General features: G+C 63.6%; 95 protein-coding genes, 1 other RNA gene and 2 pseudogenes (1 of these 98 running past the window's edge). 56 read left to right on the top strand and 42 right to left on the bottom strand.

All coding sequences use genetic code 11. The features are described from left to right. From ligA to J5M71_RS03830, 4 genes are all read left to right on the top strand, one after another. On the top strand, positions 1-933 hold the 3' end of the coding sequence (ligA, locus tag J5M71_RS03815; RefSeq protein ID WP_207829998.1) for an NAD-dependent DNA ligase LigA. Its footprint begins 1,398 nt before the window's first position; 933 of the gene's 2,331 nt are visible here — the last part of the coding sequence; the start codon falls outside the window, past its left edge; it ends in the stop codon at positions 931-933. 297 nt (positions 934-1,230) lie between these two features. After that, an RNA gene (ffs, locus tag J5M71_RS03820) (signal recognition particle sRNA small type) lies at positions 1,231-1,327 on the top strand. A 204-nt stretch (positions 1,328-1,531) separates the two neighbouring features. Beyond that, positions 1,532-3,055, top strand: a complete 1,524-nt coding sequence (locus tag J5M71_RS03825) for a hypothetical protein (protein WP_243434062.1) — start codon at positions 1,532-1,534, stop codon at positions 3,053-3,055. A gap of 112 nt (positions 3,056-3,167) precedes the next feature. Beyond that, positions 3,168-3,836 carry a DUF2971 domain-containing protein gene (locus J5M71_RS03830; protein ID WP_243434063.1) on the top strand — a complete coding sequence of 223 codons (669 nt, stop codon included), beginning with the start codon at positions 3,168-3,170 and terminating at the stop codon, positions 3,834-3,836. 200 nt (positions 3,837-4,036) lie between these two features. Here J5M71_RS03830 and J5M71_RS29205 read toward each other — a convergent pair. The 4 genes and pseudogenes from J5M71_RS29205 to J5M71_RS03850 all read right to left on the bottom strand — a co-directional run. Then, positions 4,037-4,237 (bottom strand): annotated as a pseudogene (locus tag J5M71_RS29205) (resolvase); the annotation flags it as partial. 329 nt (positions 4,238-4,566) lie between these two features. Beyond that, the gene (locus tag J5M71_RS03840) at positions 4,567-5,124 is read right to left on the bottom strand and encodes a hypothetical protein (protein WP_256202933.1); all 558 of its coding nucleotides are present in this window, start codon (positions 5,122-5,124) and stop codon (positions 4,567-4,569) included. A 145-nt stretch (positions 5,125-5,269) separates the two neighbouring features. Then, on the bottom strand, positions 5,270-5,695 hold the full coding sequence (locus J5M71_RS03845) for a hypothetical protein (RefSeq protein WP_063912769.1): 426 nt from the start codon (positions 5,693-5,695) through the stop codon (positions 5,270-5,272). Positions 5,696-5,832: 137 nt separating this feature from the next. Next, positions 5,833-6,255, bottom strand: coding sequence for a helix-turn-helix domain-containing protein (locus tag J5M71_RS03850; protein ID WP_207830002.1), 423 nt, complete (start codon positions 6,253-6,255; stop codon positions 5,833-5,835). An 82-nt stretch (positions 6,256-6,337) separates the two neighbouring features. Here J5M71_RS03850 and J5M71_RS03855 point away from each other — a divergent pair, with 82 nt between their 5' ends. Further along, positions 6,338-6,826: a DUF2938 domain-containing protein gene (locus J5M71_RS03855; RefSeq protein WP_207830004.1), complete on the top strand. Its 489-nt coding sequence runs from the start codon at positions 6,338-6,340 to the stop codon at positions 6,824-6,826. A 162-nt stretch (positions 6,827-6,988) separates the two neighbouring features. On the opposite strand, the gene J5M71_RS03860 is transcribed toward J5M71_RS03855, so the two are convergent. Beyond that, positions 6,989-7,756, bottom strand: a complete 768-nt coding sequence (locus J5M71_RS03860) for a transporter substrate-binding domain-containing protein (RefSeq protein WP_207830006.1) — start codon at positions 7,754-7,756, stop codon at positions 6,989-6,991. A gap of 122 nt (positions 7,757-7,878) precedes the next feature. On the opposite strand from J5M71_RS03860, the gene dnaX reads away from it, so the two are divergent. The 3 genes from dnaX to recR all read left to right on the top strand — a co-directional run bounded on the left by dnaX (position 7,879) and on the right by recR (position 11,257). Next, positions 7,879-9,957, top strand: coding sequence for a DNA polymerase III subunit gamma/tau (dnaX, locus tag J5M71_RS03865; RefSeq protein WP_207830009.1), 2,079 nt, complete (start codon positions 7,879-7,881; stop codon positions 9,955-9,957). A 64-nt stretch (positions 9,958-10,021) separates the two neighbouring features. Then, on the top strand, positions 10,022-10,357 hold the full coding sequence (locus J5M71_RS03870) for a YbaB/EbfC family nucleoid-associated protein (protein ID WP_003259671.1): 336 nt from the start codon (positions 10,022-10,024) through the stop codon (positions 10,355-10,357). Positions 10,358-10,654: 297 nt separating this feature from the next. Further along, positions 10,655-11,257 carry a recombination mediator RecR gene (recR, locus tag J5M71_RS03875; RefSeq protein WP_003259670.1) on the top strand — a complete coding sequence of 201 codons (603 nt, stop codon included), beginning with the start codon at positions 10,655-10,657 and terminating at the stop codon, positions 11,255-11,257. A 41-nt stretch (positions 11,258-11,298) separates the two neighbouring features. Here recR and J5M71_RS03880 read toward each other — a convergent pair whose 3' ends face one another. The 16 genes from J5M71_RS03880 to ccoN (J5M71_RS03955) all read right to left on the bottom strand — a co-directional run bounded on the left by J5M71_RS03880 (position 11,299) and on the right by ccoN (J5M71_RS03955) (position 26,988). Beyond that, the gene (locus tag J5M71_RS03880) at positions 11,299-11,847 is read right to left on the bottom strand and encodes an adenine phosphoribosyltransferase (protein WP_009683910.1); all 549 of its coding nucleotides are present in this window, start codon (positions 11,845-11,847) and stop codon (positions 11,299-11,301) included. Between the two features lie 55 nt (positions 11,848-11,902). Continuing rightward, on the bottom strand, positions 11,903-12,637 hold the full coding sequence (gene fnrA, locus J5M71_RS03885; RefSeq protein WP_016711709.1) for a Crp/Fnr family transcriptional regulator FnrA: 735 nt from the start codon (positions 12,635-12,637) through the stop codon (positions 11,903-11,905). A 185-nt stretch (positions 12,638-12,822) separates the two neighbouring features. After that, positions 12,823-14,205: an oxygen-independent coproporphyrinogen III oxidase gene (gene hemN, locus J5M71_RS03890; protein ID WP_063912765.1), complete on the bottom strand. Its 1,383-nt coding sequence runs from the start codon at positions 14,203-14,205 to the stop codon at positions 12,823-12,825. 142 nt (positions 14,206-14,347) lie between these two features. After that, the gene (locus J5M71_RS03895) at positions 14,348-15,031 is read right to left on the bottom strand and encodes a sulfite exporter TauE/SafE family protein (RefSeq protein ID WP_207830012.1); all 684 of its coding nucleotides are present in this window, start codon (positions 15,029-15,031) and stop codon (positions 14,348-14,350) included. Continuing rightward, positions 15,024-15,239: a cbb3-type cytochrome oxidase assembly protein CcoS gene (gene ccoS / locus J5M71_RS03900; RefSeq protein WP_087499884.1), complete on the bottom strand. Its 216-nt coding sequence runs from the start codon at positions 15,237-15,239 to the stop codon at positions 15,024-15,026. Before ccoS ends, J5M71_RS03895 begins: the two co-directional genes overlap by 8 nt. After that, complete coding sequence (locus tag J5M71_RS03905; RefSeq protein WP_207830015.1) at positions 15,218-17,692, bottom strand: heavy metal translocating P-type ATPase; 2,475 nt, start codon at positions 17,690-17,692, stop codon at positions 15,218-15,220. The genes ccoS and J5M71_RS03905 overlap by 22 nt, the downstream gene beginning before the upstream one ends. Before the next feature lie 150 nt (positions 17,693-17,842). Next, on the bottom strand, positions 17,843-18,367 hold the full coding sequence (locus J5M71_RS03910) for a FixH family protein (RefSeq protein WP_207830018.1): 525 nt from the start codon (positions 18,365-18,367) through the stop codon (positions 17,843-17,845). Between the two features lie 15 nt (positions 18,368-18,382). Beyond that, positions 18,383-19,798: a cytochrome c oxidase accessory protein CcoG gene (ccoG, locus tag J5M71_RS03915; RefSeq protein WP_207830021.1), complete on the bottom strand. Its 1,416-nt coding sequence runs from the start codon at positions 19,796-19,798 to the stop codon at positions 18,383-18,385. A gap of 322 nt (positions 19,799-20,120) precedes the next feature. Next, entirely contained in the window at positions 20,121-21,098 is a 978-nt protein-coding gene (ccoP, locus tag J5M71_RS03920; RefSeq protein WP_207830023.1) for a cytochrome-c oxidase, cbb3-type subunit III, read from the bottom strand. Next, positions 21,095-21,292 carry a CcoQ/FixQ family Cbb3-type cytochrome c oxidase assembly chaperone gene (locus tag J5M71_RS03925; RefSeq protein WP_015271138.1) on the bottom strand — a complete coding sequence of 66 codons (198 nt, stop codon included), beginning with the start codon at positions 21,290-21,292 and terminating at the stop codon, positions 21,095-21,097. The genes ccoP (J5M71_RS03920) and J5M71_RS03925 overlap by 4 nt, the downstream gene beginning before the upstream one ends. A 5-nt stretch (positions 21,293-21,297) precedes the next feature. Further along, on the bottom strand, positions 21,298-21,906 hold the full coding sequence (ccoO, locus tag J5M71_RS03930) for a cytochrome-c oxidase, cbb3-type subunit II (protein WP_207830025.1): 609 nt from the start codon (positions 21,904-21,906) through the stop codon (positions 21,298-21,300). Continuing rightward, the gene (gene ccoN / locus J5M71_RS03935; protein WP_063912758.1) at positions 21,906-23,348 is read right to left on the bottom strand and encodes a cytochrome-c oxidase, cbb3-type subunit I; all 1,443 of its coding nucleotides are present in this window, start codon (positions 23,346-23,348) and stop codon (positions 21,906-21,908) included. Before ccoN (J5M71_RS03935) ends, ccoO (J5M71_RS03930) begins: the two co-directional genes overlap by 1 nt. 458 nt (positions 23,349-23,806) lie before the next feature. After that, positions 23,807-24,745 (bottom strand): cytochrome-c oxidase, cbb3-type subunit III, encoded by a 939-nt coding sequence (gene ccoP / locus J5M71_RS03940; RefSeq protein WP_207830027.1) that lies wholly within the window; start codon positions 24,743-24,745, stop codon positions 23,807-23,809. Further along, positions 24,742-24,936 (bottom strand): CcoQ/FixQ family Cbb3-type cytochrome c oxidase assembly chaperone, encoded by a 195-nt coding sequence (locus J5M71_RS03945; RefSeq protein WP_063912756.1) that lies wholly within the window; start codon positions 24,934-24,936, stop codon positions 24,742-24,744. The genes ccoP (J5M71_RS03940) and J5M71_RS03945 overlap by 4 nt, the downstream gene beginning before the upstream one ends. A gap of 5 nt (positions 24,937-24,941) precedes the next feature. Beyond that, positions 24,942-25,550, bottom strand: coding sequence for a cytochrome-c oxidase, cbb3-type subunit II (gene ccoO, locus J5M71_RS03950; protein ID WP_207830029.1), 609 nt, complete (start codon positions 25,548-25,550; stop codon positions 24,942-24,944). A gap of 13 nt (positions 25,551-25,563) precedes the next feature. After that, a complete protein-coding gene (ccoN, locus tag J5M71_RS03955; protein WP_207830031.1) occupies positions 25,564-26,988 on the bottom strand; it encodes a cytochrome-c oxidase, cbb3-type subunit I in 1,425 nt (474 codons plus the stop codon). 50 nt (positions 26,989-27,038) lie between these two features. Here ccoN (J5M71_RS03955) and J5M71_RS03960 point away from each other — a divergent pair, with 50 nt between their 5' ends. Beyond that, on the top strand, positions 27,039-27,731 hold the full coding sequence (locus J5M71_RS03960) for an alpha/beta family hydrolase (protein ID WP_243434064.1): 693 nt from the start codon (positions 27,039-27,041) through the stop codon (positions 27,729-27,731). Positions 27,732-27,844: 113 nt separating this feature from the next. On the opposite strand, the gene J5M71_RS03965 is transcribed toward J5M71_RS03960, so the two are convergent. Together J5M71_RS03965 and J5M71_RS03970 are read right to left on the bottom strand one after the other, a co-directional pair. Further along, on the bottom strand, positions 27,845-28,129 hold the full coding sequence (locus J5M71_RS03965; RefSeq protein ID WP_003259920.1) for a pyrimidine/purine nucleoside phosphorylase: 285 nt from the start codon (positions 28,127-28,129) through the stop codon (positions 27,845-27,847). 73 nt (positions 28,130-28,202) lie between these two features. After that, a complete protein-coding gene (locus J5M71_RS03970; RefSeq protein ID WP_207830033.1) occupies positions 28,203-28,754 on the bottom strand; it encodes an exonuclease domain-containing protein in 552 nt (183 codons plus the stop codon). A gap of 173 nt (positions 28,755-28,927) precedes the next feature. Between J5M71_RS03970 and J5M71_RS03975 the strand changes: the two genes are divergently transcribed. Continuing rightward, positions 28,928-29,728, top strand: a complete 801-nt coding sequence (locus J5M71_RS03975; RefSeq protein ID WP_207830034.1) for a transporter substrate-binding domain-containing protein — start codon at positions 28,928-28,930, stop codon at positions 29,726-29,728. Positions 29,729-29,791: 63 nt separating this feature from the next. After that, complete coding sequence (locus J5M71_RS03980) at positions 29,792-30,805, top strand: GNAT family N-acetyltransferase (protein WP_207830038.1); 1,014 nt, start codon at positions 29,792-29,794, stop codon at positions 30,803-30,805. A gap of 115 nt (positions 30,806-30,920) precedes the next feature. Here the strand turns inward: J5M71_RS03980 and J5M71_RS03985 are convergent, their stop codons facing one another. After that, the gene (locus J5M71_RS03985; RefSeq protein WP_207830039.1) at positions 30,921-31,451 is read right to left on the bottom strand and encodes an RNA polymerase factor sigma-70; all 531 of its coding nucleotides are present in this window, start codon (positions 31,449-31,451) and stop codon (positions 30,921-30,923) included. Between the two features lie 370 nt (positions 31,452-31,821). Between J5M71_RS03985 and J5M71_RS03990 the strand changes: the two genes are divergently transcribed. Beyond that, a complete protein-coding gene (locus J5M71_RS03990) occupies positions 31,822-44,775 on the top strand; it encodes a non-ribosomal peptide synthetase (protein ID WP_207830041.1) in 12,954 nt (4,317 codons plus the stop codon). Positions 44,776-45,061: 286 nt separating this feature from the next. On the opposite strand, the gene dsbG is transcribed toward J5M71_RS03990, so the two are convergent. Genes dsbG through dsbD form a run of 3 tightly spaced genes read right to left on the bottom strand, consistent with a single transcriptional unit; the run spans position 45,062 to position 48,373 of the window. Beyond that, on the bottom strand, positions 45,062-45,820 hold the full coding sequence (gene dsbG, locus J5M71_RS03995) for a thiol:disulfide interchange protein DsbG (protein ID WP_207830044.1): 759 nt from the start codon (positions 45,818-45,820) through the stop codon (positions 45,062-45,064). A gap of 1 nt (position 45,821) precedes the next feature. Beyond that, positions 45,822-46,658 carry a TlpA disulfide reductase family protein gene (locus tag J5M71_RS04000; RefSeq protein WP_207830046.1) on the bottom strand — a complete coding sequence of 279 codons (837 nt, stop codon included), beginning with the start codon at positions 46,656-46,658 and terminating at the stop codon, positions 45,822-45,824. Then, the gene (gene dsbD / locus J5M71_RS04005) at positions 46,658-48,373 is read right to left on the bottom strand and encodes a protein-disulfide reductase DsbD (RefSeq protein WP_207830048.1); all 1,716 of its coding nucleotides are present in this window, start codon (positions 48,371-48,373) and stop codon (positions 46,658-46,660) included. Before dsbD ends, J5M71_RS04000 begins: the two co-directional genes overlap by 1 nt. Before the next feature lie 217 nt (positions 48,374-48,590). Here dsbD and J5M71_RS04010 point away from each other — a divergent pair. The 5 genes and pseudogenes from J5M71_RS04010 to J5M71_RS04030 form a co-directional block, all read left to right on the top strand. Beyond that, positions 48,591-48,731 (top strand): annotated as a pseudogene (locus tag J5M71_RS04010) (XdhC family protein); the annotation flags it as partial. Between the two features lie 23 nt (positions 48,732-48,754). After that, positions 48,755-49,324 carry a nucleotidyltransferase family protein gene (locus J5M71_RS04015; protein WP_207830050.1) on the top strand — a complete coding sequence of 190 codons (570 nt, stop codon included), beginning with the start codon at positions 48,755-48,757 and terminating at the stop codon, positions 49,322-49,324. A 113-nt stretch (positions 49,325-49,437) separates the two neighbouring features. Beyond that, positions 49,438-50,121, top strand: a complete 684-nt coding sequence (locus J5M71_RS04020) for a response regulator transcription factor (RefSeq protein ID WP_207830052.1) — start codon at positions 49,438-49,440, stop codon at positions 50,119-50,121. Further along, positions 50,118-51,440: an ATP-binding protein gene (locus tag J5M71_RS04025; RefSeq protein WP_207830055.1), complete on the top strand. Its 1,323-nt coding sequence runs from the start codon at positions 50,118-50,120 to the stop codon at positions 51,438-51,440. The genes J5M71_RS04020 and J5M71_RS04025 overlap by 4 nt, the downstream gene beginning before the upstream one ends. 216 nt (positions 51,441-51,656) lie before the next feature. Continuing rightward, entirely contained in the window at positions 51,657-53,048 is a 1,392-nt protein-coding gene (locus tag J5M71_RS04030; RefSeq protein WP_207830058.1) for an aspartate aminotransferase family protein, read from the top strand. 255 nt (positions 53,049-53,303) lie between these two features. Here the strand turns inward: J5M71_RS04030 and J5M71_RS04035 are convergent, their stop codons facing one another. Next, positions 53,304-54,425, bottom strand: coding sequence for a cupin-like domain-containing protein (locus tag J5M71_RS04035; RefSeq protein WP_207830061.1), 1,122 nt, complete (start codon positions 54,423-54,425; stop codon positions 53,304-53,306). Positions 54,426-54,567: 142 nt separating this feature from the next. Here J5M71_RS04035 and J5M71_RS04040 point away from each other — a divergent pair, with 142 nt between their 5' ends. Further along, positions 54,568-55,536: an alpha/beta hydrolase gene (locus tag J5M71_RS04040; protein ID WP_207830064.1), complete on the top strand. Its 969-nt coding sequence runs from the start codon at positions 54,568-54,570 to the stop codon at positions 55,534-55,536. Between the two features lie 37 nt (positions 55,537-55,573). Here the strand turns inward: J5M71_RS04040 and J5M71_RS04045 are convergent, their stop codons facing one another. Together J5M71_RS04045 and pvdM are read right to left on the bottom strand one after the other, a co-directional pair. Then, on the bottom strand, positions 55,574-56,860 hold the full coding sequence (locus J5M71_RS04045) for an aminotransferase class V-fold PLP-dependent enzyme (RefSeq protein WP_207830067.1): 1,287 nt from the start codon (positions 56,858-56,860) through the stop codon (positions 55,574-55,576). 17 nt (positions 56,861-56,877) lie between these two features. After that, on the bottom strand, positions 56,878-58,224 hold the full coding sequence (pvdM, locus tag J5M71_RS04050; RefSeq protein WP_063912737.1) for a pyoverdine-tailoring dipeptidase-like protein PvdM: 1,347 nt from the start codon (positions 58,222-58,224) through the stop codon (positions 56,878-56,880). 238 nt (positions 58,225-58,462) lie between these two features. Here pvdM and J5M71_RS04055 point away from each other — a divergent pair, with 238 nt between their 5' ends. Next, complete coding sequence (locus J5M71_RS04055; RefSeq protein WP_207830070.1) at positions 58,463-60,082, top strand: PvdJ/PvdD/PvdP-like protein; 1,620 nt, start codon at positions 58,463-58,465, stop codon at positions 60,080-60,082. A 125-nt stretch (positions 60,083-60,207) separates the two neighbouring features. Here the strand turns inward: J5M71_RS04055 and J5M71_RS04060 are convergent, their stop codons facing one another. Genes J5M71_RS04060 through J5M71_RS04070 form a run of 3 tightly spaced genes read right to left on the bottom strand, consistent with a single transcriptional unit; the run spans position 60,208 to position 64,752 of the window. Beyond that, positions 60,208-61,611, bottom strand: a complete 1,404-nt coding sequence (locus J5M71_RS04060) for an efflux transporter outer membrane subunit (RefSeq protein ID WP_207830072.1) — start codon at positions 61,609-61,611, stop codon at positions 60,208-60,210. Between the two features lie 3 nt (positions 61,612-61,614). Further along, positions 61,615-63,579, bottom strand: coding sequence for a MacB family efflux pump subunit (locus tag J5M71_RS04065; RefSeq protein WP_207830074.1), 1,965 nt, complete (start codon positions 63,577-63,579; stop codon positions 61,615-61,617). Continuing rightward, positions 63,580-64,752 carry an efflux RND transporter periplasmic adaptor subunit gene (locus J5M71_RS04070; protein ID WP_207830076.1) on the bottom strand — a complete coding sequence of 391 codons (1,173 nt, stop codon included), beginning with the start codon at positions 64,750-64,752 and terminating at the stop codon, positions 63,580-63,582. A 290-nt stretch (positions 64,753-65,042) separates the two neighbouring features. Here J5M71_RS04070 and J5M71_RS04075 point away from each other — a divergent pair, with 290 nt between their 5' ends. The 5 genes from J5M71_RS04075 (at position 65,043) to J5M71_RS04095 (ending at position 68,359) form a co-directional block, all read left to right on the top strand. Further along, positions 65,043-65,519 (top strand): sigma-70 family RNA polymerase sigma factor, encoded by a 477-nt coding sequence (locus tag J5M71_RS04075; protein WP_207830078.1) that lies wholly within the window; start codon positions 65,043-65,045, stop codon positions 65,517-65,519. Positions 65,520-65,687: 168 nt separating this feature from the next. Continuing rightward, positions 65,688-66,167 (top strand): histidine kinase, encoded by a 480-nt coding sequence (locus J5M71_RS04080; protein ID WP_207830080.1) that lies wholly within the window; start codon positions 65,688-65,690, stop codon positions 66,165-66,167. A gap of 72 nt (positions 66,168-66,239) precedes the next feature. Beyond that, entirely contained in the window at positions 66,240-67,565 is a 1,326-nt protein-coding gene (locus tag J5M71_RS04085) for an MFS transporter (RefSeq protein WP_207830082.1), read from the top strand. A gap of 94 nt (positions 67,566-67,659) precedes the next feature. After that, positions 67,660-67,956, top strand: a complete 297-nt coding sequence (locus tag J5M71_RS04090) for a type II toxin-antitoxin system MqsR family toxin (RefSeq protein WP_063912729.1) — start codon at positions 67,660-67,662, stop codon at positions 67,954-67,956. 1 nt (position 67,957) lies between these two features. Continuing rightward, positions 67,958-68,359: a type II TA system antitoxin MqsA family protein gene (locus J5M71_RS04095; protein WP_207830085.1), complete on the top strand. Its 402-nt coding sequence runs from the start codon at positions 67,958-67,960 to the stop codon at positions 68,357-68,359. Between the two features lie 71 nt (positions 68,360-68,430). Here J5M71_RS04095 and J5M71_RS04100 read toward each other — a convergent pair whose 3' ends face one another. Then, positions 68,431-70,113 (bottom strand): electron transfer flavoprotein-ubiquinone oxidoreductase, encoded by a 1,683-nt coding sequence (locus tag J5M71_RS04100; protein WP_207830088.1) that lies wholly within the window; start codon positions 70,111-70,113, stop codon positions 68,431-68,433. 538 nt (positions 70,114-70,651) lie between these two features. Here J5M71_RS04100 and J5M71_RS04105 point away from each other — a divergent pair. From J5M71_RS04105 to J5M71_RS04145, 9 genes are all read left to right on the top strand, one after another. Then, positions 70,652-71,401, top strand: coding sequence for an electron transfer flavoprotein subunit beta/FixA family protein (locus J5M71_RS04105; protein WP_207830090.1), 750 nt, complete (start codon positions 70,652-70,654; stop codon positions 71,399-71,401). Continuing rightward, positions 71,402-72,331: an FAD-binding protein gene (locus J5M71_RS04110; protein WP_013973453.1), complete on the top strand. Its 930-nt coding sequence runs from the start codon at positions 71,402-71,404 to the stop codon at positions 72,329-72,331. It begins immediately after the preceding gene. Between the two features lie 188 nt (positions 72,332-72,519). Further along, positions 72,520-73,341, top strand: coding sequence for a transporter substrate-binding domain-containing protein (locus J5M71_RS04115; RefSeq protein ID WP_207830092.1), 822 nt, complete (start codon positions 72,520-72,522; stop codon positions 73,339-73,341). 9 nt (positions 73,342-73,350) lie between these two features. Next, entirely contained in the window at positions 73,351-73,704 is a 354-nt protein-coding gene (locus J5M71_RS04120; protein WP_063912724.1) for a DUF4398 domain-containing protein, read from the top strand. After that, complete coding sequence (locus J5M71_RS04125) at positions 73,701-74,513, top strand: OmpA family protein (RefSeq protein ID WP_207830094.1); 813 nt, start codon at positions 73,701-73,703, stop codon at positions 74,511-74,513. The genes J5M71_RS04120 and J5M71_RS04125 overlap by 4 nt, the downstream gene beginning before the upstream one ends. A gap of 200 nt (positions 74,514-74,713) precedes the next feature. Continuing rightward, positions 74,714-76,156, top strand: coding sequence for a PLP-dependent aminotransferase family protein (locus tag J5M71_RS04130; RefSeq protein ID WP_063912722.1), 1,443 nt, complete (start codon positions 74,714-74,716; stop codon positions 76,154-76,156). A 63-nt stretch (positions 76,157-76,219) separates the two neighbouring features. Further along, positions 76,220-76,711, top strand: a complete 492-nt coding sequence (locus tag J5M71_RS04135) for a hypothetical protein (protein WP_207830096.1) — start codon at positions 76,220-76,222, stop codon at positions 76,709-76,711. A 130-nt stretch (positions 76,712-76,841) separates the two neighbouring features. Further along, positions 76,842-77,096 (top strand): YkgJ family cysteine cluster protein, encoded by a 255-nt coding sequence (locus J5M71_RS04140; protein WP_046615097.1) that lies wholly within the window; start codon positions 76,842-76,844, stop codon positions 77,094-77,096. 33 nt (positions 77,097-77,129) lie between these two features. Further along, entirely contained in the window at positions 77,130-77,735 is a 606-nt protein-coding gene (locus J5M71_RS04145) for an START domain-containing protein (RefSeq protein ID WP_207830098.1), read from the top strand. A gap of 175 nt (positions 77,736-77,910) precedes the next feature. Here the strand turns inward: J5M71_RS04145 and gltA are convergent, their stop codons facing one another. Continuing rightward, a complete protein-coding gene (gene gltA / locus J5M71_RS04150) occupies positions 77,911-79,200 on the bottom strand; it encodes a citrate synthase (RefSeq protein ID WP_013973445.1) in 1,290 nt (429 codons plus the stop codon). A gap of 352 nt (positions 79,201-79,552) precedes the next feature. On the opposite strand from gltA, the gene sdhC reads away from it, so the two are divergent. The 11 genes from sdhC (at position 79,553) to J5M71_RS04205 (ending at position 93,695) form a co-directional block, all read left to right on the top strand. Continuing rightward, complete coding sequence (gene sdhC / locus J5M71_RS04155) at positions 79,553-79,939, top strand: succinate dehydrogenase, cytochrome b556 subunit (protein ID WP_012315350.1); 387 nt, start codon at positions 79,553-79,555, stop codon at positions 79,937-79,939. After that, positions 79,933-80,301 carry a succinate dehydrogenase, hydrophobic membrane anchor protein gene (gene sdhD / locus J5M71_RS04160; RefSeq protein WP_003254214.1) on the top strand — a complete coding sequence of 123 codons (369 nt, stop codon included), beginning with the start codon at positions 79,933-79,935 and terminating at the stop codon, positions 80,299-80,301. The genes sdhC and sdhD overlap by 7 nt, the downstream gene beginning before the upstream one ends. Before the next feature lie 3 nt (positions 80,302-80,304). Then, a complete protein-coding gene (sdhA, locus tag J5M71_RS04165; protein ID WP_063912719.1) occupies positions 80,305-82,077 on the top strand; it encodes a succinate dehydrogenase flavoprotein subunit in 1,773 nt (590 codons plus the stop codon). Between the two features lie 11 nt (positions 82,078-82,088). Further along, entirely contained in the window at positions 82,089-82,793 is a 705-nt protein-coding gene (locus J5M71_RS04170; protein ID WP_063912718.1) for a succinate dehydrogenase iron-sulfur subunit, read from the top strand. A gap of 245 nt (positions 82,794-83,038) precedes the next feature. After that, the gene (locus J5M71_RS04175) at positions 83,039-85,870 is read left to right on the top strand and encodes a 2-oxoglutarate dehydrogenase E1 component (RefSeq protein ID WP_063912717.1); all 2,832 of its coding nucleotides are present in this window, start codon (positions 83,039-83,041) and stop codon (positions 85,868-85,870) included. A gap of 42 nt (positions 85,871-85,912) precedes the next feature. Beyond that, positions 85,913-87,133, top strand: a complete 1,221-nt coding sequence (gene odhB, locus J5M71_RS04180; RefSeq protein WP_063912716.1) for a 2-oxoglutarate dehydrogenase complex dihydrolipoyllysine-residue succinyltransferase — start codon at positions 85,913-85,915, stop codon at positions 87,131-87,133. Positions 87,134-87,226: 93 nt separating this feature from the next. Next, on the top strand, positions 87,227-88,663 hold the full coding sequence (gene lpdA, locus J5M71_RS04185) for a dihydrolipoyl dehydrogenase (protein WP_013973439.1): 1,437 nt from the start codon (positions 87,227-87,229) through the stop codon (positions 88,661-88,663). Between the two features lie 172 nt (positions 88,664-88,835). Beyond that, positions 88,836-90,002 (top strand): ADP-forming succinate--CoA ligase subunit beta, encoded by a 1,167-nt coding sequence (sucC, locus tag J5M71_RS04190; protein WP_003254205.1) that lies wholly within the window; start codon positions 88,836-88,838, stop codon positions 90,000-90,002. After that, on the top strand, positions 90,002-90,886 hold the full coding sequence (gene sucD, locus J5M71_RS04195) for a succinate--CoA ligase subunit alpha (RefSeq protein ID WP_004376004.1): 885 nt from the start codon (positions 90,002-90,004) through the stop codon (positions 90,884-90,886). The genes sucC and sucD overlap by 1 nt, the downstream gene beginning before the upstream one ends. Before the next feature lie 481 nt (positions 90,887-91,367). After that, positions 91,368-92,681: a branched-chain amino acid transport system II carrier protein gene (brnQ, locus tag J5M71_RS04200; protein ID WP_015271095.1), complete on the top strand. Its 1,314-nt coding sequence runs from the start codon at positions 91,368-91,370 to the stop codon at positions 92,679-92,681. 264 nt (positions 92,682-92,945) lie between these two features. Further along, on the top strand, positions 92,946-93,695 hold the full coding sequence (locus tag J5M71_RS04205; RefSeq protein ID WP_207830100.1) for a DUF599 family protein: 750 nt from the start codon (positions 92,946-92,948) through the stop codon (positions 93,693-93,695). 68 nt (positions 93,696-93,763) lie between these two features. On the opposite strand, the gene J5M71_RS04210 is transcribed toward J5M71_RS04205, so the two are convergent. Continuing rightward, a complete protein-coding gene (locus J5M71_RS04210) occupies positions 93,764-94,075 on the bottom strand; it encodes a hypothetical protein (protein WP_063912714.1) in 312 nt (103 codons plus the stop codon). Between the two features lie 153 nt (positions 94,076-94,228). Here J5M71_RS04210 and J5M71_RS04215 point away from each other — a divergent pair, with 153 nt between their 5' ends. The 4 genes from J5M71_RS04215 to J5M71_RS04230 all read left to right on the top strand — a co-directional run bounded on the left by J5M71_RS04215 (position 94,229) and on the right by J5M71_RS04230 (position 97,963). Further along, positions 94,229-94,705: a PaaI family thioesterase gene (locus J5M71_RS04215; protein ID WP_063912713.1), complete on the top strand. Its 477-nt coding sequence runs from the start codon at positions 94,229-94,231 to the stop codon at positions 94,703-94,705. Beyond that, entirely contained in the window at positions 94,702-95,184 is a 483-nt protein-coding gene (locus tag J5M71_RS04220; protein ID WP_207830103.1) for a PaaI family thioesterase, read from the top strand. Before J5M71_RS04215 ends, J5M71_RS04220 begins: the two co-directional genes overlap by 4 nt. A gap of 70 nt (positions 95,185-95,254) precedes the next feature. Further along, positions 95,255-97,159: a molecular chaperone HtpG gene (htpG, locus tag J5M71_RS04225; protein WP_207830106.1), complete on the top strand. Its 1,905-nt coding sequence runs from the start codon at positions 95,255-95,257 to the stop codon at positions 97,157-97,159. A gap of 78 nt (positions 97,160-97,237) precedes the next feature. Continuing rightward, positions 97,238-97,963 carry a dienelactone hydrolase family protein gene (locus J5M71_RS04230; protein WP_207830109.1) on the top strand — a complete coding sequence of 242 codons (726 nt, stop codon included), beginning with the start codon at positions 97,238-97,240 and terminating at the stop codon, positions 97,961-97,963. Positions 97,964-97,994: 31 nt separating this feature from the next. Here J5M71_RS04230 and J5M71_RS04235 read toward each other — a convergent pair whose 3' ends face one another. Then, positions 97,995-98,858 (bottom strand): pirin family protein, encoded by an 864-nt coding sequence (locus J5M71_RS04235; RefSeq protein ID WP_207830111.1) that lies wholly within the window; start codon positions 98,856-98,858, stop codon positions 97,995-97,997. Positions 98,859-98,975: 117 nt separating this feature from the next. On the opposite strand from J5M71_RS04235, the gene J5M71_RS04240 reads away from it, so the two are divergent. Continuing rightward, a complete protein-coding gene (locus tag J5M71_RS04240) occupies positions 98,976-99,974 on the top strand; it encodes an amidohydrolase family protein (RefSeq protein ID WP_207830113.1) in 999 nt (332 codons plus the stop codon). Positions 99,975-100,150: 176 nt separating this feature from the next. Here J5M71_RS04240 and fabB read toward each other — a convergent pair whose 3' ends face one another. From fabB to J5M71_RS04265, 5 genes are all read right to left on the bottom strand, one after another. Beyond that, complete coding sequence (gene fabB / locus J5M71_RS04245; RefSeq protein WP_013973429.1) at positions 100,151-101,371, bottom strand: beta-ketoacyl-ACP synthase I; 1,221 nt, start codon at positions 101,369-101,371, stop codon at positions 100,151-100,153. An 11-nt stretch (positions 101,372-101,382) separates the two neighbouring features. Next, positions 101,383-101,898, bottom strand: a complete 516-nt coding sequence (gene fabA, locus J5M71_RS04250; RefSeq protein ID WP_003251509.1) for a 3-hydroxyacyl-[acyl-carrier-protein] dehydratase FabA — start codon at positions 101,896-101,898, stop codon at positions 101,383-101,385. A gap of 207 nt (positions 101,899-102,105) precedes the next feature. Next, positions 102,106-104,037 carry an ATP-binding protein gene (locus J5M71_RS04255; RefSeq protein ID WP_207830115.1) on the bottom strand — a complete coding sequence of 644 codons (1,932 nt, stop codon included), beginning with the start codon at positions 104,035-104,037 and terminating at the stop codon, positions 102,106-102,108. Beyond that, entirely contained in the window at positions 104,034-104,924 is an 891-nt protein-coding gene (locus J5M71_RS04260) for an ABC transporter substrate-binding protein (protein ID WP_207830116.1), read from the bottom strand. Before J5M71_RS04260 ends, J5M71_RS04255 begins: the two co-directional genes overlap by 4 nt. Beyond that, the gene (locus J5M71_RS04265) at positions 104,924-107,071 is read right to left on the bottom strand and encodes a TonB-dependent receptor (RefSeq protein ID WP_207830118.1); all 2,148 of its coding nucleotides are present in this window, start codon (positions 107,069-107,071) and stop codon (positions 104,924-104,926) included. The genes J5M71_RS04260 and J5M71_RS04265 overlap by 1 nt, the downstream gene beginning before the upstream one ends. A 221-nt stretch (positions 107,072-107,292) precedes the next feature. Between J5M71_RS04265 and J5M71_RS04270 the strand changes: the two genes are divergently transcribed. From J5M71_RS04270 to J5M71_RS04300, 7 genes are all read left to right on the top strand, one after another. Continuing rightward, entirely contained in the window at positions 107,293-108,318 is a 1,026-nt protein-coding gene (locus J5M71_RS04270; RefSeq protein WP_063912705.1) for an NAD(P)H-dependent glycerol-3-phosphate dehydrogenase, read from the top strand. A gap of 36 nt (positions 108,319-108,354) precedes the next feature. Continuing rightward, positions 108,355-108,702, top strand: coding sequence for a DUF4389 domain-containing protein (locus J5M71_RS04275; RefSeq protein WP_027592856.1), 348 nt, complete (start codon positions 108,355-108,357; stop codon positions 108,700-108,702). Beyond that, positions 108,699-109,157: a phosphohistidine phosphatase SixA gene (sixA, locus tag J5M71_RS04280; protein ID WP_063912704.1), complete on the top strand. Its 459-nt coding sequence runs from the start codon at positions 108,699-108,701 to the stop codon at positions 109,155-109,157. The genes J5M71_RS04275 and sixA overlap by 4 nt, the downstream gene beginning before the upstream one ends. A gap of 303 nt (positions 109,158-109,460) precedes the next feature. Further along, entirely contained in the window at positions 109,461-110,249 is a 789-nt protein-coding gene (locus J5M71_RS04285) for an alpha/beta hydrolase (protein ID WP_207830120.1), read from the top strand. Next, positions 110,246-111,100 carry an alpha/beta hydrolase gene (locus J5M71_RS04290; RefSeq protein WP_207830122.1) on the top strand — a complete coding sequence of 285 codons (855 nt, stop codon included), beginning with the start codon at positions 110,246-110,248 and terminating at the stop codon, positions 111,098-111,100. The genes J5M71_RS04285 and J5M71_RS04290 overlap by 4 nt, the downstream gene beginning before the upstream one ends. 109 nt (positions 111,101-111,209) lie before the next feature. After that, a complete protein-coding gene (locus tag J5M71_RS04295; protein WP_207830125.1) occupies positions 111,210-112,004 on the top strand; it encodes a DUF4892 domain-containing protein in 795 nt (264 codons plus the stop codon). A 12-nt stretch (positions 112,005-112,016) separates the two neighbouring features. After that, positions 112,017-113,069, top strand: coding sequence for an AI-2E family transporter (locus J5M71_RS04300; protein WP_207830128.1), 1,053 nt, complete (start codon positions 112,017-112,019; stop codon positions 113,067-113,069). The last annotated feature ends 97 nt before the right edge of the window (positions 113,070-113,166 follow it).

The raw sequence follows: 113,166 nt of genomic DNA on the forward strand, positions 1-113,166 counted from the left end.
AAGAGCGTCGAGCAGTTGGTGGACGAAGGCCTGATTGGCTCGCCGGCCGACCTGTACAAGCTGGAGTTCGACCAGATCGTCGGCCTGGAAGGCTTTGCCGAAGTGTCCAGCAAGAAGCTGCTGGATGCCATCGAAGCCAGCAAGCGCCCGGTTCTGGCGCGCTTCATCTACGCCCTGGGCATCCCGGACGTAGGCGAGGAGACCGCCAAGGTACTGGCCCGCTCGCTGGGTAGCCTGGCGCGAGTGCAGCAGGCGCTGCCGCAGGTGCTCACCTACCTGCCGGACATCGGCCTGGAGGTGGCCTACGAGATCCACAACTTCTTCCAGGACGAGCACAACCGCAAGGTCATCAAGCAGCTGCTGGACAGCGGCATGCAGCTGCAGGACGAAGGCGAGCTGGCTGCCGAATTCGCCGCCAGCACCACCCTGGCCGGGATGATCGCCAAGCTCGACATCGCCTCGGTTGGCCCGACCGGTGCCGAAAAGTTGGTGGCCAAGCTCGACAGCCTGGACAAGATCATCGCCGCCGACGGTATCGACCTGCGCCAGGCCCTGGCGGCCAAGCAGGCCGAAGCCGTGCGCGAGTTCTTCAAGGATGAAGCCAACCAGAAGCTGGCCCGGGACATCGAGGCACAGTTACTGGCGTTCGGCATGCACTGGAGCAGCGAGAAGAAAGTGGCTGAAGGCTTGCCGCTGGCCGGCCAGACCTGGGTGCTGACCGGTACCCTGGAGCGCATGAGCCGCGATATTGCCAAGGAGAAACTGGAAAGTCTGGGGGCCAAGGTAGCGGGTTCGGTTTCCGGCAAGACCCACTGTGTGGTGGCGGGGCCGGGGGCGGGCTCCAAGCTGGCCAAGGCCAGTGAGTTGGGGGTGAAGGTGCTCGATGAAGATGCCTTTGTCACCTTCCTGGGCGAGCAGGGCATCGCTGTCTAGAAGTCCTTGCACGGTCCATGTGGGAGCGGGCGTGCCCGCGAACACGGGCGAAGCCCGTGCCATCCGCCGCGGCGCCTGCTTCGCGGGCGCGCCCGCTCCCACAGGTCCTGCGCTGGTCGTGCTGTCAGCGCTACCCCTGTAGGAGCGGGTTCACCCGCGAATTGGCGGCTCCTGGCCACCCCGGCCGGGACAAGTCATTGAGAAATGATGACTTTTTCTCCTCCAGAGGTTGTATCTGCCCCCAAGACCGGTACAATGGCGCCACTCGCTGCTCAGCGAGCCTTGTAGTGGTGGCCCCATCGGTCCCCCCGCATTGATTACCCGTTAACCTGGTCAGGCCCGGAAGGGAGCAGCCATAGCGGGAACATCGAGTGCCGGGGTGTGGCTGGTGGGGCCGCCTCCATTACGCAAGTCCTTGAATTCTCAAGGATTTCTCGCTCAAAAATCTCTAAGTGTGACAGCGTTTAGGTACACCTAAGTGGTGCACCATAAGCAGCATGTTATCTTGTGCTCACGCTTTATCCAATCAGCTCTTCGCTCCTGACCAGCATTTCAGTGCGACGCCAACGTATACGGGTCTCGATCTGGCCGTCTGTTTATGCATCCGACCAAAGTAAGTCGCTTGGGTGATGGCAAAATGACTTTCCTCCCGGTATTGTTAGGTCTTGACTTAACAGTAATCGAGGGAATGATGAGATTTTCTGAACACTTCAAACTTGGGTTGACGCAGCCCTACTTAGATTTTGTCGATATTCGTTTGGACACTGACGTTCCTGTTTTCTTGGAGCCAACTGCAATAAAGTCTTTAAGTAGTCCATGGGGAAATGAATTAGCATCACTCCTCCAGACTTTCTTTGAAGAAGTACTGACTTTAATTCGTTCTGGAAGTAATGATAAAGCACAAAGACTGCTTTCATCACTGAATGAACGGAATGAATTCCATTTGGGCTACTCGGCTCATGAGTCTCGAGGGCATGGATTTGGTAGTGGGTCGGCTAAGAGCGTCTGGGGAGCTCTCAGTCAAAGCGATGCTGTAAGAACCGGTCTACTGAGAGACCTTGAAGACACTGCATTGCTCATTCCGGGTATAGGAACTGACATGATATCTGATGCAGTGTGCAATATTTTGCGTGGACCACTTATTAGGTATACGCAAGATATGTGTTCTTTCTATGGTGTTCCTTTAACTCCTGATGTTGATTCTGGTCCTATATGGAATGCGGAGGCTGGGAAATGGGAAACAGCTCTCGTTCCTTTGCCAATTACACCTTACGGAAAGGTGATTTTAGTTCCTAAACTTCTAGTTCGTCAGCGTCTTAGTTATCGGTTTGATGAGTATTACCGCAATTATTTGTTGCCTCAAATGCAGCAGGAGCACTTAAGTGCAAGATCAAGTCTTGTAGAAGTTTTGAGTGATGGTAGGGAGCGGGTTACTAAAAAGGCGCTGATGGAAAAGTATGGGCGTGATAAATTGGCAGCTGTACGAGAGACTCAGTTGCGTCCTAGGGTTTTGGATGAGTATAGGGAATACAAAGAAAGTAACGTCTCTTCACCATTGTCTCATGAACAGCTTTCAGAGGTGGAGGGAGTAGAGCTTCCTGATCTTGACGCTCTGTTGCTTGAAATGAAAGCTTTGGCTCCGGGAAGAAATGATGCGGATGCTTACGAAAAGATAATCGAAAAAATCTTCTCGGTTATTTTCTATCCTTCTCTTTGCAATCCTAAGAAACAGGCTATTTTGCACCAGGGTCGGAAACGAGTTGACATCACATATAGCAATGAGGCAAAGAGTGGTTTTTTTGCATGGCTGTCTCTTCATTACTGTGCTCCATTGATATTCATTGAGTGCAAGAACTACGGCAAGGAGGTTGGTAATCCTGAGATCGATCAACTTTCTTCTAGATTTGGGCCGAGTAGAGGGCAAGTTGGTATTCTAGTATGCCGGTCCATCGAAGATAGGGTGCTTTTGTTGGAAAGGTGTAAGGATACTGCCAAGGATAGACGGGGTTATATGCTTGTCTTGGAGGATAAGGATATCGAAGCGCTGGTGAGAACGTATAGTGATGATCGTGATAATGTTTTTGAGAGCTTTAGACAGCAGTGGAACAATTTGATTAATTGATTTCTATATTATATCCGATAGTCTGCGGGTGGTGGGAGGTGCAGCTTCGAATTGTCTTGCTGGAATTGTATGGATGCTAATATTTGGGGGTGCGAGGTATGGTATGGTAAATATGTCGGATAATAAATACTTGTATCGTATTATGAGGTTTGATCACGCAGTACAGGTTTTAAAAGGGACACTTTTTTTCTCGCATCCGTCTCAGTGGGAGGACCCTTATGAAACGCATGTAAAACATAGTTACGACCATGCGATTTTTGCTCAGTGTTGGACTACAGCCAGTATGTCGGATGCAATGTGGAGAATCTATTCCCCTAATTTTCTTGGTGTTCGTCTTCGCACTAGAGTAGGTAAGCTAACTCAAGCTATGCAAGCCTACACTGCGAACAATAAGGGTTTCAAAAGGCGCTTGGAAAAGGTCAAGTACCTAAGTCAAGCGGATTATAAAAAAGAAACTGTACAGCTAGAGTCTCTCATGAGTGACAGTGATTTCACTAGTCCGTCACTTGGTGCTGATTTACTGTGCATTAAAAGGTCGGCTTTTGAGCACGAAAGTGAAGTGCGGGCAATCCTATTTAATTCGAATGCAGAGAGAAAAGAAGGCGGTGTGCTGAAAGGAATCACAGTTGATTTCGATGGTATTGATCTGATTGACTCCATATTGTTCGATCCTAGGGCTCCAGATGAAATTTGTCACGCTATGCGACACTATCTTAAAGAGGTTTTAAAGTTTCCCGGGGCGGTTAGGAAGTCAAAACTTTATACTGTGAAGTCCCGTTGAGCGAGAGCCGTCCCGCCGCTATAAAAAGAGTGCGCTTCAAATAGTGGGTAATTCGCTGACTGGAAAAATAATTCTGGTGGTTTTTCCTAGGTGCTTAGCCAAGTGCGAGGGGGCAGATGACAGGCGCCGTAATTTGAAAATAACCTTTCGCCTTTATCGCTGCGTCTGTTGATCAGCACAACAGGCGCAGAGCGTTCTCCTCACGCCACCTTCGATTCTTTCTTGATCCTGTACACTGTGGCGACACCACAATCTGCCAATTTAGCGATCATTTCAGCAGACATGGTTGGATGTTCCCGCATCAGTGTTTGTACCTTGGTCCATTTGGCAGCGTTCCGCCCTTTACCCGATGGCTTCCATTCTGGATTGGCAGCTTTCTTGTTCTCCAGGCCCTGCTTGAGCAGGGCGACGACAGGCCTATGTCCATGTTGTCGCTGGCAAGCTCCGGGTGAACGGAGAACGTGTTGTGGAAGGCGACGGATTGAAGCTGACGGAAACCCAGGCGGTCACGTTCAGCCACGCTACGGATGCGCAGGTGCTGGTATTCGATCTTCGGGCAAAGGAGTCGGCACCTTCCAGAAAGCAATCTTTCGGGGGCTGCAAGACGCAGGCATGTGCCCGGCGCCGCTAGGTGCCCTCTGCCTTCCATTCCTGCCGTGACCGCGCCGATGCAGCGGAGTAGGCGCTATCGTCCTACCCGCATCGAAAGCCTGGTATCAGCAGGTACTCATTACTTTAAAGAAACCTGATTGGCCTCAAGCTTGAGTTCCTTGAGGCGCTTCAGCAGTGTGCTGATATTCGTGCGTGCCGAGCCTTCGTTGGCCAGGCGCAGGCGCTTGATCGCGATAACGGAGTCGCCCACGCCAGCGGTAAAGGGCGTTCGAATGATCTCTCGAAAGATAACGGTGTTTGAAGCTGACTCGGTCAGTGTGTACTCAGCCTCGCAGGTGACTTCGAAATCCAGGCCAAAAATGGGTTGGTCGACGCGTAGCAGGTTGGCACGCAGGGTGTAGGCAGCGGGTGCTTCGCCAAGCAGATCAGCACTGGCAAGTGATTGTTTGAGTGCAGCACCGAAGTCCGGTCCGTCGATTTCCGAAGTCCAGAGCGGGTTGGTGGCGTCTCCGCCATTTACTTCGGTCACCTGAATGTTGCGATGCAGGCGTTGGTCATAAAACTGCGCATCGGTCTGGTCGGATGCCACGGACATTCCGGAGATTTGAGCAGGCGAAGCGCACCCTGTGCAAAGGGCGATAAATACCGAGACTAGAAACACACGGAAGTAGGTCACTTGAATAATCCTTGAGTGATATGCCGGTAGTGCAAGACGAAAGCCATACATCATGTATGGCTTCAACGATTGAAAAGGCTGCGCCGCGGCATTGCTGGGAGCGTACAAGCCTCAGGCCGAGCGTTGCGCTGTTCGGCAGAGGCCTTTACAGGTTGTACTTCTCATCGATTCTGCGTTTATCGAGCGTGTAGCGCTTGAGGTCGATCGAATCGGACTCCAGCTTGGCATCCAGCTCGTCCATGTCGTGCTTTTTCAGCGTTGCAACGTGGGCTTTGGTGGCTTGGTAGTTGATCATCTCTGCAGCGTCATGCCCACTCACCGGGTCCCAAAGCATGGAAAGCGGCCAGAACAGCAGGTTCACCACGCCAAAGCCGTACGCGCGACCATAGAACGAACCGCCACCTGGAAGCAGGCCAAGGCCGGCAGCAAGCCCTGGGCTTTTTTCTTCAACCGCGAGGTTTCTGGCGCGAAAGCTGGCAAGTTCCGACTCTTGGGCCGAATTGAGACCGGTAGCACAACCAGTGGTCAGTGCTATCAGTGCGGCAGCGGTCAGATTTCGAATTGTGGACATGCAACATTTCCTGAGTGTGAGTACTGTTCTCGGCGCGCGGCTGGGCGCGGAGGCGCGTAACTCTACACTGAGTAGTGGCGTATTGATATTGTATGGCCATCACTCTGTTCAGATGATGATGCATTCAACTGGTGGTTTTAACCTGCCCGCTTCAAGACAACTGTTGAGCCGCCCTGTTTCTTTCCATGCCCCGCCGCCGACAGCTTCATCAGCCGCTGGAATTTCGGGCATGCCAGGTGATCTTCCTCAGGGCACTGCGCCGCATGCCGCAAGCCCTTGCTCATCGACTGCAAGCGCCTGATCCGTGCATCCAGTTCGTCGGCCTTGGCGATCAGCATCTGCCGGTCGACCTGCAGGTCCACCAGCATCGCCCCCACTTCATCCAGCGAAAACCCCGCAGCCTGGCCCAGGGCGATCAGCGCCAGCCTGTCTGCCACATCGGCTGCGAACTGCCGCCGCTGGCCAGGTCCGGCGAGTGATTTGAGCAGGCCTTTCTTCTCGTAGTAGCGCAGCGTCGAGGCGGGTACGCCTGTGCGTTTGGCGACGTCGGCAATGTCCATTTCGGGCTCTTGACTTGAAGTTGACTTCAACTTCTATGCTGCGCGGCAGAGTGATGACCGTCAATCTTCGAGGGCTTGTTCAATGACGTTTGCTGCGATGGTTTCCGCTGCCTTGCCGATTGGCATTGGCGCCACGGTGATGATGGACCTGTGGGGGCTGCTGTTGAGGCGGCTGGGTGTCGCCACGCTGAATTTCGCCATGGTTGGGCGTTGGGCGGGGCATCTGCTGTACGGGCGTGTGCGGCACCAGGCGATTGCCAAGGCTGAGCCGGTACGGCATGAGCTGGCGTTGGGGTGGGGGATTCATTACGCCATCGGCGTGCTGTTCGCGATGCTGCTGGTTGTGATCGTGGGCGAGGGTTGGCTACTGGCGCCTACAGTGTTGCCTGCGCTGGTTGTTGGTGTGGGGACCGTCGTGGCGCCGTTGTGCTTCATGCAGCCGGCGATGGGGGCGGGGTTCTTTGCGTCGAGGACGCCGACGCCGGCGCGCAACTGCCTGAAGAGCCTGGCTACGCATTTTGTGTTTGGCGTGGGGTTGTTCTTGAGTGCGGATTTGCTGGCTTTGGTGTGAGGGCCAACGGATCAAGATTTCTGGCGGTTCTGGGAATGGGCATGCCCGCGCAGAAGGTGACTCGGTGGATGGCACCGGCGTTGCCGGTGTTCGCGGGCTCGCCCGCTCCCACAGTGATCGCGCCGACTTCGAGATTGTTGTGCCTGCCGGTATTCCAGGAAATCAGGGGCGAGCCACAGACATGGTGGTCGGATAGCCCGCCCCACCATGGCGCTGCACAATTCGCTCGACTTCCCCCGACTGCTTCATCCGCACCAGCGCCCGCAACACTTCTTGTGCCGGAATCGCCGGGTCGTTACGCACCATGCACCCCAGGTCCTGTTCCTCCAGCACTGCCAGCGGCTGCAGGCGCTGTTCCGCCGGCAAGCCCTGGTTGAACCACTGCAACGATAACTGGTTGCTTACCGCATGCCGATACCGCCCGGCCTGCAGCTTCTGTAGCACCAGCAACTGGTTGCGGCTGTCTTCACGGTGCAGTCGGCCCTGGTCAAGCAATGGCTGCAGGGTCGAATAGGTGTAGCCCAGCACCGTGCCGATCGCCTGGGGTGGCAGTTGTTGCAGAGATAGCGGGGGGCTGTCGCCCGGGCGGCCGACCAGCAGGTCGCGCTGGTGAATCAGTGGAATGCTCCAGACAAAATTCCTTGGAGGGTCATCGAACCACTGGCTGCTGACATAGCAGCGCACGTCGATATCACCGTGGACCATGGCCTCCTGCAGGCGCAGGCGGGCCATCACATGGTAAACAGGGCGTGCGCCCACCTCTTTGGCTAACGCCTGCGTCAGGTCGTACAGCAGGCCTTCAACCGGCTGGTCACCTTCGATGCGCACCAACGGCATGCTCCAGCTCTCGGCCACGGAAAAGCGCAGCAGCGGCTGTTCGGCCATGCCCTGCGAGGTCCAGAGCAACAGCAAGGCCAGTAATCTTCGCAAGGCTTATCCTCCCTGGACAGCGTACAGTTTCATAGCTTAGCCGAGCTGCGCAGGGTGCAATTTTGCCCCCGCTCCGCTAGCATTAGCGATCTTCCGCTCGATCAGGCTACGATGGTTTTTCGATGAGTTATCAGGTTCTTGCACGTAAATGGCGTCCGCGCTCGTTCCGCGAAATGGTCGGCCAGGCCCATGTGCTCAAGGCCTTGATCAACGCCTTGGACAATCAGCGCCTGCACCATGCCTACCTGTTCACCGGTACCCGGGGCGTGGGCAAGACCACCATTGCGCGTATCATCGCCAAGTGCCTGAACTGCGAAACCGGTATCACCTCCACGCCCTGTGGAACCTGTTCGGTGTGCCGGGAGATCGACGAAGGCCGTTTCGTCGACCTGATCGAGATCGACGCCGCCAGCCGCACCAAGGTCGAGGACACCCGTGAACTGCTCGATAACGTGCAGTACGCCCCGAGCCGTGGGCGCTTCAAGGTCTACCTGATCGACGAAGTGCACATGCTCTCGACTCACTCGTTCAACGCCTTGCTCAAGACGCTGGAAGAGCCTCCACCCTACGTCAAGTTCATCCTTGCCACCACCGACCCGCAGAAACTGCCGGCCACCATCCTGTCGCGCTGCTTGCAGTTCTCGCTGAAGAACATGAGCCCGGAGCGGGTGGTCGAACACCTCAGCCATGTACTGGCCGCCGAGAATGTGCCGTTCGAGCCGGACGCCCTGTGGCTGCTGGGCCGCGCGGCCGATGGCTCGATGCGTGACGCGATGAGCCTGACCGACCAGGCCATCGCCTTTGGCGAAGGCAAGGTGCTGGCCGCCGATGTGCGGGCCATGCTTGGCAGCCTCGACCATGGCCAGGTCTACGGTGTGCTGCAGGCGCTGCTCGAAGGCGATGCCCGGGCCTTGCTGGAGGCCGTGCGCAACCTGGCCGAGCAGGGGCCGGACTGGGCTGGCGTGCTGGCCGAGATGCTCAATGTGCTGCACCGCGTGGCGATTGCCCAGGCGCTGCCGGAAGCGGTGGACAACGGCCAGGGCGACCGTGAGCGAGTGCTGGCGCTGGCCTCGGCACTGCCGGCCGAGGATGTGCAGTTCTATTACCAGATGGGCCTGATCGGCCGCCGTGACCTACCCTTGGCGCCGGACCCGCGTGGCGGTTTCGAAATGGTCCTGCTGCGCATGCTGGCGTTCCGCCCGGCCGACACCGACGATGCGCCGAAGCCGGTACTAAAGCCAGCGGGGATCAGCCAGGCCACAGCTGATCCTGCAACACCGGTGGCAGCGCCGGCGGTTGCCGTGGCGCCGCCGGCTGCTGCTGTCGTGGAGCCTGTTGCACCGGCTGCCGCGCCACAAGTGCAGGCGCCCGCACCGGTCGAGCCAGCGCCACAGCCGGTTGTAGAGCCTGTGGTGGCGGCTGAGCCTGCCCCGGTTTGTGAACCTGAGCCAGAACCCGAACCAGAGCCCGTGGCAGAGGCGGTTGACCTGCCATGGGAAGAGCCCGCACCAGCGCCCGCACCGGTAGTGGCCGAGCCTGCGCCGGCTCCTGCACCGCCCCCTGCGCTGGCGCCGGCGCCTGCCGCCCCGGCACACGACGACGAGCCGCCCTTCGACCCGTCCGCCTATGCCGCCGTGGGCATGGACCGCGACGATGAGCCGCCACTGGACGAAGACTATTACGGCGGCGAGAGCGACCCGGTCGGCTTCAGCTACCTGGACGAACTGGCCGAGCACGTCCAGGAAGAAGCACCCAGGCCGGCAGCCGAGCCGCTGCCAGCAGCCAAGCCAGCCACCGGCCTGGCCCTGCAATGGCTGGAATTATTCCCACAGTTGCCTGTGTCCGGGATGACAGGCAACATCGCGGCAAACTGTACGTTGATCGCCGCTGATGGCGACGACTGGTTACTGCACCTGGACCCTGGCCAGGGTGCGCTGTTCAACGCCACCCAGCAGCGGCGCCTGAACGAAGCGCTCAACCAGCACCTGGGGCGCACGCTGAACCTGCGTATCGAACTGATCCTGCCCGAGCAGGAAACCCCGGCCCAGGCAGCGGCGCGCAAGCGTGCCGAGCGCCAGCAGGACGCAGTCAACTCGATCGAACAGGATCCGTTGATCCAGCAGATGATCAAGTTGTTCGGCGCCAAGGTGCGGCAGGATACTATTGAGCCTGTAGAAGCCCTGGTGAATCAGGGCCAGTAACGGATAACCATGCGGCCGGCCCGGTGCCGGGCCGCATCACATGACCCAATCGAGGTATACCCCCATGATGAAAGGTGGCATGGCCGGCCTGATGAAGCAGGCCCAGCAGATGCAGGAAAAGATGCAGAAGATGCAGGAAGAGCTGGCCAACGCCGAAGTCACCGGCCAGTCCGGTGGCGGTCTGGTGAGCGTGGTGATGACCGGTCGTCACGACGTCAAGCGTGTCAGTATCGACCAGAGCCTGATGTCGACTGATGAAGACGACAAGGAAGTGCTGGAAGACCTGATCGCCGCCGCGCTGAACGACGCTGTGCGCAAGGTCGAGCAGAACAGCCAGGACAAGATGGGTAGCATGACCGCTGGCATGCAGCTGCCGCCGGGCTTCAAGATGCCGTTCTAAGGGCATTTGCGTTACCGAAAACCGCCGCTGACAACAGCGGCGGTTTTTTTGTTGGTGAGATTTCAACCCTGGTGCGGTCTGTTTTTTGTGGGAGCGACCTTGTGTCGCGAAAGGGCTGCGCAGCAGCCCCGGCAATTCACGCTGCGAAGCTGAAATCCCGGGGCCGCTGCGCGCCCCTTTCGCGACACAAGGCTGCTCCCACAAACAAGGCGGGCCGCACAGGTCGCGGGGCCGATTTGACGCCATTGCCCCCCGCTGGGTATAAACCGCCTCTTATTTGTTTGTCAGGCCTTTCCCATGAGCTTCAGCCCTCTCATCCGCCAACTGATCGATGCCCTGCGTATTCTCCCGGGTGTCGGCCAGAAAACCGCCCAGCGCATGGCCCTGCAACTGCTCGAGCGTGACCGCAGTGGCGGCCTGCGCCTGGCCCAGGCCTTGACCCAGGCCATGGAAGGAGTTGGGCATTGCCGTCAGTGCCGCACCCTGACCGAGCAGGAGCTTTGCCCGCAATGCGCCGACACGCGCCGTGACGATACCCAGTTGTGTGTGGTCGAAGGGCCGACCGACGTGTATGCGGTGGAGCAGACCGGCTACCGTGGCCGCTACTTCGTGCTCAAGGGCCATTTGTCACCGCTGGATGGCCTGGGGCCGGAGGCGATCGGGATTCCGCAGCTGATGGCGCGTATCGAGGAACAGGGCACCTTCACCGAGGTGATCCTGGCGACCAACCCGACGGTGGAAGGGGAGGCGACGGCGCATTACATTGCCCAGTTGCTGAGCGAGAAGGGCCTGGTGGCGTCGCGGATTGCCCATGGCGTACCGCTGGGCGGCGAGCTGGAGCTGGTGGATGGTGGGACCTTGGCCCATGCCTTTGCGGGGCGGCGGCCGATTTCGCTCTGATTCAGAATTGCCGGGGCTGCAAAGCAGCCCCAAAATCAAACTCAGTACTCGCTGAGCGAAAACTCGGTCAGGCAGAAGGTCGGCACACCCGCCGCCTGCAAACGGCGCGAGCCGTCCAGTTCTGGCAGATCGATGATCGCCGCCGCCTCGAACACCTGCGCCCCGGTCCGACGCACCAGGTTGGCCGCTGCCAGCAGCGTACCGCCAGTAGCAATCAAATCATCGAAGATCAACACCGAATCCCCTTCGCACAGGCTGTCGGCATGCACTTCCAGGAAGGCTTCGCCGTACTCGGTCTGGTAACCCTCGCTCAGCACGTCGGCCGGCAGCTTGCCCTGTTTGCGGAACAGGATCAGTGGTTTGTTCAGCTGGTGGGCGATGATCGAGCCAATCAGAAAGCCCCGCGCATCCATGGCACCGATGTGGCTGAACTCGGCTTCGACATAGCGCTCGATGAACTGGTCGGCCACATAGCGCAGCCCGCGCGGCGACTGGAACAGCGGGGTGATGTCGCGGAAGATCACGCCGGGTTTGGGGAAGTCCACTACCGGGCGGATCAGGGCTTTGAGGTCGAAGGCGTCGCTGTGCATTGTTGCGGGTATCCTGGAAAAACGAATGCCCAAGTATACCCGCTAAACGCCGGCTTCAGGCCTCGATTGCACCACCGGCCAGCGCGCATAGCTGGATCGGGTCGAGGATGTGCACTTCCTTGCCTTCGGCACGGATCAGGCCGTTCTGCTGGAAGCGGGTGAACACCCGCGACACGGTTTCCACCGCCAGGCCCAGGTAGTTGCCGATTTCGTTGCGCGACATGCTCAGGCGGAACTGGTTGGCCGAATAGCCGCGGGCGCGGAAGCGCGCCGACAGGTTGACCAGGAAAGTGGCAATACGCTCGTCGGCGGTCTTTTTCGACAGCAGCAGCATCATTTGCTGGTCGTCGCGGATTTCCCGGCTCATTACCCGCATCAGCTGGCGGCGAAGCTGCGGCAGTTGCACCGACAGCTCGTCGAGGCGCTCGAACGGAATTTCGCACACCGAGGTGGTTTCCTGGGCCTGGGCCGATACCGGGTAAGCCTCGGTATCCATGCCCGACAGGCCGACCAGCTCGCTGGGCAGGTGGAAGCCGGTAATCTGTTCTTCGCCGCTGTCGCTGAGGCTGAAGGTTTTCAGGGCGCCGGAACGTACCGCGTAGACCGAGCCGAAATTGTCACCCTGGCGGAACAGGAACTCGCCTTTTTTCAGCGGCCGCCCACGCTTGACGATTTCGTCCAGTGCATCCATGTCTTCCAGGTTCAGTGACAGAGGCAGGCACAGGGGGGCCAGGCTGCAGTCCTTGCAATGGGCCTGGTTGTGTGGGCGCAGTTTGACTGGCTCGGACATTTTCATTCGATCCTTGTGGGAAAGCACACATAAGACGTAAGGGTAACTCACGGCGTAGGTTGTAGGCCAGCGTGCGCTGCTGTGGTGCGAGCTGGACTGGCCGCGGCGGGTGCGCGCCGGGGCCTTCGCTGTGCCCATGGTGTGCCTGGCAAGGAAACTTGTCCATGCGGTTGAACGACTCGGTTTCAGATCACCCGCGAAAAGCGCTGGCGGTTGTGCATTGCCAGGTAGGCGTCGAACACCATGCACACCGAGCGCGCCAGCAGGCGGCCGGCCGGCAGGATGCGGATGCCCTTGTCGTCCAGGCGGATCAGGCCGTCGCGCTGCAAGGTCAGCAGTTCCGGCCAGAGGTCGTTGAAGTAGCCGCGAAAATCGATGGTGAAGGCCTGTTCGATCGGCTCGAAATCCAGCTCGAAATGGCAGATCAGCTGCTGGATCACCGCGCGGCGTATGCGGTCGTCGTGGTTGCACAGCAGGCCGCGCTGGGTGGCCAGCTGGGCGTTGGACAAGCTGTCCTGATAGGTGTTGAGGTCGCTGCTGTTCTGGCAGTACAAGTCACCGATCTGGCTGATGGCCGACACGCCCAGGCCGATCAGGTCGCAGTGCCCATGGGTGGTGTAGCCCTGGAAGTTGCGCTGCAGGGTGCCTTCCTCCTGGGCGATGGCCAGCTCGTCGTCGGGCAGGGCGAAGTGGTCCATGCCGATGTAGCGGTAGCCGGCTGCGGTCAGTTGGTCGATGGTGGCGTGCAGCATCTCCAGCTTGGCGGCCGCGCTGGGCAGGTCATTGCTGTCGATGCGCCGTTGCGGCATGAAACGCTCGGGCAGGTGGGCGTAGTTGAACACAGACAGGCGGTCGGGTTGCAGGCGGATCACTTCTTCGACGGTGCGGGCAAAGCCTTCCGGAGTTTGCTTGGGCAGGCCGTAGATCAGGTCGAGGTTGATCGAGCGGAACTGCAGGGTGCGCGCGGCTTCGATCAGGGTGCGGGTCTGCTCCAGGCTCTGCAGGCGGTTGACCGCGCGCTGCACGGCCGGGTCGAGGTCCTGCACGCCCAGGCTGACGCGGTTGAAGCCCAGCTCGCGGAGCAGGCCCATGGTCGACCAGTCGGCCTCGCGCGGGTCGATCTCGATGCCGTAGTCGCCGGAATCGTCGTCCAGCAGATGGAAGTGCTGGCGCAGGGTGGCCATCAGCTGACGCAGTTCCACATGGCTGAGGAAGGTCGGTGTGCCGCCGCCGAAATGCAGCTGTTCAACACGTTGTTTAGGGGCGAGGTGGCAGGCGATCAGCTGGATTTCCTGCTCCAGGCGCTGCAGGTAGGGCGCGGCGCGGCCGCGGTCCTTGGTGATGACCTTGTTGCAGGCGCAGTAGTAGCAGATGTTGGCGCAGAACGGCACGTGCACGTACAGCGACAGCGGGCGCACGGCTCGACGGCTCTCGCGCAGGGCGTGGAGCAGGTCGAACGAGCCCACTTCGCTGTGCAGTTGCACGGCGGTCGGGTAAGAGGTGTAGCGTGGTCCGGCCAGGTCGTAGCGGCGGATCAGGTCGGTATCCCAACGTAGGTCGTCGAGCATGAGGGCGGTCCCCGGAAAGAGCAGCAGTGCCCCGGAGTCTATGGCCGTCTGTAGGAATCTGTGTTGATTTGTATCAAGGGCATTGGGGCTGCTCTGCAGCCCTTCGTGGGCTTGCCCGCGAAGGGTCGCAAAGCGGCCCCGATCAATGCCCCATCAACCAATGCTGGTGCGGTCCAGGCATGGTCCAGATACCAAACAGCATCACCAGCACCCCGCCAGCCACCCGCACACTGCGTCTTTTCAACAAAATGTTTACCCGCTCCGCGGCTAATCCGGTAGCCAGCAGCACCGGCCAGGTCCCTACGCCGAACGCCAGCATCAGCGCCGCGCTGTACCCGGCATTGCCTTGGCTGGCTGCCCACAGCAAGGTGCTGTACACCAGGCCGCATGGCAGCCAGCCCCACAGCGACCCCAGCAGCAACGCGCGGGGCAGGCTGGACACTGGCAGCAAGCGCGACGCCACTGGCTGGATATGCCGCCACAACCCCCGGCCCAGCGCCTCGATGCGGGTCAGCCCGCTCCACCAGCCGGCCAGGTACAGCCCCATGGCGATCAACAGCAGCGCCGCCACCACCCGCAGTGCCAGCGCCGCCGGGCTGCTGGCCACGGCCCAGCCGGCCAGGCCCAGCAGCAGGCCGGCACAGGCATAACTGAGAATGCGCCCAAGGTTGTAAGCCAGCAGCAGGCGCAAACGCCGGCCACGCTGTTCGGGTGGGATGGCAAGGGTCAGCGCGCCCATCAGGCCGCCGCACATGCCCAGGCAGTGGCCGCCGCCGAGCAGGCCGAGGATCATCGCCGAGCCCAGCAGGGGCAGCAGGTCAGGCACGGGGTGGGGGTTCCTTGTCGGTGTCGGCCTGGCTGTCGTCAGGCTTCACCGCCGCCTGGTGGCGCGGGTCCTGGTCGTCGAACAGGATGCTGTGGGCCGGGCTTTCCAGGTCGTCGTACTGGCCACTGTCCACCGCCCAGAAGAAGATGTACACGGCCACGCCGACCAGCAGCAGGGCTGCGGGGATCATGACGTAGAGGGCGGGCATGGTGACTTCCTCCCAGGCAGGGGCGCTTCATTCGTTGGCAAGCCCGATGCCAAGGGCAGGCGGGTCAGGCGCAGGGCGTTGAGCACCACGATCAGTGAACTGACCGACATGCCGATGGCTGCCCATACCGGGGTGATCCAGCCGAGCGCGGCAAACGGCAACATCAGGCCATTATACAGGGTCGCCCACAGCAGGTTCTCGAGGATGTTGCGGCGGGTGCGGCGGGCCAGTTCGAAGGCCTGTACCAGCGCCTGCAGGCGGTTGGACAGCAGCACGGCGTCGGCGCTGGTCTTGGCCAGGTCGGTGGCGCTGCCCATGGCGATGCTGATGTCGGCGGCGGCCAGCACCGGCACGTCGTTGACCCCGTCGCCCAGCATCAGCACCTTGTGCCCGGCTGCCTGCAGCGCCTTCAGCCGGTCCAGTTTGTCGTCCGGGCGCAGGCCGCCGATGGCCTGGTCGATGCCCAGCTGTGCGGCCACTTCGGCAACCATCGGCGAGCTGTCGCCGGACAGCAGCAGCGTGCGCCAGCCACGGGCCTTGCAGGCTGCCAGCAGGGCAGGGGCATCGTCGCGCAGGCGGTCGTCCAGGCCAAACCAGGCCAGCGGGCCCTGGCGGTCGCCCAGCAGCAGCCACTGTCCGCGTGGCTCCGGCACACTGGGGATTTCCGCGCCGCTCAGGGCACAGACGAAGGTGGCCTGGCCAATGCGCAGTTGCTGGCCTTCGACCAGCCCTTCCAGGCCCAGGCCAGGTACGCTCTGCACATCGTCAGCAGGCGTGGCGGTGCGGCCGAAGGCACGGGCGATGGGGTGTTCGGAGCGGTTTTCCAGCGCCACGGCCAAGGCCAGGCAGCGGTCGGCGGGCAGGCTGCCGAGCGGGCGGATGCTGCGCAAGGTCAGGCGGCCTTCGGTCAGGGTGCCGGTCTTGTCGAAAATCACCGTGTCGATCTGGTTCAGGCCTTCCAGCACATGGCCGCGGGTCACCAGCAGGCCGAGCTTGTGCAAGGTGCCGGTGGCAGCAGTAAGCGCCGTTGGCGTGGCCAGGGACAGCGCGCAAGGGCAGGTCGCTACCAGCATGGCCAGTACGATCCAGAACGCCCGCGCCGGGTCCAGGTGCCACCACCACAGGCCGATGGCTGCGGCGGCCAGCAGCGAGAACAGCAGGAACCACTGCGAGGCCCGGTCGGCGATTTCGGCCAGGCGTGGTTTCTCGGTCTGGGCGCGTTCCAGCAGGCGGACAATGGCCGACAACCGCGAGTCGTGGCCGAGGGCTTCCACTTCCACGTTCAGGGTGCTTTCGACATTCAGGGTGCCGCCGGTAACCCGCTCGCCGACTCGGCGTGGTTGCGGCAGGTATTCACCGGTCAGCAGCGATTCATCGACGCTGGAGCGGCCTTCGACGATGCGCCCGTCGGCGGGGATTACTGCGCCTGGCAGCACCTGTACCGTGTCACCGCACTGCAGTTCGCTGAGCAGGATGCGCTCGCTGCGGCCGTGGGAGTCCAGGCGCAAGCACGAGGCCGGCAGCAGGTTGACCAGCTGCGCAGTGGCCGCGGCGGTGCGTTCGCGGGCGCGGCGCTCCAGGTAGCGGCCAGTGAGCAGGAACAGCGCAAACATGCCCACGGTGTCGAAATACAGCTCGCCGCTGCCGGTGATGGCGGTCCAGATGCCCGCGCCGAAGGCCAGGCCAATGGCTAGCGACACCGAAACGTCCATGGTCAGGTGGCGGGTGCGCAGGTCGCGTGCCGCGCCCTTGAAGAACGGTGCGCAGCTGTAGAACACGATGGGGATGGTGAGGAACAGCGCCACCCAGCGCAGGATGGTGTGCAGTTCGGGCGACAGGTCGATGTTGAATTCCGGCCAGGTGGCCATGGTTGCCATCATCGCCTGAAACCACAGCAGCCCGGCCACGCCCAGGCGGCGCAGGGCGCTGCGGTTCTCGCGGGCCAGTTGCTCGGTGGCCTGGTCGGGCTGGTAGGGGTGGGCGGCGTAGCCGATCTGGCGCAGCTCGGCGAGCAGGCGCGAGAGTGGCAGTAGCTTGTCATCCCAGTTCAGCAACAGGCGGTGGTTGGACAGGTTCAGGCGTGCTTCGGCAACACCGGGCAGGTTGCGCAGGTGCTTTTCGATCAGCCAGCCGCAGGCGGCGCAGCTGATGCCTTCGACCAGCAGGGTAGCTTCGGCCAGATCGCCGGCATGGCGCACGAAGGTTTGCTGTACGTCGCTGCGGTCGTAGAGGGCCAGTTCGTCCTGTAGCTGATTGGGCAGGGCCTCGGGGTTGGCGCTGTTGTCGCTGCGGTGCTGGTAGTAGTGCTCCAGGCCACCGGCAACGATCGATTCGGCCACCGCCTGGCAGCCGGGGCAGCAGAACTGCCGGGGCTCACCAAGGACCACAGCGGTGAAGCGGCTGCCAGCGGGGACGGGCAGGGCGCAGTGGTAGCAGGGGGTGGGCTGGGTCATCACATCATTTGCCTTACACAAATCGGCTGGTTGGGCACGGTGCCTGTGGGAGCGGGTTCACCCGCGAAAGCGTCAGATCCGGCGATGATGCTTTCAGGTCTGACGCCTTCGCGGGTAAACCCGCTCCCACAAGGAGCGGCGGAGGTGCGTTTATCGGTGCTCGGCCCCCTGGAGCGCTTCATCACCCAGCTGCAAGGTCACACCATGCTCCACCTTTTCTTCCTCGAACAAGCGCCAAACCTGGCCACCTTCGCTACCCAGCAGCTCAACGAAACGGCGCCCGTCGACCTTGTCCTCCAGTTGCCCCACATAGCGCCCTGCCTCGACCCTGCTCAGCAGCACCTTGCGGTCTTTCTCCGGCTGGGTCGGCGAAATCAGGTTCAGCTCCAGGCTCTGCGGGTCGCTGTTGCCGGCCAGGCGCACGTCCACTTCGCCGGTCAGCTCGTCCAGGTGCACGCCGGCCTTCAGGCCCAGGTTCTGTGCCAGCAGTTCTCGGTCCAGCGAGCGGTTGATGCCCTTGCCGGCCTCGTAGTAGTTGTCGTTCACCAGGTTGTCCGGGTTGTGCACGGCGATGCTGACCATGGTCAGGCTCAGGCACACCGAGGTGGCGAGGATACCGATGATGATCCAGGGCCAGAGGTGCTTGTACCAGGGGCTGGCGGCGGTGGCAGGCATTGGTGGTTATCTCTCTTAGCGGATCTGTGGGCCGATGAAACGGCTCTTGGCTTCAACCTGGGCGTCGCTGTCATCGGCGCTCTTGAGGATGAAGGTGATTTCGTTGGTGGTCGACGGCAGTTTCTCGGGCGCGACCGACAGTTGCACCGGCAGGCTGACGATATCACCAGCGTCCACGCGGATCTCGCGCTGGCCTTCAAGCTTCAGGTCCGGCAGGCCAGTGGCGTCCAGCACGTAGACGTGGTCACGCTGGTCCTTGTTCATCACCTTCAGGCTGTACACGTTCTCGATCCGCCCCTGGGCGTTCTCGCGGTACAGCACACGGTCCTTGCTGACGTCGAAACCGACCAGCGAACGGGTGGCGAAGGCGGTGGCCAGGCCGACCATCATCACCAGCAGTACCACGGCGTAACCGATCAGCCGCGGGCGCAGCAGGTGGGTCTTCTGCCCGGACAGGTTGTGTTCGGTGGTGTAGCTGATCAGCCCTTTGGGGTAGTTCATCTTGTCCATGATGTTGTCACAGGCGTCGATGCACGCGGCGCAGCCGATGCACTCGATCTGCAGGCCGTCACGGATGTCGATGCCGGTGGGGCAGACCTGCACGCACATGGTGCAGTCGATGCAGTCGCCCAGGCCCGCAGCCTTGTAGTCCAGGTCCTTTTTGCGCGGGCCGCGGGTTTCGCCACGGCGCGGGTCGTAGGAAACGATCAGCGTGTCCTTGTCGAACATCACGCTCTGGAAGCGCGCATAGGGGCACATGTACACGCACACCTGCTCGCGCAGCCAGCCGGCGTTGCCGTAGGTGGCGAGGGTGAAGAAGCCGACCCAGAAGTAGGCCCAGCCGTCGGCCTGACCGGTAAAGAATTCGGTGGCCAGTTCACGGATCGGCGAGAAATAGCCGACGAAGGTCATGCCGGTGACGAAACCGATCAGCAGCCACAGGCTGTGCTTGGCGAACTTGCGCAGGAACTTGTTGCCGCTCATGGGGGCTTTGTCGAGCTTCATGCGCTGGTTGCGGTCGCCCTCGGTGACCTTTTCGCACCACATGAAAATCCATGTCCACACGCTTTGCGGGCAGGTGTAGCCGCACCACACCCGGCCGGCGAACACGGTGATGAAGAACAGGCCGAAGGCAGCAACGATGAGGATGCCTGAAAGCAGAATGAAGTCTTGCGGCCAGATGGTGGCGCCGAAGATGTAGAACTTGCGCTCGGGCAGGTTCCACCACACGGCCTGGTGGCCGCCCCAGTTCAGCCACACGGTGCCGAAGTACAGCAGGAACAGCACTGCCCCGCCGACCATGCGCAGGCGTCGGAACAGGCCGGTGAAGGCACGGGTGTAGATCTTTTCCCGGGAGGCGTAGAGGTCGACGGAATCCTTCCCTTTGTTGGCAGGCGGGGTGACGTCATGTACCGGAATTTGCTTGCTCATCATCAAGTCCCACGGCAGTGGAGAAACGCCGCAGCCAGTGCGTGCCGGCCGCAGTCTCGCGCAATCTGCTAGCGCTCTGCGGCCCATGATACGCCGCTGATGGCGGTATGGGGCTGCACTGCGACCTTTAGTCGCGTTGGGTTCGTGGTACGAATCGTGTTATGGCAGGTGTCAATTGATCCAGGTCATGGAGCCTGCAACAAATGTGTTTTCAGTACCGGCCTCTTCGCGGGTGAACCCGCTCCCACAGGGACCGCACAGATTCTGACGCGAGCGCAGTGCCTGTGGGAGCGGGTTTACCCGCGAAGAGGCCGGGCCTGCCTTACTCGGCCTTGGCCGGTTCGGCCTGCTGCGACAGGCTGTAAACATACGCCGCCAGCAGGTGCACCTTGTCATTCCCCTGCAACTGCTCCTGGGCTGGCATCTGCCCCTGGCGGCCATAACGGATGGTCTGCTGCAGTTGTGCAAAGCTCGAACCGTAGATGAACGCCTGCGGGTGGGTCAGGTTTGGCGCGCCCATGGCCGGCGTACCCTTGCCCTCGGGCCCGTGGCAGGCCACGCAGTTGGCGGCGAAGATCTTCTGCCCGTTCTCGGCATCGGCCTTCACGCCTTCTGGCAGGGTACGGCCATCGAGCTTGCTGACCACGAACGCGGCCACGTCGGCCACGCCCTGGTCACCGATCACCTCGGCCCAGGCCGGCATCACGCCGTGGCGGCCGCCCATGATGGTGGTCTTGATGGTGTCCGGCTCGCCGCCCCAGCGCCAGTCGTTGTCGGTGAGGTTAGGGAAGCCGAAGGCACCCTTGGCGTCGGAGCCGTGGCACACCGAGCAGTTGGAAGCGAACAGCCGCGCGCCCATCTTCAGGGCCTGCGGGTCCTTGGCCACCTCAGTGATGGGCATGGCCGCGAACTTGGCGAAGATCGGCCCGAAGCGGGCGTCGGCCTTGGCCATTTCCTTTTCCCACTCGTGCACGCCGGTCCAGCCCGGCTGGCCGTTGGAGAACTCGGTCTGCTTGTCGTTATCCAGGTACGAGTAGCCCGGCAGGATGCCTTTCCAGTTGCCCAGGCCCGGGTACAGCACCAGGTAGCCGAGGGCGAAGACGATGGTGCCGACGAACAGCCAGAACCACCATTTCGGCAGCGGGTTGTCGTACTCCTCGATGCCATCGAAGGCATGCCCGACGGTTTCGTCGGTGACCTCTTCGCGCTGGCCCTTGCGGGTCGACAGCAGCAGCCAGGTCAACGAGAAGATGGTGCCCAGGGTCAGGACGGTAACGTACAGACTCCAGAAGGTTGTCATTGTTTTTTGCTCCCAGAAGCTTTTGCGTGCTCTTGCTCGACGTGGCGGCAGGCCTCGGGGTCATCCGCGAAGGGCAGTTGGGTGGCTTCGTCGAAGTCCTTTTTACGCCGTGGGTTGAACACCCACAGCGCCAGGCCCACGAAAGCCACCATCACCACGACGGTGCCCAGGCCGCGAATCATCCCGATATCCATCAGCGTCACCGTTTGCTCTTGATGATGGTGCCAAGACCCTGCAGGTACGCGACGATGGCGTCCATTTCGGTCTTGCCCTTGACCGCGTCGCGGGCCCCGGCGATGTCGGCGTCGGTGTACGGCACGCCGAGGGTGCGCAGTACTTCCATCTTCTTCGCGGTGTCCTTGCCGTCGAGCTTGTGCTCGACCAGCCATGGGTACGACGGCATCTTCGATTCCGGTACCACGTTGCGCGGGTTGTACAGGTGTGCACGGTGCCAGTCATCGGAGTAGCGGCCACCGACCCGGGCCAGGTCCGGCCCGGTGCGCTTGGAGCCCCACAGGAACGGGTGGTCCCACACGCTTTCACCGGCCACCGAGTAGTGGCCATAGCGCTCGGTTTCGGCGCGGAACGGGCGGACCATCTGCGAGTGGCAGCCCACGCAGCCTTCGCGGATGTAGATATCGCGGCCTTCCAGTTCCAGCGCGGTGCGCGGCTTCATGCCTTCCACGGGTTTGTTGGTGACGTCCTGGAAAAACAGCGGGACGATCTGGGTCAGGCCACCGACGCTCACGGCGATGACCATGAAGAAGGCCAGCAGGCCTATGTTCTTCTCGACGGCTTCATGCTTCATCAGTGCGCTCCCACGACGACGATCTTGGCGGCTTCCTCAGCCTGTGCCGGGTTGGCGGCACGTACGGTACGGAACACGTTGTAGGCCATCAGCAGCATGCCGGTGGCGAAGAACGCACCGCCCAGGGCGCGGACGATATAGCCAGGGTGGCTTGCCTGCAGGGCTTCGACGAAGGAGTAGGTGAGGGTGCCGTCATCGTTGATGGCGCGCCACATCAGGCCTTGGGTGATGCCGTTTACCCACATCGAGGCGATGTACAGCACAGTGCCGATGGTGGCCAGCCAGAAGTGCGCGTTGATCAGGCCGATGCTGTGCATCTGCTCGCGACCGTAGAGTTTCGGGATCATGTGGTACACGGCGCCGATCGAGATCATCGCCACCCAGCCGAGGGCGCCGGCGTGGACGTGGCCGATGGTCCAGTCGGTGTAGTGCGACAGCGAGTTCACGGTCTTGATGGCCATCATCGGGCCTTCGAAGGTGGACATGCCGTAGAACGCCAGCGACACCACCAGGAAGCGCAGGATCGGGTCGGTGCGCAGTTTGTGCCAGGCACCGGACAGGGTCATCATGCCGTTGATCATGCCGCCCCAGCTGGGTGCCAGCAGGATGATCGACATCACCATGCCCAGCGACTGTGCCCAGTCAGGCAGGGCGGTGTAGTGCAGGTGGTGCGGGCCGGCCCAGATGTACAGGGTGATCAGTGCCCAGAAGTGCACGATCGACAGGCGATACGAGTAGATCGGGCGTTCGGCCTGCTTGGGTACGAAGTAGTACATCATCCCCAGGAAGCCGGTGGTGAGGAAGAAGCCCACGGCGTTGTGGCCGTACCACCACTGGATCATCGCGTCGGTAGCGCCGGAGTAGGCCGAGTACGACTTGAACAGGCTTACCGGCAGCGAGATGTGGTTGACGATGTGCAGCATCGCGGTAACCACGATGAAGGCGCCGTAGAACCAGTTGCCGACATAGATGTGCTTGGTCTTGCGCTTGACGATGGTGCCGAAGAACACCAGCCCGTAGGTGACCCAGACGATGGCCAGCAGGATCGCCAGCGGCCACTCGAGCTCGGCGTATTCCTTGGTGGTGGTGTAGCCCATCGGCAGGGTGATCAGCGCGCCGACGATCACCGCCTGCCAACCCCAGAAGGTGAAGGCGGCCATGCTGTCGGAGATCAGCCGGGTCTGGCAGGTGCGCTGCACCACGTAGTAGCTGGTGCCGAACAGCGCACAGCCCCCGAAGGCGAAGATCACCAGGTTGGTGTGCAGCGGGCGCAGGCGGCCGAAGCTGGTCCAGGGCAGGTCCAGGTTCAGTTGCGGCCATACCAGCTGCGAGGCGATGAAGACGCCGAGGCCCATGCCAAGGATCCCCCAGACCACCGTCATGATGGCGAACTGGCGGACGACCTTATAGTTATAAGCAGTCGGACTGATTGCTGTGCTCATTGCTAAGGTTCCACGGTTTTGATGTTCTTGTTGGTCGAAAAATCGGCGCCAGTATTGATAACCACTGGGGTTACCGCAACGCAACTTTGGTACGCCGACCCGTGCCCGAGCCCGTTCACTGATGTCCCGCAGTAATCGGGTTCTGGCGATTGTACACAAATAAATATTTGTAATGTGTACCGTTTTTCGTCTTTTTCTGATCGATCGGTCAAGCTTTTTATCGGGACGGCAACAGGCTACGCGCCGCGTCTGCTTCGGTCCTTTCGGAGCGAGGCCCACTGAGGCAACAAGCTTAGTTCTGTTCGGAGGGGGTGCAAGGAGGGGTAGAGCAGGGAGAGGGGCTGCTTTGCAGCCCTTCGCGGGCTTGCCCGCTCCCACAGGTTCACCACAATACTTGAAATCTGTGGTTGACCTGTGGGAGCGGGCGAGTCGGGACGCCGAACCGCCGCGAATGGGTGTTACTTGGCTGTCAGGTCTGGCGAAGCTTGATCCTGCGACAGGCTATACACATACGCCGCCAGCAGGTGCACCTTGTCGTTGCCCTGGATCTCGGCCTGCGCCGGCATCTGCCCCTGGCGACCATAGCGGATGGTCTGTTGCAACTGGGCAAAGCTCGAACCGTAGATGAACGCCTGCGGGTGGGTCAGGTCTGGCGCACCCATGGCCGGAGTGCCCTTGCCTTCAGGCCCGTGGCAGGCCACGCAGTTGCCGGCGAAGATCTCCTTGCCTTTGGCCGGGTCGGCCTTGACCCCTTCCGGTAGGGTGCGGCCAGCGAGGTCGGTGAGCACGAACGCGGCCACATCCGCCACGCCCTGCTCGCCGATCACTTCGGCCCAGGCCGGCATCACGCCGTGGCGGCCGTTCATGATGGAAGCCTTGATGGTTTCCGCCTCGCCGCCCCAGCGCCAGTCCTTGTCGGTGAGGTTGGGGAAGCCGTAGGCACCCTTGGCGTCCGAGCCGTGGCATACCGAGCAGTTGGAGGCAAACAGGCGGCTGCCCATTTTCAGCGCCTGCGGGTCCTTGGCCACTTCTTCCACGGGCATGGCAGCATACTTGGCGAAGATCGGGCCGAATTTTGCGTCGGCCTTGTCCATTTCCTTCTGCCATTCGTTGGCGCCGGTCCAGCCGTTTTCATAGCCTGGCAGGATGCCCTTCCAGTTGCCCAGGCCCGGGTAGAGGATCAGGTAGCCGACCGAGAACACCAGGGTGCCGACGAACAGCCAGAACCACCACTTGGGCAGCGGGTTGTCGTATTCCTCGATGCCGTCGAAGCTGTGGCCCATGGTCTGGTCGGTGGTGTTGCTCTGGCCCTTGCGGGTGGCGAGCAACAGCCAGGTCAGGCCAATCAGGCTACCGATGGTCAGTACGCAGATGTACGTACTCCAGAAGGTGGTCATTGCCCGTTACTCCTTTTTGCAGCAGGTTCCTGTCCGGCAGAGGGCAGGCGGTCGTCGACGAAGGGCAGCAGGCGCGCTTCGGCGAAATCATGGTCGCGGCGGCGGTTGAATACCCACAGGGTGAGGCCGATGAAGGCGATCATCACCACCAGGGTACCCAGGCCGCGGATCATGCCGATGTCCATTTCCATCGCACTCACCTCTTGTTCTTGATCGCGGTGCCGAGCACCTGCAGGTAGGCCACCAGGGCGTCCATCTCGGTCTTGCCCTTGACCGCGTCGCGGGCCCCGGCGATGTCGGCGTCGGTGTAGGGCACGCCCAGGCTGCGCAGGGTGCGCATCTTGGTGTCGGTGTGGCTATTGTCGACCTGCTGGGCGACCAGCCACGGGTACGACGGCATCTTCGACTCCGGGACCACGTTGCGCGGGTTGTACAGGTGCGCACGGTGCCAGTCGTCCGAGTAACGGCCACCGACCCGGGCCAGGTCCGGCCCGGTGCGCTTGGAACCCCACAGGAACGGGTGGTCCCACACGCTTTCACCGGCCACCGAGTAGTGGCCATAGCGCTCGGTTTCGGCGCGGAACGGGCGGATCATCTGCGAGTGGCAGCCTACGCAGCCTTCGCGGATGTAGATGTCGCGGCCTTCCAGTTGCAGTGCGGTGTAGGGCTTCATGCCTTCCACCGGTTTGTTGGTGACGTCCTGGAAGAACAGCGGGACGATCTGGGTCAGGCCGCCGATACTGACGGCAAACACCATCAGCAGGGCCAGCAGGCCGACGTTTTTCTCGATGACTTCATGTTTCATCAGGCAGGTCTCCTCAAGCCAGCTGGGCGTTCGCAGGGGCGATATCGAGCGCCGGCGAACGCACGGTGCGCCAGGTGTTCCAGGCCATCAGGAACATGCCGCTGAGGAAGATCGCACCACCGACGAAGCGCACGATGAAGCCTGGGTGGCTGGCCACCAGGGTTTCCACGAACGAGTAGGTGAGCGTGCCGTCACTGTTGACCGCGCGCCACATCAGGCCCTGGGCGATACCGTTGACCCACATCGAGGCGATGTACAGCACGGTGCCGATGGTGGCCAGCCAGAAGTGCGCGTTGATCAGGCCGATGCTGTACATGCGCTCTTTGCCGAACACTTTCGGGATGGTGTGGTACAGCGCGCCGATCGAGATCATCGCCACCCAGCCGAGGGCGCCGGCGTGCACGTGGCCGATGGTCCAGTCGGTGTAGTGGGACAGGGCGTTGACCGTCTTGATGGCCATCATCGGGCCTTCGAAGGTGGACATGCCGTAGAACGCCAGCGACACCACCAGGAAACGCAGGATCGGGTCGCTGCGCAGTTTGTGCCAGGCACCGGACAGGGTCATCATGCCGTTGATCATGCCGCCCCAGCTGGGTGCCAGCAGGATCAGCGACATCACCATGCCCAGCGACTGGGCCCAGTCAGGCAGGGCGGTGTAGTGCAGGTGGTGCGGACCGGCCCAGATGTACAGGGTGATCAGCGCCCAGAAGTGCACGATCGACAGGCGATAGGAATAAACCGGGCGTTCGGCCTGCTTGGGCACGTAGTAGTACATCATCCCCAGGAAGCCCGCGGTCAGGAAGAAGCCCACCGCGTTGTGGCCATACCACCACTGCACCATGGCATCGGTAGCGCCGGCATAGACCGAGTAGGACTTGGTCAGGCTGACCGGCAGTTCCAGGTTGTTGACGACGTGCAGCATCGCCACGGTGAGGATGAAGGCGCCGAAGAACCAGTTACCGACATAGATGTGCTTGGTGTTGCGTTTCATCAGCGTGCCGAAGAACACGATGGCGTAGCTCACCCAGACGATGGTGATCAGGATGTCGATCGGCCATTCCAGTTCGGCGTATTCCTTGGAGCTGGTGTAGCCCAGCGGCAGGCTGATGGCCGCCAGCAGGATCACCAGTTGCCAGCCCCAGAAGGTGAACGCGGCCAGGCCTGGTGCAAACAGGGTGGTCTGGCAGGTGCGTTGCACCGAATAATAGGAGGTGGCGAACAGCGCACAGCCGCCAAAGGCGAAGATCACCGCATTGGTATGCAGGGGACGCAGGCGGCCGAAGCTGGTCCAGGGGAGGTCGAAGTTGAGGGAAGGCCAGGCGAGCTGGGCGGCGATGAAGACGCCGAGCCCCATCCCGACGATTCCCCACACCACCGTCATGATGGCGAATTGGCGGACCACCTTGTAGTTATAGGCGGTACTGCTGGTTGTGTTCATGTATGGGTTCCCATCCACGGTTATTTGGCAGGCTTTACAGCGAGGCAAGCATGATTAATGGGCAAAGTGCCGGTATTGACGGGGATCAATGGGCGAAGGTCGGAAATGTCCCAGGCTTGCGCTGCGATCCTCCGCACGTTCAGGGCCAGGACGGCTACAAGGGTTGCCTGATCCTGGCCCATGGCGCAGGTGCACCGATGGACAGCGGGTTCATGGACGAAATGGCGCAAAGGCTTGCGGCGCTTGGGGTGGCGGTAGTGCGCTTCGAGTTCCCGTACATGGCCGAGCGCCGGGTTACCGGCGGCAAGCGGCCGCCGAACCCACAGAAGGTGTTGCTGGAGTGCTGGCGCGAGGTGTACCGGCAGGTGCGACCTTTGGTCACGGGCAAGCTGGCGGTGGGTGGCAAGTCCATGGGCGGGCGCATGGCCAGCCTGCTGGCCGATGAGTTGGGGGCTGATGCACTGGTGTGCCTGGGCTATCCGTTCTATGCGGTGGGCAAACCGGAGAAGCCACGGGTCGAGCACCTGGCCGAATTGAAGACGCCGACCTTGATCGTGCAGGGCGAGCGGGATGCGCTGGGTAACCGCGAGGCGGTGGCAGGGTATGCGTTGTCGCCGGCGATCGAGGTGAGCTGGCTAGTGGCGGGGGACCATGACCTGAAGCCGCTTAAGGCCTCGGGGTTCAGCCACGAGCAGCATTTGCAGGCGGCGGCTGAGAAGGTTGCAGCATTCCTGAAGGGTTAGTGCCGGGTTCTTCGCGGGTGAGCCCGCTCCCACAGGTTCACCACAGGATCTGAAAACTGTGCAGTACCTGTGGGAGCGGGTTTACCCGCGAAGAGGCCGGACCAGGCTGACGCTTAGTCGCGGTACTCGCACAGGTAAGCGGTATCCACCTTCACCTGCAACTGGAACTTGCTGTCCGCCGGCACGTTGAACTTGTCGCCCGCCTTGAAGGTTTCCCAGTTGTCGCTACCTGGCAGTTTCACGGTCAGCGCACCCGAAACCACGTGCATGATCTCGCGCTTGGCAGTGCCGAACTCGTATTCGCCCGGGGCCATCACACCGACAGTGGCCGGGCCTTCTTCGCCCGCGAATGCGATCGACTTGACGGTGCCGTTGAAGTACTCGTTGACCTGGAACATGGGCGACTCCTGAAAAGGGGGGATGAAAAGGGCTGGCCAGTATGCCCAAGCCCACGGGCCCCGTCATCTGCTTTCAGGTAGCCCCCGCAGGCAGGCTCAACGGCAGCAGTCGCGCGGTATTGCGCGCATCTTCCAGAGCCCGGTGCTGCTGCCCGCAAAAGTGCATGCCGGCCAGCTGCAGGGCACCGTTCAGGCCGGTGGGGCGCTGCAGGTGGCGAGCCTTGGCGAAGCGTTGCTTGAGGTTGATGTGCGGCAGGGTCCGCAGCAGGCTGTCCAGCCCATGCTGCTGCCATTCCTGATGCAGCTGCTGGCGGTCGTAGTCGCCCCAGCTGACCCAGGCCTGAAGCTGCCCACGGTGGTGCCCGAGCCAGCGCTCGAAGCTTGCCCACACCTCGCGGAACGATGCGGCACTGTCCACGCTGGCCTGGCTGATGTGGGTCAGCTCGCGGCAGAACGGGGTCAACTGCGGCCGCCGCCGAGGCTTGACGAAGCGCTGGAAGTGGTCGACCTCGCGGCCTTCGCGGGTAACCAGGCTTGCGCCGATTTCAATGACTTCCATCTCTGTGACCGGCCACCCACCATCGTCGGTGGTGGCTTCCAGGTCGATCACCAACCAATGGCCCATACCAGGCTCCCTTGCAGATCCTGCTAGAGCGTAGCCAAACTCCGGGCATCCGGCACCCCCTGGCAATTTGCCCGCGGCTTTGGCACAAAGGGCCACATAACCGGCAGTTGTATCCGGCCCGGAAAACGCCTAGCTTAGGCGGACCCAGGCATGAACCGTGATGAGTGTCCGTCTTGACTCCAGCGCCCGGCCTCAAGGCCTTGTCTTCCCTGATGCTGCTGGCTGTGTTCTGGCTGGCGGTGCCGTCATGGGCGGCTGGTACCGTCGAAGTGAAGATTGGCGCGGCGCATTTCCCGCCCTACACCGTGCGCCCGGAGCAGGGCGCCGACACCGGCCTGCTGCCGCAACTGGTCGACGCGCTCAATCGTGCGCAGCAGCACTACCGCTTCGTTCTGGTGCCCACGTCCATCCAGCGGCGTTTCGGTGACTTCCAGCAAGGCCGCACCGACATGGCCATTTTCGAGAACCCGCAATGGGGTTGGCAGCAGATTGCCCACCAGACCGTGGACATGGGCCTGGAAGACGCCGAAGTGTTCGTTGCCCGGCAGGCCAATGGCCGTGACCCGCATTACTTCGATGACCTGCATGGCAAGCGCCTGGCGCTGTTCAACGGCTATCACTATGCGTTCGCCGGCTTCAATCCCGACCCGGACTACCTGCGCAAGGCCTTCAACGCGACCCTGACCTACTCCCACGACAGCAACCTGCTGATGGTGCAGGCCGGCCGCGCCGATATTGCCCTGGTCACGCGTTCCTACCTCAGCGATTTCCTGGCGCGCAACCCGGCCAGCCGGGAGCGGTTGGTGCCTTCGCAGCGCATTGACCAGGTCTACCACCACTACGCCTTGCTGCGCCCGGGGGCACCCATCGGCGAGCAGTCGTTCGCGGCGCTGCTGCGCGCCCTGCGCGACAGCGGCGAGCTGGCGCGCATCTTCGAGCCCTACCGCATCACGGTGGCCGCACCACGCAACTAAATTCGCGCGTCGCGGCAACGTTCTCAGCAGTGAGCCTTTTCTTCATTGCCGTGAGTCAAGCCCATGCCGTTCGATGCCGCTTCGCAGCCCCTGTCAGTACCACGCTGGCGCAGCCTCAGTGCCGAGGAGGGCGACAGCTGGCTGAGCCTGTCCCTCGAAGGCCGCCCGCTGATCCAGTTGCGCCTGGAGGCGGGCGCTACCCTGCACCTTCACCTTGAGCGCCTGTGCCCCGAGCGCCCCTATCAGGCCTTGTGGGCCGCCTGTTATTGGCTGCTGTCCCGCGATCCGGCCTGTCAGCGCCTGGCCTGGCACCTACCCGAGGCGTTGCCCCAGGCATTGACCAGTGGCCTGCTGCTAGCCGGTGAGCAGCCAGGCCAGTACCTGTGCGAGCGAGCGCTGTTCTGGCAGCTGCCGCAGCCGTGGCTGGGCGAGTCGGCCACCGTGGCATACCCGCAGCAGATGCAGATCAGCAACGGCAAGCGCCACCCACGCCGCACGCCCAAGCCCCGTGGCGAGGTGTACCGGCGCTTCGATGCGCGCCTGGGCAGTTGGGTGTCGCTGCGGACATTGGAGATCGAGCATGACCTGGAGCGCTTCAACCGCTGGCAGAACAACCCACGGGTGGAGGCGTTCTGGCAGGAGGGTGGCACCCTTGCGCAGCATCGCGAGTACCTGGGCAAGCTCGAGGCCGACCCGCATACCCTGACGCTGATCGGCTGCTTCGATGACCAGCCGTTTGCCTACTTCGAGGCGTACTGGGCCAAGGAAGACCGCATTGCGCCGTTCTACCCGGCCGATGACTACGACCGTGGCATCCACATGCTGGTAGGGGAGGAGAGCCACCGCGGGCCGCACAAGGTGGCCAGTTGGCTATCGGCGCTGGTGCACTACCTGTTCCTGGATGACCCACGCACCCAGCGGGTGGTGGCCGAGCCGCGTGCCGACAACGGCAAGATGATCGGCTACATGCACGACCAGTGCTTCCATTGCGACAAGGAGTTCGACTTCCCGCACAAGCGTGCGGCGTTGATGATTCTGGGGCGGGAACGGTTTTTCGACCGCTGCAAACTGGCTTGATATCGAGGTGGCTTCTTCGCGGGCACGTCCGCTCCCACAGGTCCCCCTCAGTCTTTGAGGTCTGTGCTTATCCTGTGGGAGCGGGCGTGCCCGCGAAGAAGCGAACTCTGCTTGATCAGGCCTGCCGACTGGCCGTCTTGCGGCAATGTACCAGCGCATCGCGGATCATGAAGTTGACCAGCGTCGGCGACACGCCCAGCTCCTTGGCAATGTCTTTTTGCGGCACGCCATGCAGGCGGTACATCTCGAAGGCATAGCGGGTGCGCTGAGGCAGTTCGTTCAGCGCCTCGGCAATGTCATCCAGTGCGGCGAGGTTGATGTGGGTGGCTTCGGGGGAGGCGTTTTGCACGACCACGTTCAGGCCTTCCTCCTCGCTGCCGGAGTACTTCAACTCCATGGCCTGCTTGCGGTAGTGGTCGATGGCCAGGTTGCGCACGATCTGGAACAGGTAGCTCAGCTGCGCCTTGAACGACGAGGTGATGTGCGGAGCGGCGCCGAGCCGGAAAAAGGCGTCCTGCACCACATCTTCGGCGCGCGAGCGGCAGCCGGTGATGCGGGCGGCAATCTTGACCAGGATGCTGCGGTTGTCGACGAAGGCCTGCAGTAATGGTGAATCGCACTTACTTGTGGATAGTTGTTCCGCCATGGAAATCACCTTGTCACAGAGGGGAAAGGACGCACCCAAAGTTGGGAAGCTTCCTACGACGGGCGACAAGCTATTCAGAATGATAATAATTGTCAAATGCGAAATGTAATTAGTTTCATGTGATTTCGGTTCTAAGGCGTGAGGTTTGCTGGGTGCATGGCAGGGCGTTTTCAGCGCCTGTGAGATCGAGCGCCGCACCACCCAAGGCATACCCCCAGCAGCCCAAATGCAGCCCCCAAACCCTTTCATACGCTAATTTATCCCCCCGCCCATCCGTTCCCCTGTGTACACCCCAGGCCGCCACACGCCGCCGCGCCCACGTTCGCGCAGCAGCCGGCCCGACCCAACCAGACACTGGCAGGAACACCCCATGACGGACGCCTTCGAACTCCCGCTCTCGCTGGTCCAGGCCCTGGCGCAACGCGCCGCGCAGAGCCCGGACAAAGTCGCCTTGCGCTTTCTGGCCGACGCGCCCGGCGAGCAGGCCGTGCTCAGCTATCGGGACCTCGACCAGCGTGCGCGCACCATCGCCGCTGCCTTGCAGGCCCGGGCCGGCTTCGGCGACCGTGCAGTGCTGCTGTTCCCCAGCGGGCCAGACTACGTGGCGGCGTTCTTCGGCTGTCTGTATGCCGGTGTGATTGCAGTGCCGGCCTACCCGCCGGAGTCCGCGCGCCAGCACCACCAGCAGCGCTTGTTGTCGATCATCGACGACGCCGAGCCGCGCCTGCTGCTGACCGTTGCGGCGCTGCACGGCAGCCTGCAGGGCCTGGAGGCCCTGGCGGCGCCCAACGCTCCCGAACTGCTGGCAGTGGATAGCCTGGACCCGGCGTTGGCTGCGAACTGGCGCGAGCCCGCACTCAAGGGTGATGACATCGCCTTCCTGCAGTACACCTCAGGCTCCACCGCATTGCCCAAAGGCGTGCAGGTCAGCCATGGCAACCTGGTGGCCAACGAACAACTGATCCGCCAGGGCTTTGGCATCGACCTCAATCCTGATGACGTGATCGTCAGCTGGCTGCCGCTGTACCACGACATGGGCCTGATCGGCGGCCTGTTGCAGCCGATCTTCAGCGGCGTACCCTGCGTACTGATGTCGCCGGGCTACTTCCTGGCCCGGCCGCTGCGCTGGTTGCAGGCCATCAGTGAATACGGCGGTACCATCAGCGGCGGCCCCGACTTCGCCTACCGGCTGTGCAGCGAGCGGGTCAGCGAAGCCTCGCTGGCCGGGCTCGACCTCAGCCGTTGGCGGGTGGCCTATTCCGGCTCCGAGCCGATCCGCCAGGACAGCCTGGCGACCTTCGCCGACAAGTTTCAGGCCTGCGGCTTCGACTCACAGAGCTTCTTCGCCAGCTACGGCCTGGCCGAGGCGACCCTGTTCGTCAGCGGCAGCCGCCGTGGCCAGGGCATCGCCGCATTGGAGCTGGACGCCGAAGCCTTCGCCGCCAACCGTGCGGAACCTGGCAAGGGCAGTGTACTGATGAGCTGTGGCTACCCGCAGCCCGGGCATGCCGTGCGCATTGTCGAACCACAACGCCTGCAGGTGCTGGGCGACAACCAGGTGGGCGAGATCTGGGCCGGCGGCCCGAGCATCGCCCTGGGCTACTGGCGCAACCCAGAGGCCAGCGCCCGCACCTTCGTCGAGATGGACGGCCAGACCTGGCTGCGTACCGGTGACCTGGGTTTCATGCGCGAAGGCGAAGTGTTCGTCACCGGGCGCCTGAAAGACATGCTGATCGTGCGTGGGCAGAACCTGTACCCGCAGGACCTGGAAAAAACCCTCGAGCGCGAAGTGGATGTGCTGCGCAAAGGCCGGGTGGCGGTGTTCGCCGTTGAGCAGCAAGGCGAGGAGGGCATCGGCGTGGCGGTGGAAGTCAGCCGCAACGTGCAGAAGGCGATCAAACCCCAGGACCTGATCAAGACCCTGCGCCAGGTGATCGCCGACGCCTGCCGCCAGGCCCCGGCCGTGGTCCTGTTGCTGAACCCGGGCGCGCTGCCCAAGACCTCCAGCGGCAAGCTGCAGCGTTCGGCCTGCCGCTTGCGCATGGACGATGGCAGCCTGGACTGCTATGCCCGCTTCCCTGAAGTGGGCGAGCCCGTTGCCACGGGGGCAGCCGGCGATGAACTACAGGCACGCATCGCCGCTGTGTGGCGCGACATCCTCAAGGTCGAGGCGGTGGCAGCAGACGACCATTTCCTGCTGCTGGGCGGCAACTCCATCGCCGCCACCCACGCCACCGCACGCCTGGCCGATGAACTGGGCATCAACCTGGGCCTGCGCACCCTGTTCGAGGCGCCGGTACTGGCTGATTACGCCAAGGCCGTGGCCGCGATCATCGCCGAAGGCGGTGGCCGGGTCGGGGCCATCGCCACCCTGGAGCGCACCCAGGCGCTGCCCCAGTCGCTGGCGCAAAACCGCCTGTGGCTGCTATGGCAGTTGGACCCGCAGTCGGCCGCCTATAACATTCCGGCCGGCCTGCAGTTGCGCGGTGAGCTGGACGAAAGTGCCCTGGAAGCGGCCTTCAAGGCGCTGGTGGCGCGCCACGAATCACTGCGTACCCTGTTTGCCGAAGAGAACGGCCAGGCCCTGCAGCGCATCCTGCCGCAACAGGCGTTCAACCTTCGCCGCCTGGACCTCGAAGGCCAGGCCGCCGAACAGGTCGCCGCCCAGCGGGAAACCGAGGCCCGCCAGCCGTTCGACCTGACCCATGGGCCATTGCTGCGGGTGACCCTGGCGCGCCTTGACGATGAACACCATCAGCTATGGGTGACCCTGCACCATATCGTCGCCGATGGCTGGTCGCTGAACATCCTGCTCGACGAATTCGCCAAACTGTACGCCGCCCGTTGCCAAGGCCTTGAGGCCAACCTGGCAGCGCTGACCCTGGGTTACGCCGACTACGGCACCTGGCAGCGACAGTGGCTGGCCGCAGGCGAAGCCGAGCGTCAGTTGCAGTACTGGCAGGTGCGCCTGGGAGATGAACTACCGGTGCTCGACCTGTGCACCGACCATCCACGCGCCAGCCAGCGCGACCACCGTGCCGCCCGCTTCAGCCTCAAGGTACCGGCCAGGCTCACCGAGGCGCTCAAGGGCCTGGCCCGCGAACAGCAGGCCAGCCTGTTCATGGTCCTGCTGGCCGGCTGGCAGGCGCTACTGCACCGCTACAGTGGCCAGGCCGATATCCGCGTCGGCGTGCCCAACGCCAACCGCCCGCGCCTGGAAACCCAAGGTATGGTCGGCTTCTTCATCAATACCCAGGTGCTGCGCGCGCAACTCGATGGCCGCCTGCCGTTCGATCAGTTACTGGCCCAGGTGCGCCAGGCCACCCTGGACGCCCAAGCCAACCAGGACCTGCCGTTCGAGCAACTGGTCGACGCCTTGCCCGAGGCACGCGAGCAAGGCCTGTTCCAGGTCATGTTCAACCACCAGCAACGTGACCTGTCTGCCCTGCGCCGCCTGCCGGGCCTGCTGGCCGAAGAACTGCCGTGGCACAGTCGCGAAGCCAAGTTCGACTTGCAGTTGCACAGTGAGGAAGACCACCAGGGCCGCCTGAGCCTGGCTTTCGACTATGCCGCAGAACTGTTCGACGCCAGCACCGTCCAGCGTCTGGCCCAGCACCTGCTGGCCCTGCTGGAGCAGGTGTGCGCCGAGCCGCAGCGGGCGCTGGGCGAGGTGCAATTGCTCGACGAGCCTGGCCGCGCGCAACTGCTGAGCTGGGGCCAGGCACCGGTAGCGGCACCGCAGCGTCTGCTGGTCGAGCAGCTCAATGAACAGGCACGCCTGACCCCGCAGCGCACCGCCCTGGTGTGGGACGGTGGCAGCCTGGAGTACGCCGAGCTGCACCAGCAAGCCAACCGCCTGGCCCACTACCTGCGTGACAAAGGCGTCGGCCCCGACACCTGCGTGGCCATCGCCGTAGAGCGTTCGCCGCAGCTGCTGGTCGGCCTGCTGGGCATTCTCAAGGCCGGTGGCGCCTATGTGCCGCTGGACGTCGATTACCCGGCCGAGCGCCTGGCCTACATGCTCGGCGACTGCAACGCTGGCCTGCTGCTGAGCCACAGCAGCCTGCTGGGCAGGCTGCCACAGGTCGAGGGCGTCAGCGCCATTGCCCTCGACCAGTTGCACCTGGACAGCTGGCCTACCCATGCGCCTGGCCTGCACCTGCATGGCGACAACCTGGCCTACGTGATCTATACCTCCGGCACCACTGGCCAGCCAAAAGGCGTGGGCAATACCCATGCAGCACTGGCCGAGCGCCTGCAGTGGATGCAGGCCAGCTATGCGCTGGACGACAGTGACGTGCTGATGCAGAAGGCGCCGATCAGCTTCGACGTTTCGGTGTGGGAATGCTTCTGGCCGCTGGTGACCGGTTGCAAGCTGGTGCTTGCCGGCCCCGGCGAGCACCGTGACCCGCAGCGCATCGCCGCGTTGGTGCAAACCCATGGCGTGACCACGCTGCACTTCGTGCCGCCGCTGTTGCAGGTATTCATCCAGGAGCCGCAGGCGGGTGCCTGCAGCAGCCTGCGCCGGCTGTTCTCCGGTGGTGAAGCGCTGTCCGTCGCGCTGCGTGACCGGGTGCTACAGGCGCTGCCACAGGTGCAACTGCACAACCGCTATGGCCCGACCGAAACCGCCATCAACGTCACCCACTGGCATTGCCAGGCTAGCGATGGCGAGCACTCGCCGATCGGCCGCCCGCTGGGCAATGTGCTGTGCCGCGTGCTGGACGACGAGCTGGAACTGACGGCCCCTGGTGTACCGGGCGAGCTGTACCTTGGCGGTGCAGGCCTGGCCCGTGGCTACCTGGGCCGCCCGGGCCTCACCGCCGAGCGCTTCGTGCCCCGGGCCGACGGCCATGGCGAACGCCTGTACCGCAGTGGCGACCGCGCCCGCTGGCAGGTGCAGACCGAGGCGCTGGAGTACCTTGGCCGCCTCGACCAGCAGGTCAAGGTGCGTGGCTTCCGGGTCGAGCCCGAGGAAGTCCAGGCCTGCCTGCTGGCGCAAGCGGGGGTCGAACAGGCGCTGGTGCTGATCCACAAGGATGCCGTCGGCGCACAACTGGTCGGCTACTACACCGGCAGCGCCCAGCCTGATGCATTGCTGACGGTGCTGGCTGAACAACTACCGGCTTACATGGTGCCGGCACAACTCATCCCGCTGGCGCAGATGCCGCTGGGCCCCAGCGGCAAGGTCGATCGCAAGGCATTGCCGGCCCCGGTGTGGCAGCAGCGTGCGCACGTCGAGCCACAAACCGAGCTGCAGCAGCAGGTTGCCGCCATCTGGCGAGAGGTGCTGAACCTGCCGTGCATCGGCCTGCAGGATGACTTCTTCGCCCTCGGCGGCCATTCGCTGCTGGCCACTCAAATTGTTTCGCGCACGCGTCAGGCCTGCGATGTCGAGCTACCGCTCAAGGCCCTGTTCGACGCCAGCGAGCTGGGCGCCTTCTGTGCCGAGATCGCGCGTGTCCGCGCTGCCGGTGAGCACAACCTGCAAGGCGCAATCGCCCGTGTCGACCGCCGTCAGGCGGTGCCGCTGTCGTATTCGCAGCAGCGCATGTGGTTCCTCTGGCAAATGGAGCCGGACAGCCCGGCGTACAACGTCGGCGGCATGGCACGCCTGCGCGGCGCCCTGCATGTGGATGCCTTCGAGCGTGCGCTGCAGGCGCTGGTGGTGCGCCACGAAACCCTGCGCACCACCTTCCCCGGCATCGATGGCGTGCCGTACCAGTGCGTGGCCGAAGACAGCAGCCTGCACCTCGACTGGCAGGACTTCAGCGCCTTGCCCGCCGATGCCCGCCAACAACGCCTGCAACAACTGGCCGACGACCAGGCGCACCAGCCGTTCGATCTGGAGCGCGGCCCGCTGCTGCGCGCATGCCTGGTCAAAGCCGAAGAGCGTGAGCACTTCTTCGTACTGACCCTGCACCACATCGTCACCGAAGGCTGGGCCATGGACATCTTCGCCCGCGAACTGGGCGAGCTGTACGAGGCCTTCGTCGATGACCGCGAATCGCCGCTGGCGCCGCTGCCGGTGCAGTACCTGGACTACAGCGTTTGGCAACGGCAATGGCTGGAGAGCGGCGAGGGCGCCCGCCAGCTGGCCTACTGGAAGGATCGCCTGGGCGACGAACACCCGGTGCTGGCGTTGCCTGCCGACCGCCCGCGCCCGGCCGTACAGAGCCACCGTGGCGAGCTGTACCGTTTCGAGCTCGACCCGGCGCTGGTTGCCCGCGTACATGCCTTCAACAGCCAGCGTGGCCTGACCCTGTTCATGACCATGGCAGCCACCCTGGCCGCCTTGTTGCACCGCTACAGCGGCCAGCGTGACCTGCGCATTGGCGCGCCGGTGGCCAACCGCATCCGCCCGGAAAGCGAAGGGCTGATCGGCGCGTTCCTCAACACCCAGGTGCTGCGTTGCGAGCTGGACGGCCAGATGACCGCCGCACAGTTGCTGGAGCAGATGCGCCAGGTTGCCATCGAAGGCCAGTCGCACCAGGACCTGCCGTTCGACCAGTTGGTGGAAGCCCTGCAGCCACCGCGCAGCAGTGCCTACAACCCGCTGTTCCAGGTGATGTGCAACGTGCAGCGCTGGGCCTTCCAGCAAAGCCGCCAGCTTGCTGGCATGCAGGTGGATTACTTGGTCAACGACGCCAGCGCCACCAAGTTCGACCTGTACCTGGAGGTGACCGACCTCGACGGCCGCCTGGGTTGCTGCCTGACCTACAGCCGTGACCTGTTCGACGAACCACGCATTGCACGCATGGCCGAGCACTGGCAGCAACTGCTGGCCGGCCTGCTCGACAACCCGCAGCAGCGCCTGTGTGAGCTGCCGATGCTGAGTAGCGCCGAGCAGCAGGTGCTGGCGGGCCAGTTGCAGGGCGAGCAGGACCTCGACCTCGGCCAGACCCTGCACGGCCTGTTCGCCGCCCAGGCTGCGCGCACGCCGCATGCAGGTGCGTTGACCTTCGCCGGCCAGCACATGACCTATGCCGAACTCGACCAGCAGGCCAACCGCCTGGCCCGCGCCCTGCGCGAGCGCGGCGTCGGCCCGCAGGTGCGCGTGGGCCTGGCGCTGGAGCGCTCGCTGGAAATGGTCGTCGGCCTGCTGGCCATCCTCAAGGCCGGTGGCGCCTACGTGCCGCTCGACCCCGAGTACCCGCTCGACCGCCTGCGCTACATGATTGAAGACAGCCGCATCGGCCTGCTGCTGAGCCAGCGCGCGCTGCTGCAAACCCTGGGCGAGCTGCCCGAAGGCGTGACGCGCTGGAGCCTGGAGGACGACAGCGCCAGCCTGTCGGCCTACAGCGATGCGCCGCTGGACAACCTCAACCTGCCGCAGCACCAGGCCTACCTGATCTACACCTCCGGCTCCACCGGCAAGCCCAAGGGCGTGGTAGTCAGCCACGGCGAGTTCGCCATGCATTGCCAGGCGGTGATCGCGGCGTTCGGTATGCGCAGCGATGACTGCGAACTGCACTTCTATTCGATCAATTTCGATGCCGCCAGCGAACGCCTGTGGGTGCCGCTGCTGTGTGGCGCCCGCGTGGTGTTGCGTGCCCAGGGGCAGTGGGGTGCCGAAGACATTTGTCAGCTGGTGCACGAGCAGCAGGTGAGCATCCTCGGCTTCACGCCCAGCTACGGTAGCCAGTTGGCGCAGTACCTGGCCGGGCAGGGCGAGCAGTTGCCCGTGCGCCTGGTGATTACCGGTGGTGAAGCGCTGACCGGCGAACACCTGCAGCGCATCCGCCAGGCCTTCGCGCCGCAGCAGTTCTTCAACGCCTACGGGCCGACCGAAACCGTGGTCATGCCGCTGGCCTGCCTGGCACCACAGACACTGCCAGCGGAGCTTGGCAGCGTACCGATCGGCCGCGTCATCGGTAGCCGCACGGCCTACATCCTTGACGAGGACCTTGCCCTGTTGCCACAAGGCGGTATTGGCGAGCTGTATGTCGGCGGTGCCGGCCTGGCCCAGGGGTACCACGACCGCCCGGGCCTCAGCGCCGAGCGCTTCGTCGCCGACCCGTTCAGCAGCGAAGGCGGGCGCCTGTACCGCACCGGTGACCTGGTGCGCCTGGGCAGCGATGGCCTGGTCGAGTACGTCGGCCGCGCCGACCAGCAGGTGAAGATTCGCGGTTTCCGCATCGAACTGGGCGAGATCGAAAGCCGCCTGCAGGCGCATGCCGATATCGACGAGGCCGTGGTGCTGGCCCTCGACCTGCCGGGCGGCAAGCAGTTGGTGGGCTACCTGGTGTGCAAGCAGGCCGCTGCCGACAGCGAGACCCAGGGCCTGCTGCGCGACGCGGTGAAGGCCGATGCCCGCCAGCATCTGCCGGACTACATGGTGCCAGCGCACCTGGTGCTGCTCGACAGCCTGCCGCTGATGGGCAACGGCAAGCTCGACCGCCGTGCGCTGCCGCTGCCGGACCTGGAGCAGGCTCGCCAGCAGTACCAGGCGCCCGGCAGCCCGGTAGAAGCGCAATTGGCGCAGATCTGGTGCGACGTGCTCAACGTTGCCCGGGTTGGCGTGCAGGACAACTTCTTCGAGCTGGGCGGCGACTCGATCCTGTCGATCCAGGTGGTCAGCCGGGCCCGTCAGGCCGGTTTGCAGTTCACCCCGCGCGACCTGTTCCAGCATCAGACCATCCAGACCCTGGCGGCCATCGTTCGGCACAGCGAAGCCGCCAGCAGCATCGAACAGGGCCAGCGCCAGGGCCAGACCGGCCTCACGCCGATCCAGCACTGGTTCTTCGACAGTGAAGTGCCACAGCCGCAGCACTGGAACCAGGCCGTTCTGCTGGAGGCGCGCGAGCCGCTGGATGAAGGGGTACTGGAGCACGCCTTGGCCGCCCTGGTGCAGCACCACGACAGCCTGCGTCTGCGCTTCAGCCAGGCCCAGGGCCGTTGGCAGGCCGAATATGCCCAGCCTGGCACCGGGCAATTGCTATGGACAGCCACGGTTGCCGACTTCGCCGATTGCCAACCGCTGTATACCGACCTGCAACGCAGCCTCGACCTGCAGCAGGGCCCACTGTTGCGCGCCTTGCTGGTAAAGGACGGGCAGGGCAGCCAGCGCCTGTTGCTGGCGATCCATCACCTGGTGGTCGATGGCGTGTCGTGGCGCGTGCTGCTGGAAGACCTGCAGGCGCTGTACCGTGGCCAGCCGCTGGCGGCCAAGACCCATGCCATGGGCGACTGGGCCGCACGCCTGGCCAGCTATGCCGGCAGCGATTCGCTGCGCGACGAGCTGGGCTGGTGGCAAGGCCAGTTGGGCAGCGTGCGCCGCGAACTGCCATGCGATCACCCGCAGGGCGGCAACCTGCACCGTCACGCCCGTACCCTGGCCATCGGCCTGGATGTGGTGCAGACCCGGCAGTTGCTGCAACAGGCCCCGGCGGCCTATCACACCCAGGTCAATGACCTGCTGCTGACCGCGCTGGCACGTGCCCTGTGCCGCTGGAGCGGCGACGAAGAAGTGTTGGTACAGCTTGAAGGCCATGGCCGCGACGGGCTGTTCGAAGACATGGACCTGACCCGCAGCGTCGGTTGGTTCACCAACGCTTATCCACTGAGCCTGCGCCCGCTGCCAGGCGAGGACGACGCGGCGCGGGCCGGTTCGATCAAGCGCATCAAGGAGCAGCTGCGCCAGGTGCCGCACAAAGGGCTGGGTTACGGTGTGTTGCGCTACCTGGCGGATGAGGCCGGGCGTGAGCAGATGGCGGCCTTGCCGCAGGCGCGTATCACTTTCAACTACCTGGGCCAGTTCGACCAGCAGTTCGACAGCTCTGCTCTGTTCCAGCCAATGGACGCCCCGGCCGGCCTGGCCCACGACCTCGATGCACCGCTGCCCAACTGGCTGAGTGTCGATGGCCAGGTGTATGGCGGTGCCCTGCAACTGCGTTGGACCTTCAGCACCGAGCGCTATGACGAGCGGACCATCGCCCGCCTGGCCGAGGCTTATCGCCAGGAGCTGCTGGCACTGGTCGAGCATTGCCTGGCGGATGGCAACGGCAGCTTCACGCCGTCGGACTTCCCGCTGGCACACCTGACCCAGGCGCAGATCGACGCGCTGCCGGTACCGGCTGCGCAGATCGAGGACGTCTACCCGCTGACGCCGATGCAGGAGGGCATGCTGTTGCACACCCTGCTGGAGCCGGGCACCGGCCTCTATTACATGCAGGACCGCTACCGCATCAACAGCGCGCTCGACCCCGAGCGCTTCGCCCAGGCCTGGCAGGCGGTAGTGGCGCGCCACGAAGCGCTACGTGCATCGTTCAGCTGGAATACCGGCGAGGCGATGCTGCAGATCATCCACAAGCCGGGCAACACACCGGTGGACTACCAGGACTGGCGCGGCCTCGATGACGACGCCCAGGAGCAGCGCCTGCAGGCCTTGCACAAGCAGGAACGCGAGGCGGGTTTCGCCCTGCTCAGCGAGGCGCCGTTCCACCTGCGCCTGGTGCGTGTGGCCGACGAGCGCTACTGGTTCATGATGAGCAACCACCACATCCTCATCGATGCCTGGTGCCGCTCGTTGTTGATGAACGACTTCTTCGAGGTCTACCAGGCCCTTGGCGAAGGCCGTCAGGCCCAGCTGCCGGTGCCGCCGCGCTACCGCGACTACATCGGCTGGCTGCAACGCCAGGGCCTGGACGACGCGCGCGCCTGGTGGCAGGCCAACCTGGCCGGCTTCGAACGCGCCACCACCCTCCCCAGCGACCGCCCGCTGCGCCACGACCATGCCGGTAGCGGCATGATCGTCGGTGACTGCTACACCCGCCTGGCGGTAAGCGACGGCGTGCGCCTGCGCGAACTGGCCCAGGCCCACCAGCTCACCGTCAACACCTTTGCCCAGGCGGCCTGGGCCCTGGTGCTGGCGCGCTACAGCGGCGACCGCGACGTGATCTTTGGCGTGACCGTGGCCGGGCGCCCGGTGAGCATGCCGCAGATGCAGCGTACCGTCGGCCTGTTCATCAACAGCATTGCCTTGCGCGTGCAGTTGCCGGTGGCGGGTGAGCGCTGCAGTGTGCGCCAGTGGTTGCAAGGCCTGCTGGAGCGCAACATGGAGCTGCGCGAGTACGAATACCTGCCGCTGGTGGCGATCCAGGAATGCAGCGAGCTGCCCAAGGGTCAGCCGCTGTTCGACAGCCTGTTCGTGTTCGAGAACGCGCCGGTGGAAACCACCGTGCTCGACCACGCCCAGCACCTGAATGCCAGTTCCGACTCGGGCCGTACCCATACCAACTTCCCGCTGACAGCAGTGTGCTACCCGGGCGATGACCTCGGCCTGCACCTGTCGTTCGACCAGCGTTACTTCGACTACCCGACCGTCGAGCGCCTGCTGGCCGAGTTCAAGCGCCTGCTGCTGGCGCTGGTGCAGGGTTTTGAAGGGGAGGTGGGTGAACTGCCGTTGCTTGGCACCGAAGAACAGCGCTTCCTGCTGGAAGACTGCAACCGTACCGAACGGTCTTATCCGCTGGAGCAGAGCTACATCGCGCAGTTCGAAGCACAAGTGGCCGCGCATCCGCAGCGTACTGTGGCCCGTTGCCTGGAAGCCTCCTATGACTACGCCGGGCTGAACCTGGCGGCCAACCGCCTGGGCCATGCCCTGGTGGCTTCCGGGGTCCGCGTGGATCAGCCGGTGGCATTGCTGGCCGAACGCGGGTTGCCGTTGCTGGGCATGATCGTTGGCAGCTTCAAGGCTGGCGCTGGCTACCTGCCGCTGGACCCTGGCCTGCCGGCAGCGCGCCTGCAAAGCATCATCCAGCTCAGCGGCACGCCGGTGCTGGTGTGCAGTGCAGCCTGTGCTGAGCAAGGGCAGCTGTTGCTGGATGAGCTGGAGCTGGCGACACGGCCGCAGCTGCTGGTTTGGGAAGACATCCAGGCCAGTGCCGTTGCCAGCCACAACCCAGGCATCCACAGCGGGCCGGATAACCTCGCTTATGTGATCTACACCTCAGGCTCCACCGGCCTGCCGAAGGGGGTGATGGTCGAGCAGCGCGGCATGCTCAACAACCAGCTGAGCAAGGTGCCGTACCTGGCGCTCAGCGAGCAGGACGTGGTCGCCCAGACGGCCTCGCAGAGCTTCGACATTTCCGTGTGGCAGTTCCTTGCCGCGCCGTTGTTCGGCGCCAAAGTGGAGATTGTGCCGAACGCCATCGCCCATGACCCGCAGGGCCTGCTGACGCATGTGCAGGCTACCGGCATCACCGTACTGGAAAGTGTGCCGTCGCTGATCCAGGGCATGCTGGCCAACGACCATCAGGCGCTCGACGGGTTGCGCTGGATGCTGCCGACCGGCGAAGCCATGCCACCGGAGCTGGCAGCGCAGTGGCTGCAGCGTTACCCGCAGATCGGCCTGGTCAACGCCTATGGCCCGGCGGAGTGCTCCGATGACGTGGCGTTCTTCCGCGTCGATGCCGCCTCGACCCGTGGCAGCTACCTGCCGATCGGCACGCCGACCGACAACAACCGCCTGTACCTGTTCGGCGAGGACCAGACGCTGGTGCCGCTGGGGGCGGTGGGTGAGCTGTGCGTGGCTGGCACCGGCGTGGGCCGTGGCTATGTCGGCGACCCGATGCGTACGGCGCTGGCATTCATCCCCCATCCTCATGGTGCGCCAGGCGAACGCCTGTACCGCACCGGCGACCTGGCGCGGCAGCGTCCGGACGGGGTGCTGGAGTATGTCGGGCGCATCGACCACCAGGTAAAGATTCGCGGCTACCGCATCGAACTGGGCGAGATCGAAGCCCGTCTGCACGAGCAGGCGGAAATCCGCGATGCTGCCGTTGGCGTGCAAGAGGGCGTCAATGGCAAGCACCTGGTGGGCTACCTGGTGGCGCATCAGGGCATTGCAGCCGATGCTGCGTTGCTGGAGCAGCTCAAGCAGCGCCTGCGTGCCGAGTTGCCGGAGTACATGGTGCCGCTGCACTGGGGCTGGTTCGACAGCCTGCCGCACAACGCCAACGGCAAGCTCGACCGCAAGGCCCTGCCGGCCATCGACATCGGTGGCCAGCACAGCCAGGCCTACCAGGCGCCGCGTAACGAGCTGGAGGAGGTGTTGGCCGGTATCTGGGCCGATGTGCTGAAGGCCGAGCGGGTAGGGGTGCACGACAACTTCTTCGAGTTGGGCGGGCATTCGCTGCTGGCCACGCAGATCGCCTCGCGGGTGCAGAAGGAGTTACAACTGAACGTGCCGCTACGGGCGATGTTCGAGTGCAGCACGGTAGAGGAGCTGGCTGAATATGTGCAGGGGCTGCAGGGCAGTGCGCTGGATGACGACAAAGTCGACCGGCTCAGTGACCTGATGGCCGAGCTGGAGGGGTTGTAGGGTTAGGGTTTCGCCTTGAGTTTTGCGGGGCGGCGGAAATCGAGCGCCGCCCGCGCGGCGCATCGCGAGCAAGCTCGCTCCTACATTTGTTTCGGGCCAGTAACGCCTGTGCCAACGCGCCCGACCGCCTTGTTTGTTCGGCACAATAGCGTGATGGACGCCAAGGGACCGCGCGCCTCTGCCTCAGGAATTATTGGCCCGAAACAAATGTAGGAGCGAGCTTGCTCGCGATGCGCCGCGCGGGCGGCGCTCGATCTACGCCTCACCGCAAAACCCCCGACATGCGCTACCGCTTGCCGAGAATCTTCCCAAGCAACTCCGGCCGTGGTGCGCCTTGCTGGCTCTGCAGGTTGCCCTGGTCATCCTGATAGAAAATCGCCGGGGTCGCCTGCAAGCCCATTTCTTCCATCAGCGCCATGTTCGCCGCCAGCTTCTGCTGCACCGCCTCTGGCACCTGCTCCAGTGCCTTCAACTTGCTGGCCTTGCCTGCTTTTTCATGCTCGTGCAGTGCCTGGGCCGGGTCTTTCGCCGCCAGCAGCGCCGCCGACTTGCCTGGGCTGTCCTCGCGGATGATGCCGACCATGATATGGCGCAACTGCACCTTGCCCGACTCCACCCACGGCCGCGCCTGTTCCCAGAACATGTTGCAGTACGGGCAGTTGGGGTCGCTGAACAGGTACACCTTGCGCGGTGCATCGTCCTTGCCGTCGGCGATCCAGGCGGTTTTCTCCATCTTCGCCCAGATTTCCTTGCTCATCGGCGCATACACCAGCTTTTTCAGCGGCTCGGCACTGAGGTCCTTGCCCTGTTCGTCGAACAGGCTGCCGACCAGTACATGCTTGCCGTCAGGGGTGAGGTACAGGGCCAGGCCGTTATTCTGGTACTCGGCGGCATACCCGCGCAGGCCGTTGGGGGCGTCGAAGCTGCCTTTGATCACGGCGCCCTTGGCTTGCAGTTGTTGAATCGCCTTGGGCAACTCTTCGGCCCGCAGGCTGGGGGCAGCCAGCAGGGCCAGGGACAGGGGCAGCAGTGCAGTCAGTCGCATGTCAGTTTCCTTGTGCGGCAGGGGCGGGCACGGTGGCCCGGTCGAAAGGCTCCAGGGCGTGGCGCAGGCTGGCCCGGGACAGCTCGCCGAGGTGGCTGCCGACCAGCCGCCCGTCGGCGTCGTAGAACAGGGTGGTGGGCAGGGCCATGGAGCCGACGCGCTGGGCCAGCAGGCCGGTACCGTCGAACAGCACGTGGGTCAGGCTCAGGCCGGTGGTGGCGAGGAAGGTGCTGACGTTTTCCGGGGTTTCGCCCTGGTTGACGAACAGGAAGGTCACGTGCGGGTAAGCGCTTTGCGCCTGTTGCAGCACCGGCATTTCGCGTCGGCACGGTGGGCACCAGGTGGCCCAGATGTTGATGACCAGCGGCTTGCCGCGGTAGCTGTGCAACGCTACGGATTGGCCGCTGGCGTTGCGCAGGCTCAGTTCCGGCAGTTCGGTGCCCTTGCTGTACAAATGGCCGCCGAGGCTGGCCAGGCCCCAGAACAGCGCCCCGCTGAACAGCGCCCAGCCCAGCGGGCGGCGCAGGCCCGGGTGGCGCCAGCCCTGCCAAAGGGCGCCGAGCACGATGCCGGCCAGGCCCGACCAGAACAGGAAGCCGCCATCACGGATATCGATGATCTGCAGCGGGTCGTCCTGGTACATCGGCCAGTAGGCCAGCACGAAGCCGGCACGTGCGCACAGCAGGCCGACCAGGAACAGGTTGAACAGTGCCGATTCCGGGCTCTCGCCGCCACGCCGGGCGACCCACCAGCCGACCACGCTGGCGATCACCAGGGCGGTGAGCATCAGCAGGTGGTTGAGGGCCATGGTCAGCGGCCCGAGGGTTACGGTCAGCATCAGCCTTGGCTCCTGGTCTGGGTCCAGTGTTGCAGGAAGGCGGCCGCATCCACTTCACCGGTGATGCGCCGCGCACGGCGTTCGTCGCCTTCCGGGCCGACCCAGATGATGCTGGGCGGGCCGGGTACCTGGTAACGCTGCAGCAGGGCCTGGCTGGCCGGGGTGTCGGCGGTCACGTCCAGGCGCAGCAGGTGCACGCCGGCCAGGCCGGCCTGCACGTCGCTGCGGGCGAACACCTGTTTTTCCATGACCTTGCACGACACGCACCAATCGGCATAGTAGTCGAGCATCACCCACTGGCCACGGGCCTTGGCCGCATCCAGTTCGCGTTGCAGGTCTTCGGGGCGGCTGACGGTGACGAAGGCGTCCTCGGCGTGCTGGCCGGCGGCCGGCGCAGCAGCACCACCGGCGAACGGGCGCAGCGGCTGCCAGAGGTCGTCGCCACCGGCCGCAGCACCCACCAGCAGCAGGCCACCCCACAGGGCACCCAGCAGCGGCACTGCGCGCAACGCCGGCAACCGCTGCAGGGCCGGCCAGGCAGCCCAGGCCAGGGCGATCAGCAAGGCGCCGCTCAGGGCCAGCAGCAAGGCCGCGGGCAGCAGGCCGCGCACGGTGTACAGCGCCATGCCCAGGAACACGAAGCCGAACACGCCCTTGACCCGGTTCATCCAGGCGCCCGGGCGTGGCAGGTAGCGGTTGCCCAGGGTCACCAGCAACAGCAGCGGCACGCCCATGCCCAGGCCGAGGCTGAACAGCACCAGCGCCCCCTGCAGCACGTCGCCGCTCTGGGCGATGTACAGCAACGCGCCGGCCAACGGCGCGGTCATGCACGGGCCCATGAGCAGGCCGGACAGCGCGCCCAGCAGCGCCGCGCCATACAGGTTGCCGCCACGGGTGCCTTGCCCGGCGCGGTCGAGGCGGTCACGCACAGCGGCGGGCAGTTGCAGTTCGAAGGCGCCGAACATCGGCAGGGCCAGCAGCACGAACAGCCCCGCCAGGCTGCCCAGCAGCCAGGGTTGCTGCAGCCAGGCCTGCAGGCTGGCGCCCAGCAGCGCGGCAACCACGCCCAGGGCGGCATACACCAGGGCCATGCTCAGTACATAGACCCCAGCCAGTACCCAGCCGCGCCGGGCACTGGCGCCATTGCCCAGTACCAGCCCGGCGAGGATCGGCAGCATCGGCAGCGTGCAGGGGGTAAAGGCCAGCAACAGGCCCAGGCCGAAGAACGCCAGCAGGCTCCAGGCCAGGTGGCCTTGTTGCAGGTCGCTGGCCAGGGCCTGGTCAGAGGCTTGTTCGGCCGCTGGCGCCACACTGCCGCCCAGGTCGATCAGCGTGGTTTGCGGCGGGTAGCACAGGCCGGCGTCGGCACAGCCCTGCCAGCCCAGGCGCAGCTGACCCTGGGCATTGGCCGGGAGCAGCAGTTCGAGCTGGTCGCGGTACACCGCACTGTCACCGAAGAATTCGTCGTGGTGGTTGAGGGCGGTTGGCAGTTGCGGGTGCTGTTCGGCAGGCAGGCCGTCGAACTTCAGGCGCTTCTGATACAGGTAGTAGCCTGGCTGGATCTGGAAGAACAGGCGCATCTGGCCATCGGCCTGGCGGTCGTGGGTCAGCACGAAGGCCTGGTTGACCGGCAGGAATGCCGGTTTGACATCGAACGGGTTGGCCTGCAGCGGGCCGGCCAGCAGCAGTGTCAGGAAGAGCAGGAGGACGCGCATGTCTTCGCCTTGGCAGTACGTTGAAAGGGGTCATGCTGGCTTGGGTCGATTAACCCAAGGTTAACCCTTTCCTGTGGATGCAAATTCCTGCAGCCCGCACTGGCGCCGAGCCTGCTTGCAGGTGACTGACAGGTTCAACTGCCTGCGCCAGGCCTGGAGTGGATTGCCCGGCGACCTGGGCGTACAGTAGTTCGTCGAACTGAAGGCGGAGTAAAGCGTGCAGCATCTCGATCTCCAGGTGATCCGCCAGGCGTTGCAGTATGCGTGCGACCGCCAGCGGGTGTGGCTGTGCACGGTACTCGCCACCTATGGCTCGGCACCCCGTGCGCCGGGCTCGCTGCTGCTGGTGAACGCCAGCGCCGACACCGCGGTGGTGGCGCTGTGAGTGTGGTCGCGCTGGTGCTGGCGGCAGGCCGCGGCACGCGTTTCGGTTCCGACAAACGCCGGGCGGCCCTGGCCGATGGCCGCTGCCTGCTGGCACATAGCGTGGCGCGGGCGCGGGCAGTATTCGATGATGTACGCGTAGTGCTGCGCGAAGGGGAGCGGGGCGAGGATTTCGGGCTCTCAGCTGATTGCCGGGTTGTCGTGAGCCCTGGTGCGGCGTCGGGGATGGGGCATAGTCTGGCTGCCGGGGCTGGCGCGTTAGTCGACAGCAAGGCGCAGGCGGTGGCGATTTTGCTGGGTGATATGCCTTGGATCGAACCGGCCACTTTGCGGCAGTTGGCGGAAGCCGCCAGCGCTTCGAAAATCGTGTTGCCACGTCATGCCGGGCAGCACGGACACCCGGTGATTTTCGGGCGCGATTTCTGGCCGGCGCTGGGGCAACTGGCCGGGGATGAAGGGGCGCGTGCGGTGGTGCGGGCGCAGCGGGATTGTTGCGTGGTGGTTGAAGTGGAGGATGCCGGGGTTCTGCTGGATGTAGATACGCCGCAGGGGTTGATTCAGGCCTGATGTGCTCACTGCAAGCGTCAAGGTGAACACCCCTTCACGCCACAAAAGGTCCATAATCCCCCCTTAATCCGCCCAAGGTGCAATGCCAGCTACACCATTCCGGGAGCCCCACCATGCACGTTCTGCTCTGCGAGGACGACGACCTGATCGCCGCCGGCATCTGCGCCGGCCTTACCGCCCAGGGCCTGACCGTGGACCGTGTGGGCAACGCCGCCGATGCACGGGCGATGCTGCAGGCCGCGCAGTTTGACGTGATGATTCTCGACCTTGGCCTGCCCGACGAAGACGGCCTGAAGCTGTTGCGCCGCCTGCGCGAGAAAGGCGAGACACTGCCAGTGCTGGTGCTCACCGCCCGTGATGCGGTCACCGACCGGGTCGAAGGCCTGCAGGCTGGTGCCGACGACTACCTGCTCAAACCCTTCGACCTGCGCGAGCTGGCCGCCCGCCTGCACACCCTGCTGCGGCGGGTGGCCGGGCGGGCGGTGAATGTGATCGAACACGGCCCGCTGCGCTACGACCCGAGCAGCTGCGAGGCAACCCTGGCCGGCCAGCCGGTCGACCTGTCCCGGCGTGAACAGGCATTGCTCCAGGCGCTGCTGCAGAACCCCGGGCGGGTGCTGTCCAGCGAGCAGCTCAAAGACTGCGTGTACGGCTTCAGCGACGAAGTCGAGAGCAATGCCCTGAACGTGCATATCCACCATCTGCGGCGCAAGCTGGGCAACGGCATCGTCGAGACCGTGCGCGGCCTGGGCTACCGCCTGGGCCCGGCGCAGGCGCCGGAGGAGGCCGCATCATGAGCCTGCGGGTACGCCTGAGCCTGATCCTGGGCAGTGCCTTCGTGATCATCTGGGTGCTGGCTGCCGCGTGGATGCTGCGCGACCTGCGCCAGCAGATGATGTTCTCCCTCGACCAGCGCCTGGTGGCTTCTGCGCGCATGGTCGCCGGGCTGATCGACCAGCTGCCGCAGCCGTTGACTGCCAAGGGTGGGGAGGCGCACTTTTCCGCCGACCAGTTCAGCGTGCCGGACGGCATGGCCTGCCAGGTCAGCTCGCTGCGGGGTGAAATACTTGCCAGCAACCACAAGCATGATGGCGCCATGGATGATGAGCGCAGCGGTTTCCGTGACCAGACCATCGATGACGCGCTGTGGCGCACCTTCACCTACAACCATGGCGATGTGCGTATCACCACCGCTGACCGGCACATGGAGCGCGAGGCGCTGAACCAGTCGATCCTGCTGGCGGCCTCGGCGCCGGTGCTGATGGCCCTGCTTGGCAGCCTGGGGCTGTTGTGGATCGGCCTGGGCAAGGGCCTGGAGCCGCTCAACCGCATGCGCGATGCCCTGCGCCGCCGGCGCGCGGACAGCGTCGAGCCATTGCAGGTGGCGGGCATGCCCAGCGAACTGCAACCATTGCTGGAAACCCAGAACCAGCTGTTTTTGCGCATTGCCCAGACCATCGAGCGTGAGCGGCGCCTGACCGACGATGCCGCGCATGAACTGCGCAGCCCGCTGACGGCGATCAAGACCCACTTGCAGGTAGCGCGGATGACCGACGGCGCCGTGCGCGAGCAGGCGTTGGAGCATGCCGAGCAGGGTGCCGACCGCATGCACCGCACGCTGGAGCAGTTGTTGATGCTGGCGCGTGTGGAAGGCAGCCTGTCGTTCGAGGATGGCGTGCAGTGCAGCGCCGAGCAGGTGGCCCGGCAGGCGGTGCAGGATGCCGGCGGCGGCGACAACCGGCGCATCGTGCTGCGTTTGCCTGAAGCCGCTACGCAGATTTACCTGGGCATGCCGGGACCGTTGGCGGTGGCAGCGCTGCGCAACCTGCTGGACAACGCCTTGCGCCATGGCGGCGACGAGGCGGTGGAGCTTGAGGTGCAGATGGCTGACGGCCAGGTGGGCTTCATGGTGCGTGACCATGGGCCGGGGATTGCCGAGGCGGACCTGGAGCACCTGACCGAGCGTTTCTGGCGTAACGGGCAGAGTGGTGGCTGCGGGTTGGGGCTGGCGATCGTACAGGCGATCGTGCAGCGTTGTGCCGGTAGCCTGAAGTTCGACAGCCGCAGTGATGGGTTGCGGGTGCTTTTGCAAGTGCCGGCGCGCTCGGGGCATTAATTTTTATTGCCTGTGCCGGCCTCTTCGCGGGTAAAACCGCTCCCACAGGTACAGCTTCAACCCTGAGGTCCGTGCAAATCCTGTGGGAGCGGGTTTACCCGCGAAGGGGCCGGGCCTGCTTTCAAAAATCCCGCAGCAACCGCTAAATCCTCCCCGCACTCAAGCGTTTCCCAAGCGACGAACACCCGCACTTTCGCTTGCTTGCGAGGAATCACCATGTCCACTGCTTCCTGCCTTGCCCAGGTCCCGCCGGCCAGCGCGCCGCGTGCCTTGTACGAGTTCACCGATTCACCCTTGCTGCAACGCCAGCAGCAACAGGAGTCCAATGCCCGCAGCTACCCGCGCCGAATTCCGCTGGCGCTCAAGCGCGCCCGTGGCATCCATGTGGAAGATGTCGAAGGTCGCCAGTTCATCGACTGCCTGGCCGGCGCCGGCACCTTGGCGCTGGGCCACAACCACCCGGTGGTGGTCGAGGCGATCCAGCGGGTACTGGCCGATGAGCTGCCCCTGCACACCCTGGACCTGACCACGCCGGTCAAGGACCGCTTCGTCCAGGACCTGTTCGGCGTTCTGCCCGAGGCGTTGCGCCGTGAGGCCAAGGTGCAGTTCTGCGGCCCGACCGGTACCGATGCGGTGGAAGCAGCGCTGAAGCTGGTGCGCAGCGCCACCGGCCGCAGCACCGTGCTGGCCTTCCACGGCGCCTACCATGGCATGAGCCAGGGTGCGCTGAGCCTGATGGGTAGCCATGGGCCGAAGCAGCCGCTGGGGGCCTTGCTCGGCAACGGTGTGCAGTTCATGCCGTACCCCTACGACTACCGTTGCCCGTTCGGCCTGGGCGGCGAAGCCGGGGTCAAGGCCAACCTGCATTATCTGGAAAACCTGTTGCTCGACCCGGAAAGCGGCGTGCCGCTGCCGGCGGCGGTCATTCTGGAAGTGGTGCAGGGTGAGGGCGGGGTGATCCCGGCCGATATCGAGTGGCTCAAGGGTGTACGCCGTATCACCGAGCAGGCCGGCGTGGCGTTGATCGTCGATGAGATCCAGAGTGGATTTGCCCGCACTGGGCGCATGTTCGCCTTCGAGCATGCCGGCATCGTTCCGGACGTGGTCACCCTGTCCAAGGCCATTGGCGGCAGCCTGCCGCTGGCGGTGGTGGTGTACCGCGACTGGCTGGACACCTGGAAACCGGGCGCCCACGCCGGCACTTTCCGTGGTAACCAGATGGCCATGGCGGCGGGCTCGGCGGTGATCGACTACCTGGTCGAGCATCGCCTGGCCGAGCATGCCGAGGCCATGGGGCAGCGCCTGCGCCAGCACCTGCAGCAGCTGCAGCGGGCTTATCCGCAGTTGGGTGATGTTCGCGGGCGTGGGCTGATGCTCGGGGTAGAGCTGGTGGACCCGCAAGGGCAGCGGGATGCACTTGGGCATCCGGCGGCCAACCGCGAGCTGGCGGCGAAGGTACAGCGCGAATGCCTCAAGCGTGGGCTGATCCTGGAGCTGGGTGGGCGGCATGGGGCGGTGGTGCGCTTCCTGCCGCCGTTGATCATCAGTGGCGAGCAGATCGATGAGGTTGCGCAGCGCTTTTCCGAGGCGTTGATCGCGGCGGTCTGATCGATTGCCGGGGCCGCTGCGCGGCCCTGTCGCCGGCAAGCCGGCTCCCACAGAACTGCACATAACTCATTGAATTAGCAGGGACCCTGTGGGAGCGGCTTCAGCCGCGAACACCGGCGCAGCCGGTGCCATGCACTGCGTTGGATTCTTCGCGGCTAAAGCCGCTCCCACAGGGTACGAGGATCGCTTGCGAATTCAGTTATCTGTGCGACAGCGCAAGCCTTCCGGTCGGCGCAGTCCCCCTGGCAATCCCGGCTACCAGCCGCGCCCGGAGTTCACCCAGAAGTTCACCGACAGCGAGGTGGTCACAGACTCCACCTGGTGGAACCACCCTTCGGGCAGGAACAGCAGGTCACCAGCCTGCAGCACAACGCGCAGGAAAGGCACTTCGCGTGCCGCCGGGAAACGCTGGTAGTCCGGGGCGTCGGGGTTGAAGTCGCAGCCGTCCAGGCCGCCCTTGGGGCTGGTCGACCAGGTGCCCAGGGCTGGGCGATGGTGCGGTGCGGCAAGGATGAAAGACTTCTGTCCCCATACCTGCGCGAACAGGTTGTCGGTGTCGTCGCGGTGCAGTGGCGTCAGGGTGCCCTTGGGGCCGATCCAGATACGCGGCGCAATGAACTTCTCGCGGGCGAAGTACTGCGGGTAGCGAATCAGCGCCAGCAGCTTTTCCGGCACGATGTTGTTGCCCATGTAGGCCGGGGTTTCGCCGGGTTTGGCCGGGGTGTCCAGTGAGGCGATGAAGTCGGCCATGGAAGTGGAACGGAAGTCGCGGTCGGTGGAGAAGGTCTTCTTCACGTAGTCGCCGTGCCGGGTGATGCCCTGCAGTTCGGCGAAATGCTCCAGCGAAGCTTCGCGGCCCATGCTGAACAGCGGCCAGTCCTGCAGGGCATCACTGATCACCACGGGTGTTCCGTGCTCCAGGTACTCTCCCTGGAAGCGCGCCGGCGGCATGTCGGCGCGGGCAATGCGTGCCACCTCGCGCTGCACCGGTTGCGCGGCCGACACCCGTTCGCTGAGGCGTGCCGGTGTCGGGTAGCGCTGGTTCATCGACACCTTGGTCGCCGGCGCGCCGCGCCGGGCGTTGCTGATGATCTGCGGCAGCAGGGTGGCCAGGCCCATGTTGCCGCTGATCTTCAGGCGGGCGCTGGCGAACAGCTCTTCGACGTTGGCGGTGCCGCCCATGATGCCCATGAAGTCACGCTCGGCCAGCTCGATGGTGACGTCCGGGGCGCTGTGCCGGCCGGCACCGGTGCGGCTGCTGTCGCGCACCTCCGACCAGAAGGCCCGGTCCTGGCTGAAGACGAACTGGAAAACGCCTTCGATGCCCACGGCATGAGCGTTGGCGAACAGTTTGCTGAGAATGCTCTGAAGGTCCACGGTATGCCTCTGGCGGTCTTTCGTTGTGCAGGGATAACGAGTGCCTGCACCAACGATTTAGCTGTGTGGGCGGGTAATTTTTCGGTGTGCTGCTACGTCCCGTAGGGAGGCTTGAGTCACATTGTTCACCCAAGGAACCCACATGGCACTGCACTCTGATCTGGCGGCATTTCTGGAACTGGTCGAATTTGGCCGGCTGACGGGCAGGAGCCTGCCCATGCACGCGATGGACGTGGCCCAGGCCCGTGCCGAGTTCGAAGGCAGCTCGCAGGTGCTCGACCCGAGCCCGCCTGGCAACGTCACGGCCAGCGAGCTGCAGATTACCGCACGCGACGGCGCCCGCCTGGCGGCTCGCTTGTACCGCCAGGGCGATGCCGGCGCTGCCTTGCAGCCGGTGATCCTGTACCTGCACGGCGGCGGCTACGTGGTCGGCAGCCTCGATTCGCACGACTCGGTGTGCCGTCGCCTGGCGGCCCTGGGCGAGTTCGCGGTGCTGGCGGCAGACTACCGGCTGGCACCGGAGCAGCAGTTCCCGGTGGCCCTGCACGATGCGCTGGACGCCGCCAACTGGCTGGCTGAGCAGGCGGCCTCGCTGGGCCTGGACAACCGCCGGGTGGTGCTGGCAGGGGACAGTGTGGGCGCCAGCCTGGCGGCTGTGCTGGCCATTACGGCGGTGGAGCAGCCCGAAGCGCTGGCGTTCAAGCCGCTGGCGCAGTTGCTGTTCTACCCGGTGACCGATATCTCCTGCCAGCGTGAGTCCCATCGCGAGCATGCCGAGGGTTACCTGCTGGAGACACCTACCCTGGCGTGGTTCTACCAGCACTATGCACCGCAGCGCGAACAGCGCCTGGACTGGCGGGTGTCGCCGTTGCTGTCGACGCTGCGCGAGCCATTGGCGCCGGCGTACCTGTTCGTGGCCGAGTATGACCCGTTGCACGATGAGGGCATGGCCTATCGTGACTGGCTGATGGCGGGCGGGACGGCGGTGACCTTTGCCCGGGTGGAGGGGTTGACCCATGACTTCTTGCGCATGTCGGGGATCGTGGGGCAGGTGGAGGGGATTTACCGGGATGTCGGGGAGTGGTTGAAGCGGGTCGGCGGCCAATCCTGACTTGAGCTCGCCGGGGCCGCAAAGCGGCCCCAGGGCTTCACCCGCGAACGTGCTTCTTCAATGCATCGACCAATCGCTCGATCTCCGCCTCGGTATTCAACAACCCAGGCGCTGTCCGCACCACCGGCCCGACATCCCGCGACACCGCATCGACCACAATGCGCTGGCTGTTGAGATACCGGGCAATCTCGTCAGCATCCTGCCCCGTGACCCGGAAGAAGGTGAACCCCGCCGAATACTGCGCACTGCGTGGTGTCACCAGCTCGATCCCCGGCAGCGCTTCAAGCCGCTGCCTGAGATAGTCATTAAGCCCATGAATCCGCGCCTGGACCGCCGCCTTGCCCAACTGCAGGTGCAACTCGAACGCCTTGCCCAATGCCCAGCGATGCTCGAACGCGTGGTAACCCCCGGGCGTCATCACCGTGGCAAAGTCTTCATTCTCGGAAAACGTGGCAATGGTAGGGTTCAGCTGCTTCAGTTCGGTGGACGCCGCGCAGATGATCCCGGTACCGCGCGGTCCGAACATCCACTTGTGCGTACCGGCGATGAAGTAATCGCAGTTGAGGTCGGCAAAGCGCATGTCTTCGACACCAAAGCCGTGCACGCCGTCGATCACGTAGATGATCCGGTCCTGCTCGTCACGCTGGCGATTGACCTCGCGCACCAGCGCGCCGATCTCGCCCACGGGCAGTTTCACGCCACTGCCCGAATGCACCCAGGTCATGCCCAGCACCCGGGTTTTCGGCCCGATGGCAGCCGCAATGGTGGCCAGTACCTGGTCGCTGTTGACCTTGGCGGGGTCTTCGAACAGGCGCAACCGGTGCACTGGCGTGCCATCGCGCGTGGTGCGAAAGCCCATGGTGTGACGGGCGGCCGAATGCTCGTGCACGGTGGTGAGAATTTCCTGCCCCGGGGCAATCTTCAGCCCGCCATAGATCAGCCCCAGGCCTTCGGTGGTGCTGCCGGTCAGGGCGATTTGCCGGGGCGTCACTTCGAGGTAGCGGGCTGCCCATTCACGCACGGCGGCTTCGTGCTTCCACTCCGACTGGCTGTCCCAGTCGACCATGCGGGCCGGGTGGCGGTCGAAGCGGGCACGCAGCGCCTCGATGGCTTCGCGCACGGGCCTTGGGTGCGAGGTGATCAGGAAGTTGGCAAAGTGTGCGTAGGCCGGGTCCAGCTCGAACAGGCTGCGAAACGCGGCCCAGCCGTTGGCAGTGGCAGGCTGTGCAGGTGCCGCATGGGCGGCAGGCAGCAGCGGGCCTGTGAGGGGCAGGGCGGCCGCCAGCAGGCCGGCCTGCTTGAGAAAGGTGCGACGATCGTTCATCAAGTTGCTCGCAAGAGTCAGGGGGATGAGGTGGCGACGGGTTGCGCGGTGCGCTGCACCTGCTCCCACACCCGCAGGAAGTTACCGCCCCAGAGCTTGGCAATATCGGCTTCGGAGTAGCCGCGGCTGATCAGTTCGGCGGTGACGTTGCGTGCTTCACTGGCGTTCTGCCAGCCGTCGATGCCGCCGCCTTCGTTGAAGTCCGAGCTCAGGCCGACATGGTCGATGCCGATCTTGCGCACGGTGTAGTCGATGGCGTCGCCATAGTCCTTGAGCGTGGCCGGCGGTTCTTCCTCGAGAATGCCGTACAGCGCGTTGGCGTACTGGCCGACCTTCTGCTCGGGCCAGCCGGCGATCACCGGGTCGCCGGGCATCAGTGCGTAGTTCAGGTTGGCCAGCGGCGGCAGGTCGTAGCCGGCGCGCAGGGCGTCGAGTTTGTCCCGGGTCTTGCTGCTCAGGGGCTTGAGGTAGGTGGAGAAGGCCACCAGCTGGACCACGCCGCCGCTGTCCTTGATCAGCTGCAGCTCCTTGTCGGAGAGGTTGCGGTCGATGTCGACCATCGCTCGTGGCGCCGAGTGCGAGGCCACCACCGGCGCCCGGCTGAGGGCGACGGCCTGGGCCAGCGCCTTGCTGGACATTTGCGACACATCGATGATCACGCCCAGGTCGTTCAGCCGCTGCACGGCGCGCTTGCCAATCGGCGACAGGCCGTCCAGGGCGTCGGCGGTGTCATTGAAGAACGGCAGCGGGCGCGAGGAGTCGGCCCAGCTGTTGTTGCCCACGTAGCTGAAGCCGAACATGCGCACGCCGCGCGCGGCCCAGCGGTCGAGCTGGTCGATGTCGTCGCCCAGCGCATAGGCGTTGAGCATGCTGAGGAACACCGCGAACTTGCCTTCGCCGTGCAAGCGCCGCATGTCCTGCGGGGTGTAGGCAATACCCACCTGCTGCGGGAAGTCGCGGACCATGGCGGTGATGGCGTTGTAGCGCACTTCCTGGGTGTGGCGGGCGGCTTCGACGAAGCCTGGGGTGGGGCGGTGCGGGCCACCGTCACCAGTCCAGGATTCTGGCCAGGCGAAGATGGTCAGGGCCGCGCCGGACAATCGCCCGCGTGCGGCCTTGGCCAGGTCGAAGCGGCCATTGCCGTCCTTGTCGGCCTCGCTGCCCTCGGTGCCGAAAGTCAGCGGCAGGGTGACGTGGCTGTCAAACGAGATGATGCGTTCCTGCAGGTCGTCGGCCTGGCGGGTCACCTCCCTGGAATAGCCGGCAGGTGTGGCGAAGTAGTGCCAGGCGGCAAGCCCGGCGCCAGCGGCAACCGCCGCGGCCAGGCTGATAAACAGGGCTTTCTTCCAGCGTGGAGTCGTCATCTTGGTCTCAGTAGGTTCACCGTCGAGGGATGGGCACAGAGGCCGCCGCTACCTGCAGTGAACGAGCACGCACCCGGGAAATTTAGCCGCTATCAGGACTCCGGCGCAGGGCCCTGTAGGAGCGGCCGAGTAGCCCTCAAGGTTTGGGGTGGGTAAGCCGCTAAATTTCGCCTGCCGTGCAACGTTCTAGCCTTGGACGGGCCGTGCTCCATGGCCGCAATGAATGCACAGGTATGCAATGACGATTTCCCGACGCGGTTTCATCGCCGGTGTGGCATTGACGGGTGTGGTGGTGCCCGGTGCGCTGGGGGCGCTGTATGTGCAGCGCCAGCGTGCCGACGAGGAATTCCCGGCAACCCCTGGCGAGGCCGTCGTCGAACTGGCCGATACTCGCCTGCAGCAGTTGGGCGATACCCTGCGGGGTATCTGGCGCTGGACCCTGCAGGGCCAGGATGCGGGGCTGGACGGTCTACCCACAGGTGAGCTGGAGCTGTTCCTGGATGTGGCAACCAGCGGGCGAGCCCTGCGCGGCTACCTGGATACCCCCGAGCGCCTGCGTGGGCAGGAAGAGCCGCGCTACCGCGTGGTAGGCGACCTTCTGGCCGACAAACCGGACACCTTGCGCTGGCGTCTGTGTTCGGCCCATGCCCGCTATGAATGCCATATCGTGCTCGACGAGGTCTGGGGCCGGTTCGGCAACGCCGGGCCGGCGACCCTCAACGGGCGTATTGCGCGCCTGGACCGCGCGCTGACATTGCCCGTGGAGGACAACCACTTCCTGGCCTTGAAGCGCACCTTCCCCGAGGCGCGCGAGCGTACCCCGCTGAACCCGCAACTGCTGGCCTGGCTGATCGCCCCGGAGCATCGCCTGTTCCACCAGTTGTGGCATGCCTCGCGGGACAAATGGCACAAACTGGACAAGGACAAGCAGGGCGCCCTGCGTGGCCTGGGCTGGCAGCCTGGGCCACGTGACCGCGAGCGTGACGCCCGGGGCCGGCACAAAGACCGCAACGGCTCGGGCGAGGACTTTTTCTTCATGCACCGGCACATGCTTGGCAATGCCCGTGCCTTGCAGGACTTGCCGTCATGGCCGCGCTTCCCGCTGCCGCAGCCGGAACTGGAGCGCGACCGCGCCGGGTTCGCCCGCTATTTCGACAACCATGACGGCAATGCCCTGCCGCCCACCTGGCTGGCCAGCGGTGATGCGGAATACACCCAGTGGGTGCGCGACATCAAGACGCCGGATACCTTCCATGGCAACTTCCAGGTCTGGGAGTCACGCTATACCGACCCGGAGTACCTGAGCACCTTGACCCTGGGCCAGTTCGGTTCGGAAGTGGAGCTGGGCCTGCACGACTGGCTGCACATGCGCTGGGCATCGGTGCCGCGCGACCCGTCCAACGGTATGCCGGTGCCGACGGCGCGTACGCCGGATGATTTTGCCGAACGCTGGTTCGCCGAGCAGAACGATTTTCTTGGTGACCCGTTTTCATCCCATGTGAACCCGGTGTTCTGGCAATTTCACGGCTGGATCGACGACCGCATCGAGGACTGGTTCCATGCCCATGAGCGGCTGCATCCGGGCGAGGTGCGGCGCCTGGAGGTCAATGGTGTGCCATGGTTTGCGCCAGGGCGCTGGGTGCAAGTGGCGGACCCGTGGCTGGGGCCGGATACCCACGGCTGCTCGACGGTGCCGGGTTTGCGGCCCGGGCGCAGTGTCGAGATGGACCCGGAGACCATGAAGCTGGCGTTGCGCATCATCTACAGCGATGACGACCTGCTCGACAAGCTGCGGCTCAAGGTACCGCAGCGGCCGTGGTATGCGCGCAACCTGAAGGTGGCGCAGCGCTCGCGTTGATTGGGGGCGCTCTGCGCCCCTTTCGCGACACAAGGCCGCTCCCACATGACGGTGCATGGCATGAACCTGTGGGAGCGGCCTTGCGTCGCGATGGGCTGCGCAGCAGCCCCGGAAAGCAGCGCGGTTTACTGCCCGACCTGCCACCCACCCCCCAGTGCCTTGTACAACGCCACACTGCCCTGCAACCGGGCCAGGCGCAATTGCACCTGCTGGTCCTGCGCCACATACAAGGTGCGCTGGGTCTCAAGCACGCTCAACAGCGTTTCCGCTCCCGCGCCATAACGCTGCTGCGCCAGTTCGAACGCCAGCCGCGCCTGCGCCACCTCTTCATCCTGCCACTGCCGCTGGCGGTCCACACCCTGGATCGCATTGAGCGCTTTCTCGACATCGGCAAAACCGGCCAGGATGCTGCTGCGGTAGGTCTCCAGCAACTCTGCCTGTTCCGCCTCGGCCAGTTCACGCGCGGCGCGCAACCGGCCGTTGTTGAAGATCGGCGCGACCAGGCCGCTGGTGAGGGTGTAGTAGGCGCTGTCGAACAGATGGGCAAAGGTGTTGGCGCCAGCCCCCAGGTTGGCCCCGAGGGTGAGCTTGGGCAGCATGGCGGCGCGGGCGACCTGCAGGTTGGCGCTGGCGGCGGCCAGCCGTGCTTCCGCCGCGGCAATGTCCGGGCGACGGGTGAGCAGCTCGCTGGGTACGCCGCTGCCAATGGCGGGCCATTGCAGGGTGATGATCGCTTCCTGGCTGGCGGGTAGCGACTGCACCGGGTCGCCGAGCAGGGTTGCCAGGGTGACCCGGCTGTCCTGCCACTTCTGCTCCAGTAACGGCAGCTGGCGTTGCTGCGTGGCTACCAGGCTGCGTTGCTGGGCCAGTTCCAGGCGTGTGGCGGAACCGCTGCGCTGGCGTGCCTCGACCAGGCCCAGTACGTCCTGGGCATTGCGCAGGTTGAGGCGGGCAATGCGCAGCTGTTCTTGCAGGGCCAGGCCCTGCAGGTAACTGTCGGCCACCGCGCTGACCAGGGTCAGCTCCACGGTCTGGCGGTCGAAGCGGCTGGCATCCAGGTTGCGCAGGGCGCTGTCGCGGGTCGCCCGCAGGCCACCCCAGAAGTCGATTTCGTAGCTGGCGCTGAGCTGCATGTCGAACGAGGTACTGGTGGGTTCGTTGCGGCTGACATCCAGCTGGTCATTGCCGTCACCGTGCAGCAGGCGTTGACGGCTGCCGTCCAGGCCCAGCTTCAGCTCCGGCAGCAGCGGCGCGCCGGCGATGACTGCGCGGGCCCTGGCCTGGCGCACCCGCGCCGTGGCGGCAGCCAGGTCATGGGCATTGTGCAAGGCGTGCTGTACCAGGCGGTCGAGCTCGCGGCTGGCGAAGGCTTGCCACCACTGTGCCGTTGGCAGTTGTGCCGAGGGTGATGCGGCCTCGCCTTGCCAGGCAGGTGGCGTGGCGATACCGCTGGCAGGTGTGGGCGGCGTGCTGCAGGCGGCGAGGCATACGCATAAGGTCAACAGGCTGATGCGGCTAGGCAGAGTCATGGGTTATTCGCTGGTAAGGGCTTTGACCGGGTCGAGGCGGGCGGCCTTGCGCGCTGGCATGAAGCCGAACACGATGCCGGTGACGACGGCGCAGGCGAAGGCGCCGAGCATGGCGGGCAGGGCAAAGGCCACCGCCACTTCGGCCAGCATCAGGCCGCCACCGATGGCCAGGGCCAGGACGATGCCGGCCAGGCCGCCAACCATCGACAGCATCACCGCCTCGCTGAGAAATTGCCGCAGGATGTCGCGCTGGCGCGCGCCGGTGGCCATGCGGATGCCGATTTCACGGGTACGCTCGCGCACGGTCATCAGCATGATGTTCATCACGCCGATGCCGCCCACCAGCAGCGAGATCGCGGCGATCGCCCCCAGCATCAGCGACAGGCTGTTCTGCGTGCGCGCTTCGGCCTGGATCAGCGCCGCGTCATTGGTCAGCTCGAAGTCCTGGCGGCCGTTGTGGCGCTGGCGCAGCAGCTTGTCGATGGCCGCTTCGGCTTCATTGACCCGCATGGAGTCGAGGGCGGCAACGGCGATGTAGTCCGGGTCACGCTGGCCGAACAGGCGGATGGCGGCGGCGGAGTAGGGCACCACGATGCGCCCGTCGCTGTCCTGGTCGCCAGAGCTGGCGCCCTTGCCGGCCAGGATACCGACCACCTGGAACGGCACATTGCCAATCAGCAGGTACTGCCCCAGCGGATCGCGCCCGGGGTCCAGCATCTTTTCCCGCACTTTCTGGCCGATCACCGCCACCGCCGCAGCGTTGGCTTCATCGGCATCGGTGTAGAAGCTGCCTTCCACCGCCGGCCAGTTGAAAATCTCGGGGAACCCGGTGTTGTTGCCGCCCACATAGAACCGCTGGCTGCTGTTGCCGTGGCGCACCATCATCTTTTCGCCGATCACCGGCATCACGTGCTTGACCTGCGGCAGTTGGCCGATGGCGGCGACATCGTCGAGGGTGATGGTGCCAGCCTGTTCGCCCAGGCTCGCCGGCTTGCCGTTGAGGTAGAGGATGTTCGAGCCGAAGGCGGCCATCTGCGCCATGACCTGGCGCTTGCTGCCTTCGCCCACGGCCAGCATCACCACCACCGAGGCTACGCCAATGACGATGCCCAGCAGGGTCAGGGCGGTGCGGAAGCGGTTGACCCACATCACCCGCCAGGCCGCCTGCAGGGCTTCGAGCAATTCGCCTTTCCACGCTCCGTGCAAGGTTGCGCCACGGTCCAGGCGCTGGCGCAGCTGGTCGGCCTGCAGCCCGCGGCCGTCGTGGGTCGTGGGCTTTTCGGCGGCGGAATCGCTGATGATCAGGCCGTCACGAATTTCGATCACCCGCTGCGCCCGCGCCGCCACGTTGCGGTCGTGGGTGATCAGGATGATCACGTGGCCCTGGCTGGCCAGCTCGTCGAGCAACGCCATCACTTCGGTGCCGCTGTGGCTGTCGAGGGCGCCGGTGGGTTCGTCGGCGAGGATGATATGGCCGCCGTTCATCAAGGCCCGGGCAATCGACACCCGTTGCTGCTGGCCGCCGGACAACTGGTGCGGGCGGTTGCCGGTGCGGCTGGCCAGGCCAAGGCGGGCGAGCAGGGCGCTGGCGCGGGCGTGGCGTTCGCTGGCGGCGACGCCGGCATAGATAGCCGGCATTTCGACGTTCTCCTGGGCCGAGCCCGAAGGGATCAGGTGGTAGCCCTGGAACACGAAGCCAAACGCCTCGCGGCGTAACCAGGCCAGTTCGTCGCTGCCCAGCTCGGCCACATCCTTGCCGGCGAAGCGGTAGCTGCCGGAAGTGGGGCGGTCAAGGCAGCCGAGGATATTCATCAAGGTCGACTTGCCGGAGCCGGAGGCGCCGACGATGGCGACGAACTCGCCGGGATGGATGCACAGGTTTATGCCATGGAGGATATCGACCTTGGGCGTTTCGACGCCGCCGTAGGATTTCCGGATGTCGACCAGCTCGATCAGGGGTGTGCTCATTCAACCTCCACTGACGCCAGGGGCGCCGATCACCAGGCGTTCGCCTTCGTTGAGGCCGTCCAGCACCTGCACCCGCAGGCGGTCGCTGAGGCCAGTGCGAACCTGGCGCTGTTCGACCTTGCCGTCGCGGGTCAGTACATGGGCCAGGCGCAGGCCATCACCGTCGTCCAGCGCAGCCAGTGGTACGGTCAGCACCTGGCTGGCTTTGCCTGCGACGAAGAACACCTGGGTGGTCATCTCGGCCATCAGCGCACCGTCCGGGTTGTCGACATCCAGCAGCACGCTGTACTGCACCACCTGGCTGCCGGCGCTGCCATTGCTGACGCTGGCCGGGCTGCCGCCGCCCTGGCTGGCCTGCTCCAGCGGCTTGGGCGGGATCGGCAGTACCTGCCGCACGGTGCTGGTCCAGCGGCGCTTGCCGCCGGCCAGGGTGGTGAAGTAGGCGGTCATGCCCGGGGTGACCTTGCCGATGTCGGCCTCCGACACCTGGGCCCACACGGTCATCGGCGAGAGCTTGGCGATGCGCAGGATCAACGGGGTTTGCTGCTGGGCATTGAGGGTTTGCCCTTCACGGGCATCCACCGCCACTACCGTGCCGTCCATCGGCGCGTAGATGCGCGTGTAGCCCAGCTCGGCCTCGTCGCTGCGCAGGCTGGCCTGGGCCTGGCGGATCTGCGCCTGGAACATGTCGATGCGCGCCTGGGTGACCTTCAGCTGCGCTGCGGCCGTTTGTACGTCCTCGTCGCGGGTGGCACCGGCGGCAGCCAGGTCGCGTTGCCGTTTGAGCTGTTGCCGGGCCAGTTGGAACTGCGCGCGTTGTTCGGCCAACTGGGCCTTGAGGTTGTCGATCGAATAGCGGCCGGCATCCAGCCGGGCCTGCTGGGTCGACGGGTCGATCTCGACCAGCAGCTGGCCTTTGCGCACCGTGTCGCCGACCTCGACGTGCAGGGTGTGGATCTGCCCGGACGCCTGGGCACCAACGTCCACGTAGCGCCGTGGTTGCAGGGTGCCCAGTGCGGTGACGCTGCTTTCGATGTCGGCACGGGTTACGGCGACCGTACTGAGCGGCTGCGCGCCGTAGGGCAGGGCCTTCCAGGCCAGCAGGCTGCTCAGGCCGAGCAGGCCCAGGCCAGTGAGCAGGACCCGGCGACGGGTGTTGGTTAAAGGTCTCATGCAGACTTCCAGCCGAGGGGGTGCCAGATAGACGAAAGCGGCAGGAGGGGATTTAGCGAATGTTGGGTAGGGGCTGACAGGTGTATGGCGACAGGGTTGTGGCGCCTGCGAGATCGAGCGCCGCGCGGGCGGCGCTCGGTCTCCCAGGCGCTAACGCCCTCCAGCCATTCCCCTCTTGTTGCTGAGAATAATTATAATTTGTAAGATCGCACGTTGACATCACTCGGTCCCGCGTTGCTGCCTGAAAGGGCTTTCTGGCATAGGCTGGCAGGACGATCTCAGGTAACGTCGTGGAACATTACTATCGCGAACTGGTGGGCTTCCTTTCCGCGCGCCTGGGCAATCGTCAGGCCGCCGAAGACGTGGCGCACGATGCCTACCTGCGGGTGCTGGAGCGCACCGACGGCGAGCGCATCGAGCACCCGCGTGCCTTCCTTTACCGTACCGCGCTCAACCTGGTGATCGACCGCCACCGGCGGCACCAGGTGCGCCAGGCCGAGCCGCTGGAGGTGCTGGACAGCGACGAGCGCTGGCACACTCCGGCACCGAGCCACGGCATGCAGCTCGACCAGCGCCTGGCGCTGATGCAGCGCGCCCTGGATGAGCTGAGCAAGGTCTGCCGCGACTGCTTCCTGCTGCGCAAGCTAGATGGCCTGTCACACCAGCAGATTGCCGAGCGCCTGGGTATTTCCCGCAGCCTGGTAGAAAAGCACATCGTCAATGCCATGAAGCACTGCCGGGTGCGCATGCGCGCGTGGGAATCCTGATTGCCGGGTTAAAGGCAAATGCAAATTCCGTCAGTCAGTCACTTGATTTCCGCGGTTTTCCCGACTTCTATCAAAGAAGACCCCTGCCAGGCATAACCTTGGCAGCAGCCGTTACTGGCGCAGTATGGTCAGGGAGCGTACCCATTACCCAACTGCCCAGGTCCGACCATGGCCAACAAGACCCTGCGCATCCTCATTGCCGACGCACACCCGTGCCAGCGCCTGCAGCTGGAGCGGCTGCTCAATGGCCTGGGCTACTACCGGATAGCGCCAGTGGACAGCTTCGAGGAGCTGCAGCGCCTGGTGCTGTGTGCCTTGCAGCCTTTCCACCTGCTGTTGGGCAATATCGAGCTGGCCAGCCATGCCGGGGTCGACCTGGTGCGCTTCTGCCGCGTCAGTACGCAGATCCAGCATGCCCTGCTGTATCACTCTACCCAGTTGATAGTGCCCTCGGTGCCGCAGACCGAGCGCCAGGCCGTCAGCCTGAGCCTGCCCCAGGTGCCCGATAACGAGGCGCTGGAGACGTTCATGGCGATCATCGATACACCGCTGCTGGTCGGCAAGCTGCCACTGCCGGGCGCCATGCCGGCTACTACGCCGCGGCCACGGCCGCGGGCCAATTTCGTCAATACCATGTTCAACCGCTAAAGCCGCAGCGGGCGGGGCAAGGGGGGCGCTATTTGCTATCCTCTTGCCCTTTGCCGATTTGCGGACCCTGCCATGACTGCCATCGATACCGCTCGCCCGCCCCGGTTCAGCCGCGGTGACCACCGGACCCTGGGCCTGGCGGCGTTGGGCGGCGCGCTGGAAATCTACGATTTCATCATTTTCGTGTTCTTTGCGCTGACCCTCAGCCAGCTGTTCTTCCCGCCCGAGATGCCCGAATGGCTGCGCCTGCTGCAAAGCTTCGGGATCTTCGTCACTGGCTACCTGGCGCGGCCGCTGGGCGGCATCCTGATGGCACACTTCGCCGACCACCTGGGACGCAAGCGGGTCTTCAGCCTGAGCATCCTGATGATGGCCCTGCCGTGCCTGTTGATCGGGGTGATGCCGACCTACGCCGACATCGGCTATGCGGCGCCGCTGATCCTGCTGGCCCTGCGCATCCTGCAGGGCGCGGCGGTGGGCGGCGAGGTGCCGAGTGCCTGGACCTTCGTCGCCGAGCACGCACCAGCCGGGCGCCGCGGCTACGCCCTGGGCTTCCTGCAGGCCGGGTTGACCTTCGGCTACCTGCTGGGAGCGCTGACCGCGACCTTGCTGGCACAGCTGTTCACAGCGCAGGAAATCCTCGACTACGCCTGGCGCTACCCGTTCCTGCTCGGCGGGGTATTCGGCGTGATCGGCGTGTGGTTGCGCCGTTGGCTCAGCGAAACACCGGTGTTCCTCGCCCTGCGCGCACGCCAGGAGCAGCCGGTGAGCTTCCCGCTACGGCGGGTGCTGGGCGAACACCGCCGGGCGTTGATCCCGGCGGCACTGCTGACTTGTGTGCTGACATCCGCCGTGGTGGTGCTGGTGGTGATTACCCCGACAGTGATGCAGCAGCGCTTCGGCATGAGTGCCGGGCACACCTTTGCCCTGAGCAGCGTGGGCATCGTCTTCCTCAACATTGGCTGCGTGCTGGCCGGGCTGCTGGTCGACCGTGTAGGCGCCTGGCGCGCGCTGATGCTCTATAGCCTGTTGCTGCCGGTGGGCATCGGTGCGTTGTACGCCAGCCTGGTGGGGCAGTGGGGCATGACCTGGCTGGCCTATGCGCTGGCAGGTTTGTCCTGCGGCGTGGTAGGTGTGGTGCCGTCGGTGATGGTCGGGCTGTTCCCGGCCGAGATCCGCGTGTCGGGCATTTCCTTCACCTACAACGTGGCTTACGCGCTGTGGGCCAGCACCACACCGCTGGCGTTGATTGCACTGATGCCGTGGAGCCCGTGGGTGTGTGTCGGCTTTTGTCTGGTCATGGGCACGGTCGGGCTGCTGACAGCCCTGTATTTCGGGCGTCGTGAGCCATTGGCGTTTGCGGCGGAGCCGATGCCGATCATGTGCGGTGACAAATGAGCCGGTAACGGCTGCAGGGCATTGAGGCAGACTTCCGGGCCGGGGTTATTGGAATAACCTATTAGCCAAATTTAACCTGGAAGGTTAATTTCTCATGGAAAAGAGAATGCCTCACTGCCCGCTGCAGCGGGTGAAGGCGCTGTTGAGTCTAGGCAAAGTGCGTACTACCGGGGTAGCCACGCAGGGTGCGCGGGCACTTGGCATTGAGCCTTTCGCCATGCTGAACATTGTTCGCGAGCTAACGCCAGGCGACTTTCATAAGAGCATGACGACCTACAACAATCATCGAGTCTGGCAGGACGTCTATCGTCCCCAGACCGCTGTAGGAAGGGTTTACCTCAAGTTGATGGTGGTTGACGACCTGCTCATCGTGTCTTTCAAGGAGCTATGAAATGAAATGCCCACTGTGTGGAGGAGCGGAATTGGTCGCGCAATCCAAGGACATGCCTTATCGCTACAAGGGTGAAGCTACCGTTATTCCCGATGTTTATGGCGAATACTGCCCTGCTTGTGGTGAGGTGATACTGGGCATGGGAGAGGCGCAGCGCATGAGTGACCTGATGTCGGCCTTTGAGCGACAAGTCAATGGAGCCGTTGTTGACCCTGCCTTCATTGCAGCCATGCGCCGGAAGTTCGACCTCGACCAGCGTGAAGCGGGGGAAATTTTCGGTGGTGGGGTCAATGCGTTCTCTCGTTATGAAAACGGCAAGACCACGCCGCCAGTGGCGCTGGTGAAACTGCTCAAGCTGCTGGACCGCCACCCAGAGCTCTTCGAGGAAGTGCGAACTGCCTGATATTGGCAGGCAATAAAAAGCCCCCGGCTCGTGAGAACCGGGGGCTTTTCGTTAGCGCAAGAGCAGCGGCCTTACATGTTCGGGTAGTTCGGCCCGCCAGCGCCTTCAGGGGTGACCCAGGTGATGTTCTGGGCCGGGTCCTTGATGTCGCAGGTCTTGCAGTGCACGCAGTTCTGCGCGTTGATCTGGAAGCGCTTGCTGCCGTCTTCCTGGGTGACCACTTCGTACACGCCCGCCGGGCAGTAGCGCTGGGCCGGCTCGTCGTACAGCGGCAGGTTGCTGGCGATCGGCACGTTCGGGTCGGTCAGCTTCAGGTGGCAGGGTTGTTCCTCTTCGTGGTTGGTGCTGGAGAGGAATACCGAGCTGAGCTTGTCGAAACTGAGCTTGCCGTCCGGTTTCGGGTAGTCGATCTTCTGCGACTCGGCCGCCAGCTTCAGGCAGGCGTAGTCCGGCTTGGTGTCGTGCAGGGTGAACGGCAGCTTGCCGCCGAACCAGTTCTGGTCCACATAGTTGAACGCCGCGCCCAGCAGCGGGCCGAACTTGTGCATGGCCGGGCCGAAGTTGCGGCTGGCGAACAGTTCTTCGTACAGCCAGCTGGCCTTGAAGGCACTGACGTAGCCGTTCAGCTGGTCACCGCCTTCGCTGCCGGCGATCAGTGCGTCAGCCACTGCTTCGGCGGCCAGCATGCCAGACTTCATCGCAGTGTGGCTGCCCTTGATCTTGGCGAAGTTCAGGGTGCCCAGGTCACAGCCGATCAACGCGCCACCGTTGAATACCATCTTCGGCAGCGAGTTGAAGCCGCCCTTGCAGATGGCACGGGCACCGTAGCTGATGCGCTTGCCGCCTTCGAGGTACTGGCTCATCACCGGGTGGTGCTTCAGGCGCTGGAACTCGTCGAACGGCGACAGGTACGGGTTGGCGTAGGACAGGTCGACGATCAGGCCGACCACTACCTGGTTGTTTTCCAGGTGATAGAGGAACGAACCACCGGTGTTGTCCTTGGCCATCACGTCCAGCGGCCAGCCAGCGGTGTGCACCACCAGGCCCTGCTCGTGCTTGGCCGGGTCTATTTCCCAGATTTCCTTCAGGCCGATGCCGTAGTGCTGGACGTCGGCCTCGCTGTCAAGGTTGAAGCGCTTGATCAGTTGCTTGCCGATATGGCCACGGCAGCCTTCGGCGAACAGGGTGTACTTGGCGCGCAGTTCCATGCCCGGGGTGTACAGGCCGTCCTTCGGGTTGCCTTCACGGTCGACACCGAGGTCACCGGTGACGATGCCGCGGACCACGCCGTTGTCGTCGAACAGTGCTTCCTGGGCGGCGAAGCCCGGGTAGATTTCCACGCCCAGGTTCTCGGCCTGCTGGGCCAGCCAGCGGCACAGGTTGCCCAGCGAAATGATGTAGTTGCCCTGGTTGTGCATGGTCTTGGGCACGAACAGGTCAGGCACCTTGGTCGAGCTGCCGGCATCCTTGAGCACGTAGATGTCGTCGCGCTTCACTTCGGTGTTCAGCGGCGCGCCGAGCGCTTTCCAGTCGGGGAACAGCTCGTTCAGGGCACGGGGTTCGAACACCGCGCCGGAGAGGATGTGGGCGCCGACTTCAGAGCCTTTTTCCACCACGCAGACGCTGATTTCGCTACCGGCTTCGGCGGCCTTCTGCTTCAGGCGGCAGGCGGCGGACAGGCCCGCCGGGCCGGCGCCGACGATGACCACGTCGAATTCCATGTATTCGCGTTCCACTGGTTCTCTCCTACTCATCAAGGCTCGTGCTGTTGCTTTGTCTTATGGGTGCGCGGGGGCATTCGCAGCGGTTCTACGCAACGGCGGAACTGTAGCTGGGCAAATGACGGACTACACCGTTTTGTCTTGGCCGCGCATTATATCTACACCACTTGGCGGGTCCAATACAAACGTTTGTTTGAATTTGCCGCAGGCCAGTAAAATCACAGGAGCGCGGCTGGAGGGTGACCGATTTGCCGTATTGACCGGATTGGGTGTTACGGTCAAGATACGAGCGGTTTTACGTTCGCCGTAGGCTTGCAGCCGGGCGCAGGTACACCTCTAAAGACCAGGTGTGGAGCAGGGTTTTGCGGCCTTGGGCCGGTTTGTAGTGGAGTTTACACGCCACGACAGAAAATGACCCGTGAGTATTTGTCGCAAGAGTCCGGACAAGACTGTTCGGTCACTGTGAAGTTACCGCCTCCCGGTACGTTTTTAGAGGTGCCCTTGTACCCACGCGCATCGCAGGGCTCAGCCCCAGGCGACTATCTATTCACCGGAGAGTAACGAGGAATCCATGAAGGTTCTTGTAGCTGTCAAACGAGTGGTCGACTACAACGTCAAGGTTCGTGTCAAAGCGGACAACTCCGGCGTCGACCTTGCTAACGTCAAGATGTCCATGAACCCCTTCTGCGAAATCGCCGTGGAAGAAGCCGTACGCCTGAAGGAAAAGGGCGTTGCGACCGAGATCGTCGTCGTTTCCGTCGGCCCGGCCACTGCTCAGGAGCAGCTGCGTACCGCCCTGGCCCTGGGTGCCGACCGCGCCATCCTGGTCGAGGCCGCTGACGAACTGAACTCCCTGGCCGTGGCCAAGGCGCTGAAAGCCGTTGTCGACAAAGAGCAGCCGCAGCTGGTCATCCTCGGCAAGCAGGCCATCGACAGCGACAACAACCAGACTGGCCAGATGCTGGCTGCGCTGACCGGCTACGCTCAAGGCACCTTCGCCTCCAAGGTGGAAGTGGCGGGCGACAAGCTGAACGTCACCCGTGAAATCGATGGCGGCCTGCAGACCGTTGCGCTGAACCTGCCAGCCATCGTCACCACCGACCTGCGCCTGAACGAGCCGCGCTACGCGTCGCTGCCGAACATCATGAAGGCCAAGAAGAAGCCGCTGGAGACCGTCACTCCAGACGCGCTGGGCGTTTCCCTCGCCTCCACCAACAAGACCGTGAAAGTTGAAGCCCCGGCTGCCCGCAGCGCGGGTATCAAGGTCAAATCGGTGGCCGAACTGGTCGAGAAGCTGAAGAACGAAGCGAAGGTAATCTAAATGACTATCCTGGTTGTCGCTGAATACGAGAACGGTGCCGTAGCCCCGGCCACCCTGAACACTGTTGCCGCTGCCGCCAAGATCGGTGGTGATGTGCACGTGCTGGTCGCTGGCCAGAACGTGGGCGGCGTTGCCGAGTCTGCTGCCAAGATCGCTGGCGTGGCCAAGGTGCTGGTTGCCGATAATGCTGCCTACGCCCATGTCCTGCCGGAAAACGTTGCGCCGCTGATCGTCGAGCTGGCCAAGGGCTACAGCCACGTGCTGGCCCCGGCCACCACCAATGGCAAGAACATCCTGCCGCGCGTTGCTGCGCTGCTGGATGTGGACCAGATTTCCGAGATCATCTCGGTCGAGTCCGCCGACACCTTCAAGCGCCCGATCTATGCCGGTAACGCCATTGCCACCGTGCAATCGAGCGCGGCCATCAAGGTCATCACCGTGCGTACCACCGGCTTCGACGCCGTGGCCGCCGAAGGTGGTTCGGCTGCCATCGAGGCCGTCGGCGCTGCCCACAACGCCGGCATCTCGGCCTTCGTTGGCGAAGAGCTGGCCAAGTCCGACCGCCCAGAACTGACCGCTGCCAAGATCGTCGTTTCCGGCGGCCGTGGCATGGGCAACGGTGACAACTTCAAGCACCTGTACAGCCTGGCCGACAAGCTCGGTGCTGCCGTCGGTGCTTCGCGCGCCGCCGTCGACGCCGGCTTCGTGCCGAACGACATGCAGGTCGGCCAGACCGGCAAGATCGTTGCGCCGCAGCTGTACATCGCCGTCGGCATCTCTGGCGCGATCCAGCACCTGGCCGGCATGAAAGACTCCAAGGTGATCGTGGCGATCAACAAGGACGAAGAAGCACCGATCTTCCAGGTAGCCGACTACGGCCTGGTCGCTGACCTGTTCGAAGCGGTTCCGGAGCTGGAAAAGCTGGTCTGATCCGCCTGCTTCACTTATAAAGAACCCGGCCCTCGCACAGGGGGCCGGGTTTTTTTGTGGTCTGTTCCGGCCCAATCACCGGCAAGCCAGCTCCCACAGGTACAGTACAGTTCTCAAGGGCGGCGCTGTGCCTGTGGGAGCTGGCTTGCCGGCGATTGGGCCAGGCCAAGCAATACAAGGAGTGAGCAATGGTGCTGCGTAAAGCAGGCAGGGTGCTGGCATGCACGGCGTTGTTGGTGTCGCCGCTGGTCATGGCGGCAGGCAAGTGCGAACGCCTGGTGGCAACCGGTAGCCCCGATGCGCCGCCCTATTCATGGCAAGACCCGAGCGACCCGAAACACCTGATTGGCGCCAACGTCGACCTGCTGCGCCAGGTGGCTGGCGAGCTGGGCGTGAAGGTGGAGGTGCTGAACGCCGGCCGTCGTGACCAGGCGCTGGAAGAAGTGCGTAGCGGGCGCATGGACCTGCTGCTCGACACCCCCATGCAGGTGGAGCAACTGACCGCGTTGGACTACCTCCACCCACCCCTGCAGCTCAACGAATACCTGGTGTGGACGCGCCACGACGCCACACTGGTCTTCGAAGGCCCGGCGGACCTGGCCCAGTATCAGGGCAGCTTGTCCGAGCGCGCGCGGCTGACCCCGGCCTTTACCGCTTTCGCCAAGGCCCAGCTGAAGCTGGTGCCGGCACAGAACCTGACCCAGGCGTTCCAGAAACTGGTGCTTGGCCAGGTGGATTATGTGCTCGCTGGCCGCTATTCAGGCATGGCCATGGTCCAGAGCCTGGGCATGAGCAATGACCTGATCGCCCGCGGCCTGCCGGTGGATCGGCCGGGCCTGTACCTGGCCCTGTCGCACAACTCGGCCTGCAATGACAGCTGGTTGCGTGGGCAACTGGCAAAAAAACTGACAGAATTGCCGATCTCCGGTGCGTCCGAGGCCGTGCTGCAACGTAATGTCGAGCGCTGGAAAGCACAGCTGCAGGTGCCGTCGGACGCCCCCAAACACTAGGAAGATTGCGTGAGAACCCAACCACTAATCCTTGCCCTGGCCGTGCTCGGCCTGGCTGGCTGCGCCAACGATCCGGCCCCTAACGAGCAGATGCGCATTTCCGAACAGGCACTGGAGCAGGCCAGGGCCGTCGGTGCCACCGAACAGGTCGAAGCGCTCAAGCTGGCCGAAGACAAGCTGGCCCGGGCCAAGACCAATATGCTCACCGAAGACTACCGCGATGCGCGCATGCGTGCCGAGCAGGCCGAGCTGGATGCGCGCCTGGCCGAGGCCCAGGTGCTGAACCAGAAGAGCGAAGAGCAGCTGCAACTGCTGCAGTCGCGGGTCAAGCGCCTGCGCAAGCAGCTGGAGGTGCAGCCATGATCCGTCGCATGCCATTGGCTGCGCTGGCAGTGCTGGCGCTGTCGGCAGGTCTTCAAGGTTGCGCCAGCCAGCGCAGCAGCGCAGCGCTGGATGAAGCCACCGCAGCCTTCCAGAAGGTCAAGGATGATTCCGATGTGCTGCGCAGCGCACCGCGTGACGTGATTCGCGCAGGCGAGTCGCTGGCTCGCGCCGAGCGCCTGTCCAGCTATATCGGCACCGGTGCCGACGTGCGCCATTACGCCTACCTGAGCCAGCGTTACAGCGAGATTGCCAGCGAGCATGCCAAGCTGGCGCTGAACCAGGAACGCCAGGCCAAGCTCGACCTGGAGCGCCAGCGCCTGCAGCTGGCCCTGCGCGAGGCCAAGCTGGCCAGTGTGCAGCAGCAGGGCAAGTGGATCGAGTCGCAGATTGCCGCGCTGGCCTCGGAGCAGACCGACCGTGGCCTGGTGATGACCCTGGGTGACGTGCTGTTCGACACCGGTCGTGCCGACCTGAAGAACTCGGCCAGCCGTACCGTGCTCAAGCTGGTGCAGTTCCTTCAGCTCAACCCGCGCCGGGTGGTGCGAATCGAGGGTTATACCGACAGCACCGGCCCGGCGGAGGACAACCTGAAGCTGTCCCGTGATCGGGCGCAGGCCGTGGCCGACATGCTGGTGGACCTGGGGATTGACGAAAAGCGCCTGCAGGTCGAGGGGTATGGCGACCAGTACCCGATCGAGGCCAATGCCTCGGAGCGGGGCAGGGCGCAGAACCGCCGCGTGGAGATCGTGTTCTCCGATGACAAGGGCAAGCTGGCGCCAGCGCGCTGAATCATGTGAAAAGGGGGCTGCGAAGCAGCCCCGGCTTTTCGTCGGGCTAGCCGGGCTTGATCGTTTCTATAGCTGTCACGCAACTGTATTGTTGACTATCCTGCGATCTGTCCCAGTACACTTTGCAACTGTTACGGTATTCTCTACTGTCAGTGAGCTACACAAGAATAACGAGCCAGTCCGCGCGTCGAGATAAAGCCATGACCAACCTGTTGCTGTACCAGCGTATCGCCCAGCAACTGGCCGATGACATCCGTCGCGGTGTCTACCAGCCAGGCGAGCGGGTACCCTCCGTGCGCAAGATGAGCGCCCAGCTCAATGTCAGCCATGCCACGGTGCTGCAGGCCTATGCCAATCTCGAGGATCAGGGGCTGATCCGTGCGCGGCCGCAGTCCGGCTACTACGTGCACCAGACCCCGGCCCTGACTGCGCAGACCCCGGACATCGCCCGGGTGGAGCGCCCCGGCCTGGTCACCCGTGCCAGTATCATCCAGCAGGTACTGACCGAAGCTCGCCGTGATGGCGTGTTCCCGTTCGGCGCCGCGGTGCCGCACGTCGACTACTTGCCGGTCCGGGCCCTGCACCAGCAGATCGCCAAGGTGACGCGCTTTCACAGCCCGCGCGCCTTCAGCTACATGTTCAGCCCCGGTTTCGAGCCGCTGCGCCGGCAGATCGCCATTCGCATGCGTGATGCCGGCGTGCTGGTCGACCCGCGTGAAGTGATCGTGACCCATGGCTGCGTCGATGCGCTGCAGATGTCACTGCGCGTGCTGACCCGTCCCGGCGACTTGATTGCCGCCGAATCACCCACCTATTACGGGCTGTTGCAGCTGGCCGACCTGCTGGGCCTGAAGGTGATCGAGATCCCCAGTGACCCGTCCACCGGCATCAGCCTCGAAGCCTTGCAGCTGGCGGCCAATCAGTGGTCGATCAAGGCCCTGGTGCTGACTGCGCGCCTTAGCAACCCGCTGGGCGGCACCGTCCCGGAGGAGCGACAGAAGCAGTTGCTGCGCCTGGCGTCGGACTTCGATATCCAGATCGTCGAGGATGACATCTATGGCGAGCTGATGTTCGAGCAGGGCAAGACCAAGGCGCTGAAGGCATTCGACCGGCTGGACCGGGTGATCTATTGCTCGAGTTTTTCCAAGACCCTGTCCCCCGGTGTACGCGTAGGCTGGATGATTGCCGGGCGCTATCGGGACGAAATCCAGCGCCTGCAAACCTTTACCACCCACTCGGCCTGCAGCGTGACGCAGATGGGTGTGGCGGCCTACCTGGAGAATGGCGGCTACGACCGGCACCTGCGTTACATCCGCCAGGAGTACCGCAAGAACCTCAGTGCCTATCAGTTGGCGGTGCAGCAGCACTTCCCCGAGGGTACCCAGATGACCCGGCCGACGGGCGGTTTCATCCTGTGGGTGAGCCTGCCCGGGCGGGTCAACACCCAGGAGCTGCATGTGCGCGCGCTGGAGCAGGGCATCAGTATTGCGCCCGGGCTGATCTTCAGTAACACCGAGCAATTCAACCACTGCATCCGCCTTAATTGCGGTATACCTTGGAACAAGGAAGCCGAGCGCGCGGTGATCACTCTCGGCCTGCTGGCTCAGCAATTGTGCCGGGAGCCAGCGGCCGCGCTTTTGTAGGCTTGCCACGCGCCTGCGGAACAGGGAGCATACGCACTTTTCCTGCCAGCCTGTCCATTTGCCATGAATGCTTTGCGCCGTTTTGCCCTGATCTTGTGCCTTGTACCGCTTTGCAGTCTGGCTGGTGCTGCCCAGGCTGCGCAGCCGGCAGGCCAGGCGCAGGCGGCCAAACCGGTGCAGAAAGCCAAGCCGGTGCAGAAAGCCGCAGCCAAGCCAGCGCACAAGCAGGCGGCCAGGAAAGCCGGCAACAGCAAGGCCAGGCCGGCACGCAAGCCCGTGAGCAAAGAGGTTGCCCAGCCGTTGCCCAAGGCAAAGCTCGACCTCAGCCTGCCTGCCGATATGGTCAATAGCCTGGAGCCGAATGTGGGCAGCCTTGCGCCGATCCAGCGACGTAAACCTTTGCTGCCGCCCATGTTCACTGAAAAGCCAGAGGCCGATGACAGCCCGTTCCAGCTCAATGGTCGGCTGATCAGCAACGAAATGCAGCTGCAACTGCGCAATGACAGCCGTCGCGACGTGGAAGGGGCGGCCATCGATTTCGAGTACCGCCAGTAGTCGGCGAACTGACTGCCGGGTCATGGCAGATTTCATCGTGCCAGCAATTTCAAACGCCTGTTTGAGCGGTTACTATCCAGGGACGTTCGTCCCGTTTTGTTCCAGGGAGTCCTGATTTTGGTGAATAGCCATGAATTGCCGTGAGGGCTGTGGTGCCTGCTGCATTGCCCCGTCCATCACCTCTGCGATGCCGCGCATGCCCAATGGCAAGCCGGCTGGCGAGCGCTGCCTGCACCTGACCGTAGACAACCTCTGCGACCTGTTCGGCAAGCCCGAGCGGCCGGCGGTGTGTGGCGGTTTCAAGGCGGATGTCGAGGTGTGCGGCAATGACCGTGACGAGGCCATCAGGATTCTCGGTTGGTGGGAGCAGATGACGGCGGCGTGACAGGCTGGATCTTCGACAACAAGGATAAACATGATGAGATCGTTCAAGCGTATTGCTCTGCTGTGTGGCATGGGTGTTCTGCTGTCGCCTGCGGCCTGGGCCGAAAACTGGCAGGTGGCCAAGGACGAGGAGGGGATCAAGGTTTCCCTCAGTGAAGTGGCCGGTTCCAAGTACAAGGCCTATCAAGGCGTCACCGTGATCAAGGCGCCGCTGGCCAAGGTGCAGGCGTTGCAGGAAGACGTGGTAGGTGCCTGCAAATGGATTCATGAGTGCAAGTCGCAGAAGCTGCTCAAGCATGAAGGTGACCAGAGCTGGACCTACACCCAGTTCAATACGCCATGGCCGGTGACGCCGCGGGACTCGGTATTGCATGTGACCACGGTGAAGCAGGCTGATGGCAGCCTGGTACGCAACCTGAAGGAAGAGCCGACCTACATCCCGGAAGAGAAGGGCTTTGTGCGGGTGGCGAAGGTCGAAGGCTTCTGGAAACTGGTGCCCAAGGGCGACAGCACGGAGGTGACCTATCAGGTACACACCGAGCCAGGTGGTAGCGTGCCGGCGATGGTGGCCAACAAGTTCGTGGTGGATGCGCCGTTCAATACCCTGAAAGGGTTGCGGGAGCGGGCTGAGAAAAACTGAGGCTTTGTACTGTCTGTACTGGCCTCTTCGCGGGTAAACCCGCTCCCACAGGGTTCTCACAATCCTCCGGGTCTGTGAAGGCCCTGTGGGAGCGGGTTTACCCGCGAAGAGGTCGGCACAGGAGGAATAAAAAAGGCTGCCCGAGGGCAGCCTTTTTGCGTTCGGCTATGGAAGCTTACTTGCGGTCCTGCAGCGCAACGATGTCGCGCTTCTGCTCGCCGGTGTACAGCTGGCGCGGGCGGCCGATCTTGTACGGGCTGGAGAGCATTTCTTTCCAGTGCGAGATCCAGCCCACGGTACGTGCCAGGGCGAAGATCACGGTGAACATGCTGGTCGGAATGCCGATTGCCTTGAGGATGATCCCCGAGTAGAAGTCGACGTTCGGGTACAGCGAGCGCTCGATGAAGTACGGATCGGTCAGGGCGATCTCTTCCAGGCGCATGGCCAGTTCCAGCTGCGGGTCGTTCTTGATGCCCAGCTCGCGCAGGACTTCGTCGCAGGTCTGCTTCATCACGGTGGCGCGCGGGTCGCGGTTCTTGTACACGCGGTGACCGAAGCCCATGAGCTTGAACGGGTCGTTCTTGTCCTTGGCCTTGGCGATGAACTTGTCGATGTTCGAGACATCGCCGATTTCATCGAGCATGGTCAGGACCGCTTCGTTCGCACCGCCGTGGGCCGGGCCCCACAGTGCGGCGATACCGGCGGCGATACAGGCGAACGGGTTGGCACCCGACGAGCCGGCCAGACGAACGGTGGAGGTGGAGGCGTTCTGCTCGTGGTCGGCGTGGAGGATGAAGATCCGGTCCATCGCCTTGGCCAGCACCGGGCTGATCGGTTTGATCTCGCACGGGGTGTTGAACATCATGTGCAGGAAGTTTTCCGCGTACGACAGGTCGTTGCGCGGGTACATCATCGGCTGGCCCATGGAGTACTTGTAAACCATCGCGGCCAGGGTCGGCATCTTGGCGACCAGGCGCACCGCGGAAATTTCGCGGTGTTGCGGGTTATTGATGTCCAGGGAGTCGTGATAGAACGCCGACAGGGCGCCGACCACGCCGCACATCACCGCCATCGGGTGAGCGTCGCGGCGGAAGCCGTTGAAGAAGGACTTCAGCTGCTCGTGAACCATGGTGTGGTTCTTTACGGTGCTGACGAACTGGGCCTTCTGCTCGGCATTCGGCAGTTCGCCGTTGAGCAGCAGGTAGCAGGTTTCGAGGTAGTCGGATTTTTCAGCGAGCTGCTCGATCGGGTAGCCGCGGTGCAGCAGGATACCTTTGTCGCCGTCAATGTAGGTGATCTTCGACTCGCACGAGGCAGTCGCCATGAAACCAGGGTCGAAGGTGAAGTGACCAGTGGCCCCCAACCCGCGGACGTCGATTACATCAGGACCAACGGTGCCGGTTAAAATGGGCAGCTCGACGGGGGCAGCGCCCTCGATGACCAACTGCGCTTTTTTGTCAGCCATGTGGCCTCCTATTAATGCTTGAAATCATCAGACAGACCCCCCACGCAGGGCCCGCACCACTATAGAGGGATAAATTCAGATGTCAATTTGCCTAAAGGCTTGTTGAAACAGGCATTGAGGCCTGATTTTTCACGAAATTCTCGCCCATTTACGCCTTTTGTCCGTTAAAGGCAATGCGCTATTTGGGCTACCCCCTCACGTTGTCATAAGCAGCCTAACTGTCTATACTCGCAACCCGACCGCCAGGGGCTTGCAAGCCCGAACTGCTGGGGGTCGCCGTTCCCTGGGTGGTGGGTACCTGACCAGTACACTTACCAACAACTTTGCCCTGATTCGCTAGGGGCTCTTCAGTGTGAAAAAAGCCGTGAAAAGCCAACGACCTGTAAACCTAGACCTAAGGACCATCAAGCTCCCCGTCACTGCGTACACGTCCATCCTGCACCGTATCTCCGGCGTCATCCTGTTCCTCGGCCTTGCCATCATGCTTTATGCACTGGGCAAGTCGCTGGGTTCCGAGGAAGGCTTTGGTGAGGTGAAGGCGTGTCTGACCAGCCCGCTGGCCAAATTCGTGACCTGGGGCCTGCTATCCGCCCTGCTTTATCACCTCGTGGCAGGTGTACGTCACCTGATCATGGACATGGGTATCGGTGAGACGCTGGAAGGCGGCAAGCTGGGCTCGAAAATCGTGATCGTCATCTCCGTGGTGCTGATCGTTCTGGTGGGAGTTTGGGTATGGTAACCAATGTCACGAACCTGTCGCGTTCGGGCCTCTATGACTGGATGGCGCAGCGCGTTTCTGCGGTCGTTCTCGCGGCTTACTTCCTCTTCCTGATCGGCTACGTGGTCGCCCACCCAGGCATCGACTACACCCAGTGGCATGGTCTGTTCTCCAACAACGCGATGCGGATCTTCAGTCTGCTGGCCCTCGTTGCCCTGGGCGCTCACGCCTGGGTCGGCATGTGGACCATTGCAACCGACTACCTGACGCCAATGTCGTTCGGCAAGTCGGCAACTGCGATTCGTTTCCTGTTCCAGGCGGTATGCGGCGTTGCGATGTTCGCTTACTTCGTCTGGGGTGTGCAGATTCTCTGGGGTATCTGATCCATGGCTAGCATTCCAACCATTTCCTTCGACGCCATCATCATCGGTGGCGGCGGTGCCGGCATGCGCGCTGCGCTGCAGCTGGCTCAAGGCGGTCACAAGACTGCCGTGGTCACCAAGGTCTTCCCGACCCGTTCGCACACTGTATCCGCCCAGGGCGGCATCACCTGCGCCATCGCTTCGGCCGACCCGAACGACGACTGGCGCTGGCACATGTACGATACCGTCAAAGGCTCCGACTACATCGGTGACCAGGACGCTATCGAATACATGTGTCAGGAAGGCCCGGCTGCGGTCTTCGAGCTGGACCACATGGGCCTGCCGTTCTCGCGTACCGAAACCGGTCGCATCTACCAGCGTCCGTTCGGTGGCCAGTCCAAGGACTTCGGTAAAGGTGGCCAGGCCGCCCGTACCTGTGCTGCTTCCGACCGTACCGGTCACGCGCTGCTGCACACCCTGTACCAGGGCAACCTGAAGGCCGGCACTACCTTCCTCAACGAGTACTACGCTGTTGACCTGGTGAAGAACCAGGACGGCGCGTTCGTCGGTGTGATCGCGATCTGCATCGAAACCGGCGAAACCATGTACATCAAGTCCAAGGCCACCGTTCTGGCCACTGGCGGTGCCGGTCGTATCTACGCCTCCACCACCAACGCCCTGATCAACACCGGTGACGGTATCGGCATGGCGCTGCGTGCAGGCGTGCCGGTGCAGGACATCGAGATGTGGCAGTTCCACCCGACCGGCATCGCCGGGGCCGGTGTACTGGTTACCGAAGGTTGCCGCGGTGAAGGTGGCTACCTGATCAACGCCCACGGCGAGCGCTTCATGGAGCGTTACGCGCCGAACGCGAAAGACCTGGCCGGCCGCGACGTGGTTGCCCGTTCCATGGTCAAGGAAATCATCGCCGGCAACGGCGTGGGCCCGAACAAGGACCACGTACTGCTGAAGCTGGACCACCTGGGCGAGGAAGTGCTGCACAGCCGCCTGCCAGGTATCTGCGAACTGTCCAAGACCTTCGCCCACGTCGACCCGGTGGTCGCGCCGGTTCCGGTCGTACCGACCTGCCACTACATGATGGGCGGCGTTGCCACCAACATTCATGGCCAGGCCATCACCATGGACGCCGAAGGCAAGGACCACATCATCCCGGGTCTGTTCGCCGTGGGTGAAGTGGCGTGCGTATCGGTCCACGGTGCCAACCGTCTGGGTGGCAACTCGCTGCTCGACCTGGTGGTATTCGGTCGTGCCGCTGGCCTGCACCTGGAAAAATCGCTGTCCGACGGCGTGGAATACCGCGACGCCAGCGACACCGATATCGATGTTGCCCTGAACCGCCTGAACAAGCTCAACGAGCGTACCACTGGCGAAGACGTTGCCAGCCTCAAGCGCGAACTGCAGAGCTGCATGCAGAACTACTTCGGTGTATTCCGTACTGGCGAATACATGCAGAAGGGTATCGAGCAGCTGGCCGGCCTGCGTGACCGTATTGCCAACGTCAAGATCAACGACAAGTCCCAGGCCTTCAACACTGCGCGTATCGAAGCGCTGGAGCTGCAGAACCTGCTGGAAGTCGCCGAAGCTACCGCCATCGCGGCCGAAGCCCGTAAAGAGTCCCGCGGCGCTCACGCCCGTGAAGACTTCGAAGACCGTGACGACGAAAACTGGCTGTGCCACACCCTGTACTACCCGGGTGAGAAGCGCGTTGCCAAGCGCGGCGTCAACTTTGCGCCGAAGACTGTTCCAGCCTTCGAACCAAAAGTCCGGACTTACTAAGGGTGGCTGCTATGTTGAAAGTCGAAGTTTATCGTTACAACCCGGACACCGACTCGGCGCCAAAAATGGAGTCGTTCGACGTCGATACCGGCGGCAAGGACCTGATGGTTCTCGATGTGTTGGCGCTGATCAAGGAAAAGGACGAAGGTTTCTCGTACCGTCGCTCCTGCCGTGAAGGCGTTTGCGGTTCCGACGGCATGAACATGAACGGCAAGAACGGCCTGGCCTGCATCACCCCGCTGTCGGCGGTGGTGAAGGGCAACAAGCTGGTTCTGCGCCCGCTGCCGGGCCTGCCGGTCATTCGTGACCTGGTCGTCGACATGAGCATCTTCTACAAGCAGTACGAGAAGGTGAAGCCGTACCTGCAGAACGACACCCCGGCGCCGGCCATCGAGCGCCTGCAGTCGCCAGAAGACCGCGACAAGCTGGACGGCCTGTACGAGTGCATCCTGTGCGCTTGCTGCTCGACTTCCTGCCCATCGTTCTGGTGGAACCCGGACAAGTTCCTGGGCCCCGCCGCACTGCTGCAGGCCTATCGCTTCCTGGCCGACAGCCGTGACACCAAGACCCAGGAGCGCCTGGCGTCCCTGGATGACCCGTTCAGCGTATTCCGCTGCCGCGGGATCATGAACTGCGTCAACGTTTGCCCGAAAGGTCTGAACCCGACCAAGGCAATCGGCCACGTACGTAACATGCTGCTGCAAAGCGGTACCTGATACAAAGTGTTGTACCTGCAGTAAGCCGAGGTGCGGGTGGTGAGCCCGCACTGCGGTAAAACCCGAACAAGGGCCCACAAAGCCTGCGTTCATTACCTATGAAGATATGAGACCAGCAGGGGCTTCCGGGCTGGTACCCGGAAAATCAGCAGGATCCAAGTGGCGTGGTTCAGTCGCTGTATTCGGACTTTTCCAGGTTTGCTGTGGCTCTCGCCGATCAGTCCCCTAACCGAGGGTGACCAAGCATGCAAGAAAGCGTGATGCAGCGCATGTGGGAAAGCGCCCACCTTTCAGGTGGTAACGCTGCATATGTGGAAGAGCTTTATGAGCTCTACCTGCACGACCCTAACGCTGTGCCAGAAGAGTGGCGCACCTACTTCCAGAAGTTGCCCGCCGACGGCAGCACCGCTACCGATGTATCGCACTCGACAATCCGCGACCATTTCGTACTGCTGGCAAAGAACCAGCGCCGCGCCCAACCGGTATCCGCCGGGAGCGTGAGCAGTGAACACGAGAAGAAGCAGGTTGAAGTTCTGCGACTGATCCAGGCCTATCGTATGCGCGGCCATCAGGCTGCCAAGCTCGACCCGTTGGGGTTGTGGCAGCGTCCTGCGCCCGTAGACCTGTCGATCAATCACTACGGCTTGACCAATGCCGATCTTGATACGACCTTCCGTGCCGGCGACCTGTTCATCGGCAAAGAGGAGGCGAGCCTACGCGAGATCTTCGAGGCGCTCCAGAAGACATATTGTCGCACCATTGGCGCCGAGTTCACCCACATCGTCGATTCCGAGCAGCGCAGCTGGTTCCAGCAGCGCCTGGAAAGCGTGCGCGGCCGTCCGGAGTTTTCCGCTGACGTGCAGGCCCATTTGCTCGAGCGCGTAACCGCCGGTGAAGGCCTTGAGAAATACCTGGGCACCAAGTACCCGGGCACCAAGCGTTTCGGCCTCGAGGGCGGCGAAAGCCTGATCCCGATGCTGGACGAGATGATCCAGCGTTCCGGTTCCTACGGCACCAAGGAAGTCGTGATCGGCATGGCCCACCGTGGCCGTCTGAACGTTCTGGTCAACACCTTCGGCAAGAACCCGCGCGAGCTGTTCGACGAGTTCGAAGGCAAGAAGATGAACGAGCTGGGCTCCGGTGACGTGAAGTATCACCAGGGCTTCTCCTCGAACGTGATGACCCCGGGCGGCGAAGTGCACCTGGCCATGGCGTTCAACCCGTCCCACCTGGAAATCGTCTCGCCAGTGGTCGAGGGTTCGGTGCGCGCCCGTCAGGACCGCCGCAACGACACCGTTGGCGACAAGGTGCTGCCGATCTCGATCCACGGCGACGCAGCGTTCGCCGGCCAGGGCGTGGTCATGGAAACCTTCCAGATGTCGCAGACCCGCGGTTTCAAGACCGGCGGCACCGTGCACATCGTGATCAACAACCAGGTTGGTTTCACCATCAGCAACCCGCTGGACGCGCGCTCCACCGAGTACGCCACCGACGTTGCCAAGATGATCCAGGCGCCGATCCTGCACGTGAACGGCGACGACCCGGAAGCCGTGCTGTTCGTGACCCAGCTGGCCATCGACTACCGCATGCAGTTCAAGCGTGACGTGGTCATCGACCTGGTCTGCTACCGCCGCCGCGGCCACAACGAGGCCGACGAGCCGAACGGCACCCAGCCTCTGATGTACCAGCAGATCAGCAAGCAGCGCACGACGCGTGAATTGTACGCCGAGGCACTGATCCAGGCCGGCCGCATCGATGCCGAGCGCGCCCAGGCCAAGATCGACGAATACCGCAGCGCGCTGGACAACGGCCTGCACGTGGTGAAGAGCCTGGTCAAGGAGCCGAACCGTGAGCTGTTCGTCGACTGGCGTCCGTACCTGGGCCATGCCTGGACCGCGCGTCACGACACCCGCTTCGACCTCAAGACCCTGCAGGAACTGTCGGCCAAGCTGCTGGAGATCCCGGAAGGCTTCGTCGTCCAGCGCCAGGTCGCCAAGATCTACGAAGATCGCCAGAAGATGCAGGCCGGTGGCTTGCCGATCAACTGGGGTTATGCAGAGACCATGGCCTACGCCACCCTGCAGTTCGAAGGTCACCCGATCCGCATGACCGGTCAGGACATCGGCCGTGGCACCTTCTCGCACCGTCACGCGGTGCTGCACAACCAGAAGGACGCCAGCACCTACGTACCGCTGAAGAACCTGTTCCCGGGCCAGCCGCAATTCGAACTGTACGACTCCTTCCTGTCGGAAGAAGCGGTACTGGCCTTCGAATACGGCTACTCGACCACCACGCCGAACGCGCTGGTGATCTGGGAAGCCCAGTTCGGTGACTTCGCCAACGGTGCGCAAGTGGTGATCGACCAGTTCATCACCAGCGGCGAGCACAAGTGGGGCCGTCTGTGCGGTCTGACCATGCTGCTGCCACACGGTTATGAAGGGCAGGGCCCGGAGCACTCCTCCGCGCGCCTGGAGCGTTACCTGCAGCTGTGCGCCGAGCACAACATCCAGGTCTGCGTACCGACCACCCCGGCCCAGATCTACCACCTGCTGCGTCGCCAGGTCATCCGTCCGCTGCGCAAGCCGCTGATCGTCCTGACGCCGAAGTCGCTGCTGCGCCACAAGCTGGCCATCTCGACCCTGGAAGACCTGGCAGAAGGTTCGTTCCAGACCGTCATCCCGGAAATCGACAGCCTCGATCCGGCCAAGGTCGAGCGCCTGGTCCTGTGCGGCGGCAAGGTTTACTACGACCTGCTGGAAAAACGCCGTGCCGAAGGCCGCGAAGACATCGCCATCGTGCGTATCGAGCAGCTGTATCCGTTCCCTGAGGACGACCTGGTCGAAATCCTGGCGCCTTACACCAACCTCAAGCATGCGGTCTGGTGTCAGGAAGAGCCGATGAACCAGGGCGCCTGGTACAGCAGCCAGCACCACATGCGCCGTATCCTGGGCCGCCTCAACAAGGCACTGGTCCTGGAGTACGCCGGCCGCGACGCTTCCGCCGCGCCAGCCTGTGGTTACGCATCGAAGCACGCCGAGCAGCAGGAAAAACTGCTGCAAGATGCCTTCACTGTTTAATGCCTTCGCGCACCTGAAACCGAATTTAAGGAAACACAGATAATGGCTATCGAGATCAAAGCCCCAACCTTCCCGGAATCGGTTGCCGATGGCACCGTTGCCACCTGGCACAAACAGCCGGGCGATGCCGTCAAGCGTGACGAGCTGATCGTCGACATCGAGACCGACAAGGTCGTCCTGGAAGTGCTGGCCACCGCCGATGGCGTGCTGGGCGCCATCGTCAAGGGCGAGGGCGACACCGTCCTGTCCGACGAAGTGCTGGGTTCGATCGTTGAAGGCGGTGCTGCCGCCGCTGCACCAGCTGCCGCCCCGGCCGCTGCTGCCCCGGCTGCCGCTGCTGCCGACGCTGGCGAAGACGACCCGGTTGCCGCCCCGGCCGCGCGCAAGCTGGCTGAAGAGAACGGCATCGACCTGGCTACCGTTGCCGGCACTGGCAAAGGTGGTCGCATCACCAAGGAAGACGTCGTCGCTGCCGTCGCCAACAAGAAGTCGGCGCCTGCTGCGGCTGCCAAGCCTGCCGCTGCTGCCGCTGCTGCCCCGGTTGTGGTTGCCGCTGGCGACCGCACCGAGAAGCGTGTGCCGATGACCCGCCTGCGTGCCAAGATCGCCGAGCGTCTGGTCGAAGCCCAGTCGAGCATGGCCATGCTGACCACCTTCAACGAAGTCGACATGACCGAAGTCATGGCCCTGCGTTCGAAGTACAAGGACCTGTTCGAGAAGACCCACAACGGCGTACGCCTGGGCTTCATGTCGTTCTTCGTCAAGGCTGCCACCGAAGCCCTGAAGCGCTTCCCGGCTGTCAACGCCTCGATCGACGGCAACGACATCGTCTACCACGGCTACGCCGACGTCGGCGTTGCCGTGTCCAGCGACCGTGGCCTGGTGGTACCGGTACTGCGTAACGCCGAGTCGATGAGCCTGGCTGAAATCGAGAACGGCATCGCCACCTTCGGCAAGAAGGCCCGTGACGGCAAGCTGGCCATTGAAGAGATGACCGGCGGCACCTTCACCATCACCAACGGTGGTACCTTCGGTTCGATGATGTCGACCCCGATCGTCAACCCGCCGCAGGCCGCTATTCTCGGCATGCACAACATCATCCAGCGCCCGATGGCCATCAATGGCCAGGTAGTGATTCGCCCGATGATGTACCTGGCGCTGTCGTACGATCACCGCCTGATCGACGGCAAGGAAGCGGTAACCTTCCTGGTCACCATCAAGAACCTGCTGGAAGATCCGTCTCGCCTGCTGCTGGACATCTAACCCTCTGGCTGCGTACCGTGCCGGCCCTGGCTTCGCAGGAAGCCATGCCGCGCGGTCCGCGGCTTGTAGCTTGTAGCTGATAAGGAATCTTTTATGACCCAGAAATTCGACGTAGTGGTGATTGGTGCAGGTCCTGGCGGCTATGTGGCTGCCATCAAGGCCGCACAACTTGGTCTGAAGACTGCCTGTATCGAGAAGTACACCGACGCCGAGGGCAAACTGGCCCTGGGCGGCACCTGCCTGAACGTAGGTTGCATTCCTTCCAAGGCGCTGCTGGACAGCTCCTGGAAGTACAAGGAAGCCAAAGAGAGCTTCAACGTCCACGGTATCTCCACTGGCGAAGTGAAGATGGACGTCGCCGCGATGGTTGGCCGCAAGGCTGGCATCGTCAAGAACCTGACCGGTGGCGTTGCCACCCTGTTCAAGGCCAACGGCGTAACTTCGATCCAGGGCCACGGCAAGCTGCTGGCAGGCAAGAAAGTCGAAGTGACCAAGGCTGACGGCACCACCGAAGTCATCGAAGCCGAGAACGTGATTCTGGCTTCCGGCTCGCGTCCGATCGACATTCCGCCGGCTCCGGTCGACCAGAACGTCATCGTCGACTCCACCGGCGCCCTGGAATTCCAGGCCGTGCCGAAGCGCCTGGGTGTTATCGGTGCTGGCGTGATCGGCCTGGAACTGGGCTCGGTATGGGCTCGCCTGGGTGCTGAAGTCACCGTTCTGGAAGCCCTGGACACCTTCCTGATGGCTGCCGACACCGCAGTGTCGAAAGAAGCCCAGAAGACCCTGACCAAGCAAGGCCTGGACATCAAGCTGGGCGCGCGCGTCACCGGCTCGAAAGTCAACGGCAACGAAGTCGAAGTGACCTACACCGACGCCAACGGCGAGCAGAAGATCACCTTCGACAAGCTGATCGTCGCGGTCGGCCGTCGCCCGGTGACCACTGACCTGCTGGCTGCCGACAGCGGCGTGACCATCGACGAGCGTGGCTACATCTTCGTCGACGACTACTGCGCTACCAGCGTGCCGGGCGTCTACGCCATCGGTGACGTGGTGCGCGGCATGATGCTGGCCCACAAGGCTTCGGAAGAGGGCATCATGGTGGTCGAGCGCATCAAGGGCCACAAGGCCCAGATGAACTACGACCTGATCCCGTCGGTCATCTACACCCACCCGGAAATCGCGTGGGTCGGCAAGACCGAACAGGCCTTGAAGGCCGAGGGCGTTGAGGTTAACGTGGGCACCTTCCCGTTCGCGGCCAGCGGCCGTGCGATGGCTGCCAACGACACCGGTGGTTTCGTCAAGGTCATCGCCGATGCCAAGACCGACCGCGTCCTGGGTGTACACGTGATTGGCCCATCGGCTGCCGAACTGGTGCAGCAGGGCGCAATCGCAATGGAATTCGGCACCAGTGCCGAGGATCTGGGCATGATGGTCTTCAGCCATCCGACCCTGTCCGAAGCGTTGCATGAAGCAGCGCTGGCAGTGAATGGCGGCGCCATTCACGTGGCCAACCGTAAGAAGCGTTAATTATAAGAAACCACGGCGGGCTGCCCGTCGTGAGTCTTGCGTGCATGACTCACCGCGGAAAGTCCGCCGGACCGGATCACACGGGAAAACCCGGGGTCAACGGTCACAGGTGGTGCGGCGCCAGTGATGGCGCAGCGCCGAAGCGCAGTACCTAACGAAGACGGTAAAAAGCATGAATCTTCACGAGTATCAGGGTAAGCAGCTGTTCGCTGAGTACGGCCTGCCAGTTTCCAAGGGTTTCGCTGTCGATACCCCTGAGCAAGCTGCAGAAGCCTGCGACAAGATCGGCGGGAACGAGTGGGTGGTAAAAGCCCAGGTTCACGCCGGTGGTCGCGGTAAAGCGGGCGGTGTCAAGCTGGTTCGCAGCAAAGAAGACGCCAAGGCGTTCGCTGCACAGTGGTTGGGCAAGAATCTGGTTACCTACCAGACCGATGCCAACGGTCAACCCGTCTCCAAGATTCTGGTCGAATCCTGCACTGACATCGCCAAAGAGCTGTACCTGGGCGCTGTAGTCGATCGTTCGAGCCGCCGTATCGTGTTCATGGCCTCCACCGAAGGTGGCGTGGACATCGAGAAAGTCGCTCACGAAACGCCTGAGAAGATCCTCAAGGCCACCATCGACCCGCTGGTCGGCGCTCAGCCGTTCCAGGGTCGCGAGCTGGCATTCCAGCTGGGCCTGGAAGGCAAGCAAGTTCAACAGTTCGCCAAGATCTTCGTGGGTCTGGCCAAGCTGTTCAAGGATCACGATCTGGCCCTGCTGGAAGTGAACCCGCTGGTGATCAAGGCCGACGGCGACCTGCACTGCCTCGATGCCAAGATCAACATCGACGCCAACGCCATGTACCGTCAGCCGAAGCTGAAAACCTTCCACGACCCGTCGCAGGACGACGCCCGTGAAGCCCACGCTGCCAAGTTCGAACTGAACTACGTTGCCCTCGAAGGCAACATCGGCTGCATGGTCAACGGTGCCGGCCTGGCCATGGGTACCATGGACATCGTCAACCTGCACGGCGGCAAGCCGGCCAACTTCCTCGACGTTGGCGGTGGTGCTACCAAAGAGCGCGTTACCGAAGCGTTCAAGATCATTCTGTCCGACAGCAATGTCGCGGCCGTACTGGTCAACATCTTCGGCGGCATCGTTCGCTGCGACATGATTGCCGAAGGCATCATCGGTGCAGTGAAAGAAGTCGGCGTCAAAGTTCCGGTCGTCGTTCGCCTTGAAGGCAACAACGCCGAACTGGGCGCTAAAGTACTGGCAGAAAGCGGTTTGAACATCATTGCGGCAACCAGCCTGACCGACGCTGCTCAACAAGTTGTCAAAGCTGCGGAGGGCAAGTAATGAGCGTCCTGATCAATAAAGACACCAAAGTCATCTGCCAGGGCTTCACCGGCTCGCAGGGTACTTTCCACTCCGAACAGGCCATCGCCTACGGCACCAAGATGGTCGGCGGTGTAACCCCAGGCAAGGGTGGCACCACCCACCTGGGCCTGCCAGTGTTCAACACTGTGAAAGAAGCTGTAGAAGCTACCGGCGCTGACGCTTCGGTCATCTACGTTCCGGCTCCTTTCTGCAAGGACTCGATCCTGGAAGCTGCCTTCGGCGGCATCAAGCTGATCGTGTGCATCACCGAAGGCATTCCTACCCTGGACATGCTGGATGCCAAGGTCAAGTGCGACGAGCTGGGCGTGACCCTGATCGGCCCTAACTGCCCAGGTGTCATCACCCCGGGCGAGTGCAAGATCGGCATCATGCCAGGCCACATCCACCTGCCAGGCAAAGTCGGTATCGTTTCGCGTTCCGGCACCCTGACCTACGAAGCTGTGAAGCAGACCACCGACGCCGGTTTCGGCCAGTCGACCTGCGTCGGCATCGGCGGTGACCCGATCCCGGGCTCCAACTTCATCGACATCCTGAAGCTGTTCCAGGAAGACCCGAAGACCGAAGCGATCGTCATGATCGGTGAGATCGGCGGTTCGGCTGAAGAAGAAGCCGCGGCCTACATCAAGGCCAACGTCACCAAGCCTGTCGTTTCCTACATCGCTGGTGTTACTGCACCTGCGGGCAAGCGCATGGGCCACGCTGGCGCCATCATCTCCGGCGGCAAGGGCACTGCGGACGAGAAGTTCGCCGCCCTGCAGGACGCTGGTGTGAAGACCGTGCGTTCCCTGGCTGACATCGGCAAGGCCCTGGCCGAGCTGACTGGCTGGGAAGTCAAGAAGTAATACTGCTACACCCCCCCACGCGCACAGAGGCCACCTTCGGGTGGCCTTTGTCGTTTCCGGGGTTTGGGTATTCCTGGGTCGGCCCCTTCGCGGGTAAACCCGCTCCCACCGGAAATCACTAACCTTGAGCATTGTGAAGTACCTGTGGGAGCGGGTTTACCCGCGAAGAGGCCAGTACAGTCAGCAAGGATTTTTCGATGGGTTTGATAGGGTTTTTCACGCAGACGAAAGTTTCAATGCGAGGATAATCCCCCTGTCCCGGTTGCACAGACGACAAACAGATACGCACATCGGACAAGCAGCACTGTGCCAGTGCGTTTAAGTGACAAAACAGTTACCCTACGCGCTCACTCTGTGCCCGTCCCCCAAAAGGGAACGACACGCTAAACGGGTCTGGCTTATCAAGCCGGGCAGCATTTCCCCCACCCCATGGGGAAATCCCTTCTCGAATCCCGATTTCAGCAGTGTGGTACTACCTTAAATGAAAGTTTTAAAAGGCCAGGACATTCTGGCACTTGGCTTTATGACGTTTGCGCTTTTCGTAGGCGCGGGCAATATCATCTTCCCGCCTATCGTCGGCCTGCAGTCTGGTCCGCACGTGTGGATGGCCGCCCTGGGCTTCCTGGTTACTGCCGTGGGCCTGCCGGTCATCACCGTGGTTGCCCTGGCCAAGGTCGGCGGCGGCATGGATGCCTTGAGCAGCCCCATCGGCAAGTTCTTCGGTGGCCTGCTGGCGGCCGTGTGCTACCTGTCGGTCGGCCCGCTGTTCGCCACCCCGCGTACCGCGACCGTGTCGTTCGAAGTGGGTGTTGCACCGCTGACCGGCGAAAGCCCGCTGGCGCTGTTCATCTACAGCCTGGTGTACTTCCTGGTGGTACTGGCCGTGTCCATGTACCCGGGCAAGCTGCTCGACACCGTGGGTCGCTTCCTGGCGCCGTTGAAGATCATCGCCCTGGCGGTGCTGGGCATCGCTGCCTTCGCGCTGCCTGCCGGCACCATTGGTGAAGCGCAGCCGGCCTATGCTGCCGCGGCGTTCTCCAAGGGCTTCTCCGATGGTTACCTGACCATGGACACCCTGGGTGCCCTGGTGTTCGGTATCGTCATCGTCAACGCCATCCGCTCGCGCGGTGTCGAGTCGCCGAAGCTGATCACCCGCTATGCCATCATTGCCGGCCTGATCGCCGGTGTCGGCCTGGCCCTGGTGTACATCAGCCTGTTCCGCCTGGGCGCCACCAGCCACGAAATCGCGGCTGACGCCACCAACGGTGCGGCGGTACTGCATGCCTACGTGCAGCACACCTTCGGCTCGTTGGGCAGCGGCTTCCTCGCCGTGCTGATCGCGCTGGCCTGCCTGGTGACCGCGGTTGGCCTGACCTGCGCCTGCGCCGAGTACTTCAGCCAGATCCTGCCGCTGTCGTACCGCGCACTGGTGGTGATCCTGGCGGGCTTCTCGCTGCTGATCTCCAACCTCGGTCTGACCAAGCTGATCATGTTCTCGATCCCGGTGCTCACCGCGATCTACCCGCCGTGCATCGTGGTGGTCGGGCTGAGCTTCGTGAAGGACCTGTGGAACTCGCCAACCCGCATCCTGGCGCCAGTGATGCTGGTGTCGCTGCTGTTCGGCATGGTCGATGCGATCAAGGGCAGCAGCATTGCCCACGTGCTGCCGGACTTCATGGCGCACCTGCCGCTGAGCGACCAGGGCCTGGCCTGGCTGGTGCCTTCGGTGGTGACCCTGGTTGGCGCCGTGGCCTGCGACCGCATGCTCGGCAAGCCGCGCGAGGCGCTGGCCTGATAGTCGAAGCCTGAGGGCGGCACCGGCCACAAGCCGAAGGGTGCTCGCCAAGGGTGGAAACTTCAAAGCCCCGTATCCGAGAGGATACGGGGCTTTTTCTTTGCCTGTACCAGAATTGGCGCTGTACCTGTGGGAGCGGGCGTGCCCGCGGAGAGGCCGGGATGAGCAGTGCAAATATCAGGATGGATGTGTGCCTTTTGCCGCTTGCCAGCGTCGAAATCCGGTCCCTATCCTTCAGGTATCTGGCCCTCTCGGGAATCCTGCATGAACTTCATCCAAAGCAACTTCAACAACCTGTTGGCCATCGCCTGGTTCGCCCTGTGCTGGGGCGGGTACACCCGCTATGCCATCTGGAAGGGCCGCGATACCGCGTGCCTGGCCAGTGTGCTGCACCTGTACCGCGAAGACTGGATGCGCCGCATGCTGCTGCGCGACAACCGCATCGCCGATGCCAGCGTGATCGGCAACCTTGAGCGCAACGCCTCGTTCTTCGCCTCCAGCACCCTGATCATCCTCGCAGGCATCCTCACCGTGCTCGGGGCCTCCGACCGGGCGCTGTCGCTGCTGGCCGACCTGCCGCTGGTGCAGCAGACCTCCCAGGGCATGTCGGAGATCAAGCTGCTGTGCCTGGCCATGGTGTTCGTCTACGCCTTTTTCACCTTCAGCTGGTGCATGCGCCAATACAACTTCGCCGCAGTACTGGTGGGCTCGGCGCCGATGATCGGCGAACGGCTGGTCAATGAACTGGAGCGCAAGGCATTCGCCTCGCGGGCGGCTCGGGTGCTGTCACTTGCCGCCAACCAGTTCAACTTGGGCCTGCGTTCCTATTACTTCGGCATGGCCATGTTGAGCTGGTTCATCAGCCCTTGGTTGTTCATGGTCATGAGTGTCGGGGTAGTGCTGATTCTGTATCGCCGCGAGTTCCATTCGGATGTGCTGGATGTGATGGTGTTCACACCGACTGAAAGTATCTCGATCGAACCTGCCAAGGAAACCACCGCAGCGGGTACCTGAAACGTTTAATCCATAAGTTTCAGGCACAAAAAAACCCGACAATTGTCGGGTTTTCTTGTTTTAGCCGATTACTGCTTGGCAGGTTCGGCCGGTGCAGCTGGGGCAGCTTCTGTTGCCGGGGCGGCTGGCGCGGCTTCTGGAGCCGGAGTAGCCGGAGCGGCTTCTTCGGCAGCCTTCTGCTCGGCTTCGGCCTGATCTTTGGCGGCTTCGGCGTTTTCCTTGGCAGCCTCGTTCATCTTATCCTGAGCTTCGCCCGCTTTTTCCTGGGCTTGTTCGGCGTGTTGCTGTGCGTCCTGGGCTTTGTCTTCGCTCGCTTTATCGCAAGCGGCCAGGCCCATGGCTGCGGCCAGCATCAGAGCAAAAGCAAAAGGTTTACGCATGGGGGTGTTTCTCCTTGGTGGAATAAGTGACTTGTTCCTTCGAGTGCAACTACGCGGAATAAGTTCCGCGAAGATTACACATATATAACGCCCCGTTCTATATGGACTTTTTAACGATTTTATGCGCTGCGGCAGTGCGCGTGGAAACAGCCTATGAGCGAATCGACCTTGATGGCCATGGCCGAGCGTTTTCTCTCGGCCCTGAAACATTGTCAGTTGTTGCAAATGCGCGTGGCGCAAACCAATGCCGATGGCATGACTCTGGTCCTGCCCTGGTCGCCGGCCATCGTCGGCAACCCGCAGACCGGCGCCGTGCATGGCGGCGCGCTGACCACGCTGATGGACACCACCTGCGGCATGGCCACGCTGTGCGTGCTGCCGCGCTTCGAGGTATGCCCGACACTGGACCTGCGCATCGACTACATGCACCCGGCCGAGCCCGGCAAGGACATCTACGGCCACGCCCAGTGCTACCGGGTCACCCGCGATGTCATCTTCACCCGTGGCACGGCCTACCAGGACGACCCCGCCCAGCCGATCTGCCAGGTGGTGGGCACGTTCATGCGCCTGGGCCAGGAGATCAAGGGTGGCATCCGCTTCGGCAACAGCCTGAAGGAGGGCGGGGCATGATTCCACGCGAGGTTCGCCAACAGCTCAACGCCGCCCACGCGGTGGGCGACTATCGGCCTTTGCTGGCGCTGATCCCCTATGCCGGCCTGATCGGCATCGAATGCGAGCGCGAAGGCGATGACCTGCTGTTCCGTCTGCCAGCCAGCCAGGACAACATCGGCAACCCGCTGCTGCCGGCCATCCACGGTGGGGTGATCGCGGGCTTCATGGAGCTGTCGGCAGCGCTGTACCTGCTGATCTTCAGCGAGAGCGCGAGCATTCCGAAGATCATCGACTTCTCCATCGATTACCTGCGTGCCGGGCACTTTCGCGATACCTACGCCCAGTGCCAGCTATGGCGCCAGGGGCGGCGGGTGACCAATGTGGCCATCACCGCCTGGCAGGGTGACAGGCAGTCGCCGATTGCCACGGCTCGCGCACATTTCAAGATCGAACCGGAAAAGCCCTTGAAATCATCCGGGCAGCCCCCATCTGCATGACATCCGCCGCTAACGCAGGCCGAACCGGCCGCCAGGCGTCAACTGCCATCAGATCGGAGTTTTGAAGACCATGAGTGTGGAGACTCAAAAAGAAACGCTGGGCTTCCAGACCGAGGTAAAGCAGCTGCTGCACCTCATGATCCATTCCCTGTATTCGAACAAGGAGATCTTCCTGCGTGAATTGATCTCCAACGCCTCCGACGCCGCCGACAAGCTGCGTTTCGAGGCCCTGGCCAAGCCAGAGCTGTTCGAAGGCGACGCCGACCTGAAGATTCGCCTGAGCTTCGACAAGGACGCCGGTACCGTGACCCTCGAGGACAACGGCATCGGCATGAGCCGCGAAGACGTCATCGCCCACCTGGGCACCATCGCCAAGTCCGGCACTGCCGACTTCATGAAGAACCTCACCGGCGACCAGAAGAAGGACTCGCACCTGATCGGTCAGTTCGGTGTGGGCTTCTACTCTGCGTTCATCGTGGCCGACAAGGTCGATGTGTACAGCCGCCGCGCTGGCCAGCCGGCCGCTGAAGGCGTGCACTGGTCGTCGAAAGGCGAAGGCGAGTTCGAAGTCGCCACCATCGACAAGCCACAGCGCGGTACCCGCATCGTTCTGCACCTGAAGAAGGACGAACAGGAGTTTGCCGATGGCTGGCGCCTGCGCAACGTGGTCAAGAAGTATTCCGACCACATCGCCATGCCGATCCAGCTGCCAAAGGAGCAAGCAGCCGCCGAAGGCGAAGAACAGCCGGCCGAAGAGTGGGAAACCGTCAACCGCGCCAGCGCCCTGTGGACCCGTCCGCGTACCGAGATCAAGGACGAGGAGTACCAGGAGTTCTACAAGCACATCGGCCATGATTTCGAAAACCCGCTGACCTGGAGCCACAACAAGGTCGAAGGCAAGCTCGAATACAACTCGCTGCTGTACGTGCCGGCCCGCGCGCCGTTCGACCTGTACCAGCGCGAAGCGCCACGCGGCCTGAAGCTGTACGTGCAGCGCGTGTTCATCATGGACCAGGCCGAGTCGTTCCTGCCGCTGTACCTGCGCTTCATCAAGGGTGTGGTCGATTCCAACGACCTGTCGCTGAACGTGTCGCGTGAAATCCTGCAGAAAGACCCGATCATCGATTCGATGAAGACCGCGCTGACCAAGCGCGTGCTGGACATGCTGGAGAAACTGGCGAAGAACGAGCCCGAGCAGTACAAGGGCTTCTGGAAGAACTTCGGCCAGGTGCTGAAGGAAGGCCCGGCCGAAGACTTCGCCAACAAGGAAAAGATCGCCGGCCTGCTGCGCTTCGCCTCCACCCAGGACGACAGCGGCGAGCAGAGCGTCGCGCTGGCCGACTACCTGGCCCGCGCCAAGGAAGGTCAGGACAAGATCTACTACCTCACCGGCGAGTCGTACGCGCAGGTCAAGAACAGCCCGCACCTGGAAGTCTTCCGCAAGAAAGGCATCGAAGTGCTGCTGCTGACCGACCGTATCGACGAGTGGCTGATGAGCTACCTCAACGAGTTTGACGGCAAGGCCTTCGTCGACGTCGCCCGTGGCGACCTGGACCTGGGCAAGCTGGATTCGGAAGAAGACAAGAAGGCCCAGGAAGAAGTCGCCAAAGACAAGGAAGGCCTGGTCGAGCGCCTGAAAGGCGCGCTGGGTGACAGCGTGGCCGAAGTGCGCGTGTCGCACCGCCTGACCGACTCGCCGGCGATCCTGGCCATCGGTGAGCAGGACCTCGGCCTGCAGATGCGCCAGATCCTCGAAGCCAGCGGGCAGAAGGTACCGGAGTCCAAGCCGATCTTCGAGTTCAACCCGACCCACCCGCTGATCGAGAAGCTGGACAACGAGCAGAGCGAAGACCGCTTCGCCGAACTGTCGCACATCCTGTTCGATCAGGCGGCCCTGGCGGCCGGTGACAGCCTGAAGGACCCGGCGGCTTACGTTCGTCGCCTGAACAAGCTGCTGGTCGAGCTGTCTGCTTGAGTTGATGCATAGGAAAGCCCGCTTCGGCGGGCTTTTTCATGACTGCCTTTTTCATGACGAGTGCCAAAGGAGTGCTTGATGAGCAAAGTAATCGTCGAATCGCTGGTTTATCACCTGTCCGGCAAGACCTACGAAAGCCGTCTGGTCCATGAGCCAGGGGCGCTGGGCCGCCCAGGCCTGGTGATGGCACCGAACTGGATGGGTATTGGCGAAGGGGCAGAGCGCATTGCCAAGGAAGTGGCCGAGAAGGGTTATGTGGTGCTGATTGCCGACCTGTATGGGCAATCGGTGCGCCCGTCCAATGCCGACGAAGCTGGCGCGGCGATGATGCCGTTGAAGAACGACCGGGGCGAATTGCGCAAGCGCATGCAGGAAGCCCTGGCGCAACTGTTGGGGCAGTCGAAGGCGCTGCTGGAGCCGGGCAAGGTGGGCACGTTTGGCTTCTGCTTTGGTGGCTGCTGCGCCCTGGAGTTGGCCCGTACCGGTGCCGATCTGCGTGCGGCGGTGTCGTTCCATGGCACGCTGGACACGCCGAACCCTGAAGATGCCAAGCGCATCAAGGGCTCGGTGCTGGTGCTGCATGGCGCTTCCGATCCGCTGGTGCCGAAGGAGCAGTTGCCGGCGTTCGAGGCGGAGATGAATGCGGCCAAGGTTGACTGGCAATTGCTGAGCTATGGCGGCGCGGTGCACTCGTTTACCGACCCGAGCGCCAACGTGCCGGGCAAGATGCAGTATGACCGGCGTACCTCGGAGCGGGCGTTCCGCTCAATGCACAACCTGCTGACCGAAGTGTTCCAGCGCTGACATTGCAGGGGGCCGCAGAGCGGCCCCCAAATCAGCGCGGCAGCTCGATCCTCGAAGTTTCCCCCGGCACCACCGGCCAATCCCCCGCAGCCCACCTGGCTCGGGCCTGTTCGATCAGTTCCACATCACTGGCGACAAAATTCCAGTTCATCCGCCGCGGCCCATCCAGTGGCGCGCCACCAATCAGCACCAACTGGCACTCACTTTCCGCGTACAGCGTCACCTCTTCGCCCTCCGGTAGCACCACCAGGCTGCACGGCTCCACGTCCTCATCGTTCATCATCAGCTCACCATCGAGCAGGTACAGCGCCCGCTGCGCATGCTCATTCGGCACCAGCAAGGTGGTTGCCGGCTGCATCCGCACATGCGCGTAAAGGGTAGGGGAGAGTACTGGCACCGGCGATTCCAGGCAGAACCCGCTACCGGCAATCATGCAGATGCGCACCCCGAGGCTGTCACTGACCGGCAGGCTCGCCGCCGGGTGATGACTGTAGCTGGGCGCGCCTTGCTCATGTTCGCGCGGCGAGGCCAGCCATACCTGCAACCCGTGCAGGCGTGAACCATGGGCCAGGGCATCTTCAGGCGTGCGCTCAACGTGGGCCACGCCGCTGCCAGCCGTCATCCAGCTGACATCACCAGGTAGCACCCGCTGGTCCGAGCCAAGGCTGTCCTTGTGCAGGATTGCCCCTTCGAACAGGTAGGTCAGGGTCGACAGGCCGATATGCGGATGCTGGCGGATGTCCATGCCATGCCCCGGGGCATAGTCGGTTTCGAGCATATGGTCGAAAAACACGAACGGGCCGACGCTGCGGCACTGGGCCGATGGCAGCGGGCGCAGGATCGGCTGGCCCTCGACCGATTCGGCGCGTGGGCGGATGACCAGGGGGCTGCTCATGGGTGCGGCTCCAGACGAGGTGGAAGTGCTTCAAGCATAACGGTTTGCCTGTTGTGGCTGAACCGTCTCGTTGGCCTGCCGGTCTACTCTTTTCGTACTCGAAGAAGGAAGCTGCCGATGTTTGCCAGAGCGCTGGCCTGCCTGCTGTTGTCCGGTTGTATGTGCCAGGCCCAGGCACGCGACTACCGCTACAGTGATGCCCACCTGCACTATGTCGACTTTTTCCAGGAAAGCGAGGGCATGCCGGCGTTGATCAAGGCCATGGATGCTGCGGGCATCGAGCAGTCGATGATCTCCGGCATCCCGGTGGCCAAGAAATGGCACGAGGATGAGCCCAAGCGCCCGCGCTATTACGCCGGGGATGACGCCGAAGCCTACTGGTACAGCGCCACCGACACCTACGTGGCCGCGGCGCTGCAGAAATTGCCCGACGAGCAGCGCCGGCGCTTTCATCCGTTCCTGGCCGGCTTCAACCCGGTGGACAAGAACGCTGCCAGCCATATCGAGCGCATGCTCGAACTGTACCCGGGGCTCTGGCAGGGCATTGGCGAGGTGTTCACCCGCCACGATGACCTGACGGCACTGACCAGCGGTGACACGCCGCGCGCCAACAACGAAGCGATGACACGTATCTACCACCTGGCGGCCGAGCGCGACCTGCCGGTGCTGCTGCATTCCAACATCACCTCCAAGCGTGAGCGCAACCCGCTGTACCTGGCGGAGATCGAAGAGCCGCTGCGCAATCACCCGCACACGCGGTTCATCTGGGCGCATGCCGGCAGCAGCATGGAGATACACCGGCACCAGACGCAGATGGATTTTCTGCTGCCGGTGCTGACGCGGTTGCTGGAGGACTACCCGAACCTGTATGTCGATTTGTCGTGGAGTGTGCTGGAGCCTTATCTGCTGGATGACCAGGGGGAGCCGCGCAAGGAGTGGCTGGCACTGGTCGAGAAGTATCCGGAGCGTTTCATGCTGGGTTCGGATGTGGTGGGGCGGTTTGACAGCCTTGGGGAGCAGATGCACGGGTTCAGGCCGTTTCTGGATGCATTGCCGGAACAAGTTGCCAACAAAGTGGCCAGGGAGAATTTTCTGGCTGTGTTGCCTAAGCAATAGTATTTCGCCTGTGCCGGCCCTTTCGCGGGTAAACCCGCTCCCACAGGTACAGCGCCAGTTTCAAGAGCAGCGCGGTCCCTGTGGGAGCGGGTTTACCCGCGAAAGGGCCGGCACAGGCGATACAAATGAAAACGCCCCGAACCAGTCGGGGCGTTTTCGCTTACTGCAGCAGCGTCTTACTTGCCTTCCCAGCGCTTGAGCACCAGGGTGGCGTTGGTGCCGCCGAAGCCGAAGCTGTTGCTCATGACCGTGTCGATCTTGGCGTTTTCTTCGGTCTTGCGCAGGATCGGCAGGTCGGCGACCTCCGGGTCCAGCTCGTCGATGTTGGCGGAGCCGGCGATGAAGTTGTTTTCCATCATCAGCAGGCAGTAGATCGCCTCGTGTACGCCAGCAGCGCCCAGCGAGTGGCCCGACAGGCTCTTGGTCGAGCTGATCTTCGGTGCCTTGTCGCCGAACACGGCGCGAACGCCCTTGATCTCGGCAACGTCACCGACCGGGGTCGAGGTGCCGTGGGTGTTCAGGTAGTCGATCGGGGTGTCGACGGTCGACAGCGCCTGCTGCATGCAGCGGATGGCACCTTCGCCGCTCGGGGCAACCATGTCGTAGCCGTCGGAAGTGGCGCCGTAACCGACGATTTCCGCGTAGATCTTGGCGCCACGGGCCAGGGCGTGCTCCAGCTCCTCGACCACCACCATGCCGCCGCCACCAGCGATGACGAAGCCATCACGGTCGGCGTCGTAGGCGCGCGAGGCCTGTTCCGGGGTTTCGTTGCGCTTGGTCGACAGGGCGCCCATGGCATCGAACAGGAACGACTGGCTCCAGTGCTCTTCTTCACCGCCACCGGCGAAGACGATGTCCTGCTTGCCCCACTGGATCTGCTCCAGGGCGGTGCCGATGCAGTGTGCCGAAGTGGCGCAGGCCGACGAGATCGAGTAGTTGATGCCCTTGATCTTGAACGGGGTGGCCAGGCACGCCGAAACGGTGCTGCCCATGGTGCGGGTAACGCGGTACGGGCCGACGCGCTTGACACCTTTCTCGCGCAGGGTATCCAGCGCTTCCATCTGGTTCAGGGTCGAAGCGCCGCCGGAGCCAGCCACCAGGCCGGTACGCGGGTTGGAAACCTGCTCTTCGGTCAGGCCGGCGTCCTTGATCGCGTCCTGCATCGCCAGGTAGGCGTAGGCGGCAGCGTGGCCGACGAAGCGGTAGACCTTGCGGTCGATCAGTTCTTCGAGGTTGAGGTCGATGGACCCGGAAACCTGGCTACGCAGCCCCATTTCCTTGTATTCCGGGTTGTAACGGATACCCGGACGGCTGTTGCGCAGGTTTTCGGTGACGGTAGCTTTGTCATTGCCCAGGCACGATACGATGCCCAGACCAGTGATAACGACGCGGCGCATGCGAATAACCCTTAGAAATTGTCAGTGGAGGTGAACACGCCGACCCGCAGGCCTTCGGCAGTGTAGATCTCGCGGCCGTCGACGCTGACCGAGCCATCGGCGATGGCCATGTTCAGCTTGCCCTTCAGGACGCGCTTGATGTGAATGTTGTAAGTGACTTTCTTGGCTTCGGGCAGTACCTGGCCGAAGAACTTCACCTCGCCCGACCCCAGGGCGCGACCGCGGCCTGGCAGGCCCTGCCAGCCGAGGAAGAAGCCTACCAGCTGCCACATGGCGTCGAGGCCCAGGCAGCCCGGCATTACCGGGTCGCCTTCGAAGTGACAGGCGAAGAACCACAGGTCCGGATTGATATCCAGCTCGGCGACCAATTCACCTTTGCCGTACTTACCGCCTTCTTCACTGATATGGGTGATGCGATCGACCATCAGCATGTTCGGCGCGGGCAGTTGCGCATTACCTGGGCCGAACAGCTCACCGCGACTGCAGCGCAGCAGGTCTTCCCGAGTAAAGGCGTGTTGTTTGGTCATGCGAGCTCCTCAATAACCCCCTGCGGCAGGGGATGAATCTTCCCGGCCGGCCCGAAACGCATCGCGTCCGGGGCGGCAGCCTACAGGTAGACTATTGCGTTGTGGTGAAAGTCACAGTGCACCTGGTGAAAGAAGTACAGGTGTGCACTGAAACGTCTATTTTCAGGTCCGATGAAGGTCCTGTCCAGTGTTTAAGACTGCCGCACTTTAGCATTTATCGCCAGTCGCGGTTGTCTGACCGGGAAGCCAGCGCTGCAGTACCCGCTGCAGTTCGGTGCGGCGCAAGGGTTTGCTCAGGTAATCGTCCATGCCGGCTGCCATGCAACGCTCACGGTCGCCCTGCAAGGCATTGGCAGTCAGGGCGATGATCGGTAGTCCGGCACCGTTGGGCAGTTGGCGGATACGCCGGGTGGCTTCATAGCCGTCCAGGTGCGGCAGGCGGCAGTCCATCAGCACGGCGGCAAAACGCTGCCGGCTGACCCGGTCGACCGCCTCCAGGCCGTCCTCGGCGGTGCTTACCGCCAGTCCCAGGCTGCGCAGCATGGCCCCGATGACACTTTGGTTGACCGGATTGTCTTCTACCAGCAGCACCTGATCGTTGTCGGTCATCGCCGGTGGCGCAGCGCTTGGCAGCGTCAGCGAGACCGGGGCTGGGCTGGCCAGGGCCAAAGGCATCTCCAGGGTAAACGTGGAACCAAGCCCCTCACGGCTTTCGCCACGCAGCTTGCCGCCCATGCGTTCGGCCAGGGTGCGGGCGATCGACAGCCCCAGCCCGGTGCCGCCATAGCGGCGGGAAATCGAGCTGTCGGCCTGCTGGAAGGCGACGAACATCATTTCCAGGCGGTCGCTGTCGATGCCGATGCCGGTGTCGCGCACGCTGCAGGTCAGCCAGATCAGTTGCCGATCGAGCACCTGCCAGCGTGCCTCGACCTGTACCTGGCCGCGTTCGGTGAACTTCAGCGCGTTGCCGACCAGGTTCAGCAGGATCTGGCGGATGCGCGTGGGGTCGCCGTTTACCTGCAACTGCTCGATACCGGCCGGCAGCTGCAGGTGCAGGGCAAGGCCGCGCTGCTGGGCGCTGTGCTGGAACGACTGGACGCTGCTGGTGATCAGCTCACCCAGGTTGAAGTCGATGTGTTCCAGTTGCAGTGCGGCGCGCTCGATGCGCGAGAAGTCGAGGATGTCGTTGATGACCTTGAGCAGGTGCCCGGTGGACTCGCTGGCCACTGCGGTGTACTCGGCCTGTTCATTGCTCAGCGGCGTGGTTTCCAGCAACTGCAGCATGCCCAGCACGCCATTCATCGGCGTGCGCAGCTCGTGGCTCATCATCGCCAGGAAGTCCGATTTGGCGCGGTTGGCCTGTTCGGCCTCTTCGCGGGCCTGGATCAGCTCGGCAATGGCCTGCTTCTGTTCATCGCTGGCCTGCTCCAGGGCGTGGGCCAGGTTGTTGATGTGGCGCGCCAGGTGGCCCAGCTCGCTGTCGTCGACCACCGGCAACAGGGTGTTGTACTCGCCCTGCTGGATGGCCTTGACCGCATGGCCCATGTCGCTGATCGGCTTGGCCAGGCTCAGGGCCAGGCGCCGCGCCAGCAGGAAGGTGAACAGCAGGGCGAACAGCGCGAGGATGCCGGCCTTGATCACGATTTCCTGCTGGCGCTGGCTGAAGGCGTCATCGGACATGCCGACGATTACCCGGCCCAGATAGTCGTCGCCGATGGCCGGGGTGGTGGCCTTGCCCTGTTGCAGGAAGTCGCTGTCCAGGCGGATTTGCTGCAGGCGGATGGGCGCCTGGAACACTTCGACGCGCTGCGCGCGGTTGGCGCTTTCGTCGGACTGCTCGACGTAGACCAGGATGTGGTTGCGGCTGTCCTGCACCTCGAGGAAGCGCACGTGGGGGATGCTGAGCGTGGCGCGCATCAGGCCCTCGAGCACTTCGTTGTTGCCCGAGATCACCCCATACTCCGAAGCTGGCGCCAGCTGGTTGGCGATCAGTTGCCCGGTGTGGTTCAGTTCCTGGCGCAGGTCCTGGATGCGTACGAAGGTGAAGAAGCTGATAAGCAGCAGGGTCAGCAGCAGGGCAGGGCCGAGGCTGATGATCTGGGTGCGGGTGTGGATGTCCCAGCTCAGGCGCTTGCTCATGGGGTGGGTTCTCCTTCGGCCAGGGCCTTGGCGGCGGCGTTCGGATCGATCGGTTCAAGGCCCAGGGCGCGCGCAACCTGCTGGTTGCCGCTGACGCCGAAGCGTGCCGGGTAGAGGTTGCGCGGCCAGCGTGCCGGTGGCTGGTCGAGCAACTGGTCGAGCACCGCCAGCCAGTCGTCCTGGTCGCTGAAGGTGCTGGCCAGGGCGCCGGCGCGGACGAACCCGGCGTTCGGGCCGATCAGCGCCATCTGTCGGCCATAGCTGCTCAACAGCACGTTCTTTGCGGTCTTGGAGTTGTACAGGTTGGTGTCGTCCAGGCCCAGCAGCACGTCACTGTTGGCCAGCAAATGTTGCAGAGGACGGCTGTCGCGCGGGTCGGGCCAGTCCTGGGCAATGATCTCCAGGCCCAGCTGGTGGGCGGCATGGCGCAACTCTTCGAGCAAAAAGCTGCTGTGCTCACCGTACAGCACACCAATGCGCTGGGCCTGTGGCAGCAGGTAGCGCGCCAGGCGCAGCTGCCGGCCCAGTGGTGGGTCGCTCCACAACAGGGTGAGGAACGCGGGACGCGACTTTCCCAGGCGCTGTTCAGCCTGTACCCGGCTGACCCGCATGGCCAGGGCCGGCGGGCCGGCGGTTTCCCCAAGGCGCCATTCCAGTGCGGCGTTGTCCAGCAGGATCAGGCGCAGGTCAGTCCTGAGCTTGCCCGGGCGTGGCAGGTCGGCGGTGGTCTGGAAATGCACATGATCCTGGGGCCGGCGGCTTTCCAGCGCAGCGACGAAACTGCGAATGCCGGGCTGGTCTTCCGCGCCTACCAACACGATTTCGCTGGCGGACAGCGGCCCCAATGGCCACAGGCACAGCAGCAACAGGCGCAGCAGCAGGGCCATCAGAACTCCAGCTCCGCGCTGACGCTCAGGCGGTGGCGGCTGTCGAAGCGGTTCTGGATTGCCGTGGTCGGCTCATCGTCCAGGCGCTGTTGCCACAGCGCCGCCAGTTCCAGGTTGCTGCCATGCACCCGGAAACGCTTGGCCAGGCGCAGGTCCAGGCGCTCGTAGCGGTACTGGTTGAGCGCATCGTCGCCGTAATAGAACAGTGCGCTGGACCAGCCGTCGCCCCATTCGCGCATCCACCCGGCCGAGCCGCTGTTGCGGGCGCTGAGGCGGCGGTCGTCGGGGTTGCTGGCCCAGGCATCGACATAGGCGTAGGTCAGGCGCAGGCGGTCGCGCAGGGTCGGGCGCCAGTCCAGTTGCGCCTCGCTGCCGCTGAAGCGGGCCTTGTTGGCGTTGCTGGCGATGTACTGGTTGTTCTTCAGGGGCTCGCTGATCATTCCGGTGATCTCGTCGTAGAACAGCTTCACATCCATGTTCAGGTCGATGTCGCTGAAGTAGCCGTTGTAGCCCAGTTCGCGCGAGCGCATGCGTTCCTGGTCGAGGTCGCCCGGGCCGCGGGTCTTGACGAAGTACTCGCCGTTTTGCAGGCCGAATGCGTTGGGGGTCAGGTTCTTGACCGTGTAGCTCCAGTTGATGTTGTTCTCGAACATGTCGGGCGAGCGTACCGCCTCGGAATACACCGCTCGCAGGCCATGGCGCGGGGTGATCAGGTAGTTGACCGCCACCCGCGGGGTCAGCGAGCTGCCGGACAGGCGCGAGTCCTCGAACATGGCGCCGCCCTGCAGGATCCAGTGCTCGTCGGCGCGCCACTCCAGCTGGCCGAACAGGCGCCAGGTCTGGTCGTCGATGCTGCCGTTGAAGTAGGTCTGCGAGTCGGCTCGATCATAGCGGTAGTTCATGCCGCTGAGCAGGCGCAGGCTGTCGGTCAGGCTCAGGGTGTCCTGGATTTCCAGGTCGTAGCGGGTTTCGCGGGTGCTCTGGTCGACGTCGCCGCAAACTTGCTGCTTGCCACCGTTTGCCCATTGCTGCTGGACCTTCTCCAGAAGCCCGCTCATGACGGGATCGTTGGTTGAAAGGGGGGCGCCGGTAGCAATGCCGCGCGCCACCTTTTCGGCGAAGTCAGGGTTCATTTGCCAGAGCTGGGTCAATTCCGGGCTGAACGACTGCAAGGCGTCACAGGCACGCCACACCTGCTGGCGGTCGAAATGCTGGGCCGAGCCCTGGATATAGAGGCTGTGCTCGGAACTGAAGTCCTTTGTCCAGCGCAACGAGCCGGCGTAGTCCTTGGCATTGACGTCAGCATTGTTACCGGCTTCGTATCTGGCGAACACCGGCTGATAGGTATACGGCCGCTGGTTGCTGCCTTCCTTCGCCGCCAGTTGCCATTCCAGTGTCTGGTCGTGCGTCAGGTTGTGGCTGGCATTGAGGGTGAAGCGCGTCAGCCGGCGGCTGTCACGGTAGTCCTGGCCGAACTGGTTTTCGTCGAAGCCATCGTCCTGCTGGCCGGACAGCGACAGGCGCATGTCGCCGCCCTCCCAGCCGAAGCCGTGGCTGGCGTAGAAGTCGTTGATGCCATCCTGGCCGCGGGTCATCTTCAGCCGCGTGCCATGGCTGTCGGCGGGGTTGCGGGTAAGGATGTTGACCACCGCCATCAGCGCGTTGGCGCCGTAGCTGACGGTGTTGGGGCCGCGGAACACCTCGATGCGCTCGATGTCCTCCATGGCCAGGGGGATGTCGCTCCAGTCCACCGTGGCCAGGCCGGCGCGGTATACCGAGCGGCCATCGATCAGCACCTGCATGCGCCGGGCGTCGTTGACGTTGCTGCCATGGTAGTTGACCGTGGGTTGGTTGCCGGCGTTGTAACCCACCATCATGCCCGGCACCAGGCGCAGCAGCTCGGGGATGTCACGGGCGCCGCTGGCGCGGATCAGCTCGCTGTCGAGCACGGTCATGCTGCCTGGCACTGCGGCCGGGGACTGTTTCAGGCGCGTGGCGGTCAGAACCTGCGGCAGGTCCGTGTTGTCGATGAACAGATCATCGGCCATGGCCGGGCCACCGAGCAGGGCGGTCAGTATGAGCAGGCGCGGGTACGGGGGCGTGCCAGGGAACACAAAGCGGCCTTGTATCAGGATTGAAACAGGCATGGTAACTGACCGTGGCGTATTTGCCAGTGATCTGCATTACCCGTGCTGGCCCTTTCGCGGGTAAACCCGCTCCCACAAGGACCGCACCGCTACTGAAGGCTTCGTTGTACCTGTGGGAGCGGGTTTACCCGCGAAGAGGCCAGTACTGACACTGGTTCTGTAGCAGGCGAGCCGTATAATGGCTGGGTCGCCACTTAACTTTTGGCTTTAACGGATTGGATATGACTGAACAGCAACCTGTTGCAGTTCTGGGAGGCGGCAGCTTCGGCACCGCCGTGGCGAACCTGCTGGCGGAAAACGGTGTGCCGGTGCGCCAATGGATGCGCGACCCGGATCAGGCCGAGGCCATGCGCGTCAATCGCGAGAATCCGCGCTACCTCAAGGGCATCCGCCTGCACGACGGCGTCGAGCCGGTCAGCGACCTGCTGGCCACCCTGCAGGCCAGCGACCTGGTTTTCGTCGCCCTGCCATCGAGCGCCTTGCGCAGCGTGCTGGCCCCGCATGCCGAGCTGCTGCGTGGCAAGGGCCTGGTCAGCCTGACCAAGGGCATCGAAGCGCAAAGCTTCAAGCTGATGAGCCAGATCCTCGAGGAAATCGCCCCCGAGGCGCGCATCGGCGTGCTGTCCGGCCCCAACCTGGCCCGTGAAATCGCCGAACATGCGCTGACCGCCACGGTGGTCGCCAGCGAGGACGAAAAACTCTGCCAGCAGGTGCAGGCCGTGCTGCATGGGCGTACCTTCCGCGTCTACGCCAGTGCCGACCGCTTTGGCGTCGAACTGGGCGGGGCGCTGAAGAACGTCTATGCCATCATCGCCGGCATGGCAGTGGCCCTGGGCATGGGCGAGAACACCAAGAGCATGCTGATTACCCGCGCCCTGGCCGAGATGACCCGCTTTGCCGTAAGCCAGGGCGCCAACCCCATGACCTTCCTTGGCCTGGCCGGTGTCGGTGACCTGATCGTCACCTGCTCCTCGCCCAAGAGCCGTAACTACCAGGTCGGCCACGCGCTGGGCCAGGGCCTGAGCCTGGAGCAGGCGGTCAACCGCCTGGGCGAAGTGGCCGAAGGCGTCAACACCCTCAAGGTGCTCAAGGCCAAGGCGCAGGAAGTGCAGGTGTACATGCCGCTGGTGGCGGGCCTGCATGCCATCCTGTTCGAAGGCCGCACGCTGAACCAGGTGATCGAGCACCTGATGCGTGCCGAGCCGAAGACCGATGTCGATTTCATTTCCATCAGCGGTTTCAACTGAGCCTTGAGCGGCTCTGACAACAGCAAGGAGCAACACATGAACGATACGCCCGAGCGCGCCCAGCGCGAGTCGATCATCCTGCGGGTCCTGTGGATGCTGGTGTTCCTGGTGGTCTGGCAGTTGGCCGAGCTGCTGCTCGGTGGCCTGGTACTGGTACAACTGATCTACCGTCTGGTGTACGGCGCCCCAAGCGCCAGCCTGATGAACTTCGGCGACAGCCTCAGCCAGTACCTGGCGCAGATCGGCCGCTTTGGCAGCTTCCACAGCGACCAGAAACCGTGGCCGTTCGCCGACTGGCCGGCACCGCGTGCCCCGGAAGGCGAGGCCCCGCACGCCGTGGCCCCGGCCCCGCACCCGGTGCGTGATGAGGAGCCCAAGCTGTGAAACTATGGGTGCTGCGCCACGGCGAAGCGGAGCCGCGGGCCAACAGCGATGCCGAGCGCCGGCTGACCGCCCACGGCCGCGAGCAGGTGCTGCACAGCGCCGCCCGCCTGCTGGGGCAACCGTTGCAGGCGATTATCGCCAGCCCTTACGTACGTGCCCAGCAAACGGCCGCCCTGGTGCATGACACCCTGGGCTTCGCCGAGCCGGTGCGCACCGTGCCCTGGCTGACGCCCGACACGGATGTGCAGCAGGTCATCGGCGAAATCGAGCGCCTGGGCCTGGAGCATGTGCTGCTGGTCAGCCATCAGCCGCTGGTGGGTACCCTGGTCGGGGTGCTGGAGCATGGCCACCAGCAACACCCGGCGGGCATGAGCACGGCAAGCCTGGCGGAGCTGGACGGGGACTGGCCGTTGGCTGGGCTGATGACCCTTCGGGCGATCAACTCGCCGGCGTGAACCCACGGGGCCGCTGCGCCGACAGGTACCGCCCACGCCCTGAACGGTGGGAGCGGCTTTAGCCGCGAACACCGGCGCAGCCGGTGCCATGCACCGTGTTGGATTCTTCGCGGCTAAAGCCGCTCCCACAGGGTTCGCGGATTGCTTGCGAACTCAGTTATCTACGCGACAGCGCAGCCCGAAGGGCTGGGCGATCTCCCACAAGCCTGACCTGATAGCCCTCGCCGATGACCTTTCCGGACGTTGCCGAACCGCCCCGGGATACCGACAATGGGCCATCATCCCCGATCCGGACCCGGTGCCATGTCGCAGCAGATCTTCTTCGCCCATGCCAACGGTTTCCCCTCGGCCACCTACGGCAAGCTGTTCGCTGCCCTGGCACCGGACTATCAGGTGCAGCACCTGGCCCAGCACGGGCACGATCCGCGCTTTCCGGTGGACGACAACTGGCAGAGCCTGGTCGACGAACTGTTGCACCACCTGGCCCGGCAGGACCAGCCGGTATGGGGTGTCGGCCATTCGCTGGGCGGGGTGTTGCACCTGCACGCCGCCTTGCGCTGCCCCGAGTACTACCGTGGCGTGGTGATGCTCGACTCGCCGGTGCTCACCCGCGCCGACCAGTGGCTGCTGCGCACCGCCAAGCGCTTCGGCTTCATCGACCGCATCACCCCGGCTGGCCGCACCCTGGGGCGCCGCGAAACCTTCAATGACCGCGACAGCGCCCGGGACTATTTTGCCGGCAAGTCACTGTTCCGCCATTTCGACCCCGACTGCCTCGATGCCTACATAGAGCACGGCCTGCAGGCGAAGGAGCAGGGGCTGCAGTTGCGCTTCGACCCGGCCACGGAAATCAGCATCTACCGCAGCATCCCGCATACCAGCCCTGCACCTGCGCGGCAGTTGCAGGTGCCACTGGCCATGGTTCGCGGCGAGCGCAGCAACGTCATTCGCCACCACCACACCTTGGCCGTACGCGGCATGCCCAAGGGCGAATTCCACAGCGTGCCGGGTGGACACATGTTCCCGCTGGAGCGGCCAACCGACACCGCCAGCCTGATCAAGGGCCTGTTCGACCGCTGGAGCCAGGCATGAGCGCGCAGGTCGAGGAAATTCGCCTGAGCCTGGGGCATATCGAACTGGCGGCGCACCTGTTCGGCCCTGAGGACGGGTTGCCGGTGATCGCCCTGCATGGCTGGCTGGACAACGCCAACAGCTTCGCCCGCCTGGCGCCGCAGCTCAAAGGCCTGCGCATCGTCGCCCTGGACCTGGCCGGGCATGGTTACTCGGAGCACCGGCCGCTCGGCGCCGGCTATGCCCTGGCCGACTACGCCCATGACGTGCTGCGGGTGGCCGAGCAGCTGGGTTGGCAACGTTTCGCCCTGCTGGGCCATTCGCTGGGGGCAATCATTTCGGTGCAACTGGCTGGTGCGTTGCCGGAGCGGGTCAGCCATCTGGCCCTGATCGACGGCGTCATCCCGCCGACTGGCGCCGAGCAGGACGCCGGTGAGCGGCTGGGCATGGCCCTGCAGGCCCAGTTGCGCCTGGATGGCAAGCGCAAGTCGGTGTACACGACCCTGGAGCAGGGCGTGCAGGCACGCATGAAAGGCATGGTCGCGGTCAGCCGCGAGGCAGCCGAGCTGCTGGCCCAGCGAGGCCTGATGCCGGTGCCTGGTGGTTACAGTTGGCGCAGCGACAGCCGCCTGACCCTGCCTTCGCCAGTGCGCCTGAGCGAGGCCCAGGCCATGGCCTATGTGCGCCGGGTAAGCTGCCCGGCGCGCCTGGTGGTGGCCGCCGATGGCATGCTGGTGCGCCACACCGGGTTGCTGGAGCAGCTACCCTTTGAGCAGGTGACGCTGCCCGGTGGCCATCACCTGCACCTGAACGATGAGCAGGGCGCGGCCCTTGTCGCAGACTGTTTCAATCGCTTCTTTGGCTTTGCTTGACTTGCACCGGACAAGTGTCGAGGCTTGGCGGGTTGAACAGGGAGACAACCATGCAACTGCCAGACATCCTGGAGCTTCACCTCGGCGCTGAGCGCCGCCTGGGTCGCCAATGAGCGCGCCTGTAGCCATCCGTAATGCCTTCGCTGCCTGTCTGGTGTTCGCCAGCCCCGCGCTGTGGGCCGGTAGCCTGCCGGTACCGGTGGACGCCAAGGTGGTCGACCAGCGCCCGGCCGTGGAGCAGGAGCGTGTCTACCCCATGGGCCCGCTGCGCAAGATCAGCGGCCGCCTGCGGGTCGAGGACAAGGTCGAAAGCCGCGGCCAGGTCAGCTCGGTCACCTATGAACTGCCGGTGGAACGTACCGCCCGCGAAGCCTTCACCAGCGCTCGCGAAGCACTGCAGCGCGACGGCGGCTACCCGCTGTTCTGGTGCCAGGGCCGCGATTGCGGCGAGGCCAGCCTGTGGGCCAATGATGTGTTCGGCAATGCCCGCCTCAACGGCGGCGACGAGCAGCAGGCGTTCATCCTGCTGCGCCGCTCGGCGGAGCAGGCCGACACCCTGGTCGCGCTGTACAGCGTCACCCGCGGCAACCGCCGCGCCTACCTGCACGTGGAAGAGTTCGTCGCCGGCAGCCCGCTGGGCGAACTGCTGCCGACCGCCGCCACGGTGCTGCGGGAAATGCGCGATACCGGCAAGCTCGACTACCCTGACCTGGCCGCGCCGCAAGACACCTGGGCGAACCTGCTGGCCCGCAGCCTGAACCTCGACAGCACCCTGCGTGCCAGCCTCAGTGGCGCCCAGGCCGAAGCCTGGCGCGAAGCGCTGGTCAAGGCGGGGGTACGCAGTGGCCGCCTGGAAGTCGGTAGCGCGCCTACCGACGGCCTGCACCTTGAACTGATCCGTTGAACGAGCACCACCATGGCTAACAATGACCGCTTGCTGGTCCAGATTCTGCTGCTGGCGCTGCTGGGGGCCGGCCTGTGGGTAATGGCACCGTTCATTTCAGCGCTGTTGTGGGGGGCCATCCTGGCCTTTGCCAGCTGGCCCTTGATGCGCTTGCTGACGCGTGTGCTGGGCGGTCGCGAAACCCTGGCGGCAAGCCTGCTGACCAGCGCCTGGATCCTGATCGTAGCGTTGCCGCTGGTGTGGTTGGGGTTCAACCTGGCCGATCACATTCGCGATGCGACGGCATTCGTGCGTGACGTGCAGGTGGACGGCCTGCCCGATGCACCGGCCTGGCTGGGTGGTATCCCGTTGGTTGGCGAGCGCCTGGTCAGCTGGTGGCAATCGCTGGACCAGCAGGGCGCAGCCTTGCTGGCCTCGGTCAAACCGCACCTGGGGCAGGTGGGCAACTGGTTGCTGGCGCGCAGCGCGCAGATCGGCAGCGGCGTGCTGGAGCTGACCCTGAGCCTGGTGTTCGTGTTCTTCTTCTACCGCGACGGCCCACGCCTGTCGGCATTCGTCCTGCGCTTGCTGCACCGCTTGATGGGCGACCGCGCCGAGTACTACCTGGAACTGGTGGCCGGTACGGTGCAGCGAGTGGTCAACGGGGTGATCGGTACGGCCGCCGCGCAGGGCGTGCTGGCGTTGATCGGCTTCCTGATCGCCGGTGTGCCCGGGGCCATCGTGCTGGGCCTGGTCACCTTCATGCTCAGCCTGATCCCCATGGGCCCGCCACTGGCCTGGATCCCGGCCACCGGCTGGCTGGTATGGAAGGGCGAGTACGGCATGGCGGTGTTCCTGGGGGTTTGGGGCACCTTCATCATCAGTGGCGTGGACAACGTGCTCAAACCGTACCTGATCAGCCGTGGCGGCAACCTGCCGTTGGTGATCGTGCTGCTGGGCGTGTTCGGCGGTCTGATTGCCTTTGGCTTCATTGGCCTGTTCATCGGGCCGACCTTGCTGGCTGTCGGTTACAGCCTGCTGTTGGACTGGAGCCGCAACGCGGCGCAGCAGCCGCCCCAGCGGTAACCTGTACTGGCCTATTCGCGTCGAACCGCCGCGAAGAGGCCGGTACCGACAACCGAAAAGCCTGATCTTTACACCTTCTTTATTCCCATCCCCACCC

This window comes from Pseudomonas sp. 43(2021), from assembly GCF_017490805.1.
GTDB lineage: Bacteria > Pseudomonadota > Gammaproteobacteria > Pseudomonadales > Pseudomonadaceae > Aquipseudomonas.

Coding starts and splice junctions, on each gene's coding strand:
- J5M71_RS04210 (WP_063912714.1), bottom strand. CDS start 94,075: ATGCGTAAACCTTTTGCTTTTGCTCTGATGCTGGCCGCAGCCATGGGC.
- ccoP (WP_207830023.1), bottom strand. CDS start 21,098: ATGACAACCTTCTGGAGTCTGTACGTTACCGTCCTGACCCTGGGCACC.
- J5M71_RS03845 (WP_063912769.1), bottom strand. CDS start 5,695: ATGTCCACAATTCGAAATCTGACCGCTGCCGCACTGATAGCACTGACC.
- lpdA (WP_013973439.1), top strand. CDS start 87,227: ATGACCCAGAAATTCGACGTAGTGGTGATTGGTGCAGGTCCTGGCGGC.
- htpG (WP_207830106.1), top strand. CDS start 95,255: ATGAGTGTGGAGACTCAAAAAGAAACGCTGGGCTTCCAGACCGAGGTA.
- gltA (WP_013973445.1), bottom strand. CDS start 79,200: ATGGCTGACAAAAAAGCGCAGTTGGTCATCGAGGGCGCTGCCCCCGTC.
- J5M71_RS04115 (WP_207830092.1), top strand. CDS start 72,520: ATGGTGCTGCGTAAAGCAGGCAGGGTGCTGGCATGCACGGCGTTGTTG.
- J5M71_RS04275 (WP_027592856.1), top strand. CDS start 108,355: ATGAACGATACGCCCGAGCGCGCCCAGCGCGAGTCGATCATCCTGCGG.
- J5M71_RS04125 (WP_207830094.1), top strand. CDS start 73,701: ATGATCCGTCGCATGCCATTGGCTGCGCTGGCAGTGCTGGCGCTGTCG.
- dnaX (WP_207830009.1), top strand. CDS start 7,879: ATGAGTTATCAGGTTCTTGCACGTAAATGGCGTCCGCGCTCGTTCCGC.
- ccoO (WP_207830025.1), bottom strand. CDS start 21,906: ATGAAGCATGAAGCCGTCGAGAAGAACATAGGCCTGCTGGCCTTCTTC.
- sdhD (WP_003254214.1), top strand. CDS start 79,933: ATGGTAACCAATGTCACGAACCTGTCGCGTTCGGGCCTCTATGACTGG.
- J5M71_RS04285 (WP_207830120.1), top strand. CDS start 109,461: ATGTCGCAGCAGATCTTCTTCGCCCATGCCAACGGTTTCCCCTCGGCC.
- J5M71_RS04025 (WP_207830055.1), top strand. CDS start 50,118: ATGAGCCTGCGGGTACGCCTGAGCCTGATCCTGGGCAGTGCCTTCGTG.
- J5M71_RS04240 (WP_207830113.1), top strand. CDS start 98,976: ATGTTTGCCAGAGCGCTGGCCTGCCTGCTGTTGTCCGGTTGTATGTGC.
- J5M71_RS03910 (WP_207830018.1), bottom strand. CDS start 18,367: ATGCCTGCCACCGCCGCCAGCCCCTGGTACAAGCACCTCTGGCCCTGG.
- J5M71_RS03980 (WP_207830038.1), top strand. CDS start 29,792: ATGCCGTTCGATGCCGCTTCGCAGCCCCTGTCAGTACCACGCTGGCGC.
- pvdM (WP_063912737.1), bottom strand. CDS start 58,224: ATGACGACTCCACGCTGGAAGAAAGCCCTGTTTATCAGCCTGGCCGCG.
- J5M71_RS04060 (WP_207830072.1), bottom strand. CDS start 61,611: ATGACTCTGCCTAGCCGCATCAGCCTGTTGACCTTATGCGTATGCCTC.
- odhB (WP_063912716.1), top strand. CDS start 85,913: ATGGCTATCGAGATCAAAGCCCCAACCTTCCCGGAATCGGTTGCCGAT.
- J5M71_RS04170 (WP_063912718.1), top strand. CDS start 82,089: ATGTTGAAAGTCGAAGTTTATCGTTACAACCCGGACACCGACTCGGCG.
- J5M71_RS04080 (WP_207830080.1), top strand. CDS start 65,688: ATGGCCAACAAGACCCTGCGCATCCTCATTGCCGACGCACACCCGTGC.
- fabB (WP_013973429.1), bottom strand. CDS start 101,371: ATGCGCCGCGTCGTTATCACTGGTCTGGGCATCGTATCGTGCCTGGGC.
- J5M71_RS04295 (WP_207830125.1), top strand. CDS start 111,210: ATGAGCGCGCCTGTAGCCATCCGTAATGCCTTCGCTGCCTGTCTGGTG.
- J5M71_RS03990 (WP_207830041.1), top strand. CDS start 31,822: ATGACGGACGCCTTCGAACTCCCGCTCTCGCTGGTCCAGGCCCTGGCG.
- J5M71_RS03970 (WP_207830033.1), bottom strand. CDS start 28,754: ATGGGCCATTGGTTGGTGATCGACCTGGAAGCCACCACCGACGATGGT.
- dsbD (WP_207830048.1), bottom strand. CDS start 48,373: ATGCGCGTCCTCCTGCTCTTCCTGACACTGCTGCTGGCCGGCCCGCTG.
- hemN (WP_063912765.1), bottom strand. CDS start 14,205: ATGCTCGACGACCTACGTTGGGATACCGACCTGATCCGCCGCTACGAC.
- J5M71_RS03965 (WP_003259920.1), bottom strand. CDS start 28,129: ATGTTCCAGGTCAACGAGTACTTCAACGGCACCGTCAAGTCGATCGCA.
- J5M71_RS04095 (WP_207830085.1), top strand. CDS start 67,958: ATGAAATGCCCACTGTGTGGAGGAGCGGAATTGGTCGCGCAATCCAAG.
- J5M71_RS04055 (WP_207830070.1), top strand. CDS start 58,463: ATGACGATTTCCCGACGCGGTTTCATCGCCGGTGTGGCATTGACGGGT.
- J5M71_RS04290 (WP_207830122.1), top strand. CDS start 110,246: ATGAGCGCGCAGGTCGAGGAAATTCGCCTGAGCCTGGGGCATATCGAA.
- fabA (WP_003251509.1), bottom strand. CDS start 101,898: ATGACCAAACAACACGCCTTTACTCGGGAAGACCTGCTGCGCTGCAGT.
- J5M71_RS04145 (WP_207830098.1), top strand. CDS start 77,130: ATGAGATCGTTCAAGCGTATTGCTCTGCTGTGTGGCATGGGTGTTCTG.
- J5M71_RS03960 (WP_243434064.1), top strand. CDS start 27,039: ATGATTAATGGGCAAAGTGCCGGTATTGACGGGGATCAATGGGCGAAG.
- J5M71_RS04065 (WP_207830074.1), bottom strand. CDS start 63,579: ATGAGCACACCCCTGATCGAGCTGGTCGACATCCGGAAATCCTACGGC.
- J5M71_RS04230 (WP_207830109.1), top strand. CDS start 97,238: ATGAGCAAAGTAATCGTCGAATCGCTGGTTTATCACCTGTCCGGCAAG.
- J5M71_RS04270 (WP_063912705.1), top strand. CDS start 107,293: ATGACTGAACAGCAACCTGTTGCAGTTCTGGGAGGCGGCAGCTTCGGC.
- J5M71_RS04110 (WP_013973453.1), top strand. CDS start 71,402: ATGACTATCCTGGTTGTCGCTGAATACGAGAACGGTGCCGTAGCCCCG.
- sdhA (WP_063912719.1), top strand. CDS start 80,305: ATGGCTAGCATTCCAACCATTTCCTTCGACGCCATCATCATCGGTGGC.
- J5M71_RS04030 (WP_207830058.1), top strand. CDS start 51,657: ATGTCCACTGCTTCCTGCCTTGCCCAGGTCCCGCCGGCCAGCGCGCCG.
- sucD (WP_004376004.1), top strand. CDS start 90,002: ATGAGCGTCCTGATCAATAAAGACACCAAAGTCATCTGCCAGGGCTTC.
- J5M71_RS03850 (WP_207830002.1), bottom strand. CDS start 6,255: ATGGACATTGCCGACGTCGCCAAACGCACAGGCGTACCCGCCTCGACG.
- J5M71_RS03880 (WP_009683910.1), bottom strand. CDS start 11,847: ATGCACAGCGACGCCTTCGACCTCAAAGCCCTGATCCGCCCGGTAGTG.
- J5M71_RS03945 (WP_063912756.1), bottom strand. CDS start 24,936: ATGGAAATGGACATCGGCATGATCCGCGGCCTGGGTACCCTGGTGGTG.
- sucC (WP_003254205.1), top strand. CDS start 88,836: ATGAATCTTCACGAGTATCAGGGTAAGCAGCTGTTCGCTGAGTACGGC.
- J5M71_RS04300 (WP_207830128.1), top strand. CDS start 112,017: ATGGCTAACAATGACCGCTTGCTGGTCCAGATTCTGCTGCTGGCGCTG.
- J5M71_RS03905 (WP_207830015.1), bottom strand. CDS start 17,692: ATGACCCAGCCCACCCCCTGCTACCACTGCGCCCTGCCCGTCCCCGCT.
- J5M71_RS04070 (WP_207830076.1), bottom strand. CDS start 64,752: ATGAGACCTTTAACCAACACCCGTCGCCGGGTCCTGCTCACTGGCCTG.
- J5M71_RS04105 (WP_207830090.1), top strand. CDS start 70,652: ATGAAGGTTCTTGTAGCTGTCAAACGAGTGGTCGACTACAACGTCAAG.
- J5M71_RS04205 (WP_207830100.1), top strand. CDS start 92,946: ATGAACTTCATCCAAAGCAACTTCAACAACCTGTTGGCCATCGCCTGG.
- J5M71_RS04040 (WP_207830064.1), top strand. CDS start 54,568: ATGGCACTGCACTCTGATCTGGCGGCATTTCTGGAACTGGTCGAATTT.
- recR (WP_003259670.1), top strand. CDS start 10,655: ATGAGCTTCAGCCCTCTCATCCGCCAACTGATCGATGCCCTGCGTATT.
- J5M71_RS04085 (WP_207830082.1), top strand. CDS start 66,240: ATGACTGCCATCGATACCGCTCGCCCGCCCCGGTTCAGCCGCGGTGAC.
- J5M71_RS04000 (WP_207830046.1), bottom strand. CDS start 46,658: ATGCTGACCGTAACCCTCGGGCCGCTGACCATGGCCCTCAACCACCTG.
- J5M71_RS04100 (WP_207830088.1), bottom strand. CDS start 70,113: ATGAGTAGGAGAGAACCAGTGGAACGCGAATACATGGAATTCGACGTG.
- ccoN (WP_063912758.1), bottom strand. CDS start 23,348: ATGAGCACAGCAATCAGTCCGACTGCTTATAACTATAAGGTCGTCCGC.
- J5M71_RS04090 (WP_063912729.1), top strand. CDS start 67,660: ATGGAAAAGAGAATGCCTCACTGCCCGCTGCAGCGGGTGAAGGCGCTG.
- J5M71_RS03870 (WP_003259671.1), top strand. CDS start 10,022: ATGATGAAAGGTGGCATGGCCGGCCTGATGAAGCAGGCCCAGCAGATG.
- J5M71_RS04130 (WP_063912722.1), top strand. CDS start 74,714: ATGACCAACCTGTTGCTGTACCAGCGTATCGCCCAGCAACTGGCCGAT.
- J5M71_RS04265 (WP_207830118.1), bottom strand. CDS start 107,071: ATGCCTGTTTCAATCCTGATACAAGGCCGCTTTGTGTTCCCTGGCACG.
- J5M71_RS04255 (WP_207830115.1), bottom strand. CDS start 104,037: ATGAGCAAGCGCCTGAGCTGGGACATCCACACCCGCACCCAGATCATC.
- J5M71_RS03925 (WP_015271138.1), bottom strand. CDS start 21,292: ATGGATATCGGGATGATTCGCGGCCTGGGCACCGTCGTGGTGATGGTG.
- J5M71_RS03830 (WP_243434063.1), top strand. CDS start 3,168: ATGTCGGATAATAAATACTTGTATCGTATTATGAGGTTTGATCACGCA.
- brnQ (WP_015271095.1), top strand. CDS start 91,368: ATGAAAGTTTTAAAAGGCCAGGACATTCTGGCACTTGGCTTTATGACG.
- J5M71_RS04215 (WP_063912713.1), top strand. CDS start 94,229: ATGAGCGAATCGACCTTGATGGCCATGGCCGAGCGTTTTCTCTCGGCC.
- ccoS (WP_087499884.1), bottom strand. CDS start 15,239: ATGCCCGCCCTCTACGTCATGATCCCCGCAGCCCTGCTGCTGGTCGGC.
- ccoG (WP_207830021.1), bottom strand. CDS start 19,798: ATGAGCAAGCAAATTCCGGTACATGACGTCACCCCGCCTGCCAACAAA.
- J5M71_RS04140 (WP_046615097.1), top strand. CDS start 76,842: ATGAATTGCCGTGAGGGCTGTGGTGCCTGCTGCATTGCCCCGTCCATC.
- ccoP (WP_207830027.1), bottom strand. CDS start 24,745: ATGACCACCTTCTGGAGTACGTACATCTGCGTACTGACCATCGGTAGC.
- J5M71_RS04260 (WP_207830116.1), bottom strand. CDS start 104,924: ATGGCCCTGCTGCTGCGCCTGTTGCTGCTGTGCCTGTGGCCATTGGGG.
- J5M71_RS04220 (WP_207830103.1), top strand. CDS start 94,702: ATGATTCCACGCGAGGTTCGCCAACAGCTCAACGCCGCCCACGCGGTG.
- J5M71_RS03825 (WP_243434062.1), top strand. CDS start 1,532: ATGCATCCGACCAAAGTAAGTCGCTTGGGTGATGGCAAAATGACTTTC.
- fnrA (WP_016711709.1), bottom strand. CDS start 12,637: ATGTCCGAGCCAGTCAAACTGCGCCCACACAACCAGGCCCATTGCAAG.
- J5M71_RS03855 (WP_207830004.1), top strand. CDS start 6,338: ATGACGTTTGCTGCGATGGTTTCCGCTGCCTTGCCGATTGGCATTGGC.
- J5M71_RS03985 (WP_207830039.1), bottom strand. CDS start 31,451: ATGGCGGAACAACTATCCACAAGTAAGTGCGATTCACCATTACTGCAG.
- dsbG (WP_207830044.1), bottom strand. CDS start 45,820: ATGCGACTGACTGCACTGCTGCCCCTGTCCCTGGCCCTGCTGGCTGCC.
- J5M71_RS04135 (WP_207830096.1), top strand. CDS start 76,220: ATGAATGCTTTGCGCCGTTTTGCCCTGATCTTGTGCCTTGTACCGCTT.
- J5M71_RS04045 (WP_207830067.1), bottom strand. CDS start 56,860: ATGAACGATCGTCGCACCTTTCTCAAGCAGGCCGGCCTGCTGGCGGCC.
- ccoN (WP_207830031.1), bottom strand. CDS start 26,988: ATGAACACAACCAGCAGTACCGCCTATAACTACAAGGTGGTCCGCCAA.
- J5M71_RS04175 (WP_063912717.1), top strand. CDS start 83,039: ATGCAAGAAAGCGTGATGCAGCGCATGTGGGAAAGCGCCCACCTTTCA.
- ccoO (WP_207830029.1), bottom strand. CDS start 25,550: ATGAAACATGAAGTCATCGAGAAAAACGTCGGCCTGCTGGCCCTGCTG.
- J5M71_RS04235 (WP_207830111.1), bottom strand. CDS start 98,858: ATGAGCAGCCCCCTGGTCATCCGCCCACGCGCCGAATCGGTCGAGGGC.
- J5M71_RS04020 (WP_207830052.1), top strand. CDS start 49,438: ATGCACGTTCTGCTCTGCGAGGACGACGACCTGATCGCCGCCGGCATC.